This window comes from Dactylosporangium sucinum, assembly GCF_014647515.1.
Taxonomy (GTDB): domain Bacteria; phylum Actinomycetota; class Actinomycetes; order Mycobacteriales; family Micromonosporaceae; genus Dactylosporangium; species Dactylosporangium sucinum.
The window spans coordinates 112206-211545 of the sequence record NZ_BMPI01000012.1; the positions used below are offsets into that span (position 1 = coordinate 112206).

Annotated in this window: 89 protein-coding genes (1 of these 89 running past the window's edge); 41 read left to right on the forward strand and 48 right to left on the reverse strand. The window is 71.9% G+C overall.

The window, feature by feature from the left end; all coding sequences use genetic code 11:
- On the forward strand, positions 1-1187 hold the 3' portion of the coding sequence (locus IEZ31_RS14720) for an acyltransferase family protein (RefSeq protein ID WP_190250393.1). Its footprint begins 265 nt before the window's first position; only the last 1187 of its 1452 coding nucleotides appear in the window; its start codon lies beyond the left edge, outside the window; it ends in the stop codon at positions 1185-1187.
- Here IEZ31_RS14720 and IEZ31_RS14725 read toward each other — a convergent pair.
- Positions 1117-2310: a site-2 protease family protein gene (locus tag IEZ31_RS14725; protein WP_190250394.1), complete on the reverse strand. Its 1194-nt coding sequence runs from the start codon at positions 2308-2310 to the stop codon at positions 1117-1119. The two genes, IEZ31_RS14720 and IEZ31_RS14725, sit on opposite strands and share 71 nt — an antisense overlap.
- Positions 2311-2751: 441 nt before the next feature.
- Here IEZ31_RS14725 and IEZ31_RS14730 point away from each other — a divergent pair, with 441 nt between their 5' ends.
- Positions 2752-4395 carry an NRAMP family divalent metal transporter gene (locus IEZ31_RS14730; RefSeq protein ID WP_190250395.1) on the forward strand — a complete coding sequence of 548 codons (1644 nt, stop codon included), beginning with the start codon at positions 2752-2754 and terminating at the stop codon, positions 4393-4395.
- Positions 4396-4478: 83 nt separating this feature from the next.
- Positions 4479-5777: a magnesium transporter MgtE N-terminal domain-containing protein gene (locus IEZ31_RS14735; protein WP_190250396.1), complete on the forward strand. Its 1299-nt coding sequence runs from the start codon at positions 4479-4481 to the stop codon at positions 5775-5777.
- Between the two features lie 495 nt (positions 5778-6272).
- Here IEZ31_RS14735 and IEZ31_RS14740 read toward each other — a convergent pair whose 3' ends face one another.
- Positions 6273-6599, reverse strand: coding sequence for a CU044_2847 family protein (locus IEZ31_RS14740; RefSeq protein ID WP_190250397.1), 327 nt, complete (start codon positions 6597-6599; stop codon positions 6273-6275).
- Positions 6600-6644: 45 nt separating this feature from the next.
- The gene (locus IEZ31_RS14745; protein ID WP_190250398.1) at positions 6645-7376 is read right to left on the reverse strand and encodes a hypothetical protein; all 732 of its coding nucleotides are present in this window, start codon (positions 7374-7376) and stop codon (positions 6645-6647) included.
- Positions 7377-7458: 82 nt separating this feature from the next.
- Between IEZ31_RS14745 and IEZ31_RS14750 the strand changes: the two genes are divergently transcribed.
- A complete protein-coding gene (locus IEZ31_RS14750; protein ID WP_190250399.1) occupies positions 7459-10821 on the forward strand; it encodes a trypsin-like peptidase domain-containing protein in 3363 nt (1120 codons plus the stop codon).
- Positions 10822-10850: 29 nt separating this feature from the next.
- Here the strand turns inward: IEZ31_RS14750 and pqqE are convergent, their stop codons facing one another.
- From pqqE to IEZ31_RS14765, 3 genes are read right to left on the reverse strand one after another with little or no spacing between them, the layout of a single operon-like run.
- The gene (pqqE, locus tag IEZ31_RS14755) at positions 10851-12236 is read right to left on the reverse strand and encodes a pyrroloquinoline quinone biosynthesis protein PqqE (protein WP_190250400.1); all 1386 of its coding nucleotides are present in this window, start codon (positions 12234-12236) and stop codon (positions 10851-10853) included.
- Entirely contained in the window at positions 12233-12931 is a 699-nt protein-coding gene (gene pqqC, locus IEZ31_RS14760) for a pyrroloquinoline-quinone synthase PqqC (RefSeq protein ID WP_190250401.1), read from the reverse strand. Before pqqC ends, pqqE begins: the two co-directional genes overlap by 4 nt.
- Positions 12910-13053, reverse strand: coding sequence for a hypothetical protein (locus tag IEZ31_RS14765; protein WP_190250402.1), 144 nt, complete (start codon positions 13051-13053; stop codon positions 12910-12912). The genes pqqC and IEZ31_RS14765 overlap by 22 nt, the downstream gene beginning before the upstream one ends.
- Positions 13054-13256: 203 nt before the next feature.
- On the opposite strand from IEZ31_RS14765, the gene IEZ31_RS14770 reads away from it, so the two are divergent.
- The 6 genes from IEZ31_RS14770 to IEZ31_RS14795 all read left to right on the forward strand — a co-directional run bounded on the left by IEZ31_RS14770 (position 13257) and on the right by IEZ31_RS14795 (position 19946).
- Positions 13257-14576, forward strand: coding sequence for a hemolysin family protein (locus IEZ31_RS14770; protein WP_190250482.1), 1320 nt, complete (start codon positions 13257-13259; stop codon positions 14574-14576).
- Positions 14573-15664, forward strand: a complete 1092-nt coding sequence (locus IEZ31_RS14775; protein WP_190250403.1) for a hemolysin family protein — start codon at positions 14573-14575, stop codon at positions 15662-15664. The genes IEZ31_RS14770 and IEZ31_RS14775 overlap by 4 nt, the downstream gene beginning before the upstream one ends.
- A complete protein-coding gene (locus IEZ31_RS14780) occupies positions 15664-16758 on the forward strand; it encodes a sporulation protein (RefSeq protein ID WP_190250404.1) in 1095 nt (364 codons plus the stop codon). The genes IEZ31_RS14775 and IEZ31_RS14780 overlap by 1 nt, the downstream gene beginning before the upstream one ends.
- A gap of 213 nt (positions 16759-16971) precedes the next feature.
- Positions 16972-17880: an MBL fold metallo-hydrolase gene (locus IEZ31_RS14785; RefSeq protein WP_190250405.1), complete on the forward strand. Its 909-nt coding sequence runs from the start codon at positions 16972-16974 to the stop codon at positions 17878-17880.
- 16 nt (positions 17881-17896) lie between these two features.
- On the forward strand, positions 17897-18958 hold the full coding sequence (locus IEZ31_RS14790) for an NAD(+)/NADH kinase (protein ID WP_190250406.1): 1062 nt from the start codon (positions 17897-17899) through the stop codon (positions 18956-18958).
- A gap of 76 nt (positions 18959-19034) precedes the next feature.
- Entirely contained in the window at positions 19035-19946 is a 912-nt protein-coding gene (locus IEZ31_RS14795) for an NADP-dependent oxidoreductase (protein ID WP_190250407.1), read from the forward strand.
- 37 nt (positions 19947-19983) lie between these two features.
- Here IEZ31_RS14795 and fxlM read toward each other — a convergent pair whose 3' ends face one another.
- The 7 genes from fxlM to IEZ31_RS14830 form a co-directional block, all read right to left on the reverse strand.
- Entirely contained in the window at positions 19984-21087 is a 1104-nt protein-coding gene (gene fxlM / locus IEZ31_RS14800) for a methyltransferase, FxLD system (RefSeq protein WP_190250408.1), read from the reverse strand.
- A 62-nt stretch (positions 21088-21149) separates the two neighbouring features.
- Complete coding sequence (locus tag IEZ31_RS14805; RefSeq protein WP_190250409.1) at positions 21150-22100, reverse strand: class I mannose-6-phosphate isomerase; 951 nt, start codon at positions 22098-22100, stop codon at positions 21150-21152.
- Entirely contained in the window at positions 22097-23293 is a 1197-nt protein-coding gene (locus IEZ31_RS14810) for an ADP-dependent glucokinase/phosphofructokinase (RefSeq protein WP_190250410.1), read from the reverse strand. Before IEZ31_RS14810 ends, IEZ31_RS14805 begins: the two co-directional genes overlap by 4 nt.
- 1 nt (position 23294) lies before the next feature.
- A complete protein-coding gene (locus IEZ31_RS14815; protein ID WP_190250411.1) occupies positions 23295-24158 on the reverse strand; it encodes a ketose-bisphosphate aldolase in 864 nt (287 codons plus the stop codon).
- 29 nt (positions 24159-24187) lie between these two features.
- Positions 24188-25033 carry a carbohydrate ABC transporter permease gene (locus IEZ31_RS14820; RefSeq protein WP_190250412.1) on the reverse strand — a complete coding sequence of 282 codons (846 nt, stop codon included), beginning with the start codon at positions 25031-25033 and terminating at the stop codon, positions 24188-24190.
- A 5-nt stretch (positions 25034-25038) separates the two neighbouring features.
- The gene (locus IEZ31_RS14825; RefSeq protein ID WP_229835025.1) at positions 25039-25980 is read right to left on the reverse strand and encodes a carbohydrate ABC transporter permease; all 942 of its coding nucleotides are present in this window, start codon (positions 25978-25980) and stop codon (positions 25039-25041) included.
- Positions 25981-26035: 55 nt separating this feature from the next.
- Positions 26036-27325 carry an ABC transporter substrate-binding protein gene (locus IEZ31_RS14830; protein ID WP_190250413.1) on the reverse strand — a complete coding sequence of 430 codons (1290 nt, stop codon included), beginning with the start codon at positions 27323-27325 and terminating at the stop codon, positions 26036-26038.
- A 296-nt stretch (positions 27326-27621) separates the two neighbouring features.
- Between IEZ31_RS14830 and IEZ31_RS14835 the strand changes: the two genes are divergently transcribed.
- Positions 27622-28461 carry a DeoR/GlpR family DNA-binding transcription regulator gene (locus IEZ31_RS14835; RefSeq protein ID WP_229835027.1) on the forward strand — a complete coding sequence of 280 codons (840 nt, stop codon included), beginning with the start codon at positions 27622-27624 and terminating at the stop codon, positions 28459-28461.
- Between the two features lie 70 nt (positions 28462-28531).
- On the opposite strand, the gene IEZ31_RS14840 is transcribed toward IEZ31_RS14835, so the two are convergent.
- Positions 28532-29539, reverse strand: coding sequence for a glycoside hydrolase family protein (locus IEZ31_RS14840; RefSeq protein ID WP_190250414.1), 1008 nt, complete (start codon positions 29537-29539; stop codon positions 28532-28534).
- 159 nt (positions 29540-29698) lie between these two features.
- Positions 29699-30676 carry a helix-turn-helix transcriptional regulator gene (locus IEZ31_RS14845; protein WP_190250415.1) on the reverse strand — a complete coding sequence of 326 codons (978 nt, stop codon included), beginning with the start codon at positions 30674-30676 and terminating at the stop codon, positions 29699-29701.
- A gap of 112 nt (positions 30677-30788) precedes the next feature.
- On the opposite strand from IEZ31_RS14845, the gene IEZ31_RS14850 reads away from it, so the two are divergent.
- From IEZ31_RS14850 to IEZ31_RS14895, 10 genes are all read left to right on the forward strand, one after another.
- Positions 30789-31190, forward strand: a complete 402-nt coding sequence (locus IEZ31_RS14850; protein WP_229835029.1) for a RidA family protein — start codon at positions 30789-30791, stop codon at positions 31188-31190.
- A gap of 159 nt (positions 31191-31349) precedes the next feature.
- On the forward strand, positions 31350-31979 hold the full coding sequence (locus IEZ31_RS14855; RefSeq protein ID WP_190250416.1) for a GntR family transcriptional regulator: 630 nt from the start codon (positions 31350-31352) through the stop codon (positions 31977-31979).
- 108 nt (positions 31980-32087) lie between these two features.
- Entirely contained in the window at positions 32088-33722 is a 1635-nt protein-coding gene (locus IEZ31_RS14860; RefSeq protein WP_190250417.1) for an ABC transporter substrate-binding protein, read from the forward strand.
- Entirely contained in the window at positions 33719-34477 is a 759-nt protein-coding gene (locus IEZ31_RS14865) for a DUF1684 domain-containing protein (RefSeq protein WP_190250418.1), read from the forward strand. Before IEZ31_RS14860 ends, IEZ31_RS14865 begins: the two co-directional genes overlap by 4 nt.
- Positions 34461-35405: an ABC transporter permease gene (locus IEZ31_RS14870; protein WP_229835031.1), complete on the forward strand. Its 945-nt coding sequence runs from the start codon at positions 34461-34463 to the stop codon at positions 35403-35405. Before IEZ31_RS14865 ends, IEZ31_RS14870 begins: the two co-directional genes overlap by 17 nt.
- Positions 35395-36207, forward strand: coding sequence for an ABC transporter permease (locus IEZ31_RS14875; protein ID WP_190250419.1), 813 nt, complete (start codon positions 35395-35397; stop codon positions 36205-36207). Before IEZ31_RS14870 ends, IEZ31_RS14875 begins: the two co-directional genes overlap by 11 nt.
- A gap of 20 nt (positions 36208-36227) precedes the next feature.
- Positions 36228-37529, forward strand: coding sequence for a tetratricopeptide repeat protein (locus IEZ31_RS14880; protein ID WP_190250420.1), 1302 nt, complete (start codon positions 36228-36230; stop codon positions 37527-37529).
- Positions 37526-39112, forward strand: coding sequence for a dipeptide ABC transporter ATP-binding protein (locus IEZ31_RS14885; protein ID WP_190250421.1), 1587 nt, complete (start codon positions 37526-37528; stop codon positions 39110-39112). Before IEZ31_RS14880 ends, IEZ31_RS14885 begins: the two co-directional genes overlap by 4 nt.
- Before the next feature lie 110 nt (positions 39113-39222).
- Entirely contained in the window at positions 39223-39813 is a 591-nt protein-coding gene (locus IEZ31_RS14890; protein WP_190250422.1) for a biotin transporter BioY, read from the forward strand.
- Between the two features lie 73 nt (positions 39814-39886).
- A complete protein-coding gene (locus IEZ31_RS14895) occupies positions 39887-41152 on the forward strand; it encodes a sensor domain-containing diguanylate cyclase (protein WP_190250423.1) in 1266 nt (421 codons plus the stop codon).
- Here the strand turns inward: IEZ31_RS14895 and IEZ31_RS14900 are convergent.
- The 10 genes from IEZ31_RS14900 to IEZ31_RS14945 all read right to left on the reverse strand — a co-directional run bounded on the left by IEZ31_RS14900 (position 41126) and on the right by IEZ31_RS14945 (position 52813).
- Positions 41126-42694, reverse strand: a complete 1569-nt coding sequence (locus tag IEZ31_RS14900) for a glycerol-3-phosphate dehydrogenase/oxidase (protein ID WP_190250424.1) — start codon at positions 42692-42694, stop codon at positions 41126-41128. The genes IEZ31_RS14895 and IEZ31_RS14900 overlap by 27 nt on opposite strands.
- A gap of 55 nt (positions 42695-42749) precedes the next feature.
- Positions 42750-44225 carry a glycerol kinase GlpK gene (glpK, locus tag IEZ31_RS14905; RefSeq protein ID WP_229835033.1) on the reverse strand — a complete coding sequence of 492 codons (1476 nt, stop codon included), beginning with the start codon at positions 44223-44225 and terminating at the stop codon, positions 42750-42752.
- Between the two features lie 102 nt (positions 44226-44327).
- Positions 44328-45074, reverse strand: coding sequence for an IclR family transcriptional regulator (locus IEZ31_RS14910; protein ID WP_190250426.1), 747 nt, complete (start codon positions 45072-45074; stop codon positions 44328-44330).
- 59 nt (positions 45075-45133) lie between these two features.
- Positions 45134-46138, reverse strand: a complete 1005-nt coding sequence (locus IEZ31_RS14915) for a LacI family DNA-binding transcriptional regulator (RefSeq protein WP_229835036.1) — start codon at positions 46136-46138, stop codon at positions 45134-45136.
- 51 nt (positions 46139-46189) lie between these two features.
- Entirely contained in the window at positions 46190-46948 is a 759-nt protein-coding gene (locus tag IEZ31_RS14920; RefSeq protein ID WP_190250427.1) for an SDR family NAD(P)-dependent oxidoreductase, read from the reverse strand.
- Positions 46945-48120: a galactonate dehydratase gene (dgoD, locus tag IEZ31_RS14925; protein WP_190250428.1), complete on the reverse strand. Its 1176-nt coding sequence runs from the start codon at positions 48118-48120 to the stop codon at positions 46945-46947. The genes IEZ31_RS14920 and dgoD overlap by 4 nt, the downstream gene beginning before the upstream one ends.
- The gene (locus IEZ31_RS14930) at positions 48117-49631 is read right to left on the reverse strand and encodes a GH39 family glycosyl hydrolase (protein ID WP_190250429.1); all 1515 of its coding nucleotides are present in this window, start codon (positions 49629-49631) and stop codon (positions 48117-48119) included. Before IEZ31_RS14930 ends, dgoD begins: the two co-directional genes overlap by 4 nt.
- Before the next feature lie 36 nt (positions 49632-49667).
- Positions 49668-50558 carry a carbohydrate ABC transporter permease gene (locus tag IEZ31_RS14935; RefSeq protein WP_190250488.1) on the reverse strand — a complete coding sequence of 297 codons (891 nt, stop codon included), beginning with the start codon at positions 50556-50558 and terminating at the stop codon, positions 49668-49670.
- Positions 50559-50563: 5 nt separating this feature from the next.
- On the reverse strand, positions 50564-51493 hold the full coding sequence (locus tag IEZ31_RS14940; protein WP_190250430.1) for a carbohydrate ABC transporter permease: 930 nt from the start codon (positions 51491-51493) through the stop codon (positions 50564-50566).
- 69 nt (positions 51494-51562) lie between these two features.
- Entirely contained in the window at positions 51563-52813 is a 1251-nt protein-coding gene (locus tag IEZ31_RS14945; protein WP_190250431.1) for an extracellular solute-binding protein, read from the reverse strand.
- Positions 52814-53285: 472 nt separating this feature from the next.
- On the opposite strand from IEZ31_RS14945, the gene IEZ31_RS14950 reads away from it, so the two are divergent.
- Positions 53286-53747, forward strand: coding sequence for a hypothetical protein (locus IEZ31_RS14950; protein ID WP_190250432.1), 462 nt, complete (start codon positions 53286-53288; stop codon positions 53745-53747).
- Between the two features lie 70 nt (positions 53748-53817).
- On the opposite strand, the gene IEZ31_RS14955 is transcribed toward IEZ31_RS14950, so the two are convergent.
- A complete protein-coding gene (locus IEZ31_RS14955) occupies positions 53818-54261 on the reverse strand; it encodes a winged helix-turn-helix transcriptional regulator (RefSeq protein ID WP_190250433.1) in 444 nt (147 codons plus the stop codon).
- A gap of 108 nt (positions 54262-54369) precedes the next feature.
- On the opposite strand from IEZ31_RS14955, the gene IEZ31_RS14960 reads away from it, so the two are divergent.
- Positions 54370-55236 (forward strand): aldo/keto reductase family oxidoreductase, encoded by an 867-nt coding sequence (locus IEZ31_RS14960; RefSeq protein ID WP_229835037.1) that lies wholly within the window; start codon positions 54370-54372, stop codon positions 55234-55236.
- A gap of 57 nt (positions 55237-55293) precedes the next feature.
- Here the strand turns inward: IEZ31_RS14960 and IEZ31_RS14965 are convergent, their stop codons facing one another.
- From IEZ31_RS14965 to IEZ31_RS14980, 4 genes are all read right to left on the reverse strand, one after another.
- Positions 55294-56523: an alpha/beta fold hydrolase gene (locus IEZ31_RS14965; protein ID WP_190250435.1), complete on the reverse strand. Its 1230-nt coding sequence runs from the start codon at positions 56521-56523 to the stop codon at positions 55294-55296.
- Positions 56524-56631: 108 nt separating this feature from the next.
- Complete coding sequence (locus tag IEZ31_RS14970) at positions 56632-57306, reverse strand: response regulator (protein WP_229835039.1); 675 nt, start codon at positions 57304-57306, stop codon at positions 56632-56634.
- Positions 57282-59495 (reverse strand): ATP-binding protein, encoded by a 2214-nt coding sequence (locus IEZ31_RS14975; protein WP_190250436.1) that lies wholly within the window; start codon positions 59493-59495, stop codon positions 57282-57284. The genes IEZ31_RS14970 and IEZ31_RS14975 overlap by 25 nt, the downstream gene beginning before the upstream one ends.
- A gap of 39 nt (positions 59496-59534) precedes the next feature.
- Entirely contained in the window at positions 59535-60074 is a 540-nt protein-coding gene (locus IEZ31_RS14980) for an RICIN domain-containing protein (protein ID WP_190250437.1), read from the reverse strand.
- Between the two features lie 461 nt (positions 60075-60535).
- Here IEZ31_RS14980 and IEZ31_RS14985 point away from each other — a divergent pair, with 461 nt between their 5' ends.
- Together IEZ31_RS14985 and IEZ31_RS14990 are read left to right on the forward strand one after the other, a co-directional pair.
- On the forward strand, positions 60536-61021 hold the full coding sequence (locus tag IEZ31_RS14985) for an acyltransferase family protein (RefSeq protein WP_190250438.1): 486 nt from the start codon (positions 60536-60538) through the stop codon (positions 61019-61021).
- Positions 61022-61047: 26 nt separating this feature from the next.
- Entirely contained in the window at positions 61048-61662 is a 615-nt protein-coding gene (locus IEZ31_RS14990) for a hypothetical protein (RefSeq protein WP_190250439.1), read from the forward strand.
- Between the two features lie 36 nt (positions 61663-61698).
- Here IEZ31_RS14990 and IEZ31_RS14995 read toward each other — a convergent pair whose 3' ends face one another.
- Entirely contained in the window at positions 61699-62142 is a 444-nt protein-coding gene (locus tag IEZ31_RS14995; protein ID WP_190250440.1) for a hypothetical protein, read from the reverse strand.
- Between the two features lie 196 nt (positions 62143-62338).
- On the opposite strand from IEZ31_RS14995, the gene IEZ31_RS15000 reads away from it, so the two are divergent.
- A complete protein-coding gene (locus tag IEZ31_RS15000; protein WP_190250441.1) occupies positions 62339-63130 on the forward strand; it encodes an SMI1/KNR4 family protein in 792 nt (263 codons plus the stop codon).
- 194 nt (positions 63131-63324) lie between these two features.
- On the opposite strand, the gene IEZ31_RS15005 is transcribed toward IEZ31_RS15000, so the two are convergent.
- From IEZ31_RS15005 to IEZ31_RS15030, 6 genes are all read right to left on the reverse strand, one after another.
- A complete protein-coding gene (locus IEZ31_RS15005) occupies positions 63325-63789 on the reverse strand; it encodes a hypothetical protein (RefSeq protein WP_190250442.1) in 465 nt (154 codons plus the stop codon).
- Positions 63786-64304, reverse strand: coding sequence for an RNA polymerase sigma factor (locus tag IEZ31_RS15010; protein ID WP_190250443.1), 519 nt, complete (start codon positions 64302-64304; stop codon positions 63786-63788). Before IEZ31_RS15010 ends, IEZ31_RS15005 begins: the two co-directional genes overlap by 4 nt.
- A gap of 104 nt (positions 64305-64408) precedes the next feature.
- Entirely contained in the window at positions 64409-64813 is a 405-nt protein-coding gene (locus tag IEZ31_RS15015; protein ID WP_229835040.1) for a hypothetical protein, read from the reverse strand.
- The gene (locus IEZ31_RS15020) at positions 64810-65133 is read right to left on the reverse strand and encodes a hypothetical protein (protein WP_190250444.1); all 324 of its coding nucleotides are present in this window, start codon (positions 65131-65133) and stop codon (positions 64810-64812) included. Before IEZ31_RS15020 ends, IEZ31_RS15015 begins: the two co-directional genes overlap by 4 nt.
- A gap of 103 nt (positions 65134-65236) precedes the next feature.
- A complete protein-coding gene (locus tag IEZ31_RS15025; protein ID WP_190250445.1) occupies positions 65237-66103 on the reverse strand; it encodes a cytochrome c biogenesis CcdA family protein in 867 nt (288 codons plus the stop codon).
- A gap of 1 nt (position 66104) precedes the next feature.
- A complete protein-coding gene (locus tag IEZ31_RS15030) occupies positions 66105-66671 on the reverse strand; it encodes a peroxiredoxin family protein (protein ID WP_190250446.1) in 567 nt (188 codons plus the stop codon).
- A gap of 186 nt (positions 66672-66857) precedes the next feature.
- Between IEZ31_RS15030 and IEZ31_RS15035 the strand changes: the two genes are divergently transcribed.
- From IEZ31_RS15035 to IEZ31_RS15045, 3 genes are all read left to right on the forward strand, one after another.
- Positions 66858-69902: an MGH1-like glycoside hydrolase domain-containing protein gene (locus tag IEZ31_RS15035; RefSeq protein WP_190250447.1), complete on the forward strand. Its 3045-nt coding sequence runs from the start codon at positions 66858-66860 to the stop codon at positions 69900-69902.
- A 143-nt stretch (positions 69903-70045) separates the two neighbouring features.
- Positions 70046-71350: an MFS transporter gene (locus IEZ31_RS15040; protein ID WP_190250448.1), complete on the forward strand. Its 1305-nt coding sequence runs from the start codon at positions 70046-70048 to the stop codon at positions 71348-71350.
- 252 nt (positions 71351-71602) lie between these two features.
- Positions 71603-72142 carry a GNAT family N-acetyltransferase gene (locus tag IEZ31_RS15045; RefSeq protein ID WP_190250449.1) on the forward strand — a complete coding sequence of 180 codons (540 nt, stop codon included), beginning with the start codon at positions 71603-71605 and terminating at the stop codon, positions 72140-72142.
- Positions 72143-72394: 252 nt separating this feature from the next.
- Here the strand turns inward: IEZ31_RS15045 and IEZ31_RS15050 are convergent, their stop codons facing one another.
- The 4 genes from IEZ31_RS15050 to IEZ31_RS15065 form a co-directional block, all read right to left on the reverse strand.
- Positions 72395-73138, reverse strand: a complete 744-nt coding sequence (locus IEZ31_RS15050; protein WP_190250450.1) for a DUF8817 family protein — start codon at positions 73136-73138, stop codon at positions 72395-72397.
- A 226-nt stretch (positions 73139-73364) separates the two neighbouring features.
- Positions 73365-74993 carry a glycosyl hydrolase family 8 gene (locus tag IEZ31_RS15055; protein WP_229835041.1) on the reverse strand — a complete coding sequence of 543 codons (1629 nt, stop codon included), beginning with the start codon at positions 74991-74993 and terminating at the stop codon, positions 73365-73367.
- A 12-nt stretch (positions 74994-75005) separates the two neighbouring features.
- Positions 75006-76391: a carbohydrate-binding protein gene (locus tag IEZ31_RS15060; protein ID WP_190250452.1), complete on the reverse strand. Its 1386-nt coding sequence runs from the start codon at positions 76389-76391 to the stop codon at positions 75006-75008.
- 36 nt (positions 76392-76427) lie between these two features.
- A complete protein-coding gene (locus IEZ31_RS15065) occupies positions 76428-78473 on the reverse strand; it encodes a PQQ-dependent sugar dehydrogenase (protein WP_190250453.1) in 2046 nt (681 codons plus the stop codon).
- 290 nt (positions 78474-78763) lie between these two features.
- On the opposite strand from IEZ31_RS15065, the gene IEZ31_RS15070 reads away from it, so the two are divergent.
- The 6 genes from IEZ31_RS15070 to IEZ31_RS15095 are packed head-to-tail and all read left to right on the forward strand — an operon-like array spanning position 78764 to position 85223.
- Positions 78764-79900, forward strand: coding sequence for an ROK family transcriptional regulator (locus tag IEZ31_RS15070; RefSeq protein ID WP_229835043.1), 1137 nt, complete (start codon positions 78764-78766; stop codon positions 79898-79900).
- A gap of 9 nt (positions 79901-79909) precedes the next feature.
- Positions 79910-81211 (forward strand): ABC transporter substrate-binding protein, encoded by a 1302-nt coding sequence (locus IEZ31_RS15075; RefSeq protein ID WP_190250454.1) that lies wholly within the window; start codon positions 79910-79912, stop codon positions 81209-81211.
- Positions 81212-81233: 22 nt separating this feature from the next.
- The gene (locus tag IEZ31_RS15080) at positions 81234-82133 is read left to right on the forward strand and encodes a carbohydrate ABC transporter permease (RefSeq protein ID WP_190250455.1); all 900 of its coding nucleotides are present in this window, start codon (positions 81234-81236) and stop codon (positions 82131-82133) included.
- Positions 82130-82951, forward strand: coding sequence for a carbohydrate ABC transporter permease (locus IEZ31_RS15085; protein ID WP_229835044.1), 822 nt, complete (start codon positions 82130-82132; stop codon positions 82949-82951). Before IEZ31_RS15080 ends, IEZ31_RS15085 begins: the two co-directional genes overlap by 4 nt.
- Positions 82948-84189, forward strand: coding sequence for a 6-phospho-beta-glucosidase (locus tag IEZ31_RS15090; RefSeq protein WP_190250456.1), 1242 nt, complete (start codon positions 82948-82950; stop codon positions 84187-84189). The genes IEZ31_RS15085 and IEZ31_RS15090 overlap by 4 nt, the downstream gene beginning before the upstream one ends.
- A complete protein-coding gene (locus IEZ31_RS15095) occupies positions 84186-85223 on the forward strand; it encodes an N-acetylglucosamine kinase (RefSeq protein ID WP_190250457.1) in 1038 nt (345 codons plus the stop codon). Before IEZ31_RS15090 ends, IEZ31_RS15095 begins: the two co-directional genes overlap by 4 nt.
- A 552-nt stretch (positions 85224-85775) precedes the next feature.
- Here the strand turns inward: IEZ31_RS15095 and IEZ31_RS15100 are convergent.
- Positions 85776-87152 (reverse strand): heparan-alpha-glucosaminide N-acetyltransferase domain-containing protein, encoded by a 1377-nt coding sequence (locus tag IEZ31_RS15100; protein ID WP_190250458.1) that lies wholly within the window; start codon positions 87150-87152, stop codon positions 85776-85778.
- On the opposite strand from IEZ31_RS15100, the gene IEZ31_RS15105 reads away from it, so the two are divergent.
- A complete protein-coding gene (locus IEZ31_RS15105) occupies positions 87151-87333 on the forward strand; it encodes a hypothetical protein (RefSeq protein ID WP_190250459.1) in 183 nt (60 codons plus the stop codon). The two genes, IEZ31_RS15100 and IEZ31_RS15105, sit on opposite strands and share 2 nt — an antisense overlap.
- A gap of 248 nt (positions 87334-87581) precedes the next feature.
- Here IEZ31_RS15105 and IEZ31_RS15110 read toward each other — a convergent pair whose 3' ends face one another.
- Both IEZ31_RS15110 and IEZ31_RS15115 read right to left on the reverse strand, forming a co-directional pair.
- On the reverse strand, positions 87582-88970 hold the full coding sequence (locus tag IEZ31_RS15110) for a serine/threonine-protein kinase (protein ID WP_190250460.1): 1389 nt from the start codon (positions 88968-88970) through the stop codon (positions 87582-87584).
- Positions 88971-89108: 138 nt separating this feature from the next.
- Entirely contained in the window at positions 89109-89798 is a 690-nt protein-coding gene (locus tag IEZ31_RS15115) for a hypothetical protein (RefSeq protein ID WP_190250461.1), read from the reverse strand.
- Between the two features lie 227 nt (positions 89799-90025).
- On the opposite strand from IEZ31_RS15115, the gene IEZ31_RS15120 reads away from it, so the two are divergent.
- On the forward strand, positions 90026-91195 hold the full coding sequence (locus IEZ31_RS15120; protein ID WP_190250462.1) for a sensor histidine kinase: 1170 nt from the start codon (positions 90026-90028) through the stop codon (positions 91193-91195).
- The gene (locus tag IEZ31_RS15125; RefSeq protein WP_190250463.1) at positions 91192-91863 is read left to right on the forward strand and encodes a response regulator; all 672 of its coding nucleotides are present in this window, start codon (positions 91192-91194) and stop codon (positions 91861-91863) included. The genes IEZ31_RS15120 and IEZ31_RS15125 overlap by 4 nt, the downstream gene beginning before the upstream one ends.
- Positions 91864-91959: 96 nt before the next feature.
- Here IEZ31_RS15125 and IEZ31_RS15130 read toward each other — a convergent pair whose 3' ends face one another.
- Positions 91960-92199: a CPCC family cysteine-rich protein gene (locus IEZ31_RS15130; protein ID WP_190250464.1), complete on the reverse strand. Its 240-nt coding sequence runs from the start codon at positions 92197-92199 to the stop codon at positions 91960-91962.
- Between the two features lie 321 nt (positions 92200-92520).
- On the opposite strand from IEZ31_RS15130, the gene IEZ31_RS15135 reads away from it, so the two are divergent.
- Complete coding sequence (locus IEZ31_RS15135; RefSeq protein ID WP_190250465.1) at positions 92521-93345, forward strand: class I SAM-dependent DNA methyltransferase; 825 nt, start codon at positions 92521-92523, stop codon at positions 93343-93345.
- Between the two features lie 351 nt (positions 93346-93696).
- Here IEZ31_RS15135 and IEZ31_RS15140 read toward each other — a convergent pair whose 3' ends face one another.
- The gene (locus IEZ31_RS15140; RefSeq protein WP_229835053.1) at positions 93697-94815 is read right to left on the reverse strand and encodes a serine hydrolase family protein; all 1119 of its coding nucleotides are present in this window, start codon (positions 94813-94815) and stop codon (positions 93697-93699) included.
- A gap of 174 nt (positions 94816-94989) precedes the next feature.
- Here IEZ31_RS15140 and IEZ31_RS15145 point away from each other — a divergent pair, with 174 nt between their 5' ends.
- Positions 94990-95529 (forward strand): SigE family RNA polymerase sigma factor, encoded by a 540-nt coding sequence (locus tag IEZ31_RS15145; RefSeq protein WP_190250467.1) that lies wholly within the window; start codon positions 94990-94992, stop codon positions 95527-95529.
- Positions 95522-96712, forward strand: coding sequence for a hypothetical protein (locus IEZ31_RS15150; protein ID WP_190250468.1), 1191 nt, complete (start codon positions 95522-95524; stop codon positions 96710-96712). Before IEZ31_RS15145 ends, IEZ31_RS15150 begins: the two co-directional genes overlap by 8 nt.
- 108 nt (positions 96713-96820) lie before the next feature.
- On the opposite strand, the gene IEZ31_RS15155 is transcribed toward IEZ31_RS15150, so the two are convergent.
- Together IEZ31_RS15155 and IEZ31_RS15160 are read right to left on the reverse strand one after the other, a co-directional pair.
- Positions 96821-97510 carry a response regulator gene (locus IEZ31_RS15155; RefSeq protein ID WP_190250469.1) on the reverse strand — a complete coding sequence of 230 codons (690 nt, stop codon included), beginning with the start codon at positions 97508-97510 and terminating at the stop codon, positions 96821-96823.
- The coding region (locus IEZ31_RS15160; RefSeq protein ID WP_190250470.1) for a DUF4118 domain-containing protein at positions 97507-99340 on the reverse strand (1834 nt) is incomplete at its 5' end. The genes IEZ31_RS15160 and IEZ31_RS15155, both read right to left, overlap by 4 nt.

Below are 99340 nucleotides of genomic sequence, written 5' to 3' on the forward strand. Positions count from 1 at the left end.
GCCGCCGCGGCGGCGACACGGTCACGTGGCTGCAGGATCGCGGCGGGCGCCTGGTCCGCCCGACCACGACGCTGTTCCTCGTGCTCGCCGCCGGCGCGCTCGTCGCCCGACTGGCCGGGGCCGCCCCCGGCCTCACGCGCCTGGCGGTCTGGACGGCCTCGATCCCGCTGTGGTTCCTGTCCGCGTACCTCGTCGTGATCCTGCTGACCCCGTTCATGTACCGCGTGCATCAACGCTTCGGCTGGCGCGCGCTGCTCGTGCAGACCGTCCTGGTCGCACTCGGCGACCTCGCCCGGCTGTCCGGGATGGCCGCCCTGGGCGCCGGCAACTTCCTGTTCGGCTGGCTGGCGATCCATCAGGTCGGATTCGCGTGGCGGGACGGCCGGCTGCCGAGCCGGCCCCGCGTGTGGGTGCCGCTGCTGGCCGCCGGTCTGGCCGCGCTGGTGCTGCTGACCGTGGTCGGGCCCTACCCGGTCAGCATGATCGACGTGTCCGGGGAGCGGCTGCAGAACGCGTCGCCGCCGTCGCTGGGGCTGCTGGCCGCCACCGTCTTCCAGCTGGGCCTGGTGCTGATGCTGCGCGACCCCGCCGAGCGCTGGCTGCGCCGCTCGCGACCGTGGCAGGCGGTCGTCGCGGTGAACGCGGTCGTGCTCACCGTCTTCCTGTGGCACATGAGCGCGGTACTGCTGCTCGTCGGCGTGCTCAACGCCCTGCATGCGCTGCCGACACCGGCCGTGGCCACCCGCGACTGGTGGCTGTGGCGGGCGCCCTGGCTGATGGCGCTGATGCTGATCCTGGCCGGGCTGGTCGCGGTGTTCGGCCGCATCGAACTGCGCAGCGTGCACCGGCCGGCCCCGTCCGGTCGGCTGCCGTCGTGGCTGGTGCGCGCCATCACCACACCGGCGGTGCGCGCCGGGCTGACCGTCGCCGCCCTGACGGCGGTCGTCGCCGGACTGCTCAGCAACAGCCTGGCCCCCAGGACGGGCGACTACCTCGCCGGGATGCCCGCCGCCGGCCTGCTCGCCTACCTGATCGGCGCGGCCGTGCTCCGCCTGTTGCGGTCGGCGCCCGCGGCGGACGCCGTGCGATGCGAGCGCATCGGCGCCCGGAGGCCCGTCACCGGCCGGGGTCCGCCGGTATCTGGGTTCCCGACGTGGTTTCGGCACTGCCGCCGCGGTCCGGCGTGACGCCCAGCTCGGCCAGCTCGGTGGCGCGGGCCACGTCGCGGTGCGTCACGATCCCGGTCAACCGGCCGTCGATCACGACCGGGGCCAGCCGGTGACCGCCGGACAACAGGGCCGGAGCGGCGTCGACCAGCGCCGTGGCCGGGTCCAGCACGCGCGTGCGGTCGACCGGCACCGACACGACCTCGCCCACGCGTACCGTGCCGCGGTCGGCGGTGGGAACCTTGGCCAGCCGGGTGAGGCTGACCAGGCCGGCCAGTCGTCCGTCCAGGTCCAGGACCGGGAAGATGCGGTGCGGGTGGCGGCGGGCCACGGTGGCGACGAAGTCGGCGACCGACTGGCTCGTGTAGCCGTACACGGCCGGTGTCGTCATGACGTCGCCGACCCGGATCCCGGCCAGCGTTTTGCGCAGCATCACGTCGACGGTTTCCGCACGGGCGGCCATCACGAGGAACCAGCCCAGCACCACCAGCCACAACCCGCTGAAGTTGGCGGTCAGCAGCACCTCGACGAAACCAGCGGCGATCAGCACGCCACCGAGCACCATCCCCACGCGGCCCGCGGCGCGGCGGGCGGCCGCCCGGTCGCCCCGGACCCACCACAGGACGGCGGCAAGCACCCGGCCACCGTCCAGCGGTGCGCCAGGCAGCAGGTTGAACACCCCGAGAATGGCGTTGACGACGGCCAGCCACACCAGCCCGGTCACCGCCAGCGCGCCGCCACCCAGGACGGAGGCAACGGCTGCGCCGGCGGCGAACACCCCGGCCCCGGCCAGGCTCACCAACGGCCCGGCGAGCGCGATCAGCAGGTCGGCGCGCGCGTGCGGAGCCTCGCCGTCCAGCTCGGAGACGCCACCGAGCAGCCACAGCGTGATCGCGCGGACCCGCACCCCGTAGTGCCGGGCGACCAGCGAGTGGGCGAGTTCGTGGGCCAGCAGGGCGGCCAGGAACAGCACCGCCACGACCACCGCCACAACCCAGTACACGACCGGCGCATACCCCCGGGCGCCGCGGGGCAGGATCACGTCTGCCAGCCCCTGCACGAGCAGCAGCATGATCACGAGAACTGACCAGTGCACCCCGACCGGGATGCCAGCGAGCCGGCCCAGCCGTACAGTCTGCCGCATCGCCACCACCGCCTTCCGGCAACACTTCCACCCTGCCCGCATGACCCGCGTCTGGAACCATCAGGTCTCGTCCGGCGGTGCAACGGCACGCCGGGCATCCCGCCGCGGTTGCCGGGCGAGTTCGCAGGCGAGCACAATGATCGGACGGACGTCGTTCGGACCGTTCTTCGGTGAACGTCCGGGTGAGTCCGCTCGACCTGCCGGCGGAGCGTTGCGACGCCCCTCGAACCGGAGGGAGGCGAGAGCAGTGGACCCCGGTCCTAGCGGCTATCGTCCGCTGTCCCATGTTCTTGATCTTCCCTGGTTCGCTCGCGGCATCCGCTGACCGGGCTTTCCGCCCGAGCGCTCTGCGCTTGAGTTCGCCGAGCGAGGTGTGTGACAGCGCGGAAGCGGCCGGTGTGTGCCGCCTCGATCCCGTCTCGGGCGGGAAGGGGGTGCGCGATGGCGGGAACGCGCGCACGCACCGGCGGTGGGCAGACAGTGCTGGACTCGGCGCACGTCGGTGACATCCGGGGTGCGCTGGGCAGCATCGCGGCGCACGACACCGGCGCCCGGCCGGGACTGCCGGCCAAGCTGAAGACCCTGCTGGCGATCGTCGGGCCTGGCCTGATCGTGATGGTGGGCGACAACGACGCGGGGGCGTTCGGCACCTACACCCAGGCCGGACAGAACTACGGCACCCGCCTGCTCTGGACGCTCCTGCTGCTGGTGCCGGTCCTGTACGTCAACCAGGAGATGGTGCTGCGGCTGGGTGCGGTGACCGGCGTGGGGCACGCGCGGCTCATCCTGGAGCGCTACGGGCGGTTCTGGGGTGCCTTCAGCGTGATCGACCTGTTCCTGCTCAATGCGCTGACCATCGTCACCGAGTTCATCGGGATCAGCCTCGGGCTGGGCTATCTCGGCCTGCCCAAGGTCCCCGGGGTGCTGGTCGCCGCCGCGGCGGTGATCGCGGCGGCGAGCACCGGCTCGTTCCCGCGGTTCGAACGGGTCTGCCTGATCCTGGTGGCCGGCTCCCTGGCGCTGATCCCGGTGGTGGTCATGGCCCATCCGCCGCTGGGGCAGGTCGGGCGTGACTTCGTGCTGCCGGGGATGCCGGGCGGTGAACTGTCCACGGTGATGCTGCTGATCATCGCGATCGTCGGCACCACCGTCGCGCCGTGGCAGCTGTTCTTCCAGCAGTCCTACGTGATCGACAAGCGGATCACGCCCCGGTTCATCCGCTACGAGCGGGTCGACCTGTGGATCGGCATCGTCATCGTCGTGGTCGGCGCGGCGGCGATGATGTGCTGTGCCGCCGCGGCGTTCGCCGGCCGTCCCGGGTTCGGACACTTCACCGACGCCGCCGGCGTCGCGGCCGGTCTGGGCCGATACGTCCACGAGGCGGCGGGGATCCTGTTCGCGATCGCGCTCATCGACGCCTCGGTCATCGGCGCGGCGGCGGTCGCCCTGTCCACGTCGTACGCCATCGGCGACGTGCTCGGCCTCAGGCACTCGCTGCACCGCTCGCCGCGGCAGGCCAAGCCCTTCTACGCGCTGTTCGCCGCGCTGCTGCTGGTCTCGGCGATCATCGTGGTCGTTCCCGGCTCCCCGCTCGGGCTGCTCACCGAGGGGGTGCAGACGCTCGCCGGGGTGCTGCTGCCGTCGGCGACGGTGTTCCTGCTGCTGCTGTGCAACGACCGGGCGGTGCTCGGCCCGTGGGTCAACACCCGGGCCACCAACCTGTTCGCCTCGGCCGTCATCGGGGTCCTCGTGCTGCTGTCGATCGTCCTGACCGCGAGCGTCCTCTATCCGCGAATCACGTTCGCGCAGCTGCTGGGCATCCTCGCGGCGGGCGCCCTGCTCGGCCTGATCGGCCTGGTCGCCGCGGTGTGGCCGGTCCCCGGCCGGCGCCGCCGCCCTCGTCGGGACACCGCCCCGGTCGACCGGTCGCAGCGGGCGTCGTGGCGGATGCCGCCGCTGGCGCTGCTCGAACGGCCACGCCTGTCGCCCGGGCGGCGACTGGGCCTGGCGGTGCTGCGCGGCTACCTCGTCATCGCCGCCGCGCTCGTGGTGGTACGGGTGGCGCAGCTCGCCCTCGGACGCTGAGAGGACACTGGAAGCTGGAGCGCCGGGGACGTCCGGCCGACCAGGGCCTGGCCCCGGTGTCCGCCGAGAAAGGGGGCCACGCCGTGAGCCCCGCGGCCACCACGCCGTTCGCCACCGGTCCGGACCAGGCACCCAGGCTGGTGCTGTCCCGGCTGCTGAGGTCCGCCGCGATCGATGCGCGAGGCCAGCGGCTGGGGCGTCTCGTGGACGTCATCGTGCGGCTGCCCGCCGACGGCGGCTATCCGCCGGTCACCGGCCTGGTCGCCGAGCTCGGCCGGCGGCGGGTGTTCGTCCCCGCCGACGTGGTGCACGCCTGGCAGCCCGACCGCGTCGAGCTGGCCAGCGCCCGCGTCGACCTGCGCGCCTTCCAGCGCCGCGAGGGGGAGGTACTGCTGCGCGCCGACGTGCTGGGCCACCGCCTGCTGGACACCACCACCGCCCGGCTGGTCCACGCCCACGACATCGAACTGACCGCCGACCCGGCCCGCGGGTGGGTGCTCTCCGGGGTCGACGTACACCGCCTGCGCTGGCTGCACCGCCCCGGCCACCATCCCGGCCACCCGTTCCGTGACTGGCTCGCGTTCGAGCCGCTCATCGGCCATCAGGCATCACTGCGCGCCCGCCACCCCCTGACCCGGCTCCGCCGCCTCAAACCGGCCGAGCTGGCCGACCTCCTCGAAGACGCCTCCGCGCCGGAGCAACGCGAGATCCTCACCCAGGTCCACGCCGACCCGGAGCTGGAAGCCGACGTCTTCGAGGAGCTCGACGACGACCAGCAGAGCCACCTCCTCGCCGACCGCACCGACCCCGAGGTCGCCGACGTGATCACCCACATGCGCGCCGACGACGCGGCCGACGCGATCGCCGGGCTGCCGCACGATCGCCGCCGACGGGTCCTGGCGCTGCTGCCCGACGAGCACCGGATCACGGTCACGAACCTGCTGAGCTACCACACCGCCACCGCCGGGGGCCTCATGGGAGTGGACATCCTGGCCCTGCCCGAGGACACCACCGCGCAGCAGGCGATCCAGGCCGTCCGCGAGGCCACCACGACCCAGCCCGAAGCCCTCGCCACCGTCTACACCCTCAGTCCCGGCGGGCGCCTGGCCGGCGCGGTCGGGCTGGTCACCCTGCTGCAGGCCGACCCTGCCGCGACCCTGCACACGACCGCCGACCCGGACCCGGTCACCGTCACCGCACACGCCGACCAGATCGAGATCGCCACCCTGATGGCCGACTACAACCTGAGCACCCTGCCCGTCGTCGACGACGACCGCCACCTCATCGGCGTGATCACCATCGACGACGTCCTCGACGAGACCATCCCCGCCAACTGGCGCCACCGCGAACCCGCCCCGCACCACCACGGCAGCGCCCCCTGATCCCACCGTTCAGGTCGGCATCCATCGTTCAGGTCGGCTCGGCCGGAAAGTCCGCACCGCGGGCCAGGCGCTCGCTCGCCCGGATGTCGGCCGTCCTGGTCGAGGTCCGCACGGCCCGATCACCAGCCCGGCGATCCGCGCGTCGCGCAGCGCGAACCGGAAGCGCAGGTCGACCACGCCACCCGGGAAGTCACCTTCCAGATGTTGCACCACCTCGAAGTTCCGGTCGTCCACCCGGTACGCCCCGACGAGCTCGGTCGTGTAGGTGTACTCGCTCGCCGCGCGCGCTGGCCGTCGACGGCCCGATCCACGAGACGTACCTCGTCGGCCCGCGCGACACCGACGATCCGGCCCGCTGGCGCACCGAGATCGGCTGGCCGATCTTCCGCCTCGCCGCGGGCTGACCGCCGGTCCGGCTCCCCGCCGAGCTCGGTGAGGTAACCGGCGCCGCCGACCTCCCGCACGCGCGACCGGGCCACACCGGCGTCGCCGGTGTCAGGGGCCTGTGTCCCGGCCCCACTCGAGCCGCACCACGATGGTCGCCTCGGCGCCGGCCTTCGCCAGGGCGGCGACGAGCGGGCCGGTTTCGGCGGTGAGTTTCAGGCCGAACTCGACACCGACCTTGCTCGGGCTGTCCGGCAGCCCGGCCCGCACCGACTCGACCACCCACTTGCTGACCTTCGCGACCTGGCCCTGCAGGTCCTCCCAGGAGAGCCGGTGCTCCCGGCCCCACGCCACGTCACCTCCGGCCCTGGTCTCCAGTTCGATGTAGAGGGTCTCACCGTCGGGAAGGGCGATCTCGGCAAGATCGGCGTCGGTCATGAAGGACTGCTCCTGTCTCGTGCGGGCGGTCGGGAAGCGGATCGGTCAATCGGACCGCGGACCGGCGAGCAGCCGGACCGCGGCCTGGGTGAGGAGGGTCGCGACGAGCAGACCGAGGAGGCCGAGGCGTCCGGCGGCGGTCGCCAGGCCGTCGAACCGGTCAGCGAGCAGATGCTCGACGTACACCACCATGGTTGCGACGACCGCGACGAGGCCGACGGTGCGCAGCCGCGGGTTCCGGCGCATCACCATGATCGCCAGGAGGAAAGCGATGGGAACCGCGCCCACGAAGGTCTCGGCGCGGGCCTGCCGCAGATCGTCGAACCAGACGCCGAGCCAGTCGACGGGAACCAGATCGGTCAGTCGCGATGCGGCGAACCGCTGCCAGCCGGCCAGCACGCCGTCGACCCGAGGCCCAACCGTCAACCAGGACGGCACCGGCACGAACCGGGTGCACTCCACCGCCGCCGCGGTCAGGAGGATCGCCGGAGGGTTGACCACGCGCCGTACCCGCTGCATTGTCCGCGACAGCGACGGCGAGACCAGCCGAACGATCCGGGACGCGCGACCGAACAGCGCCTCGCGCCGGCGGCGCCGGGCGAACCGCTCGCGCAGCAGCCGCGAACGCTCGACGGCTGCCTCTACGAACGGCTCGCTCGCCTCGGCTGCCCCGGGTTCACCGGCCACCGTCACCGCCGCGATCGAGCAGCCGTCACGGTCGGCACACGCATCGTCGACCGGCGCCTGACATCCCGCGTCGCTCCATGGCAGGATCATAGGCCATCACTGTGACGGCCTGCGTCACTCGCGCTGACGGGGTGTGACCAGTGCGTTTGCTCGTGGGAGGAGCCGACATCCGGTGACCAGGCCGCCAGCCGGTGAGACGTTCACCGATCAGGTGCGGCGCACCGTCGTGGCCGTCTACTCGCGCGGGCGTCACCGCGGCTCCGGCTTCTTCTGCCAGCCCGGCCTGGTCGTGACCTGCGCACACGTCGTGTGGCAGTGCCCGGACGACGTGGAGCTGGCCTGGAACGGCGAGCGCCTTCCCGGCCGGGTCCTGGTCCGCGACCCGCCCGACCGGGGCAACGGCGAGGTGTACGCCTTCCCCGACCTGTCCTTCATCCGCATGCTCGACGACGTGGACCACCCGTACGCCGCCTTTCCCGAGACGCCGGAGACGGTCGAGCGGCTGACCATCGCCGCGCGTACCCGGTCACTGGTGTCGGCGGAGCCGGCCGCCGAGTCCGCCGCCGTCGAGGTCGTCGGCCTGATCGGTGACTACATGAAGGTCAAGGGCGACGAGATCACCCCCGGGATGAGCGGCGCGCCGGCCTTCGACCCGCGCCGAGGCCGGGTGCACGGCGTCGTCAAGGCGTCGCGGGACGAGCGCGCGCCGCGGGGCGGGGTACTGATCGCGGCCGCGCACGTGCAACGGGCGCTCGTGCAGCACCGTCAGGCGCTGCGGCTGCCTTCCGTGCCGGACCGGGCCGTGCTGCGCCCCGGCAGCGACGACCTGCGATCGCTGCTGCGCGCCGTGTCCCGCGCCGCCGACCGGATGCCGTACGGCATCGTGGACGGCGTCGCACCGGCCATGTCCGGCATCTACGTCCGGCTCTACGCCAGGGACAAGCGTGATGCGCGCCGGCACACGGTGCCGCCCGAGGAGATGGTGACGGCGCACCGGCATGTCGTCCTCAGCGGGGTCGCCGGTTCGGGCAAGACGACCCTGCTCAACCAGATCGCCGGGACGATCGCCGAGTCGTGGATCATGGGCGACCCGGCCCAGGACTCGCCGTTCGGCGGCGTGGTGGCGCTGCGGCTGCCGGCCCGCGCGCTGACCGGGGACCGGCCGCTGTCGGTAGCGCTCTCCGCCGCGCTGAACGCGGACCTCGGCGAGTTCCTCGACCGCGCGATCGAGCCGGCGCTCTTCGACCAGGAGCCCATGCCGGGCGTGGACTGGCTCCTCCTGGTCGACGGCCTCGACGAGGTGTTCAACATCGACCGCCGGCACCGGCTGCTGAGCATGCTCAGCCACCGCCTCGGCGAGTACGGTCAGCGCTTCCGCTTCCTCATCGCGAGCCGGCCGCTGCCGTCCGACGAGGTCGCCATGCTCCGCAGCCGCATCGCCGAACACGCCGACACCCGGCTCGGTGAGTACGAGATCGCGCCGTTCAACCGGGCTGCGCTGCGCGAGTTCGGCCGGCGATGGTTCGCCGTGCGCTCACCCGCCGACGCGGCCACGAAGACCGGACGGTTCCTCGACGAGGTGACCGGCGGGCCGCTCGCCCCGCTGATCCGGACGCCGCTGCTCGCCACGATCGCGGCGGTGGTGTTCGAGACCTACCCGGATTCGGCACTGCCGGTCGATCGCACCGGGCTCTACCGCCGGTTCCTGGACTACCTGCTGTACATCAAGGGACGGCAGCTCGACGTGCGCGCCGACTTCCTCGAACAGCTGAGCCGCCACGGCAGGACCGGGGTGCTGGTCGCCGAGTCGCTCGTCGAGGAGGTCGAGCGGTGTCTCGAAGTCCTCGGCGTGCAACGCGTCGTCGGCCAGGAGACACCCACCGTCCAGGCGGCGATCCGGTGGCTGCGGCGCCGGCTCGGGGACATCAGGGGCATCCCCGACCTGGAACGGTACGTGCGAATGCTGCTGTCGAGCACCGGTGTGCTGCACCTGGCCAACGACGACTTCGAGTTCCGCCACCAGAGCATCGCGGAGTACCTCGCGGCCGGCCATCTGGCCGCGAACGGGTTCTCCCCCGGCCGGTACGTGCAGGACCTGCGCGCCGGCGGTCTCACCAGCCTCGCCGCGTTCACGCTGGCCCGTTGGGTGCACGCCGGGCACGACGCCTTCCCGGTGCTGCGGCACCTGCACCGCCCGGGCCTGACTCGGCGGTACCCGGACCTGCATCTCCTGGTCGCGATCATGCGTGACGGCGTCCGTCTCGGCCCGCGCAGCGAGCCCGGGCTGGCCCGGATGGTGGTCAACGCCCTGCGTCACCGGCTCGTGCTCGACGACGACGACGCCGACGCGTTCGCCACGGTGCTGCATGCGCTCCGGGCGCGGACCGACTGTGACGACCTCGTCCTCGAACTGGCGACCGACCGGCGCATCTCCGCGCTCAAACGTATCGCGTCAGCGGTGGCCTTGATGCATGACGGCCGGCCCGACCACCGTGAGGCCGCGATCGACGCCGTCAGGGAGGTCGCCACGACGCGCAGCTATCCCCTGGAGGACCGTCTGCCGGCCATGTGGGCCCTCGTCGTCGGCGACCTCGGCGCGGACCGGCGGTGGGCGCTCGAAGCGCTGCTCGACGCCGCGATCCGGCTCAGCCCGGCGGCGGCCGGGGCCCGCGCGCTGGTGCTGCTCATCGAACTCGGCGAGGGCGAGGCGCTCAGCGTCGCTCTCCTGGCCCGCGCGGTCGACGGCATCACGACGGTCGCCGACCGGTCCACCGCGCTCGATACGCTCGCCGTCGTCCTCGACGAGCTCAAGTGGGCCGGCCGACCGGCCGGCGCACGGTACACGCGCCGCCACTCGCATCTGCCGCCGATACGGCTCCACCCGTGGGACAGCGGGGACGATCTGGCCTATCGCATGCTCGTCAACGTCGACATCGGGCTCGTCGAACGGCTTCCGGCCGCACTCGCCCTGACCTGGCCGATGGCGCCCGCCAGCGTCGAACGGCTGCTGGAGGTGCTCATGCTCGATCCCGGGTTCGGCTGGGCCGCCCGGGCGCACATGGCGGTCGACGTCATCGACCTCGGTCTCGCCCGCCCCGGTCGCGACGCCCTCCGGACGCTGGCGACCGACACCTACCTGTCCGCCCAGGCCCGCGTTGCCGTCGTCCTCCTGCTGGGCGCGCGTCACGGCGAACCGGACAGTCAGCTCCTGCTGTCGCAGTGGTCCGAGGACCTGGCCGGAGATCCACGGCTGCGGCTGAACGCCGTCATGGCGACGGCGCGGTGGGATCCGCCGGCTGCTCCCGCACGGGCCGAGGCATATGTGAACGACCCGGCCGCGCCGTTCACCTGGCGCCTCCAGATCGCCGCCGCCGCGGACCGTCACTCGGCCGGCGACGGGCGCCGGATGCTGTCCGAGCTGCGCCGCGGGGCGGGGGGCGCCTGGCACCGGCGGCTCGCCGTCGCCACGGTGGCGTGGATCGTCCGCCTGGAGCGCCGGTTCGGCGGAGGTGACCGCCGCGCAAGGGGTGCGTAGCGCATCCGGGTACAGCCTGCGCTGGTGCGTCACGCCATCCGTCGGGGCACCGGGGCCGCCGCCGCGGTGCCGGCCGCCGCCGTGATGCGTGTCAGCCACTCGTGGTGCGGGGACAGGCCGCAGGCAGGGTCGGTTGCCGCCGGGTCGCCGGTGATCTGGTACGCCTGGCAGCGGCAGCCGCCGAAGTCGACCTCGCGCAGCGCGCACGAGCGGCACGGGTCGGGCATCCAGCCGGTACCGCGGAACCGGTTGAAGGACGCCGAGGAGTACCAGATGTCGCCGAGCCGGCGGGAGCGGACGTTCTCGATGCCGAGGTCGGGCAGCTGCGCGGCGGCCAGGCAGGGCAGTGCGTCGCCGTTGGGCGCCACGACGAGCTGGCGGGCGCCCCAGCCGGACATGCACGGCTTCGGGCGGTCGGCGTGGTAGTCGGCCGCGACGTACACGAGCTCCAGCGCGTCGCCGTACCACGCGCGCGCCGTCTCCGCGTCCCGCTGCGCGATCGCGACCTGCTCCGGGGTCGGCATCAACGCGGCCCGGTTGCGCAGGCCCCAGCCGTAGAACTGGGTGTGCGCGAGCTCCAGCCGGTCGGCGCCCAGGCCGGCGGCCAGCTCGGCGATCGCGAGCAGCCGCCCGACGTTGCCGCGGTGCAGGACCACGTTGACGGTGAGCGGTAGCCCGTGTGCCCGCGCCTGGCGGGCCACGGCCAGCTTGCGGTCGTGCGCCCGCAGCCCGGCGACCTCGTCCGCCGCCGCCGGTTCGGCGTCCTGGATCGACAGCTGCAGGTGATCGAGCCCCGCGCCGGCCAGCGCCGCCAGCCTCGCCTCGGAGAGCGGGATGCCACTCGTGACGAGGTTGGTGTACAGGCCGAGCGCGCGGGCGTGGGCGACGAGGTCCACGAGATCGGGGCGCAGCATCGGCTCGCCGCCGGAGAGGTGCAGCTGCAGCACGCCGAGGTCGCCGGCCTCGTCGAGCACCCGGCGCCAATCGGCGGTCGTGAGCTCGTCGCGGTACGCCGACAGCTCGACCGGGTTCGAGCAGTACGTGCAGTGCAGCGGGCACCGGTACGTCAGCTCGGCGAGCAGCCCGAGCGGCGCCGGGTCGCGGGGCGGCGGGCCTGCTCCCGCGGCGTCGAAGCCGACGGACCCGGCCGGGCGGCCGGTGCCGTCGAGCGCGACCAGCCGCCGGTCCGCCAGGTCGCCGAGGAGGGCGCCGACCTCCTCGGCGGACACGCCGTCGTAGTCGCGGGCGAGGTCGGCGGCGATGTCACCGGCCGTGCGAACGCCGTCGCACCGGGCCACGATCTGCCCGGCCGTCTCGTTGAGCAGCAGGACGCCCTCGGGATACAGCAGGGCCGGCCGGGCGCGCACCCGGTCGTACGCGAGCCGCACCCCGACGCGCAGGCCGGCACCGCTCACCGCTGAGCGCCTGCGTAGTCGACGACGTCGAGGATCGTCCGCAGCACGTCGCACTTGAACGACAGCGCCGCGACGGCCGCGTCCTGCTGCTCCCGGGTGCGGCAGTGGTCGAGGACGAGCGCGAGGGTGTCCTGGCTGTCACGCCGCACGACCGGGATGCGGTGCTCGAAGTACGCGAAGCCGTAGGGCTTGATCCAGTCGTAGTGCCGCCGCCAGGCGCGAATCCGGTCCGCCATCAGGTCCGGCGAGAAGAGCTCGGTGAGCGCCGCCGCGGCGCCCTCGGTCCACGGTCTCGTGCGGCAGAAGTTCAGGTAGCCGTCGACGGCGAACCGGACTCCGGGGAGCACGCGGCGCTCGTCGCGCACCTCGGCCGGGTCGAGCCCGACCGCGTCGGCGAGGACGAGCCACTCCTCCAGCCCGCCCTCACCGTCGCCGGTGCCGTCCTGGAAGGTGATGCGCTCGACCCAGCGCCGGCGCACCTCCGGAAGCGGGCAGTTGGCGATGATGGCCGCGTTCTTCTGGGACAGGCAGCGCTGGTAGTGCCAGCGGTTGGCCACCCAGGCCCGGACCTCGTCCGGCGAGCAGCCCCCGGCGTGCAGCCGAAGGTGGAACGGGTGCTTGTCCCAGTAGCGCGCCGAGAGCCCCCGCAGCGACGTGGCGAGCTCCTCGCGACTCAGCGGGTGCTCGTCGGCCACGGATCGTTGGCTCCGGAGTACGCGGTGATCTCGGGCCGGGTCTCCAGGCACTCGACGCGCGGCGGTGTCCAGCTCCGCCGGGCCGGCGGAGCGGGCGGGGTCTGGTGCGTTGCGGCCGGCATGGCCTCACCTCCGATGTCTCGGTGTCGAAACGATCCCCTACCCGCGATCCGTCGCGGATACCCACAGCAAATGCCCAGCTTCGTCCGGCGAACCGTACAGTTAAACGTGCTAGTGTCCGGTTCGTGGGTGATCCGTACCGACATAGACCAACGCCGGCCACGCGAGACGTGGCCGGCGGCCTGGAGCCGGTGAAACGCCGGTGATGCTCATCCTGATCGGACTCGTGCTGATCATCGCGTTGACCGCCGCGACGGCGTACTTCGTCGCGCAGGAGTTCGCCTACGTGGCGGTGGATCGCGGCGCGCTGCGGCAGGCGGCCGACGGCGGTGACCGCGCGGCGGCGCGGGCGTTGCAGGTGACCGAACGACTGTCGTTCATGCTGTCGGGCGCGCAGCTTGGCATCACCGTGACCGCACTGCTGGCCGGTTACGTCGCCGAGCCGTACCTCGGCGAAGGACTGGCCGCGCTGCTCGGCTCGGCGGGCGTCCCGCGGGCGGCGAGCCTGTCGGTGTCCGTCGTGGTGGCCCTGCTGGTCGCCACCGTGGTGCAGATGGTCCTCGGTGAGCTCGCACCGAAGAACCTCGCCATCACCAAGCCGGTCGCGTTGGCCAGGTGGCTGTCGCGCTCGACGCTGGTGTACCTGACCGTCGCGGGGCCGCTGGTCAGAGTCTTCGACGCCGCGGCGACACGGCTGTTGCGCCGGGCCGGCATCGAACCGGTCGAGGAACTGCCCGAGGGCGCCACCCGTGAAGACCTCGAACGCATCGTCGCCGACGCCCGCGACCGCGGTGACCTCGACGTCGACACCGCACGGCTGCTCGACTCCGGCCTGGACTTCCGCAACCTCAGTGCGGGCTCGGTGATGGTGCCCCGCGTCGACGTGGTGACCGTGCACGCCGACGAACCCGCCAGCCGGCTCGTGCAACTGCTCCCCAGCGGCCATTCCCGCTTCCCCGTCATCGGCGCCGGTGTCGACGACGTCACCGGCATCGTCTCGGTCACCGACGTGCTGACCCTCGACCCCGACCGGCGCGACCACACCCCGGTGCGCGACCTGGCCGCTCCGCCGGTCGTGGTGCCGGCCTCCGCCATGGTGGCCCACGTGCTGGAGCTGCTGCGCACCGAGCGACGGCAACTGGCCATCGTCGCCGACGAGTACGGCGGGTTCGCCGGCGTCATCAGCCTCGAAGACATCGCCGAGGAACTCGTCGGCCAGATCCGCGACGAGGACGACCTGCCCGAGCCCGGCGCCGAACGCCAACCCGACGGATCCTGGCTCGTGCCGGGCCGCTGGCGGCTGGACCAGATCGCCGACGCCACCGGCGTCCGGTTTCCCGCCGACCCGCTCTACGACACGATCTCCGGCCTCATGATGTACCGCCTCGGCCGAATCCTGGCCCAGGGCGACCATGTCGACCTGCCGACCGAGGACCTGGCCGTAGAGTCGCTCCGGCTGACCGCCGTGTCCGTGCACCGGCACGTCGCCGCCACCGTCCACATCGCCGTACGGCAGCTGCCATGAGTCCCACCACCGCCCTGGCCAGCTCCCTGGCGCTGCTGGCCCTCAACGCGTTCTTCGTCGCCGCCGAGTTCGCACTGATCGCCGCCAAACGTCATCGGCTGGAGGCCCTCGCCGCCGGCGGTTCCCCCGCCGCACGCGCAGCCCTGGCCGGCAACCGGGAGCTGTCACTCATGCTCGCCGGCTCCCAGCTCGGCATCACGCTGTGCTCACTCGGGCTGGGCGCGCTGGCCAAACCCGCCCTGGCCGACCTGCTCGAACCGCTGCTGCACGCCACCGGGCTGCCTTCCCAGGCCAGTTACGTGGCCGCATTCGTCCTGGCCCTGGCGGTGGTGGTGTTCCTGCACATGGTCGTGGGTGAGATGGCACCCAAGTCGTGGGCCATCACGCACCCGGAGCGTTCGGCGTTGCTGCTCGCCCTGCCGTTCCGGGCGTTCGCCCGCCTCGCCCGCCCCGCCCTCGCCGCGCTCAACGCCATGGCCAACGCCACCCTGCGACTGTTCAGGATCACCCCGCAGGACGAGCTGGCTCAGGCGCACGGTCCCGACGAGCTGCGGATCCTGCTGCAGACCTCGCGGGAACACGGCACGCTGCCCGCCTCCGACGAGCAGCTGCTCACCGCGATCCTCAGCCTGCAGCGCACCACCGTCGCCACGGTCATGGTCCCCGCCGAGCGGGTGGTCACCGTCCGCGCCGGCGCCACCGCCCGCGATGTCGAACAGCTGTGTCTGCGGTACGGCCGTTCCCGGCTGCCGGTCACCGACGACGGCCGCATCGTCGGCATCGTGCACGCCCGCGACGCGCTCAAGGCCACCACCGACCAGGTCGACGCCACCGCCGGCTACCTGATGACCGCCGCGTTCACCCTGTCCGCGCAGCACAGCGCGCTGGCGGCCATCCGCGCCATGCGCGAGCACCGCGCCCAGGTCGCCATCGTCACCGATCGCGACGACCCGGTCGGCCTGGTCGCCCTCGAAGACCTCCTGGAACAGGTCATCGGCCAGTTCGACGACGAAACCGATCCGATCGTCGCCGCATACCGCAACGCACCAGCCCGCACCACCGAACGTACCCAGAAAGGCAACCGCTGATGGTCTTCAAGAAACTGCTCGCCAGCCTCGGACTCGGCGGAGTCGAGGTCGACACCGTCCTCGCCGCGCAGCCCGTGACGCCCGGCGGCGTGCTGACCGGCCAGGTCAACCTGCGCGCCAAGAGCGACAGCCAGGTCACGGCCGTCGACCTGCAGCTGCTGGTCAACGGCCCCCTCGGCGAGGTCGAGCTCGCACGTCACCGCGTCGCCGCCGACCTCCACCTCACCGGCGGCAGCAACCCGTCGGTGCCGTTCACCCTGCCGGTGCCGGCCCACGCCCCGTTCACCGCGCTCTACGGGCACGACCTGCCCGGCCTCACCGCCGGGGTGCGCACCCACGTCACCGTCGCGTCCGGCACCGCCAAAGGCGACTTCGACCCGGTCAAACTCGACGCCAACCCCGTGCAGCAGCGCATCATGGACGCGCTCGGCATCATCGGCGCCCGGTTCGTCCGCAGCGAACTGCGCCCCGGCACCGGTCTGACGGGCCTGACCGTCCCGGCGGCCCAGGCCGTCACCTTCTACGCACCCATCCCCGAAGGCCAGCAGCCCGGCCCGCACATCCCCCAGGTCGTGTTCGTCATCGCTGCGGGCGCCGACGACCTCACCGCCGTCGCCGAGCTCGCCGCACGACCCGGTGCCGGCGACCGCCACCACCTGACGGCCGCGGACATCGAACGCCTCAACACCGAGGAGGACGGCTGGATCGCTGAGGTCGACCGGTGGCTGACCACCGTCCTGCAGCAGCACGGCCAGCCGGCCGCCGCGCCGGGCGCGTTCCTGCAGCCCCATCAGCCGTCCGCGCACGGCCATCCGAACAACTACGGCCGCCCCGGCCAGCCCGGCCAGGCCTACGCGTACAAGGGCCACCAGCCCTACCAGTACGGCGGCTACCAGCGCCGGCCCGGCATGGGCGCCGCCATCGCCGCCGGCGTCGGCGGCGCCGCGCTCGGCTTCCTCGGCGGCATGGTCATCAGCGACATGATCGGTGACGCGTTCGAACCCGACGTCGCCGCCCAGGCCACCGAGTCGTTCGACGACACCGGTGTCGACAGCGGCTTCGGCGGCTTCGACGACGAAGGCTTCGACATCTGACCCGCACGTGGTGACCACCACCTGACCCCACGGCACCTCCTCCTGCTCGGGGGAGGGCGGCCGCGGGAATCAGGTCCGCGGCGGCGGCGACGCGTGGTGCGGCCGGAGCCCGGGGCGCGAGCCGTCGCGCTGGCCTCCGTTCGCGGGACAGGGACGAATGAAAAGCCGGAAACGCCGGCACGGGTGGGCCTGCACCGTTCTAGCCTCGTGGAGATGACGGTCTTCGCACCCGTGCCGGCGTTTGCCCGAGGCCCCGACATCCCCGACTCCGGCTACCTCGTCACGGAACTCGGCGGCGGCGCCTACTTCATCACCAGCGGCATGGTGAACACCATGTTCCTGGAGACCCGCAACGGCGTCGTCCTCGTGGACGCCCCGATGGACCTCGGCGAGCGTCTGCTCGCCGGCATCGGGGAGGTCACCCCCAAGCCGGTCACCCACCTCATCTACAGCCACTCGCACGCCGACCACATCGGCTCCGCGCACCTCCTCGCCCGCGACGATCTGAAGATCATCGCCCACGAGATCACCGGCCGGTTCATCCGGCAGGCGCGCGACGATCGCCGTCCGCTGCCCGACGAGACGTTCGCCGGGCCCAGGAGCGAGCTGACCATCGACGGCGAGCGGTTCGTCCTGGAGTACTCCGGTGACTGGCACCAGGCCGGCAACCTCTTCATCCACCTGCCGCAGCGCAGGATCCTGGCGGCGATCGACAGCCTCACGGTGAAGAACGCGCCGTTCTTCCGTCTGGTCTTCTCCCCGCGCGTGCCCGCGTACTTCGACGCCATGGACCGGATCCTGGAATACGACTTCGACACCATCGTTTCGGGGCACATGGCGCTGCCGGGCACCGCCGAGGACGTGGCGACGAACCGCGAGTACATCCACGACCTGCGCGCCTGCGCCGCCGAGGCGCTGCGCACGGTCGAACTGCCGCGGGCCGCCGCCGCGGCCGGCGTGCCGGACGACAACCGGCAGGCCCGGCTCAAGGTCTGGATGGACGCGGTCGTGACGCGGGCGGCCGAGCTGATGCCGGCCTCCTGGTCGCAACGCCTCGGCGGCCACGACATCTTCCTGACCGACAACCTCAACGCCGTCGCCTGGAGCGTCTCCATCGACTAGGGAGCGAGGAGCGTCGATGATTGATCGGATCGGGCTTGTCGTGCACGGCGGCCGGCCGGCGGCGGTCTCGGCCGCGGGGGACGTCCGTCGCTGGGCCGGCGAACGGGCCGTCCAGTGTGTCGACATCGACGTGTGGGACTCCTCGCCCGAGGGTGGCCGCCTGAGCCCGGCGGACGAGGCCGCGCGCGCCGGCCACCCGAGTCTCATCGTCACGGTCGGCGGCGACGGCACGTTCCTGCGTGGCATCCGGGTCGCGTCCGCCATCGACGCGACGGTGCTGGGCGTCGACGTCGGCCGGGTGGGGTTCCTCACGGAGGTGGAGGCGAGCGGCGTCGCCGCGGCGCTCGACGCCGTGAACACCGGGCAGTTCACCGTCGACGCCCGGCTCACCTTGACCATGCGGGCCTCACGCCCGCTGGAGATCCCCGCTGACATGCAGGTGCTGCTGCGCTACGGCCGTGGCCCGGCCCTTCCACCGCCGCAGGTCCGTCCGAGCGATCCGATGCAGGTGGGCTGGGGCGTGCCGCTCGACGTGATCGCCCTCAACGACGTGGTCTTCGAGAAACTCGCCCGAGATCGTCAGGCCAGCCTCGCCGTCTACGTCAACGGCCGGTTCTTCGCCTCCTACTCGGCCGACGCGCTGATCATCGCGACCTCGACCGGATCGACCGCGTACAGCTTCGCCGCCGGCGGCCCGATCGTGTCACCACACCTCGACGCGTTGGTCTTCACGCCGGTCGCCCCGCACATGGTCTTCAACCGCAGCCTCGTCCTCGCCGCGCGGGACCAGCGCGTCGCCGTCCGGGTCCTCGAGCGATCCGGGCAGGTGGCCGTCACCCTCGACGGCCAGCTCCGCGGCGTGCTGGACCCCGGCGACTGGGTCTCCGTCTACGCCGGGCCCCGACGTGCCAAGCTCCTCCGCCTGGCGGAGCACGAGTTCCTCGGGCGGGTCCGGGACCGGTTCCGGCTGTCGGACTCGCCGGCCGCCCTCGCCGACGGTTCCGCACCGCCGATGTACAACCCGACCGAGCCGCTGCCGCAGGATCTCAAGCACCCCGGCCCACCGGACATCCACTGACGTCCAATGAGCGACTGCCGCTCTCCCACCGACGATCTCGTTGCATCCACTACCAGCGACGAAGGGGTCCTGCGACATGAAGGCGATAACGTTCGACACATTCGGCGGCCCCGAGGTGCTGCACGTGGCCGACGTTCCGATGCCCGATCCGGGGCCCCGGCAGGTGCGAATCAGGGTCCATGCGAGCGGCGTCAACCCGGTGGACGCCACGATCCGATCCGGTGCGATGCAGGCCCTCATCCCGACCACGTTGCCGGCAATCCCCGGCATCGACGTTGCCGGCGTCGTCGACGCGGTCGGCGAAGCGGTGACGGATGTCGCGGTGGGCGAGCCGGTGGTCGGCTGGGCCGACGCCCCGGCCGGTTCGTACGCCGAGTATGCCCTGTCCAGCCACGTTGCCCCCATACCCACCGGACTGTCGTTCGCCGATGCGGCCACGTTGCCCACGGCTGGTGAGACCGCCAGACGCGGCTTGGACCTCCTGGGAGTACGAGCTGGAGAAACCGTGGTCATCCACGGGGCCAGCGGCTCGGTGGGGGCCATCGCCGTGCAACTGGCGGTTGCCCGCGGCGCCACGGTCATCGGCACCGCGAGCGAAGACAACCAGGACTACGTCCGGTCGTTGGGCGCCGTCCCGATGCCGTACGGCGAGGGCCTCGTCGACCGGATTCGTGCATCGTTCCCGCAGGTCGACGCCGTGTTCGACGCGGCCGGCAAGGGTGCGCTCCCCGACTCCATCGCACTGCGCGGCGGCACCGACCGGATCGTCACCATCGCCGACCCCGCCGCCCGGGAACTGGGCGTGACGTTCAGCGCCGGCACGCCGAAGGACTGGTCCACGGACGATCTGGCCGGGTTGGCGGAGCAGGCCGCGCGCGGCGAGTTGACCACCGCGGTAGCCGGCACGTATCCGCTCGAACGCGCCGCCGAGGCACAACGCCTGAGCCAGGGCCGGCATGCTCACGGCAAGCTCGTCCTCATCCCCTGAGTCACAGCACCCGCACCGCGCCGGCGCGGGTCCCTGGTCAGGTCCAGGTCACGACGACCGGGTTGTGTTTGCGCGGCAGGACGAACCGTCCGGCGGCCGGATCGGTCGCCGGCAGGACGGTGGGCATGGTGAACGTGACGGTCCTGTTGCGGCAGTGGGTGTTCCAGTGCTGGATCTGGTCGGCCGTTTCGTCGGCGAGGGCTTCGCCGGTGGGGCCGTGGCCGACGACGCCGGCCTCGTACAGCTTGATGCCGTCCGGCGCGAACGACGCCGGCCGGGTGGTGAGATAGGCGAGGTCGGCGCCGCGGACGGTGGCCATGGACCCCCAGTTGAACGACGGTGCGACGATGCCGCGGTGGGCGGCGGGCAGCGCTACGTCCATGCGCATGAGCGCGTTGTCGAGGGTGCAGGCGAGCCACAGGTCGATCCAGGCGAACAAGGCCTCGCCCGGAAACAGCACCCCGGTCCACCGCTCGTGCCGGCCGGTGTCGAACACGCCGGTGAGAGCGGCCGCGTCGACGGTCTGGTCCCGATGGACCTGCAACCCGATGGTGTGGTCGTCGGTGAGGTGGATGCGTTGGGGGCCGTCGGCGCCGATCCCGCGCCCGGGCATGACCGCGGCGGGTTCGCTGTTGACGCCGTGCCAGCCGTCGCTCTCGCGTTCGAACGCGATGCGGCGGGTGGTGGCGCCGCGCAGGCGCAGCGGGACGAGGAGCCGGCCGCCGGGGGCGAGCTGGTGCAGCCAGGCGGTGGGGATGTCATGGACGCCGACGGTCGCGATCACCCGGTCGTAGCGGGCGTCGGCGGGGTGGCCGCGGGCCGGGTCGGCGAGCACGACGTCGACGTTGGTGACACCGGCGGCGGCGAGGTGGGCGCGGGCGGCGTCGACGGTGTCCGGGTCGCCGTCCAGCGTGGTGACGTGGCCGTGTTCACCGACGACGGCGGCGATGAGGGCGGCGTTGTAGCCGGTGCCGGCGCCGGCTACGAACACGTTGTGCCCCGGGCCCGGGTCGAGTTGTTCGAGCACGGCGGCGACGACGTCGGGTTCGTCGGCGTCGTCGGCGGCGTCGCTGTGCACGGGCACGAACAGGTCACGCGGTACACCGTGCAGGTCGGCGGCGGGGCCGTTGTCGGGGGTCACGGTGGGCACCTTACTGTAAGCGTTCCCCCCGTGACCGGCCCGCACGAGTCGCGCTGGAGCAGTCAGGCGGACGCCGAAAGGCGGAGCACCTCGACCTCGCCGTCCAGAAGGACCGGACCGGCGGCGTAGGGAACCAGCAGCGTGTCCCCCCGCCGGAGCGACAGGTCGTCGTGCTCGCCGAGGAGCCTGCCCGCTCCGGCCACCACGACCAGCACGCTGAAGCCACGTTCCAGACGGTCGCCGCCGTACCGGCGGCGGGCGGCGAAGAACTCGTCCGCGGCCTCGGGCAGCAGCCGCGCCGCAGTGCCGCGCAGTTCGTCGAGGCGCGATGGCGTCCAGGCGCCGCGGTCGACGCACTGCAGGGCCAGGTCGTAGCCGAGGCCCAGGTGGCCGTCGGCGAGGCCGAAGCCTTCGTACTCCAGCAGCACGGAGAAGTCGGTCGGCTCCTGGATCTCGACCAGCAGGATGCCGTCGCCGATCGCGTGCGGCAGGCCGGCCGGGCAGAGGATCGCGTCGCCGGCCGCGACCGGGATCCGGTTGGTGGCGGCGAGCATCGCCTCGGTCTGCTGCCCGCCCACCCAGCCGGCCAGCTCGGCGGCCGCCACGTCACGGGCGAAACCCAGGTGGACGTACGCGCCGGGCCGCGCGGAGACGATCACCCAGGCCTCGGTCTTGCCGTACGGCGAGGCGAGGTGCGCGGTGGCGAAGCGGCGGTCCGGGTGCACGTGCAACGGCAGCCGCTGGCCGGCGTCGAGCAGCTTCACCAGCACGCCGGTGTCGGCGCGTTGCGGGCCGAGCCACCAGCCCGGGTCCGCGGCGATCGCCTCGGCCAGCACGCGGCCGTCGGCCAGGGTGGACAGCCCGGACGGGGCGAGCCCGAACCGGCTGGTCACCGAGCCCACCCAGTCCTCGGGGCGGTCGGGCAGCGCCGGCACGTTGCGGAACTCGGCGATCCGGCCGGCGCCGCGGTAGAACGTCTCGGGCTGGTTGGCGGGCAGTGCCTCGACGGTCATCGGTGTCCCTTCAGCGCAAGCTCGGCGAGGAAGCCACCGACGAACGTGTCGCCGAGCCCGACGGTGGTGGGGTTCTGGACGTCGAGCGCGAAGCCGGGGACACAATCGACAGTCTCGCCCAGGCGCGAGCGCAGTGCCGACGCGAAGGCGACGGACTCGGGCCGCCGTGGCAGCCGGCGCAGGCGCTCGACGTCCTCGTCGGTGAAGTCGTCGCCGTGGCAGTATCGGGTGGCGGCCATGACGGTGCCGGTGTCGAGGGCGTCGGCGTAATCGCCCGCGCCGAGCGCCAGGGCCCAGTATTTCGTGTGCAGCACCAGCGTCGGCACCGGGATGAACGCGTGCACCGCGGTGAGCGCCGCCGCGACGTCCTCGGCCGAGAGCAGGTCGACCGGGCGGCCGAGATACGACTGCAGCTCGTCCTCGTTCAGCCCGTACACGTCGATCTCGTCGAGCAGCGCCTCCCGGACCCGGCGGCTGAAGGCCGGTTCGTGGTACGCCGCGTCCTCGAAGTAGGTCACCGCCCCGGCCGGCAGCCGCCGCATGTGCTGCTGCAGTGCGGCGAGCCGCTCGTCGAGCTCCGCCTCGTCGCGCATGGCGTTGAATCCGGAGATCAGGAAGACGTCCGCCCTGCCCAGCCGGTCGCCGAGATCGTCGGTGAGCAGCATGGCGCTGTTCGCCGGGTCGTTGACGTAGATCAGGCGGTTCGGGAACGGCGCGATCATGTCGACGTTGCTCGCCCGGACCCGCAGGCCCTTGTCGTACTGCACGATCAGGTGCGGATAGAAGGTGTCCCCGGCACCGCTGTTGATGTACTCGGTGCCCGCCGGCAGCAGCCGGCGGAAGGTGTCGTTGACGCTGACCAGGTGCAGCGTCGACGGCACGCCGAGCCGGCTCATCAGGATCCCGGCCCGCACCGAGGTGCCGCCCAGGGTCTGCCGATGCGGGAACCGGTCCGCGAAGGCCGACAGCGCCGGGGCGGAGGCGACGAAGTGCTCGCCGCCTCCGCCCCGGGCCACGTACCCGAGGATCGACACCACGAGGTCCCGCTCACTGGTCACGGTGGCCGGCGACGTCAGTTCCGCGGCGACGATGCCGTACTCGGCGACGAGCTGTTCCAGGACTTCGGCGGTCAGCTTCAACTCGTAGTCGACGCAGCCGCCGAGGCCCAGGAGTACACGGGACGCGTCGGCCATGTCAGTAGAGCGAGCCCTTGCCGGCGGCGCCGAACAGCTCGATCTTCTGGGCGGCGACCACCTTCATGGCCTCGATGCAGGCGGGCTGGATGGCGTTCGGCTCGCGCACCTTCTGGTCGTTGCCCAGCACCTCGCGCATCTTGTTGTGGTAGGCGATCTTGATGTCGGTCGAGATGTTGATCTTGTTGATGCCGATCCGCGCGGCCTCGCGGATCTCGTCGTCCGGGTTGCCGGAGCCGCCGTGCAGCACCAGCGGGATCTGCACCCGGCTCTTGATCTCCTTGAGCAGGTCGAGCTTCAGCTCCGGCTTGAGGTGGGCCGGGTACAGGCCGTGGAACGTGCCGATCGCCACGGCGAGGCTGTCCACGCCGGTCTGCTCGACGAACGTGACCGCGTCGTCGGGGTCGGTGTAGATGATCTCGGCGGCGCCCGCCTCGGCGTAGCTGTCGTTCCCGCCGATCGTGCCGAGCTCACCCTCCACCGACACGCCGAGGACGTGCGCGGAGTCGGTGACCTTCTTGGTGATCGCGATGTTGTCCTCGAACGGCTTGAGCGAGCCGTCGATCATCACGGAGGTGAAGCCGTACTGGATCGCCTGCAGGATCTGCTCGTAGGTGGCGCCGTGGTCCCAGTGGATCGCGATCGGGACGCTCGAGTTGTGCGACCGTTCGATGATGCCGGTGATCATCTCGCGGCCGATGTGCCGGACCTCGTCCGGGTGGATCCCGACGATCAGCGGGGCGTTCGTCTCCTCGCTGATCTCCACGATGCCCTTGAACATCGCCCAGTCGCTGATGTTGAAGGCAGGCACGGCGAAGCTGTGCTCGTTGGCGACGTCCAGGATCGCCTTGCCGGTCGTCAGCATTTCTGTGTTTCTCCTTTTGCGTTGCTGTGTCAGGCCTTGACGGCGCCGGCGGTGAGCCCGCCGATGAACCGTCGCTGGAACACGAGGAAGAGGACGAGGACCGGAATGGACCCGAGGATGCTCATCGCCATCATCTGGTTCCACTCGTACGAGTGCTGGCCCATGAGCAGCTGGATGCCGATCGGCACGGTGCGCATGTCGTCGGTGCGGGTCAGCGTGAGCGCGAACAGGTACTCGTTCCACGAGATCATGAAGGTGTAGACCCCGACCGCGATCAGGCCGGGCACCGAGATCGGCACCAGGATCCGCCACAGTGCGGTCCAGCCGGTGCCGCCGTCGACCTTGACGGACTCGTCCAGCTCTCGCGGCAGCGTGTTCAGGTACGCGGTGATCATGATGATCGCGTACGGGAGGGTGAACACCATGTGCGTGAGGATCAGGCCGGGATAGGTGTTGTACAGGCCGAGCGCGACGACGAGCCCGAAGTACGGAATGACGAGCGTGATCGGCGGCACGGCCTGGACGCTGACGATCACGGCGTTGATGGTCCTGGAGAACGGGAACGTGAAACGGCTGAACGCGAAGCCGGCCAGGACGGCCACCAGCAGCGTCAGGATGGTCACCGCGAAGGCGACGATGTAACTGTTGAGGAAGAACCGCAACTGAGCACCGTTGCCCAGGATCTCCCGGTAGGCGTCGAGCGAGAAGCTCTCGGTGATCAGCTTCGGCGGGTTCTGGAAGACGTCCCCGTTGCCCTTGAACGAGGTGGACAGCATCCACAGGACCGGCAGGCCGGCGAACAGCCCGCCGACGACGAGCCCGGTGACGACGCCGGCCTTGGCGAGGGTGCGGCGGGTCTTGACGGTGATGGCCATGCGTCTCACCGCTCCCTTTGCTGGCGTACGTAGAAGAAGGCCAGGACCATCGTCAGCAGCAGCACGATCACGGCGGCGGCGGACGCGGTCGCGAACTCGTACTCGCTGAAGGCTTGCTTGTAGGTGTAGGTGCTGAGCATCTCGGTGGCGTTCAGCGGCCCGCCGCCGGTCGTCATCCAGATCAGCGCGAACTGCTGGGACGTCCAGATCAGGTCGAGCACCGCCATGCTGACGATCACCGGCCGCAGCTGGGGCAGCGTCACGTGCAGGAACCGCTGGAACCAGTTCGTCCCGTCCACGGCGGCCGCTTCGTACAGGTCGTTGGGGATGCCCTGCAGCCCGGCGAGCAGACTGATCATGAAGAACGGGTAGCCGGACCAGATGTTGACGAACGTGACCGCCCAGAGCGCCTTGTCCGGATCACCGAGCCAGTTCACGCCCTCCTGAACGACACCCAGCGTGCGCAGCACGTAGTTGACGACGCCGGACGGGTCGAGCAGCAGCCGCCAGATGACGGCGATCACCGCGATCGTGAACAGCCAGGGCAGGATGTAGACGATCCGGAAGATGGCCTTGGTGACCCCGCTCAGCAACTGGGTGTTGAGCATCATCGCGAAGGCCAGGCCGAGGACCAGGTGGGCCACGGTGCTGACCGAGATGAAGACGGCAGTGTTCTTCAGCGCGGCCAGGAAGTCCGGGTCGGTGAGCACCTTGGTGTAGTTGGCGAACCCGGCGAACACCGAGTTCTCCTGGACGATCACGTTGTCCCGGAACGAGTAGCTGATCACCATGACGATGGGGACCACCATCAGGACCACGACCAGGAGCACCGTGGGGGACAGATAGCCGTACGGGATCAGCCGCCGGGCCAGGGTGGAGCGGGTCCGGCCGGGGGTGACCTGCTCCTCGGGGGGCGCCGCGGTGTTCGGTGCCGTCAGGGATGTCATCGCTGTCTCCTTGATCGGGCGCCGCGCCGGCGGACCGGCACGGCGCCCGGGCGGGCTACTCGATCACCGAGGACCAGGACGCCTGCGACTTGGCGAGGGCCTCGTCGACGGTCGTCTTGCCGGTCAGCACGAGCTGGAGCTGCTCGTCGAAGCTGCGCATCAGGTCCTCGGACTTGGGCAGGCCGACGAACTCGTTGGCCGGGTAGCCCTGCTGGTAGATGTCGAAGGCGGTCTTGAACATCGGGTCGCTGTTGCTGAAGTCGGGCTTGGCGTTCTTGTTGCCCGGGAAGCCGTTCGCGATCGTGCTCAGCTTCGCGTTGGTCTCCTGGCTCATCAGGTAGGACACGAACTTGAACGCCTCGGCCTTGTGCTTGGTGGAGTTGGAGACGCCGATGCCCCACGACGCGTACGGGATGCCGCGCTTGCCGGTGTAGCCGTCCACGGACGGAAGGGCGGCCACCTCGAACTTCAGGTCCGGCTTGTTCTTCTTGATCAGGTTGATGTGCGCGAGCGAGTCGATCATCATGCCGACCTGGCCGTTGGTGAACTTCTCGACCTTGTCCTGTTCCTTCATGGTGAGCGAGCCGGGGGCGATGACGCCGGCGTCGTTCAGGCTCTTCACGTACTCGACCGTGCTCTTGACGGGCGCGCTGGTCAGGTCGGGCTTGCCGTCCTTCAGCATGCTGCCGCCGGAGGCCCAGAGCCAGGACATGACGTCGTTCTGGATGCCGTTGGGGACGGCGGTGTCGAGCGGGAGCGCCCAGCCCTTCACGTCGGTGCCGGTCGCGCTGATCTTCTTGGCCGCGTCAAGGAACTGGGTGCGCGTGGCGGGCACGTCGGCGACGCCGGCCTTGGCGAGCAGGTCCTTGTTGACGAAGAGCGGGTAGACGAAGTTGACCACCGGGATCATGTAGGTCTTGCCCTTGACCTGCACCTGGCTGGCGAGCTGGCTGGTGTCGTAGTTCGCGTCCGTCATCAGCTTGGACAGGTCGGTGATCGCACCCTGCTTGGCGAAGTCGTTGACCCAGGCGCCGTCGAGGCCCACCACGTCGGGCAGGGTCTTCGACGCGGCACCGGTGATGAGCTGCTGCTTGGTCGAGGCGTACGGCGCGCTCAGCAGCTTGATCTTGATGTTCGGGTTCTGTGCGGTGAAATCGTTGACGATCTTGTCGAACTCCCCGGCCGGAAGCTCGGCCCCCCACCACTGGGCGAACTCCAGCGTCACGTCGCCACCCGAGGCACTGTCGGCCGAGTCGCCCGAGCCGCACGCCGCCACGACCGCGATCAGCGCGGCCGCCGTCACTGCCCCTAACGCTCGCTTCAGCCGGGATGCACGTACCGCCATGGCATGCTCCTTCTATATCGAGATCTTTCTGTTCTCCGCGGTGTTGGCGCCACGTTAGCAGCGTGTTACAGATCAAGACAAGAGAAGAACAGCAAGAAACTGCGGAGTACGGCATACTATTGCGTCATGAGGCAAAACCTGGCATCCCACTGCCACCCTTCTAGCTGCAGTTTGCCCAGCCGACACCGGGCTTCGACCAGATTTGCCCATCCTTGCCGCTCTTCGCTGCTCTACGCAGCGATGCTCTCAGCGGACCGGCAAGTGTGGCATACTCCCGCACTGACAAGGGGGGAACAGTGAGCGTTGGCAGGGACGAGCGGCAGCGCCATCTACCTGCCGGGCGCAAGGCTCAGTTGGCCGCGTATGTTGCCGACTCCGGCCAGGTCACGGTGGGCGAGTTGGCCGAGCGCTTCGGCGTCTCCATCGACACCGTGCGACGCGATCTCGATCAGCTGGCCGCCGAGGGCATCCTCGTGCGCACATACGGCGGCGCCGTCAGCCTGTCCACGGTCTCGCGCACCACCGACCGCGCCGTCGACCAGCGACTCACGGTGCAGGAGCAGGAGAAAGAGAAGATCGCGGCGCTGGCCGCATCCCTGGTCCAGGACGGCTCGACCATCATGATCAACGGCGGGACGACCACCCTCGCGCTCGCCCGCAACCTCGGCCAGCACCGCAACCTCACGGTGGCGACGAACAACCTGCTGGTGCCGGGTGCGCTCCCGCCCACGGCCATCCGCGACATCTACGTCTTCGGCGGCGCGGTGCGCGCGCTCACGCTCGCCACGATCGGCCCGGTCAGCTTCCGCGCCACCGCCGGCGTCGAGCTGGACATCAGCTGCGATCTGGCGCTGATCGGCGTCGGCGCGGTCTCCGCCGTCGCCGGCTACACGACGAGCAATCTCGCCGAGGCCGCGATGATGCAGGAGATGATCTCCCGCGCGGCCCGCGTGGCGATCCTCGCCGACTCCTCCAAGTTCGGCCGCCGCCTCTTCGCCCAGGTGTCGGAGCTCGGCGCCGCCGACTACCTGATCACCGACACCGCGCCGCCGCCCGACCTGCGCAACGCCCTCAGGGCGAGCGGCGTGGAGCTGCTCACCCCGACGACCAAGTCTCTGGATCCACGGCAGGCGTGACCGTTCCCGCCGGTAGCGGGAGCGGCGCGATGCGGCTGGCGGTCAGTTACGGCAGTGGCTGCTCGCGCTCCTACACCGCGCGAGCCACGCAGATCCGGGCATCGAGGCGGGGCCCGGCCTCGTAGAGCATGTACTCCACGCCGCCGTCCGTGCCGAACGCGGGCGACGCCACCCGGCCGTTGTCCGACGCGATCGGCCGGTGGAACACGCCCAGGTGGACCTCGCGGTCGAAGTTGTTGCCGATCTCGGTCAGGTACATGTTGCCGCTGTTGCCGTGATACGCGAGGTACGCGGTGCCGTTGCGCTTCAGCAGGTGTGGTGCGGAGACGTCGGTGAGCCCGTCGCCGGACGGCGACACCAGCGGGTTCGGGGCGAACTGCCAACCGCTCCAGCCGTTCGGCGACCAGCCCCAGAAGATCTTGCGAGTGCCCGGCCGGATCGTGTGCAACCCCATGAACACCATCACGTAGCGGTTCCCCTTGCCGGCCACCGAGTGCTCGAAGACCCGCGCGTACGAGGTCTCGGTCGTGTTGGGCACCAGGTTCGTCGACAGGATCGGCGTCTCGTCGGTGAAGTGGATGCCGTCGGTCGAGCGGGCGACCCGGGTCGTGAAGTTCTCGCCGTGGAAGTACAGGTAGAACTGACGCGTCGGCGCGTCCCACACAACGTGCGGCGACGACACGTGGCTCACCGTCGTGGTCGGCAGCACCCGGTCGACGACGGGGTTGTTGGCGTACTCGGTGTAGGGGCCCTCGAGCCGGTCGGCGTAGGCGAGGCAGATCCCGCCGGGCGCGTCGTGGGGCGCGTAGTAGAGGTAGTAGCGGCCGAGATAGCCACTGATCTTGTCGTAGACGCCGCGCACGCACGGGAAGATGAACTCGCCCGTCGGGTTGTAGCGCAGCGGTCCGGCGAACGCGTCGCGCACGTATCGATAGCTGGGGAAGCCGGCCGGACCGGCGAGCGCGGGCGTGGACGTCGCGACGAGGCCGGCACCGGTGGTCGCGGTCGCGACGCCGGCGGCCGCCGCGCCACGCAGGAGCGCGCGTCGGGAGAAGGGACTTTCGGGGGTACGGGTCATTGCGTTCCCTCCGTTCGTGGGCGGGCGACGAGGGCAGGGGGCAGGGCCGGCCCCCTGAGCGAACGGCCGTCCGGCGTCGACGCTCATCGACGGATCGGCTCGTTGATCGATGAGTCTGCGCGCGCCGTTACAACGCCGTCAAGACACTAATACGAATTATCAAAGCCGCGTGGCGTCGTAGCGGGTGGCGATCGCGACGGCGCGGTCGCGCAGTGCGGTGCGCAGCCACTGCGGGGCCAGAGCCTCCGCGTTCGTGGCGAGCTGCCACAGCGCCCATTCGGCATGCCGCGAATCCTGGAACGTCACCTCCAGCCGCAGCCAGCCGTCCGCGTCGGCTGCTTCGGCGAGGACGGCCAGCGCGGTGCGCACCAGGTCCTCCCGCCGCGCCGGGTTCACCCGCGCCAGCACGGTGACCTGGTCGCCGCCGGTCCGAAACTGCGTGCTGCGTTCCTGCCAGGCCCGGTCCAGATCGACCCGGTCCGGTCGCTGCGCGGGTTCGGCGAGCTCCTCGGCGGCCAGGACCCGCGACAGCCGGTAGGTGCGGTCCGCGCCGGACCTCGTGGCCAGCAGGTAGCCCTGCTCGCGCACGGTGACCAGGCCGATCGGGTCCACCGTGCGCCACCTCGGGGTCTGGCCCACGGCCGCGTAGTGGATGCGCAGCTTGTGTCCGGCGAGCACCGCGCGCCGGACCTCGGCCACGGTGCTGTCGGAGACCTCCTCGACGACCAGCCGGCGCGACAGCAGGTCGGTCTCCGGGTCGATGAGCAATCGCTCGATCGCGCCGGCCGCGGTGTCCCGATAGCTGCCGGGCAGCGCGTCGACCACCTTGAGCATGGCCGACGCGAGCGCCGAGCCGAGACCGAATGCCTGCGCGCCGCGCCGCGATCCGGCGACCAGCAGCGCGAGCGCCTCGTCGTGGTTCAGGCCGGTGAGCTCGGTCTGGAAACCGGGCAGCAACGCGAAACCGCCGTGCCGGCCGCGTTCGGCGTAGACCGGGACGCCGGCCGCGGACAGCGCCTCGATGTCGCGCAGCACGGTGCGGGTGGACACCTCCAGCTCGCGGGCCAGTGTGGCCGCGGACAGCCGACCGCGCTGGCGCAGCAGCAGCACCAGCGTGACCAACCGGTCGGCCCGCACCCGAGAACTATGACAGAAATACACGACACAGGATGTCGTGATTGCCTGACAGGCTCACCACCACGCGGGTTCGAGTCCCAGCGTGCCCGCACCCTCGACGAATGGAGCTGAGATGGCATTGGAGCGCACGGCCGTCAACCCGTGGACGTGGTCGGCGGAGTTGGGATTCAACCAGGGCGAGGTCGTCACCGGGCACACCCGGACCCTGTACTGCTCCGGGCAGACCGCGGTGAGCGGCGACGGCAGACCCCAGCATGCCGATGACATGGCGGCGCAGCTGGCGCTGAGCCTCGACAACCTGGAGGCCGTGCTCGGCGAGGCCGGCATGTCCCTCGCGAACCTCGTCCGGCTCAACGTCTACACCACCGACGTCGACCTGCTGTTCCCGCACTACGGCGTCCTGGCGTCGCGGTTGGGCGCCGCCGGGGTGGCGCCGGCCACCACGATGCTCGGGGTGACGCGGCTGGCGATCCCCACCCTGATGGTCGAGCTCGAGGGGACCGCCGTCGCGTGATGCGACCTCGCCGGCTCCGGCAGGGCTGCCGGAGCCGGCGGGCGGAGACAATCGGCGAACTTCGTGGCGGCATCGTCGGGGTCGCAGCCACCCGAGGTCCATCAGGATGGCGGGTGCGACAGTATCGGTTCGCCACCACTGCCCCCCGAAGGAGACCCGGTGAACCGCGACTCGGCCTCGACCCAGTACGAGCGGCTGCGCGGCGAGATCGTCGCCGGTCGGATCGCGCCGGGCACGGTGCTGCTGGAGACGGTGCTCGCGGAGCGGCTCGGGGTGTCGCGGACGCCGGTGCGCGAGGCCCTCGCGATGCTGGAGCGCGACGGGTTGCTGGAGCGCGACCGGCGCGGGTACCGGGTGCGCACGCGCAGCCCGGAGGAGCTGCTGGAGATCTACGAGGCCCGCATCGCGCTCGAGTCGACGTGCGCGGCCGCGGCGGCCGGCCGGCGCTCGGCGTTCGACCTGGCCCGGCTGCGGCACCTGACCGGCGAGGCGGCGGCGGCCGGCGACCCGGTGCGGTTGCGCGAACTGCACGCGGCCTGGCACAAGGCCCTGCGCGCCGCGGCCGGCAACGCCACGATCATCGACCTGCTGGAGCGGCTCGACACGCTGCTGGCGGTGTACGACGCCGACGAGCCGACCCTCACCGACCGGGAGACGGCCGCGGCCGAGCACGGGCGGATCGTCGACGCGATCGAGGCCGGCGACGCCGAGGAGGCGCGGCGGGCACTCGTCGCCCACCTGGACCGCTCCCGCGAGGCCCGCCTGGCCAAGCTCGCCGCCGGCTCGTAGCACCTCGAGCAAGAAACGTCACAGGTCGAAGCCCCTTGCCCGAGCGTCGACGCGTGTATACGCTCGCGGCTGATTTCCTAGTAATCACGTCTGAATATTGGAGTAGCCATGGTCCGCAGGCTGGTCGTGGCGGCGGCGTCGGTGACGCTGCTCGCCGCATGCAGCAGTACCGGCTCGCCCGGCGACGGCGCGGCGTCCGGCGCCCCCGTGCGCGGCGGCGCGGTCGTGTTCGCCACCGACGTCGAGCCCACCTGCCTCGACCCCGCGGCCCCGAGTCAGATCGCCACGCAGATCCTGCAGCGCAACGTGTACGACTCGCTGATCTACCAGGACGCGAAGGGGGCCTTCCACCCCTGGCTGGCCAGCTCCTGGGACGTCTCGGCCGACGGCACGACGTACACCTTCCACCTGCGCGACGGCGTGACGTTCCACGACGGCACGAAGCTCGACGCGACCGCGGCCAAGGCGACCTTCGACCACTTCGCCGACCCCGCGACCAAGGCCCCGCTGGCCGGCTCGCTGCCGTTCGGCTCGGCGAGCGCGACCGACCCGAGCACGCTGGTGGTCAAGCTCAAGTCGCCGTTCGCCCCGTTCCTGCAGCTGGTGTCGTTCTCCGTGCTCGGCATCCAGTCGCCGGCGGCACTCGCGAAGGGCCAGGCCGTCCTGTGCGCCGGCGGACCGGGCGCGGCCGTGGGCACCGGGCCGTTCACTACGGCCGCGTACACCAAGGGGCAGAGCCTCACCTTCGCGCGGTACGACGCCTACAACTGGCCGCCGGAGGGCTCGCCGCACCAGGGCGCCGCGTACCTGGACAAGGTCGAGGTCCGGTTCCTGCCGGAGAACGCGATCCGGGTCGGCGCGGTCAGCAGCGGCCAGGCCCAGCTCGCCGCGAACGTGCCGCCGGTGACCGCGGCCGCGTTCGAGGCCGGCGGCGGGGTGCGGGTGCTCAGCGCGGCCGCGGCCGGCACGCCGTTCACCGCGTACCTCAACACCAAGCGGGCCCCGTTCGACGACGTCAAGGTGCGCCAGGCGTTCCAGCGCGGCATCGACATCGAGAACATCGTCAAGTCGATCTACGCGGGCCGCTTCCCGCGCGCCTGGAGCCCCCTCACGCCGAGCACGCCGTACTCGTACGACAGCACGCTCGAGAACAGCTGGCCGCAGGACCTGACCCTGGCCAACCGGCTGCTCGACGAGGCCGGTTGGCGCCAGCAGGACGCGCAGGGGTACCGCATCAAGGACGGCAAGCGCCTGAGCGTCGCCTGGGTCCAGAACAGCACCGTCATGCGCGAGCAGCGCGACGTCGTCGCCCAGGCCGTCGCCGACAACGCCAAGAAGCTCGGTTTCGAGGTGACCGTGCAGGGCCTCGACGCCGGCACGTTCTCGGCCCGGACCAAGGCCGGCGACTACGACATCGCCGACCAGAGCAACCAGCGGGCCGACCCGGACATGCTCTACAACGTGTGGTCGTCGAAGTTCGTGGCCACCAGGGGCGGCGCCAACTACGCCAACGTCGACGACCCGCGGGTCGACCAGTGGCTCGGCCAGGGCACCACGGCGCTGCGGCAGGAGGACCGGCCGGCGGCCTACAAGCCGCTGCAGCAGTGGGTCATCGACAACGCCGCGGCGGTGCCGATCTACGTCCCGCAGTACCTCCTCGGCGTCTCCAACGCCGTGCAGGGCGTGCAGTTCACCGTCTCCGGATACCCGGACTCCTTCTACACCGTGTGGCGGACCAAGTGAGCACCGACGACTTCGAGGCCTGGCTGGCCGCGCGCGCCGAGGAGGTGGCCGGCCCGGCCGGCCACACCGCCCTGACCGGCACGTACCCGGTCGCCGAGCCGCTCGTCATCGACGGCGTACCCGGCACCTGGAACGTCCGGGACGGCCGGCTCGCCGTCACCGTCGAGCCGGGCGCGCCGCTGACCAGCGACGGCGTGCCGGTGACCGGCACCGCGTTCGTCGAGGGCGACCTCGATGCGCCCGGCGTGACGATCCGGACGTTCGTGCGGCAGGACGGGCCGGTGGTGCGCACGTACGAGCACGCCGCGCCCGGCCGCACGGGCTTCGCCGGCATCGACCGGTACCCGTACGACGAGCGCTTCCGCGTCCCGGCGACGTTCGAGCCGTTCGCCGCGCCCGCGGCCACCCCGATCCCCTACCAGCGCGACGACGTCGTCCGCGCGCACGTCGTGCCGGGCGAGCTGGCGTTCACCCTCGGCGGCACCGGGCACCGGGTCCGGGCGTTCGAGGGCCACGGCGGGCTGTGGTTCGTCTTCGCCGACGCGACGACCGGGGTGAGCACGTACCGCCCGGGCCGCTTCGTCGAGGCCGGCACGGCGCCGGAGGGCTACGTGGTGGACTTCAACCGGGCGTACCTGCCGCCGTGCGCGTTCTCGGACTGGTACAACTGCCCGCTCCCACCCCGGGAGAACATCCTGACGGTCGCGGTCGAGGCGGGCGAGCGGTCGGTGCTGGGCCGTGCCCACCCGGCGTGACGCCGGCCGCCTCGGCCGCCGGGCGGCGATCGCGATCGTGCAGCTGTGGGGTGCCGCCACGCTGTGCTTCGTGACGCTGCACCTGATCCCCGGCGACCCGGTCGACATCATCATGGGCAACCAGGCGCTGGTCTCGCCGGAGCTCAAGGCCCAGGTGCGCGCCGAGTACGGGCTCGACGACCCGGTCGTGGCGCAGTACCTGCGGCTGCTGGGCGAGCTGGCCCGCGGCGACCTCGGCACCTCCTACCAGCTGCAGCGGCCGGTGTGGGGTGCCGTGGCCGAGCAGGTGCTGCCCACCGTCCAGCTCGCGGGGGCGGCGCTGCTGCTCGCGGTACTGCTGGCGGTGGGCGCGGCGGTGCTGGTCCCCGAGCGCAGCCGCGTCGCCCGGGCGCTGTTCTCCGGGCTGGAGATGGTCGCCGTGTCGCTGCCGCAGTACTGGCTGGGCATCCTGCTCATCACGTTCCTGTCGCTGCGGTGGCACGTGTTCCCGGTCATCGAGGCCGGCACCTGGCGCAGCCTCGTGCTGCCGGCCGTCGCGGTCGCCCTGCCGATCGCCGGCACGCTCGCCCAGGTGCTGCGCGAGGAACTGGACACCGCCCTCGCCCAGCCGTTCGTCACCGCGGCCCGGGCCCGCGGCGCCGGCGCGCTGGCCGTGCGGACCGGGCACGCGCTGCGGCACTGCCTGGTCCCGGCCACCACGCTCACCGGCTGGTTCGTCGGCAGCCTGCTCGGCGGCTCGGTCCTCATCGAGCAGGTCTTCGGCCGGCCCGGGCTCGGCCAGGTGGCGCTGACCGCCGTGACGAACAAGGACCTGCCGATGGTGACCGGCGTGGTCATGCTGGCCGCCGCCGTGTTCGTCGTGGTGAACCTGCTCGTCGAGGCCTCCTACCTCGTCATCGACCCGAGGGTGCGCCGCGATGGGACGTAGGCTCGCCGTCTCGGCCGCGGCGCTGGTCGTCCTCGCCGTCGTCGCCGCCGCGCTGTGGCCGCAGCTGTTCACCGGCCACGACCCGAACGCGACCGACCCGCTCGCCTCGTTCCGCCCGCCCGGCGCCGGCCACTGGTTCGGCACCGACCAGCTCGGCCGGGACCTGTTCGCGCGGGCCGTCCACGGCGCCCGGCACTCGCTGCGCATCGCCGCCGGCGCGACGCTCGTCGCGCTGCTCGTGGCCGTACCGGTGAGCGTCCTGGCCGCGCTCGGCGGCCGGTTCGCCGACAGCGTCATCAGCCGGGTGCTCGACGTGCTGCTGTCGTTCCCGGCGCTGCTGCTGGCCCTCGTCGTGGTCACCGTCGCCGGCCGGGGCGAGCTCAGCCTGCTGCTGGCGATCGGCCTGGCCGACATGCCCGGCTACGCCCGCCTGCTGCGCTCCCGGCTGCTCGTGGTCCGCACCGCCGGCTACGTCGAGGCGGCCACCGGGCTCGGCGTCGGCCCGTGGACCTCGCTGTGGCGGCACATCCTGCCCAACGCGGCCGGCCCGCTGCTGGTGACCGCCACGCTCGGGCTGGGCGCGGCCGTCATCTTCGCCTCCGGGCTGAGCTTCCTCGGCCTCGGCACCCAGCCGCCGACCCCGGAGTGGGGCGCGATGCTCGCCGAGGGCCGCTCGACGCTCGCCGTCGCCTGGTGGGCCGGGGTCTTCCCGGGCCTGCTCATCACCGTCACCGCGGTCGCCGTCACCATCCTCGGCCGCGACCTGCGTAACCGCTTCGGCGTCGGCTCGGTCCGGCCGTGAACGAACATGGAGGTACCCCCGTGCCGACCGACCGCTACGGACAGCGCGTGTCCACGGTGCACCAGGAGGCCGCCGCGGCGTACTTCGACGCCGTCGACGCGTACCTGGCCCTCGACGACACCGCCGTCGACGGCTTCGCCCAGGCGGTCGCGCTCGACCCCGGCCTCGCCGTCGCGCACCTCGGGCTCGGGCTCAGCCTGGCCTCGGCCGGCCGCGACGCCGAGGCCCGGGAGGCGTTCACCGCCGCCGTCCGGCTGCGCCGCGAGCGTCCCGACCGGCTCGGCCCGCGCGAGGCCCGCCAGATCGACCTCGTCACCGCGCCGCCCGCCAGCCTCGCCGCCTACGCCGAGCATCTGGAGGCACACCCCGGCGACCTCCTCGTGCTCGGGTTCGCCGCCGGGCTGCTCAGCGGCCGGCGCATCGCCGCCGGCACCGGCCGCGCCGGCGTGCTCGCGCTGGCCGCGCCGTCGGCGGCCGCGTTCCCGGACGACTGGGCCCTGGCCGGGATCTGCGCGCTGGAGCTGGAGGAGGCCTGGCAGTTCGCGGAGGCCGAGGCCGCGGCCGAGCGCTCGCTGCTGGACCGGCCCGACAACCGCGCCGCCTGCCACGGGTACGTCCACGTCCTGCACGAGACCGGGCGCATCGGCGCCGTGGAGTCGTTCCTCAACGGCTGGTTCGGCACCCGGCACCCGCGCTCGCCGCTGCAGACGCACCTGCGCTGGCATCACGCGCTCGTGGCGCTGGAGAACGACGACGCCGAGCTCGGGCTGCGGCGGTACCACACCGCCATCGACCCCCACGTCTCCACCCGCCGCACCACGCTCGTCGACGCCGCCGCCGTGCTGTGGCGGCTGCGGATCGACGGCCACACCGGCCTGCCGTGGGACCCGGTCGCCGAGCTTGCCCGCGCCCAGCTCGCGGCCGCGCGCGGCGCGCTGTTCGACGTGCACGCCGCCCTCGCCCTCGCCGCCGCCGACCGGGACGGCCTCGTCACCCTCCGCGCCGCGTGGGCGGCCGAGACCGCCCGGCCCAACCGCGACGTCGTCCTCGCCGTCCTCGACGGCATCGCCGCGCACGCCGACGGCCGCTACGACGTGGCCGCCCAGCACCTCGGCGGCGTGGTCGCGGCGGTGGACCTCGTCGGCGGCAGCCGCCTGCAGCAGGACATCGTCGTGGACACGCTGTGCGACGCGTTGGCCCGCAGCGGGGACGCCGCCCGGGCCGCCGACATCCTGGCGGACCGCGGACACCGGCGCCGGTCGCGACGGGACGCGCGCTGGATCGCCGACCTGCGCCGGGCTTCCGCGGTGGCACCGCGATGAGCCCCGACCCGGTCCTGGCCGCCGACGACCTGCACGTCACGTTCCGCACCGCCCGCGGTGCCGTCCAGGCGGTCCGGGGCATCGCCTTCACCCTCCACAAGGGACAGTGCCTGGCCATCGTCGGCGAGTCCGGGTCCGGCAAGAGCGCCACCGCCCGCGCCCTGCTCGGCCTGGCCGGCCCGGCCGCGACCGTCACCGCCGCGGCGCTGCGGCTCTCCGGCCGGGACCTGACCACGCTGACCGAGGCCCAGTGGCGGCGCCTGCGCGGCCGCGACATCGGGCTCGTCGCGCAGGACGCGCTCGGCTCGCTCAACCCGCTGCACCGGGTCGGCCGCGACGTCGGCGAGCCGCTGCGCCGGCACCGCCTGATCGCGCGGGCGCTGCGTCCCGGCCGGGCGGTCGCGGCGCTCGTCGACGCCGGGGTGCCGGAGGCGGGGGTGCGGGCGCAGCAGTACCCCCACCAGCTCTCCGGCGGCCTGCGCCAGCGGGCCCTCATCGCCTCCGCCACCATCGCGAACCCGCCGGTCCTCGTCGTCGACGAACCGACCACCGCCCTCGACGTCACCGTGCAGGCGCAGGTGCTGACGCTGCTGGAGGAGCTCAAGGCCGGCGGCACCGCGCTACTCATGATCAGCCACGACCTGGCCGTGGTGGCCCGGATGGCCGACCACATCCTGGTGCTGCGCGAGGGTGTCGTCGTCGAGTCGGGCCCCCCGGCGTCGGTGCTCGGAGCGGCTCGCCACCCGTACACCCGGCGGCTCCTCGACGCTGTCCCCACCGGCCGGTCCCGCCGGGACCCCGGGCCCGCCGGCCCGGCGCTGCTCGAGGTGCGGGGGGTCAGCAAGCGGTACCGCCGCCCGGACGGCACCGACCACTCCGCCGTGCGCGACGTCTCGTTCACCGTCACCGCCGGCCGCACCGTCGGCGTCGTCGGCGAGTCCGGGTCCGGCAAGAGCACCGTGGCCCGCATCGCCCTCGGCCTGCTGCGCCCCGACGAGGGCGACGTCCGCTTCGCCGGCGCCCCGTGGAGTTCGGTGCCGGAACGGCGCCGCCGCCCGCAGCGCGGCCGCGTCCAGCTCATCCAGCAGGACCCGCTCGGCGCGTTCGACCCGCGTTTCACCGCCGGCCAGGTGATCGCCGAGGCGCTGCGGGCGGAGCGCGACCGGGGAGCCCGGCGCCGGCGCGTCGCCGAGCTCCTGGAGACCGTCGGCCTGGCCGCCTCGCTGGCCGAACGCCGCCCGGCCGAGATGTCCGGCGGCCAGCGCCAGCGCGTCGCGATCGCCCGGGCCCTGGCCACCGGCCCCGAGCTGCTCGTGTGCGACGAGCCGGTGTCCGCCCTGGACGTCTCCATCCAGGCCCAGATCCTCGAGCTGCTCGCCGACCTGCGGGCGCAGCGCGGCCTGGCGATGCTGTTCATCTCGCACGACCTGGCCGTCATCCGCCAGCTCAGCGACGAGGTCCTGGTGATGCAGGACGGCGCCGTGGTGGAGCGCGGCCCGGCCGACGACGTCTTCGACCGCCCCGCCGACCCCTACACCCGCCAACTCCTCGCCGCGGTTCCCACCCTTCCGGTGTACCGCTGAAGCCGCCCGGCTCGACGAGGCGGACCCGCCGCACCGGTGTGACAACGACCGCAGCGGTCGCGGCGGAACGGGCGCACCCTTGAGCGGTTGAACCGAAAGGGAGGTCGTTGATGGTTACCGAGGGTCTCGCTGTACGCCCGGCCGGCGTCATCGCGGATCGGTTGCCCGGTGCGCTGGTCCGCGACGCCGCGCTCGTCGCCGGCGGCGCGGCGCTGACCGGGGCGGCCGCCCAGATCGCGGTGAGCATCGAGCCGCTGTCGCCGGTGCCGCTGTCGGGGCAGACCTTCGCCGTGCTGATCGTCGGCGCCGCCCTGGGTCCGGTCCGCGGCGTCGCCGCCATGGCGCTCTACCTGGCGGTGGGAGTGGCCGGGGTGCCGTGGTTCGCCCAGGGCTCGAGCGGCGCGGGCGCGGCGTCGTTCGGCTACGTCGTCGGGTTCGTGCTGGCGGCGGCCGTGGTCGGGGCGCTGGCCCGGCGCGGCGGCGACCGCACCCCGGTGCGGACCGTGGGCACCATGATCGCCGGCAACCTTGCGATCTACGCCGTCGGCGTGCCGTATCTGGCGCTGGCCCGCGACCTGTCCGCCGTCGCCGCCGTCGAGGCCGGTGTCGTGCCGTTCCTGGCCGGCGACGCGCTGAAGGTCCTGCTGGCCGCCGGCCTGCTCCCCGGGGCCTGGCTGCTCACCCGCCGCGCCGGTCGCTGACCGGCCGCCCCCCGGGCCGGTTTCGGCTCCGGGGATCGCTCAGGTCCGGGCCGTCGACGCCGATGACCGGACCATGGGTCGTTCGTCGGGGTCGGAACGCTGGGCGCGTGGCGGCGGGTCACGGCCGCGGACGTTCGCGCGTGGCGCCGACGAGCCGTACGAGATCCGCGCGGCCCGGCGGGCGACACTGCCCGACACCTGGCTCCTGGCGGTGGCCGCCCTGTTGTGGAGTCAGGCGGTCGGCTGGTTCGCGCTGTTGATCACCGGACGCGTCTGGGCGTTGGCGTGGATCGTGGCCGACGGCGCGATCCAGGCCGGCCGGATGTGGCTGACGCTGCGGCACCGGCGGGCGGCATCCGGACGCGGGCACCCGCCCCACCGCGGCCTCGTGCTGGCGAACGTCATCTGGTTCGTCGTCATGGCCGCCGGCGTCGTCGGCGCGTTGCGCGCCGGCGACCCGCGCCTGCTGGTGCTGGGGTGCATCCTGCCCATCGGGTTCATGGGCTACGTCGCCTCCCGCTACGCCGCGTTCCCCCGCCTGGCAGCGCCGCTGTTGTACCTGATGGGCGCGGCGCAGGTGGTGGGATTCCTCGCCGTGCCGCAGCTGCGCGCGGTGGCCGTCCTGGCCCCGGCCGCGCCGATCGCCTTCCACCTGCTCGTCCTGCAGAACCACACGATCCTGATCAGCGCATTCGTGGCGCAGCAGGAGAACTTCCGGCTCTCCATGCACGACCCGCTGACCGGTCTCGCCAACCGCCTGCTGCTGCGCGAGCGCACGGCCGCCCTGCTCGACGGCCTGGCCCGCGACCACCGACAGGACGCCTTCGCCGTGCTGTGCCTCGACCTGGACGGGTTCAAGCCGATCAACGACCGGCACGGGCACGCCGTCGGCGACCGGCTGCTCAAGAGCGTGGCCGTCCGGCTGCGCCAGGCCGTGCGCGGGCAGGACCTGGTCTGCCGGATCGGCGGGGACGAGTTCGTGGTCGTGCTGCCGGGCGTCACCGCCGCGGCCGCCGTCCACACCGCCGAACGGCTCATCGAGGCCTGCGGTCTGCCCTACCACCTCGACGACGCGGCGACAGTGCGGGTCGGCGTCAGCGTCGGCATCGCCCTGGCCCCCGAACACGGCACGTCCACCGATGAGCTCCTCCTGCACGCCGACGCCGCGCTGTACGCGTCGAAACGGCGCTCGAAGGGCTCCTGGACCGTCCACCCGGCGCCGATCGCCGGCCCCGACGCAACCGGTGCGCGACGCGCATCCGGACCGGTCACTGACCTCGGCCCGACGGCCGGCCCGGATGTGGCCGCAGGTTCAGCGGCCCGGGCTCGTTCCTGCTAGGACGCTGCCGATCTGCTCACGGATCAGCGCAGTGTCCAGGCCTCGAACGGTGAGTGTCGTCCGCCGCCGTACGACATCCTCGACGGTGACCGCCCACTCCCGGTCGCGGGCGAAGGCCACCTGGGCCCAGATGTCGGGACCGTCGGGATGGACGCGTTCGGCGAGTGCCGGGTCGTCACGCATCAGCTGTGCGAGATCGAACGCGACGGAACCATAGTGCGAGGCGAGGTGGCTGGCGATGTCGCCGGCGAGGCTGACGCCCCGCTCGCGCTCCAGTTGGAGGCGACGAGCGACCGCATCGGCGTTGGCGAGGCCGGGCAGGGGGACCATCCGCGGCCCACGGGCGATCGTCGCCCCGAGCGGACGGCCGGGCAGCTTGGTGAGCGCGTCGAAGACGACCTTGCCGATGTGGCGGTACGTGGTCCACTTGCCACCCGCGACCGACAGCATGCCCCCGCGCCCCCGGGTGAGTACGGTTTCCCGCTTGGCTTCGCTGACGTCACCCGGACCGCCGGGCAGCACCCGCAGGCCGGCGAACGTGTAGGTGATGTCCTCGCGCCGCAGCTGGTAGTCGGCGACCGCGTGGCCGGCCTCGTCGAGAATCTGGCTGATGTCGGCGTCGGTGACCGCGACAGCGGCCGGGTCGTTGTCGTACGGCTCGTCGGTGGTGCCCAGCAGCAGGTGGTCCTCCCACGGGATCGCGAACGAGACGCGGTACTTGTCGATCGGTATCGTCAGCGCGGCCTGCCACGCGTCGGCACGGCGAAGCACCAGGTGCGCGCCCTTGGACAGCCGGACGCTCGGGGCGGCGGCCGGGTCCTCCAGCCGTCGCAGGTGGTCGACCCATGGGCCGGTCGCGTTCAGCACGAGCCGGGCGTTGACACCGAACTCGACGCCGTCGATCTGGTCACGCACATCGGCTCCGGTGACCCGGCCCCGGGTGGTGCGCAGGCCGACGACGCGAGCGTGGTTGAGGACGTCGGCGCCGGCGGCGACCGCCGCCTGCACGGTCATGACGGCCACCCGGCTGTCGTTCATCTGGTGGTCGCCGTAGACGGCCGCCGCTTTGAGGCCGCTCGTCCGTAACGCCGGCACCCGGTCGGCTGCCTGCCGAGGGGTGATGACCCGGCCGAGGCCGTCACCGAACGCCGACAGCGCCGAGTAGAGGAACACGCCGGCGCCGAGCTTCGCCGCGCCGTGCGGGCTCCCGCGATAGATCGGCACCACGAACGTCAATGGTTTGACGAGGTGGGGTGCGATGTCCGAGGCGAGGGCGCGGCGTTCGCGATGGTTCTCGGCGACCAGTTTGAAGTTGCCGGTCTGCAGGTACCGCAGCCCGCCGTGGACGAGTTTGCTCGAGGCGCTCGACGTCGCTCCGGCGAAGTCGTTGGCGTCGACCATCGCTACCCGCAGCCCGGATTGTGCCGCCATCCAGGTGACGGCGGTACCGAGGATGCCCCCTCCGATGACGAGCAGGTCGTAGGTGTTCTGGGACAGTTCGGCGCGTGTCTGTACTCGTCCGGCGAGCGCGGCGACGGGCATCGTGATCTCCTGCGGCGATTGCCGGCCGACGGCGCGGCCGGGTGGGCGTTTCGGGCTAGGCCTCGATCCATTCGAGGGTTCGGCGCACCGCTTTGTGCCAGTTGTGCAGTTCCCGGCGGCGGGTCTCCTCGGTGATCGCCGGCAGCCACTGGCCGGCTCTGTGCCAGTTGGCGCGCAGGCTGTCGAGGTCCGGCCAGTAGCCGACGGCCAGGCCGGCGGCGTACGCCGCGCCGAGGCAGGTCGTTTCGGCGACCACCGGGCGCACGACCGGCACCGCGAGGATGTCGGCGAGGTTCTGCATGAGCAGGTTGTTGGTGGTCATCCCGCCGTCGGCCCGCAGGGTCGTGATCGCCGCGCCGGAGTCGGCGTTCATCGCTTCGACGACGTCGTACGTCTGGAACGCCGTCGCCTCCAGCACCGCCCGGGCGAGGTGTCCTTTCGTGACGAAGGCCGTCAGCCCGGCGATGACGCCGCGCGCGTCGCTGCGCCAGTGCGGGGCGAACAGTCCCGAGAATGCCGGAACGAAGTAGCAGCCACCGTTGTCCGCAACGGTGCGGGCCAGGGTTTCGACCTCCGAGGCGGTGGAGATGAGGCCGAAGTTGTCCCGAAGCCACTGCACCAGCGACCCGGTGACCGCGATCGCCCCTTCGAGCGCATACGTCGCGGGTTGGTCGCCGATCTGGTAGCCGACGGTCGTGAGGAGGCCGTGCTTCGACCACACCGGTTGCGCACCGGTGTTCATCAGCAGGAAGCTGCCGGAGCCGTACGTGCTCTTCGTCGCACCCGGTTCGAAGCAGGTCTGGCCGAACAGCGCGGCCTGCTGATCGCCGAGCGCGGAGGCCACCGGCACGCCGTCGGCGGTGTGCCCGTAGACCTCGGCCGACGGGCGGATCTCCGGAAGCATCGCGCGCGGAACCCCGATCACGCCGAGCATCTCGTCGTCCCACTGCAGCGTGTGCAGGTTCATCAGCATGGTGCGGCTGGCGTTGGTGACGTCGGTGACGTGCCGTCCCGTGAGGTTCCAGATCAGCCAACTGTCGATGGTGCCGAACAGCACGTCGCCCCGCTCGGCCCGCGCACGCAGGCCGGGTGTCTCGTCCAGCAGCCAGCGGATCTTCGGGCCGGAGAAGTACGTCGCCGGTGGAAGGCCGGCGCGTTCGCGGAACAGTTCGGCATGGTCGGCCAGTTCGTGCAGGAGCGTGTCGGTGCGGGTGTCCTGCCAGACGATCGCGGGCGCCACCGGGCGGCCCGTCCGGCGATCCCACAGCACGGTCGTCTCGCGTTGGTTGGTGATCCCGAGCGCGACGATCTCGCCGGGCCGCAGACCGGCCCCGCTGACCGCGTCGGCCAGCACGACGCGCACCGCCTGCCAGATCTCCTCCGCGTCGTGCTCGACCCAGCCCGGTCGCGGATAGATCTGCCGGTGTTCGCGCTGTGCGACGGAGATGATGTTCCCCCGGTGGTCGAACACGATGCACCGGCTCGACGTCGTTCCTTGATCGATCGCCGCGATGAACTTCTCAGCTGGCAAGAGCGGCCCCTCACAGTCAGCGTCGTTCGGCATTGTCGAACGACGAGTGGATCGTATGCGGTTGTCTCGTGGTGCCACAAGGACGCGATCAGTGCGATTTCGTCAGCGGGCGAAGTCACGCGAGATCGCCCGCGCGGCGTCGCGGACGTACGACAGCGCCGTCAGGTGGAGGCCGCCGTCGCTGGTCAGCCGCTCGACCGCGCCGCGGATGCCGATGGCACCGACGATCACGCCGCGCTGGTCCTTGATCGGGGCCGCGATGCCGACCTCGCCCTCCTCGAACTCCTCGATCTCCGCGGCCCAGCCACGGCTGCGGATCTGTTCGAGTTCGGCGCCGAGGACGTCGACGTCGACGATGGTGGCCCTGGTGTGGGCGGACAGCGCGGTGGTGAGCTCCCGGTACGGGTCGAAGGCGAGCAGCACCTTGCCGAGCGCCGTGGCGTGGACGGGCAGCAACGTGCCGATCTGCAGCGTCTGCAGGGAATCGTCCGGCCTGAAGACGTGATGGATGACCAGCACCTGCCCCTCGTGCAACGCGCCGATCCAGACGCTCTCACCGCTTCGGCCCGCCAGGGCGTCCGCCCAGTTCGTCGAGCGCGAACGAAGCTCGTTGACGTCCAGATAGCTGCTGCCCAGGTGCAGCAGCGTGCCGCCGAGCCGGTACTTGCCGGTGGTGGCGTCCTGTTCCACGAAGCCGACGTGCACGAGCGTCCGCAGGATGCCGTGCAGGGTGCCCTTGGGCAGATCCATCGCGCGGGCCAGCTCCACGACGCCCAGCTGGCGCCCGCCCGACGCGAGCAGCCGCAGGATCGCCGCGGCACGCTCCACCGACTGAATCGTCTCGCCCACACCGTGAGCGTACCCGTAGTTCGACATTGCCGAACTACGGGCACGGGTGCCCCACGCGGCTACCGTGCCGGGCCGGTCGACTCGCGAACGAGCAGGCGTGGCTCGTGCGGGATGGTCAGGTCACGCGGGGGCGCCCCGTCGAGCTGGGCGACGAGCGCGTCGACGGCCGCGGCGCCCAGCTCCAGCAGCGGCAGCGCGACCGTGGTGATCGTGGGCACGGTGAAGCCGGCCGACGGGAAGTCGCCGTACGCGATCACCGACAACTCGTCGGGGACGCGGATCCCCGCGCTGGTCAGGAACCGGATGACACCGATCGCCTGGCCCGGGGAGCTGGTGAAGATCGCGGTCGGTGCCGCGTCGAGCAGGGTCCTCGCGGAGGCGAAGCCGGTCGCCTCCGTGAAGTCGCCGAACTGCGACGGCAGCAGCGGGAGGTCCCGGGCCGCGATCGCGCGCTCGAACGCGGCGACCCGGCCGGCGCCGCCCTCCACCTCGGCCGGCCCGGCGAGGTGGGCGATGCGCCGGTGCCCGAGCTCGACCAGGTGTTCCACCGCCAGCTCGCCGGCCCGGCCGACGTTCATGGTGACGTTGCGGCCGGAGCCGGCCACCGCGCGGTTGACGAACACGTGCGGAAACGACGACTCGCGCAGGCCGTCGACGAGCGGATGGCCCGGGACGGCGGAGCCCATGAGCAGCCCGTCGACCCGGCCGCCGTCGAGGAGCGAACGCCCGGCGGGCTGCTCGTCGAAGTCCTCGGCGAGCAGTGCCAGGTAGCCGTGTTCGGCGGCGCGGCGGTAGGCGCCCCGGGCGATCGTGATGTACGGCGGGTTGTCGATGGAGGGCGCGATCAGCGCCAGCGCCATGGTCCGCGACCGCGCCAACGCCCGGGCACCGGCGTGCGGCTCGTAGCCGAGCTCCTGTGCCGCCTCGATGATGCGCTGGCGCGTCTCCGGGCGCACCGCCACCGTCGGGTCGCCGTTCAGCACCCTCGAGACGATGCTCTTGGTGACCTCCGCGGCCGTCGCCACGTCGATGAGGCGCACCCGCTCAGGCTGGTCCCCCTTCACCTGCCGTCTCCTCCACACGCCGCGTCCAGATCGGTTGAGAGGTTAGCGTAGCTACGGCGGCACCTGCAGAGCGTTCAGGCCGCCGTCAATGACGATCCGCGCGCCGGTGAGGGTCGGGGCGTGGCCCGATGCGAGGAAGCTGACCAGCTGCGCGATCTCCTCCTGCGCCGTCGGCTCGCCGGCCGGGATACGCGCCCGGCGCCCGGCCGCTTCCTCGTCGCTGATCAGATCCCAGCGGTTGCTCCAGATGTAGCCGGGCGCGATGGCGTTGACGCGGATGCCCCGCTGGGCGAGGTCGACCGCCAGACTGCGGGTGAGGCCGTCGACCGCGGCCTTGCTGGCGTTGTACGCCGTCCTGCCGAGGATGGCCCGCTCGCCGGCGAGCGAGGAGATGTTCACGATGACGCCGCCGCCGGCCCGGGCCATCTCCCGCGCGGCGAGCACCGAGCACAGGTGCGTGGCGAAAACGTTGACCTCGAACACGTCACGCAGGAAGCGCGGCCGCTCCCGGAGCACGTCGTCGTCGCCGACGCCCAGGTGGGCAGCGTTGTTGACCAGGATCCCCGGTGCGAGCCCGCGCGCGACCAGCCCGGCGAAGCCGGCCTCGATCGCCTCCGGATCGGCGAGGTCGAACCCGACCGAGTGCACCTCGGCACCCGGGACATCGGCGGCGATCCGGGCGGCGGCCTGCGCCGCGACCGCGTCGTCGATCCCGTGGACGATCACGGCCGCTCCGTCGGACGCGAGCTGTCGGGCGATCGTGTGCCCGAGGTTGCGGGTGGCACCCGTGACGAGGGCGAGCCGGGTCAACGTTCCTCCTTCGCGTGCAGCGTCACCTCGTCGTCCGGACGGATGTCGGTGAGGGCGCCGCTGTAGTGCCGCAGGTCGTGGCGGACGTACGGGTACCGGGCGATCGCCTCGGGGTCGATCCGCACGCCGAGCCCGGGCGAGTCGGGAATCCCGGCCACGCCACCCGCCACGACCGAGCCTTCGGTGGCGATCTCGGCCCGCCATGGCACGTCGGTCGCCATCGTCTCCAGGTAGGTGAAGTTGGGGGTGCAGGCGGCGAGCTGCAGCGTCGCCGCGTTCGCCACCGGGCCCGAGGGGTTGTGCGGTGCGAAACCCACCTGCCACAGCTCGGCCAGTGCCCCGATCGTGCGGGTCTCCCAGATGCCGCCGGCGTGCGACACGTCGGGTTGCACGACGTCGGCGCAGCCGCGTTCGAAGACCTCGCGGAAGTCCCATCGGGTGTAGAGCCGCTCGCCGAGCGAGATCGGCGTCGAGGTGCGCTCCCGCAGCCAGGCGTAGTTCGCCAGGTTTCCGGGGATGAGCGGCTCCTCGAGCCACAGCACGCCGAGCGGCTCCAGGGCCCCGGCGACCTGCCGGGCCGCCGGCAGGTCGAAGCGGCCGTGCGCTTCGATGATGATGTCGGCCCTGCCGTCGACGGCCTCGGCCACCGCCTCGATCACCGCCATCGCGGTGCGCAGCACGGCGGGCGTCAGGGTGCGGAAGGCCGACCCGAAGGGGTCCCACTTGAGCGCCCGGTAGCCCCACTCGACCGCCTCGACCGCCTTCGCGGCGAACTCCTCCGGGCGCCTGGCCCCGGCGAACCAGCCGTTGGCATAGCACTGGACCGAGTCGCGCAGCTTGCCGCCGAGCAGCTGGTGGACGGGCACCCCGAGCGCTTTGCCCTTGATGTCCCACAGCGCCATCTCGACGGCGGAGAGCGCGCTGGTCAGCACGGGGCCGCCGCGCCAGTACGCCTCGCGGTAGGCGTCCTGCCACCAGCCCTGGATGTTGCCGAGGTCGCGCCCGGCCAGCCCGTGACGCAGGGCCAGGACCGCCGCCTCGACGGTGTGCTCACGGTACTCGAGCGTCGCCTCGCCCCAGCCCTCGATCCCGTCGTCGGTGTCGAGCTTCACCAGGACCCAGTTCGTGCGGTACGCGTCGCAGATGTACGTCGTCAGGGACCGCAGCTTCATCGGTACCGCCACGACCCGTCGAGTCCGGCAACGACCGACGCGTCGGTGAGGACCACCGGGTAGTCCGTCAGCGGCAGCCGATACCTGATCCCGCGGGTGCGCCAGTCGGCGCGGTCCGGCACACCGGTGGGGTCGGTCGGCTGGTCGACCGCATAGACGTCGCCGGTGAGCAGGTCCAGCAGCACCGGCCGGTCCAGGGTGAGCCGGTCGTCCCACCACAGCTCCGCGTCGATCGTGGCCGGCCGCGCCCGCTGCTGCGGATCCTCGGCCAGCCAGTAGGCGAACAGCGGCGCACCGTCGCGCTCGAACGTGGCGACATACGGCGCCGCCATCAGCGTCGAGCGCTGCGGCACGGCGGGATCGCGCTCGGTGAACAGGCACATGAGCTCGGTTCGGCGGGTCCGCTCGTCGAAGAGGTGACACACGCGGCGGGCCACCTCGAACGAGTACTTCGGCTCGTAGCTCCCGCCGTGGATCAGGCCCATCATCACCGGCGCGTTGACCTTGTCACCGGCCTGGCGGTACGGGCGCTCCATGAGGTCGGCCGCGTGGAAGTAGAAGACCTTGTCGAAGCCCACCTTGAGGTCGGCCAGGAACCTCCGGGCGATCCACTTGGCCTGCACGACCTGGTCCATCGTGTACATCCCGAGCCAGTCGTCGTGATGGCCGGACAGCTGCGACGGGCAGCCGTTCTCTCCCTGGTACAGCGCGATGCGGCGGTCCGGCGAGTGCTCGTCGAGGAGGCGGCGCAGCACGTCGTGCATGTTCTGCAGGTTGTGCTCCGGGACCATCTGGTACGGGTGGAACGAGAACGCGTCGATGGAGTCGGCGAGCCCCGCACGCAGCGCGTCGACGAGGAAGGCGGGATCGGCGAGCGAGGTCGCGCCGCCGATGATCGTGGCGTCGGGGATCTCGTACCGCACGGCGCGGGCGGTGATGCGCGTGAGCTCGGCGTAGTCGCGTCCGCTGACCGGCGCGGGGTGCCAGAACTGGGGGATGTTGGGTTCGTTCCACACCTCCCAGTGGCCCACCCGGCCGCGGTAGTGCGCGGCCAGGGCTTGCACGAACGCCGTCCAGGCCGGGACCGCCCCGTCGTAGTAGACGGGAACGTAACCGACCGCGGACTCGTGCGGCACGTCCGGCATGTACAGCTCGTTGCCGAACGTGACGCTGAACATCGTCGCGACCCCGGCGGCTGCGAGGCTGTCGACGATCTCGTCGAGCCAGGCGAAGTCGTACCTGCCCCGCTCGGTCTCGCAGCGGCTCCATCCGGTCTGCACGCGTGCCCACTTCGCCCCGAGTCGCGACAGGTGCGGATACACCGACTCGGCGGTGAACATCCGCCGGTCGAGGGTCTCGAAGCCGATGCCCAGTCTGGAGGAGTCGATCGCCGTCGTGGGCCGCGAAAGCTCGACACGGCCCACGGGCCGGACCCCGTCGAGCGGCGGGAGCTGGTCGCGCACGAGCGCGGCGACGTCCTGGTCCTCGATCCGGGCGGCTGGTGTCGTCATGAGTCTTCGGTGTCCTTCGTTGTGCGGGTGCAGCGGCTACTTGCCGATGCCGGCGGTGAGGCCCTGGATGATCTGCCGGGTCGCGAGGATGAACAGGACCAGCAGGGGAATCGTCGTGATGACCAGCCCGGCGAACAGCGACGCCCAGTCGTTCTGGTACTCCCCGAAGAACGTCGTGAGGCCGACGCCGAGGGTGTAGTTGTCGCGGGAGCGGAGCATGACCAGCGGCATCAGGAAGTCGTTCCAGATCGGCACGAACCGGAAGACCACCACCGTCGCGATCGCGGGCCGGACGAGCGGCACCATGACCCTCAGGAAGACGGTGAAGTGCCCGCCGCCGTCGAGCAGCGCCGCCTCCTCCAGCTCGCCGGGCAACTGCCGGAAGAACGAGACGAGGACGAAGGTGGTGAACGGGATGCCGTTGGCCGAGTAGATCAGGATGAGGCTCAGCGGCGAGTCGATCAGCCGCAGCCCGTCCATCAGGTAGAACATCGGCAGGATCGCCAGCATGAACGGGATGAGCAGCCCGGACATGAACAGCCCCTCCAGCGCGTTGCGGCCGAGGAACCGCCATCTGGCGATCGCGTACGCCGCCGGCAGCGACACGGCCGTGGAGATCGCGACGGAGCAGATCGTGATCAGTACCGAGTTCAGGGCGTACCGCCCGAAGGAGGCCTCCGTCCACGCGCTCACATAGTTGGCCACGGTCGGATCACTCGGGATCGGCCACGGGTCGGTCGCGATCTCCAGGTGCGTGCGGAAGGAGTTGAGCACCATCGTGAGCAGCGGCAGGACGCAGACGGCAGCGTACAGCCAGAGCACGATGCCGACGGCGACCGTCTGCGCGGTCCACCCCTTCCGCCGCTTGCGCGCCGGCGATGGTGTGCCCGCCGGCGCGGGTTCGACGGCGTCGGGTGCGAGTGCCATGTCGGTCACGACAGCCGCTCCTCCTGTGCGCGGATCAGGCGCCGGCCGAGGACCGCGCCGCCCAGGATGAACAGGAACAGCAGCGTCGCGAGCGCCGAGGAGACGCCGAGCGCGTTGCTCGCGCCCGACTCGAACGAGACGCGGAAGAACAGCAGGCTCAGCACGTCGGTGGCCCCGGCCGGCGAGCCCGTCGCGCCGCCGAAGGCGTAGGCCAGCGTGAACGTCTCCATCGCGCCGATGAACGTCAGGATCGACACGGTGCCGATCACCGGGGTGAGCAGCGGCAGCGTGACGTGGCGGAAGCGGCGCCAGCCACCGGCTCCGTCGACGCTCGCGGCGTCGCCGAGCTCGGGCGGGATGGCCCCGAGCGCCGCGCCGTAGAGCAGGACGGGGAACCCGATCCACTGCCACACGCTGACGAGGATGAGCACCGGCAGGGCCGTGGACGGCTCCCCGAGCCACGACACCGCGAGCGAGTCGAGCCCGGCCGACTTGAGCGTGGCGTTGACGGGGCCGAAGTTCGGGGACAGCAGCAGGGTCCAGAGATAGCCGACGACGAGCGGGCTCACGAGGTACGGGGTGGTGTAGAGGACCTGGAACACCCGCCGGAAGGGTCCGAGCTTGTGCAGCTGCACCGCCAGGAACAGCCCGATCGAGTTCTGCAGGACGAGCGTGCCGGCGAAGATGGCGAGGTTGTGCAGGAAGGCGCGGGGCATCTGCTCGACGAACGGCTGCTCGGTGAAGAGCACCACGAAGTTGTGGAACCAGTTGAAGCGCACCAGGTTGGTGCCACCCCGCCATTCGAACAGCGAGTAGCCCAGCGCGCTCGCCATCGGGTAGAGCAGGACGACCCCGAACAGTGCCAGCGCGGGAAGGACGAAGAGCACCACGACGATCGTCGGTGGCCGCCGCACGCTTCTGCTTGTCTTTGCCATGGAGGGCTTCTCCTGTGGTGGGCGGAACCCGGTCCGGCGTGTGGTCGCGCCGAACCGGGGTGCGAGGTTCTACTCGCTCTTGAAGTCGCCCGGCTTGAACCAGGCGTCGATGCCGGTCTGGATGCTCTGGGCCGCGGCGGCCGGTGTGGCCTTGCCGAGCCAGATCTTCTGGACCTGCTCGCCCATGAGGTCGGTGCCCGACGGCGAGCCGTAGCGCAGGTAGGCCGCGCCGAGATAGGCGGACGGCGCGGCCTGGTACCGCTGGTACATCTCGGCCAGCACCGGATTCTTGAGCGAGACCCCGTCGCGGGCCGGGATGGTGCCCATGGCGTTGGCGTACAGGTTGGCGAACTCGGTGCCGGCGAGCCAGTTCAGCAGCTGCGCCGCCTCGGTCGGGTGCCCGCTGCGCTTGGCGAGAGCCCAGCCGCCGTCGGCGTAGCTGACGGTGACCGCCTTCGCCGGCCAGCCGGGGTTGGTCGGCACGTCGAACGTGCCGTAGTCGACCTTCGTCCCGAGGTTGGCGAACGTGGTGACCTGCCAGGTGCCCGAGGGAAACATGGCGGCCTTGCCGGTCGCGAAGAGCGTGACCGCCTCGTCGAGGGTGACCGAGGTGACGTTGTCCACGAGATACGGCTTGACCTGATCCATCAGGCCGATGGCGGCCACGTTGTCCGGGTCGGTGAGGTTCTTCCGGCCCGCGAGGAACGCCTGCTGGAAGTCGCCGGCGCCGCGGCGGGCGTTGCCGATGACCTCCGCCGCCAGCGAGATCTGCGCGGCGACGGCGCCCGGGATGACGATGGGCGCGACGCCGGAACCCTTGATCTTCTGGGCGGCCGCGATGAACTCGTCCCAGCTCGCCGGCACTCCGAGACCCAGATCGGCGAAGATCTTCTTGTTGTAGTACACCTGGGCGGTCTGGATGCCCTGCGGCACCGCGTAGAGCTTGCCGTCCGACTTCCGCTTGGCGCCGGTGAGCGCCGCCTTGCTGAACCCGCTCCAGTCCTTCACGACATCGTCGAGCGGCTCGATGTTGCCGCTGTCGGCGAAGTTGGACAGCACGCCGTATGAGCGCAATGCCACGACGTCCGGGCTTCCGGAGCCGGCGAGCCCGGTGGTGAGCAGCGTTTCGTAGTTCTTGTCGAGCTGGGCGACCACCTCGACGTCGACGCCCGGATGGGCCTTCTCGAACGCGTCGATGATGCCGCCCTTCTTGAACGCGGTCGCGGCCTCGTTGCTCCACGTCCACACCGTGAGGCGCACGGTGCCGCTCGATGCTCCGTTGCCGCCACCGCAGGCACTCATGAGCACCGTCAAACTCATCGCAAGCGCCAACCCTGCGATGACCCTGCTACGCCGGGTCGCCCGCGGCGCGGATCGCTGTGCCGTCACGTTAACCCCCTGTCGGGTGATGCCTTCCGAAGGTTCTTTAGAAAACCGGTTTTTCTAGAGGGATGCGCACACGCTAGTGGGTTCGCAAAACTTGGTCAACCCGTAACGCGCGAGAAACACCGCCACCGCGCACCGATCGGGCGCGCCCGCTTCCGGCCCTCCGGCACCTCGACGGGCATCCCCGATGACCGGCTACGCGTCGTCACCGCCGGTGCGATCGTGACCGGCTCGACACAGCGGCCGCGCTCGGTGCGGTCGCGCCGGCAGCCGTGACCGACCGCACGCGGCCCGGTCGCTCGAGCCCACCTTCCGCCGGCGGGACCCCGAGTCGCTCCGGCCCGTCGCACCGGGTGCGGTTGGATGATGTCACGGTGGCGCGTTGCGCTGGTCGAAGGAGCCGTTGATGATGACCGATCCGACGCTGGTTCGCATCGGCGAGGGGGTGCAGTTGCACCATGGTCAAGGACAGCGGGCGGCCGCTCGCCAGGTGTTTGCGGAGATCTGGGAGGAGATCGGCGGGGAGCACGGCGACCCGCTGCACGTTTGTGTGCTCGCGCACTCGATGGCTGACGTGCAGGACGACGTCCACCAGGAGCTGGTCTGGGACCAGCGGGCATTGACAGCGGCCGACCTGCTCACCGACGACCGGGTGGCGCAGGCTGGGGTGACGCTGTCCGTGGCCGGCCTGTATCCGTCGTTGCACCTCAACCTGGCCGAGTGCTACCGCCGGCTCGGTGATCTCGGCCGCGCCCGGGAGCACCTCCGGCAGGCGCGGGCCGGGATCGGCGCACTCGGCGACGACGGGTACGGACAGCTGATCAAGAACGGCCTGGAACGGCTGGCGCAACAACTGGCTCCCGAGTAACCGCGCCCTACCGATCGCGACCAATCGCGGCCATGCGTGAGCACCTGATCCTCGGTCGTGTCTGCCGGGTTCAGGCGACGTGGTTGTCGTACGTCGCGCGGTTGGCGAGCACGTCGTCCATGTGCGTCTCGGCCCAGGCCTTCAAGCCGCGCATCGTCTGATGCAGGGAGAGGCCGAGTTCGGTCAGCTCGTAGGTGACCGTGACGGGCACGGTCGGCACCACGGTGCGGGTGATCAGACCGTCGCGTTCCAGGGACCGCAGCGTCTGCGTCAGCATCTTCTGGCTGACGCCGGCCAGCAGGCGCGACAGCTCCGAATACCGCATCGGCCGGGGTTCGCCGGCGCAGTCGGCGCCGAACTGCTGCGAGCCGTCGCTGCGTAGCGCGGCCAGCACCAGCGTGACCCACTTGTCCGCGATCCGGTCGAGCAGCTTGCGACTGGGACATTGCGCCAGAAAAGCGTCATACTCTACCTTGGCCTGAGCCCTCTTCTGCGCCGCTGTCGTCGTCGCCATCGAACCGCTCCTCCACCGTTACGAACTTCCAGGTGCCTACTTCCCGTTGGGAAGTTACCCCCGGAAAGTGGAGGAGGCATCCGCGATACGAAAGCCAGAGGTATGAGCATGGCCTCCACTTCTCTTCCCGGCGGCACCTGGACGCTGGGCGACCTGACCGTCACCCGGTTCGGCTACGGCGCCATGCAGCTCGCCGGCCCCTGGGTCATGGGGCCGCCGGCCGACCACGACGGCGCACTCGCCGTCCTGCGCGAGGCCGTCGAGCTCGGGATCACCCACATCGACACCGCCGACGCCTACGGGCCGCACGTCACCAACCGGCTGATCCGGGAGGCGCTGCACCCGTACCCCGACTCGCTGCACATCGTGACCAAGGTCGGCGCGAACCGTGACCGGCAGGGCGGCTGGCCCCCGGCCCGCGACCCGCAGAGCCTGCGCCGGTCCGTGCGCGAGAACCTCGGGAACCTCGGTCTCGATGTGCTCGACCTGGTCAACCTCCGGCTCGGCAATGCCGAGGGACCGCAGCCCGGTCCGGTCGCCGAGGCGTTCGAGACGCTCGTCGAACTCCAGCGGCAGGGCCTGATCCGGCACCTCGGGCTGAGCAACGCGACGCCGGAACAGGTCGCCGAGGCGCAGGCGATCGCGCCGATCGTGTGCGTGCAGAACATGTACAACCTCGCGCACCGCCAGGACGACGAGCTGATCGACGCACTCGCCGACCAGGGCATCGCCTACGTGCCGTTCTTCCCGCTCGGCGGCTTCAGCCCGCTGCAGTCCTCGGCGCTCTCGGCCGTCGCCGCCCGGCTGGAGGCGACACCGACGTCGGTCGCCCTGGCCTGGCTGCTGCGGCGCTCGCCGAACATCCTGCTGATCCCCGGCACCTCGTCCACGACCCACCTGCGCGAGAACATCGCGGGTGCGGGGCTCTTCATCTCCGACGACGACCACGCCGAGCTGGACAAGATCGGCGGCTGACGCACCATCCGCCGCGCGTTCGGCTGACCGCGTTCCGGCGGGGGCGGCCGGGTCGTCTCAGTCGAGGGCGTCGAGGAAGGCGACGAGCGACTCGCGGTACCGTTCGGGCTGGTTGGCCGCGATAGCGTGGCCCGCGCCCGGCACCGCGACGAGCTTCGCCCCGGGCAGCGTTCGGCGGTACTCCTCGGCCGTCTCCGGCGGGACGAAGTCGCACTCGCCACGCAGGATCAGGGCGGGCACGCGGACCGTCCGCAGCGCCGGGCGCGGGTCGGGGGTGTGGTCGAAGTCGGCGACGGTGCGCTGGTTGCTGTAGAAGCCCTGGTGGTTGTCGTGGACGCGGGCCGGCTGGCTGCCCGGGCAGCCGGTGGTGTCCTTGCCCAGCACGGCCACGCGGTGCAGGAGCTCGTCGGCCTCGTCGTCGCCCATGAACGCGTGGGCGGCGTTGGGGTTCACCTGCTGCAGCAGCGCCTGCACGACGACGCGGGGGCTCGACAGCAGCTCGTCGCGCTGCTCACGTTGTGACGGGGTCATCCGCGCCCAGGGATCGCCGGTGTCGCCGCCCGGGTCGGCGCCCGGCCAGATGGGGCCCGGTCCGGTGAAAACGACCGCGCGCACGTTGGCCGGGTGCCGGGCCAGGTACTGCGCGGCGAGCGACGCGCCCCACGACTGGCCGACGAGGATCATCCGGTCGACGCCGAGCAGGGCGCGGATCGCCTCGAGGTCGGCGACGTGCCGCGCGACGGTGTACCCGGTCACGTCCCGCAGCCGGGTGGACCGGCCGGCGCCGAGCTGGTCGTAGGCGTACACATCGAACCCCGCCTCGGTCAGGGCCCTCGTCACCGCCGGGAGGCCTTCGCCCGGGGTACCGGGGCCGCCGTGCAGGAACACCACCGGTCCGCGATGCACGCGCGCGGTCGCGGGGGCGTGGACGTAGGCGATGCCCGAGCCGGTCGGCAGCGACCAGAACCGGACCCCCGCAGGCGTGGCGCCCGCCGCCGGGTGCGGGCCGGCCGGCAACACGGCGGCCGCCCCAAGGCCGAGCCAGGCGACGGCGACCAGCGCGGCCACCCAGGTCCGCGACCGCGCCGGCACCAGGAACACCGTGGCGGCGCGCGACAGCCCGTAGGCGGACCCCGCGAGCGTGAGCGCGCCCGCGCCGAGGAACAGCGGCGGCGAGTCGGTGACGGCCGCGGTGGCGAGCACGACGGCCAGCGCGGCGACCGGTGGCAGCGCAATGGCGAGCAGGACGAGCAGGACGCCGGCGATCCGGCGGGCGAAGAACGGCACGCCATCCAGGTTGGCCGCCGGCCGGCCGCCGGGCGTCGTCGGGCAGCACGGTCTTCACCGGCCGGGACCCCCGCCGCGCGGCGGGGGTCCGGCTCCCCCGGGCCGCGCTCAGGCCACCCCCGGGCGGACCAGGCCGGTCTCGTACGCGGCGATGGTCGCCTGGACCCGGTCGCGGACGGCGAGCTTGGCCAGGACCACCGCGACGTGGTCCTTCACGGTGGCCGGGCTGATGCCGAGGTCGGCGGCGATCTCCGCGTTGGACAGCCCCCGCGCCACGCGGGTGAGGACCTGCGTCTCGCGGGGCGTGAGCCGCTCCAGCCGCTGCGCGGCGCCGGGGCCCGGTCCCGTTGCGAAGTGCTGAATGAGCCGGCCGGTGATACCCGGGTCGAGCAGCGCCTCGCCGGCGGCGACGACCCGGACCGCGTCGACGACCCGCTCCGGCTCGGCGTCCTTGAGCATGAAACCGGCGGCGCCGGCGCGCAGGGCGGCGAAGACGTACTCGTCCAGGCCGAAGGTGGTGAGCACGACGACGCGGGTGCGCGGATGCCGGACACTGACCTCGGCGGCGACGGCCAGGCCGTCGACGCGTGGCATGCGGACGTCGAGCACGGCCACGTCGGGCACGGTGGCGGCGATGAGGGCAAGGGCTTCGGCGCCGTCGGCCGCCTGGCCGACGACCGTCATGTCGGCCTCGGCGTCCAGGATGGCGGCGATTCCGGCGCGCACGACACTCTGGTCGTCGGCAACCAGCACCCGGATCAGCGCAGCGTCAGCGGCAGCCACACCCGCACCGTACCGCCCCGCCCGTCCACCGACACGGCGCCTCCGCCCGCGTCGACCAGCCGCCTGGCCCGCGCGACACCCCCGTCGGCGGCCCGCGTCAGCACCGAACGGCGACCACCGTCACCGACCGGCAGCCGCCGCACCGTCGCCTCGAGCGCGTCGGGCAGGTAGCTCACGGTCACGGCCGACCCGTCGGTCAGCAGGGCGGCGACCGCCTCCTGCGCCGTGAGGGCCACCGCGTCCGGAAGATGATGTGGTACCCCGAGCACGCGGACCGTCGAGCGGCGTGCGGCGGCGACGGCGCGGATGCCGAGCAGGCCCGGCGGCGGCTCGGGCGGCTCCTCGACGGTGACCAGGTGCCGCAGCGCGTGCAGGCCGTCGCGGGCCTCGCGATGCACGGCCTCCAGGTCGCCGCGACGCCGCGCGTCGAGCAGCGCCAGCACATGCCGCCGGACGCGGGCCTGCAGGCCCGAGACGATCCGTCGTCGTTCGTCATGCGCCGCCGAGTCTGCGGCGACGGCCGTATCGCGCCGGCGCTCCTCGGCCCGGCGGTCCTGGTGGAGCCGCCGCACGCGGGCCAGCCGCCCGGCCGCCCACACCGGTCCGAGCAGCACCGCCAGGATCGCGGCGAGCACCGCGGCGGCGGCCGGGCGGGGCCCGGTGATGCCGTGGCCCGCGGCGAGCGCCGCGCCGCCGAGCGCCGCGACCGCCAGCGGCGCCGGCCAGCCGCGCCCGGCACGGTGCGCGCCGACCGCGTACACCAGCGCCACCTCGACCCACCAGGTCCACAGAAACGCCTCGGCCGGGTCGAGCGGGATCCACCCGGCACTGGTGCATCCGGTCAGTACCGCTGCAACGACACAGGCGGCGGCCAGCGCCGCCGCCGGCGCGAGCCGCCGCCCCGCCAGTGGCAAGGCGTGCAGCACCAGCAGCGCCAGCAGCGCGGCGGCCGGCCCGGGCCGGGCGAGCAGGTCCGCGTCGTCGGGGCCCGGCAGCAGCACGAGGCCGGCGGACATGCCGAACGCCAGCACCGCCATGGCGCGGTCCCGGGCGGCGGCACCGGCCCGGTGCGCCGGCCAGCCGCCCGCCGCGGCGTCGTCGGGCAGGGGCAGCTCGGCCCGGACCCGCCACCCGCCGCCGGCGCGCGGCCCGGCGTCGAAGCGGCCACCCGCTGCCTCGACGAGCGATCGCAGGCCGGCGAGGCCCTGGCCGGCGCCCACGTCACGACTCGCTGTGGCGCCGCCGTCGTCATCGACGACCACCCGCAGGTCGCCCGCGCCCGCGTCGATCTCGACCGTGAGCCGTGCCCCGGCGGCGTACCGCGCCGCGTTGGTCAGCGCCTCCCGGACCACCCGGTGGGCCAGCGCGGCCACCGGTGCCGGCGCGTCGGCGGCGGTGCAGCGCAGCACGGTGCCGGGCCGCTCGGCGCACAGGCGCCGGACGTCCGCCAGCGTCGGCTCGGTCACCTGCGCCGCCGCGATGTCGTCCAGCTCGGCGAGGGCCTGCCCGCCCGCCGCCTCGGCGTGCGCCAGCGCCTCGGCCCGCAGCCTCCGATCGGCCAGTCGCCGCGCCGCGGCCGCGGACACCACGACCCCGGTCAGCCGGTGTGCCACGACGTCGTGGAGGTCCGCCGCGAGCCGCCGGCGTTCGGCCGCCGCCGCGAACGCCGGCAGCGTCGCCGCGGCGGCGCTGGCCGCGACCGCGGCCCGGCGATCGGCCAGGCCGCGTCGGCGGCGGCGACCGACCGCCCACACCCCGGCCGCGACGGCCCCGACGACCAGGGCCACGCCGGCCGCGTCGCGGACCGACCCACCGCGGGCGGCGGCCACCACGCCGGCCGCCCCGGCCACGGCGAGCGCGCCGACCACCGCGACCCGCGCGGTGCGCCGCACGCTGAGCGAGTAGAGCGCGACCCCGACCGCCGCCGGGCCGGCGGGGGCATCGCCGGCGACGGACCAGCCCAGCGCCGTGACGACGACCGTCGCGGCGAGCACCGCCTCGGGCGCGCGCCGACGGTACGCCAGCGCACCGCCCACGACCGCGCAGACCACCGCGACCGGCAGGAGCCGCGCCTGCTGCGGCGCCTCCTGGCCGGACCACCACGGCACCAGGGGCCACCACAGCGCCTGCAGCACCAGCAGTCCGAGCGGCACCGCCACCGCCGCCCGGGCCGGCCTGTCGAGCTCCACGGCACAGAGGCTACGCGGTGCCCCGGCCCCGGAGGCCGATCATCCGGATGTGTGGTCGGTTCCGAGCGGCACGCGAAGGATCAGCCACTGCTGCCAGGGTCGCCAGTGCGTCGAATACAGGATCGGCGGCGTCGGGTCGGCGACCGAACCGTCGGGCTCGACCGCGGGCACCTTGGTGTCCGTTCTCGCGTCGAGGGCGTGCGCCGACCGTTTCGCCTCGATGATGCAGGCAACGCGGTCGTCGGTGGGTGCCAGGCGCCACCGCTGATGGTCATGTCCCTCATCGGTCGCCAGCCAGACCCAGCTCCGGTCTCCGGCGGGGTCGTCCGTGGTGAGCACCAGACCGCCGTGCTCACTGGCGATCCTGACGGTCCCGCCGCCGGCGCGCTGGATCCGCCACTGCTGCCACGGCGCGGCGTGCGGCGTCCAGAGCACGGGTCGGGTGCGCTCCCCCGGCTCGCGGGTCGCATCGAGCGCCAGGCCCCACCTACGGTCGATCAGTAGACACGGCCCACCGAAGATCGTCGCGTCCGCGAACGCGTTTCCTGATGGATTTGGCGGTACGTGACGGAAGATCAATCTTGACCGTTTCCTCCGATGACGCCCGGACCGGATACCAGGGCCACTCTAGGCCCGGCAATCCGAATCGACCTTCGGTCGCTCCGGCGGGGAGGGTGGCCCGATCGGACGACCGGTTCCGGCTCGGCGAGCCGCGCTCCGCCGCGCAAGCCTTCGCCTGCCGGCCGGCCCGGCAGGCGGCGACCGCTTCGGTGCAGCACCCGGACCTGCACCCGCTGCCGCTCCCCCGCAACGGCCCGAGCTGCGCCGGTGTGGGGCTACGTCAACCTCACCGACCTCGAGGTGAGCTGCGGCTCGCCGGCCGTCATCGAGGTTGGACGGACGGCTGACATCCCTTGACATACGCCCCCGGGTTGGCTCGGCGGTGGGGGTAACCCCGGTGAGGTCGGGGTGCCATCCGGTCGAGCATTCGGGGGTCGGCGCTACCGACATCGGCGGCCGTATTCCCGACGATGACTGGCATGGTTGTCGCTGCCGCTCGGTCCGTTCGCGACCCGTTCGTCGACCTGCTGCGGGTTGCTTCGATGGCCGTCGTGCTGCTCATGCACTGGCTCACGCCGCTGATCACCACCCGCGACGGCGACATCCGGGTCGAGATCCTGCCCAGCGGTCCGGTCGCCTGGGTGGTGAGCTGGTTCATCCAGGTCATGCCGGTGGTCTTTCTTGCCGGCGGCGTGGCCAACACCGCGGTCGCCACCGCGTACCGCGGCCGCTATGCGCAGTATCTCGCGGTTCGCGGCGGGCGGCTGGTCGTGCCGGCGGCCGTGCTGGTGGCTGTCGTCGCGCTGGTCGCGACGACAGCCGGCGCGCTGGGTTTCCCGCAGATCGGCCAGGCGGTGAGCCTGTCGGCGGTGAAGCCGCTGTGGTTCCTCGCCGTGTACCTGGTCGTGCTCGCGCTCGCCCCCGCGATGGTTGCGGCGCAGCGGCGGCCACCTGCGTGTTCATGATGACGGCCGGACCGTATCCGCCCTCGATGATCGGGCTGAGCGACGTACCGGTATCGAACCTCGCGCCACCGACGGGTGCGCTGGTAGCGCTGGCGGTCGCCCAGTTCGCCGCGATCAGCTGGCTCGGCCGGCGGTGCGAACCGGCACTGGCCACCGACCGTTGGCGGCGCTTCCTGGACGACGGCAACGCCCCGTTGATGACCGTCTACCTCTGGCACCTGCCGGCCATGGTGCTGCTCGTCGGAGCCGGGCTCCTGCTGCCCGACCTGATCCTGCCCGACGCCGGCCTCCACTGGTGGCTCATCCGGCCGCTGTGGCTGGCCAACTGCGCGCTCATCCTGGTCGTGCTGACCCGGCTGTGGCACCGGTTCGAGACGGTCCGGCTGCCCGCCCTCGGCACCCGGACCGGTCCGGCGACCGCCCTCGCCGGCACCGGACTGGCCGCTGCCTCGATCTGGTACCTCTGGCAGCACGGAGCGACGCTCAACGGAGCCGGCTCGGCCGGGCGGATCGCGGCCGTGCTCGCGCTGGGCTGCTCGCTGGTGCTGCTCGCATGCGGCCAGCCCCGCACCCGGCGGGACGCGCCGGTGCGGGGGCCTGAGCTGAACGTGCACCCGGTGCGCAGTGGGCCGGCCGCCTGACGGCGCTCGCACAGCACCCGCTACCTTCGAGTCCGCTCACCGGTCCCGGAGCCGGCTCCGTATCCGCAGTGCGAGCAGGACCGCCTCGACCGACAGGATCGTCGCCGGCCCGCCGAGGTCGAAGTACGGGTCCGGTGGCTCGGGAGGATCGGTGAGCGAGGCGTGGAGCCAGCGCGCGCCGAAGACGAGCCAGCCGAGGTCGAGGACGAAGTACGGCACCGACACGGTGCTCACCGCCAGGTCGACCGAGCCGAAGCCGCGCACCCCCATGACGTAGGCACCCCGCACGGCCCGGCTGATCAGCACCGCCAGGAGGCCCAGCCCGCCGGCCAGGAGCAGCAGCGACGGCAGGAGCCCGTCGGTCTTGCCGCGCAGGATCCCCACCGCCCCGGCCGCGGTCAGGAACGTCGCGAACATCTGGATCGGCAGGTCGACCAACGCGCCCGTCAGATTGGCGAAGAAGCCGTCCCAGCGCGGCACACCCGGCCTCCGGTCATCAATGGCGGAATCCGGTGATGCTACGGCCGGTCCGGCGTCACTCGACTGCGCCGTCAGGATGTCGACATCTACCGTTCTTCGGCTCGGCCGGCCTTGAACCGCCTCTGTACGATGCACCGCGCGATTCAAGATCGCATTGCGTCGACGTACACACACGGCAATCAGGAGTTCTACACATATGCTGTCCCAGCCGCAGTATCACGCGCGTTCGCTGGCCCTGGCCGGGCGGACCGCGGAAACTTCACCCGACGCCGTTGCGGCGATCGACCGGTTCGCCGCTGAGCGCGGCTTCCCGTTGCCCGCGTCGGTGCGGGAATGGTATTCACTCGCCGCCGGACATGAGACGCTGCGCAGGTTCAGCAACGAGGACCGCGTGTATGCGGCCCACGAGCTGGGCCGGCTGGAACGCTACTGGCCCGACGGCAAGCCCGACCAGGAGCGCGAGTGGGATCCGGTCGCCGAGCGTCAGCTGCTGCCGTTCATGATCGAGAATCAGGGAGTCTGCTACTGGGCGGTCATGCTCGACGGCAGCGACGACCCGCCCGTGATGATCTCGTTCGACGATCTGTACCCCACCGACGAGTGGACGATGCTGGCGGCTTCGTTCTCGGACCTGGTGTACACCCGAATCTGGGACCACCAGGCGATGAGCGGCGAGCGGACGCTCCGGGCGCCGGTCCCGAGCTTCGACCCGGCCACCTGGGCGGGCCTCGGCACACAGTTGGAGCAGCGGCCCGCGGACAGCGACGGCCAGCGGTACCGGTTCGCCGCAAGCGCCGACGACCAGCGGGTCCTGCTGGAGAAGGACGCGTGGGGACCCACCGGCCAGTGTTACCTGTGGGCAGCCGGCGACGACCTGCTCGTCGACCTCGTCACCACCGTGCGGGCGTCCAGCGGCCTGGCGACGGAGCTCAGCATGTACTGGGGCAAGGAGACCCTCGACCGCATCGGTCATCGCCTGGGAGCCTGAACCAGCTCGCCATGCGCACGGCGCGGCCGGGGGCTCCGGTGTCGAACCACCGCCCCGGCCGGCAGCCGCACCACCACGGCTACGCTCCCGCGCGAGGCACAGACCTGCGCTCGTACCTACGACCGCCGCAGGCTGCCGCGCGTGGCGAAGCGACCAACGCCGCTGCTCCTCAGCGACGTTGATCGCACTGCCCCTCACTGCCCGCTGTTGCGCCCGGTCAGCTCGGCCTTGCGGCGCACCAGCGCCGACCTTGCCCGGCGGGCCGCCCGCAGGTTCACGGCGGCCAGGACGCCCAGGGTGAGCACGATGCCCAGCAGCGACGGCTCGAGCTTGTGCCGCAGAGTGGTGATGACCAACGCACCGAGGGTGAAGACAACCCAGGCGGCGACGCCGAGCCAGCCGGCGACCACCCGGTCCCGGGCAAGCAGCGGCATCCGGCGGGTCACGGCCCAGCCGCCGAACGCCGCCCAGCACAAGCCGATCGTCATCAACACCGCGAAGGCCACCTTCGTGCGCGGCGGCAACCCGGGCTCCGTCGCCCAGAGCAGGCCGATCAGGGCGCTCCCGGTGAGTCCGGCCAAGGCCAGGATCAGGTAGCCGACCCGCTTGCGCAGGGACAACGGCGCCTCGATCCGCGCCAGCACCTCTTCCGGAGTCATGCCTCGTACCCCTTCCGCACCAGTTCCTGGCGTAGCAACCTGCGGGCCCGATTGAGCCGCGACTTGACCGTGCCGACGGGTACGGCGCAGATCTGCGCGCACGTCTCCAGCGGCAGGTCCTCGAGATAGAACAGCAGGAGCACCTCCCGTTCCCGGGCCGGAAGCTCCGCCAGGGCCCCCGCGAGCAGCTCCCGGTTGACGACACCTTCCGCCTCGTCCTCGCCCCGCACGTCGTCGATCGGTTCGGGTTCCGGGCGCACGTACGCCTCCCGCAACCGGTTCATCACCGCCCGGCGCGCGACGGTGAACAGCCACGGCGTGAAACGGTCCGGCCGCCGCAGCCGTGGTAGCCCTCTGACGACGGCCAGCCAGATCTCCTGCACCACGTCGTCGTCGGGCCCGCCGAGCATCCGCCGGACGTACCGTTCGACCGTCGGGTGCCAGCCCCGCACCAGCTCGGCGAAGGCCTCCCGTTCACCCAACTGGCAGCGGACCACCAGCAACTCATCGCTCATCGACCCTCCTTCGCCTATTCAGTCGGCGCGCGGGCCCGGCAGGTTCATTGTGCCGAAAACGGCCATCACGATGGGAAGACGCCGGGATGCCGTCGAGGCGCGTGCTACGTGACGCCGAACTCGTAGCTGACCGCGCGCTGCACCGGCCCGGCGTACTCCGTCATGACGAACCACACCGTGTCAGCAGAAGCGTGCACGGCCACAGGAATCGTGCTTTCGTCCTCGAACCTCAGGGTGAAGACCGGATCGAGCGCGCGGAGGAAGTCGAACGCCTCGCGCTCCTCAGGGCCGTCACTGAGTATCCGGCCGCGGGCGCGCCACCCGCCGTCCACGACGGCGATGACTACCGCGACCTCAACGCTGCCGAGCAGGGTGGACGAGTTCGCCCACCAGTCCAGCCAGCAACGGCCCTCGAAGCTCTCCACGCACCCATCTTCCCGCTCCGAGCCGCAGTCCAGACGACGTGGGTCGTGCCGGCATTCGAGATGCAGCGCGCGGAACCGCCTCATGGGTCGACCCTGTTCAGATCGTGCCAGCAGGTAGGGGACACGATCGTGTTGGTGATGATGGCTGCGGCCAGAGCAAAACCGACGCAGACGCCGACGGCTGCGGCGCGTTTGCTGGACAGCCCGGGGCGCCAGGCGAGCACGGCCGCGACCACGGCGGCCACCGGCAACGAGAACGCGAGGGAGAGCCACACGGTTTCCCGGAACGCCCAGACCAGCCAAGCCGGATCCCCGGTGATGTCCTCGCAGGGCACCAAGTATGACGGCATCGGCGCCGCCGCCAGCGGCGCCGTGGCAAGACCGGCGACCGCGTATCCCACCATTGTCCAGCTCAGCGCACTTCGGATCCTCGGCCGGTCATGCACAACCGCGTAGTGTGCCAGACAAGGGTCGACAGCGCTGGCCCGTGTTACCGCACGTGCAGAGTCACTCTGGAGCAGATGACCGAGATCGCCGTCGACCCGGCGTTGACGATGAGCCCTTGACGAGCCGGCGGGTCACAGCACCGGCCAGCAGCAGGATGAGCAGCACCGCGAACGGTGCGGCGCCGAGCCCGTCGACCGTGTCCGCCAGCCGGCGCTGCACGTCCTGCGCCGCCGCGATGACCGGGTCGTCGACGTCGCCGCGCAGCTCGTTCCAGCCGTAGTAGGCGACGTATCCACCGGCGGCGAGCAGCACCGCTCCGGCGACCCGCGACAGCGCGCCACTGAAGCGGCGCAGCCGGGTCGCGACGGCCGGCCGGGCCAGCGCGACCGCCAGCGCCGCCACGCCGACGAGCAGCCCCATGCCGATCGCGTACGCGACGAACAGCCCGACGCCGGAGCGCACCGACCCGGCGCGGAAGCTCGACGCGACGATCGCCAGGAACGGCGCAATGGTGCACGACAACGACGCCAGCGCGTACCCCGCGCCGAACAGCACCATCGAGCCGGCGGACCGCCTGACCGCCGGGCCACGCACCGGCCGCAGCTTGAACGACGGCAGGTGCCGCCCGGCGACCAGCCACCCGCCGAGCACCACCAGCAGCAGGCCGAACACCACCGTGAACCACGGCAGGAACCGGTGCAGCGCGCTGGCGACCGGCGCGACGAGCAGCCCGAAGGTACCGAACACCGCGACGAACCCGAGGGTCATCGCGGCGGTGGCGGCGACGGCGCGGCGGACCGCCACCGGGCGGGTCGGGCTGTCGTCGCCGAGGACGAGCAGCGTCAGGTACACCGGCAGCAGCGCGAACCCGCACGGGTTGACGGCGGCGACGAGCCCGGCGGCCAGGGCGAGCCCGAGATCGGACACCTCAGGTCAGCTTGCCCGCGCGGCCGAGCAACTCGTCACCGCCGAACGCGCCCTTGTGCGCCACCGTGCCGGAGCTGTCCAGCAGCACGAACGTGCTCTGCGCGGTGACGCCGAACCGCTTCCACACCGCACCGGCCTCGTCGGACAGGTGCGGCACACCGTCGAGCTTCCACTCGGTGACGAACCGCCGCATCGCGGCCTCATCGTCGAGCCCGCCGACACCGACCACGGTGACCTTGCCCGCCAGCTGTTCGGCCGTCGCCCGGACGCCCTTCGCCTGGCCGGCACAGGTAGGACACCACGGCGCCCAGAACCACAGCACGACCGGCCGGCCGGCCAGGGTCGCACCGTCGAACTCGCCGCCCGTCAGGGTTTTGGCCCTGAACGCCAGTGTGGACGGCACGGCGCCGCCGGTCACACCCGGTGCGGTGGCGTCGGCCGAGGCCGCGGGGCGGACCGGGGTCGCGGGGGCGCCCGCGCCGCCGGACGGCGGCGCGCTCCCGTTGGCGCACCCCGCCAGCACGGCGAGCGCGGCTACCAGATGCAGGGCGATGTGATGACGGCGCACGCCGTGACCTTACGACCACACCGGCCGGCGGGACCTTACGAAGTGATGACCGATCCTGGGCACCCACCGGGCATAGTCGAACACTATTCAACAGCAGATCGAGGGTTTTCTTGACTTCGACTGTGGGTTCTTGTTTGAATCTGACAACTTCAGTGGAGTGCGGGCTGAGCGCCTCAAGGAGTCACCATGGTTCTGGTCCGGCCGCGGCTCGCGGCAGCAGTGGCGGTTGTCGCGGCGTTCACCGGCGTCGTGGCGGCACCGCTGACCTCGACCGCCGCCGCGGCGGCGCCGCCGGTCTACCCGGCGGTCGGGCCGACCACGCACGTCCTCGACCACTCCGCCCTGCTCGGCTCGGTCCCGGAGCCGGCCTGGTACGAGGCGAACATCCCCTTCGTCGACCTGCCGGACAAGGATATCCAGGCCACCTACTACTACCGGTGGCGGACCTACAAAGAGGCGTTGAAGTACACCGGCCCCAAGGACGGCTGGATCGCCTCGGAGTTCCTCGGACCGGTCGGATACTCCGCGCCGTACGGCGGGATCAACGCGGCCGCGGCGCACCACATCTACGAGGGGCGCTGGCTGCGCGACCCGCGCTACGTCAACGACTACCTGGACTACTGGCTGCGCGGCTCCGGCGCGGCGGCCAAGCCCGCCACCGACCAGCTCAACGACAACACCACCGACTGGGCCCATCAGTACTCGTTCTGGGCCGTCGACGCGGCGGTCGCCCGGGCCGAGGTGACCGGGGACTGGCGGTTCCTCGCCGACCGGTTGCCGGAACTGCGGCAGCAGTACGAGCGGTGGAAGTCCACCAACTTCGACGCGCAACTCGGCCTGTACTGGCAGACGCCGGTGTGGGACGCGATGGAGTTCACCGCGAGCTCCTACCAGAGCGACGACCCCTACCACGGCGGCGACGGCTACCGGCCGACGATCAACGCCTACCAGTACGGCGACGCCCGGGCGCTGGCGCTGCTGCTGCGCAGGTCCGGTGACCCCGCCGGGGCGGCCCGCTACGAACGCGAGGCGGCGGCCCTGCGCGCCAACGCCGAGCAGTACCTGTGGGATCCGGCCACGTCGTTCTACAAGCACGTCATGCGGGACGGCAACCCGTCGCTGCGGCCCATCGCCGACCGGGAGCAGATCGGCTTCATCCCCTGGTACTTCCACATGGCACCGGCCGGCAACGCGGTCGCCTGGGCGCAGCTGACCGACCCGCAGGGCTTCGCCGCGCCGTACGGTCCCACGACCACCGAGCGGCGCAGCCCGTGGTTCATGCACCAGGCGCTCGACGGCTGCTGCCGCTGGGACGGCCCGAGCTGGCCGTACGCCACCAGCCAGACCCTGACCGCGCTGGCCAACCAGCTGCTCGACTATCCGGCCCAGTCGTACGTCGACCGCGCCGACTTCTACGCCGTCCTGCGCGGATACGCGCTGACGCAGCGCAAGAACGGCCAGCCCTACGTGGCCGAGGCGCACCACCCGGACGAGGATCGCTGGATCTACGACGGGCGCGGCCACAGCGAGGACTACAACCACTCGACGTTCAACGACATCGTGCTGTCCGGCCTGCTCGGCATCCGCCCGCAGGAGGGCGACTCGGTGCGCATCTCGCCGCTCGTGCCGTACAACTGGAGCCACTTCGCGGTGGAGAACCTCGCCTACCACGGCCACAATCTCACGATCGTCTGGGATCGTGACGGCACCGCATACGGTCAGGGCAAGGGGCTGCGCGTGTGGGTCGACGGCGCGCCGCGGCTGCAGCGGGCCACCCTGGCCGAGGTCACCGTCGCCGTGACCGGCCGTCCGACCGGCGCGACGGTGCTGCCCGAGCTGGTCGACGACGCGGCCAACGTGGCGAAGACCGGCTATCCGACCGCGCGGGCCTCCTACACGTGGCCGGGCGACGCCGCGGTCAACGCGATCGACGGGCAGGACTTCCACCTCGACGTGCCGACCACCCGCTGGACCACGTACCGGTCGCCGAACGCCAGCGACTGGCTGGAGGTCGACCTCGGCGCCGCGACCCACGTGTCGGACGTGCGCATCGACTTCTACGACGACGGCGGCGGCGTACGGACCCCCACGTCCTTCGCCCTGCAGGCGCAGGCGCTCGACGGGACGTGGCAGGACGTGCCGGGCCAGCGCCGGGAGCCCACCGTGCCCGTGGGCAGGGCGATCAACCGGGTTGTCGTCGACCCGCCGATCACCACCGACCGGCTGCGTGTGGTGGCGTCGCGCGCCGACGGCGGCGCGGTCGGCATCACCGCGCTGCAACTGTGGCGGCTCCCCGACCCCGCGCTGCGCGCCGGCTTCACCGGGCTCACCGACGGCGCGCTCAGCGTGGACGCGGGCCGGACCGTCACCGTCACGACCAGGGTCACCGCCGATCGGCCGAAGGCCGCGGTGACGGCGACGCTGGAGGTGCCCCGCGGCTGGACGGCCCGCGCCGTCTCGCCGGCCACTGCCGCGAAACTCACGCCCGGCAAGGCGCTGACGACAGCCTGGCAGGTCACGGTCCCGGCCGACGCCGACGTCGGCTCGGGCCTGCCGATCCGGGTCCTGGCCCGGTCCGGGACCGGCGCCGACGGCACGAGCAGCGCCGTCGCCGCCACCCGCTACCAGTTCTCACCGGCGGACTTCCCGACGACGGTGTGGGACGACGACTTCAGTACCGATCGCACGGCCGACTACCGGATCGACCGCCCGGCCGGCGGTGAACCGGCACCCGCCTTCTCGCTGGCCGGCGGTGCGCTCACGGCACAGTCGACCGGCCGCGCGTTCGGCGTCCTCGCCGCGCCCGTCAGCGGCTCGCCGGCCGGGACCGCGATCATCGTGGAGCCGAAGCGGTTCGCCGGTTCGGCACCGGAGGACAGCCTGTTCATCGGGCAGTCGGCGGGCAACGGCGACAACGCGCTCGCCTGGTACAACAACCACTTCGGCACGTCGGGGGTCGACGTGCAGGTCGGCGGCGCGGGCCGCGGCGACGCCACGGGCGGCTGCTGCGCCCAGGTGCGGTGGCAGCCCGGTGACAGGTTCGCCGTCGTGGTCCGCTGGGGACAGCTGACCACCTGGTATCAGCACGACGGCGGGTGGACCCAGCTCCACAACGCGCCCGTCAGCCGCGCGGTCGACCCCGCGACGCTGGCGTCCTGGGCGCCGGCCGTCGGGCTCCGCCTCGACAGCGGTTCGATCTCCCTCGACCGGATCACCGTCCTGACCCGCTGAGGCCTGGCGGTCAGCTGCTAAATCAATCGACGTTCCGGCCCCGTCGTGTGATCCTGCCCGGGTGATCGACGGACCGGGGCAACGGCTGACCGGTCCCTGATGTCGTGTCCGGCGTCCGGGCGACCTTCGAGAGGACGAGCCGCATGAGCGGGGACGCGGTGCCCGCGGCCGAGCGCGAACCCGCACCACGGCACAGGCCCGTGGGCGGGCTGCTGCGGACGCGGAACTTCGCCCTGCTGTGGGTCGGGCAGTCCACCAGCGCGGTCGGCTCCGCGATGACGACGGTGGCGCTCCCGCTGGTGGCCATCTCGACCCTGCATGCCGGTCCGGCCATGGTCGCCCTGCTCACAGCCGCCACCTGGTTGCCATGGCTGCTGATCGGGCTGCCGGTCGGTGTCTGGGTCGACCGATGGCCGCGCCGGCGCACCCTGCTCATCGCCGACATCGTCTCTGCGGCGGTGCTCGTCGTCATCCCGATCGCGGCCTGGACCAACGTGCTGACCATGACCATGCTGCTGGTGGCCGCGCTGCTCGCCGGGATCGCCGGTGTCTTCGCCAACGTGGCGTTCAACGCGTTCCTGCCCCATCTCGTCCGCGCGGAAGACCTCATGGAAGGCAACGCCAAGCTGCAGACCAGCGCATCGGTCGCCCTGGTCGTCGGGCCGGGTCTCGGCGGGCTGCTGGCCCAGGCGGCCGGCGCGGTCAGCGGAATCCTCATCGACGCCCTCACCTTCCTGGTGTCGGCGGCCTGCCTGCTCGGCCTACGCTCCGAGCCGGAGCCGCACCCTTCCGCGGGCGATCGCCCCGGCATGCTGCGCCAGATCGCCGAGGGCATCGGCTTCATCATGCGCGGACGCCTGCTGCAGGCCATGCTGGTGGTAGCTGCGGCGACCAACTTCGCGATGCTGGGCATCACCGCGCTGCGCGTCGTCTTCCTGGTGCGTACCGAAGGCACCGCGCCGGGAACCGCGGGCCTGGTGATCGGTGCGGGCAGCGTCGGCGCCATCCTCGGCGCCGCACTCGCCACGCGGGCATCCCGGCGCTTCGGCAGCGCCCGCACCTACCTGGTGGCGAACCTCGCGGCCGCGCCGTTCGTGCTGTTGCTGCCGCTCGGCGGCCACGGCTGGCGCCTCACGCTGTTCGCGGCGGGCTCCTTCATCGCTCTTGCCGGAGCCACGATGTCGAACGTGATGACCATGACGTACCGCGGCAACTTCGTTCCCGCGCACCTGCTCGGCCGGGTCACCGCCGCATCGCGGATCTTCGTGTTCGGCACCATCCCGTTCGGTGCGGCAACCGCCGGCCTCCTGGCCTCGGCGCTCGGAACCCGGTCGGCCATGTGGGCGCTCGCCGTCCTCTACGTCATCGCCCCCCTGCCCCTGCTCGCCACCGAGGCCCGCACGCTGCGCGAATTCCCGGCCCAAGGCACGCCAACCGCTGTTGCGTGACGCACTCGGTGAGCATGACGAGCACACCGGTCTCGTGTGGGAGATGGAACCGCCGGGCCGACCGCACGAACCAGGGAAACGCCGGTCGCCGACCTTGTCCTCCGAAGCGGTCGTCCTGTTCACGGGTGCGGAGGGGTGTGCCGCTCCCCCGGTAGGCACGGAACCGACAGCGCCGCACAGGCCGGCCAGGAGGGCGCCGAGGAAGCCGAATTTCGGATGCGAAGGTTCGGTCGGATGGGTACGAATGTCGCCATGCCCGAGTTGAGCCCGCCCACCGTACGCGTGCATGCGTCGTTCGTCGCCGCCATGAGCGAGTTTTCCGCCGAAGGACGCGGCGATCCCGCTGATGCCAGCATGATCGGCGGTGAGATCCGCGAGTTCGGGTGCCGCTGGTCGGCTGCGGACGGCTTCGCCGCCTACGTCGACTGGCTGCGGTCGCAGGCCCTGGAGGACTCGCCCCGGCCGGAGGGCTATGTGCCGTCGACGACACTGTGGTGGGTCGAGGACGGCGAGTATCTCGGTCGCCTCGCGATCCGGCATCGCTTGACCCCTCACCTTCGCCAGGTCGGCGGCCACATCGGCTACGACGTTCGACCATCGGCCCGGCGCCGCGGCCACGCCACCGCAATGCTGCGCGCCGCGTTGCCGGTGGCACGTGGCCTGGACATCGGGTCGGCGTTGGTGATGTGCGACGTCACCAACGTCGCCTCCCGCAGGGTGATCGAGGCCAACGGCGGCATCTTCGAGGACCGATGCGGCGACAAGTTGCGCTTCTGGGTGCCGACCGCGTAACCACGCGCCGCGGCGGCGGCGGGCCGGTCGGCCGGTGTGGAGATCCGGTGAGCGATGCGTGCATCGTCTGGTGCCGGGCCGGCTCGTACCGGACCATCGGGGATGTGCGGATCGTCGCGGAGGATCGCGGGGCGGCGGCGCTGGCGGGTGGTCGTGGGGCCGGTGCTGGCGGTTGGTGGGGCGTGGGCGGTGGTGGCGGGGGTTCAGTGCACCACCCGCCGGACCCGAGGCGTTCCCTTCCGGTGCGATGCGTCAAGCCGTGGGGGGCATCCACCGTTCGAGCAGCGTCGGGTCGGCGACGGCGGACTCGACCTGACGACGCTCCTCCGTGGTGAGGACCAGTTGGCTCAGCCTGGCTCCCCATCCCGGTGCTCGTTCCGGCTCCTCCAGCGTCGTCGACAAGTCGAGCAGCATGGCCAGCGCCACCGCCTGCTCCACGGCCGACGCGCTGTCGCCGTGGCGACGCAGCCCCGAGTTCAACGCTCGAAACGCAGCCAGGTCGTCCTGCTTGAACTCGCGCAGGATCCGCGCATTGTCCAAGACCCGGGCGAGCCCCTGCAGCTGCTTGGATCCTCCGTACTCCAGCTCCGCCGGCTCGTCGCGCTGGATGAAGATGATCGAGTTGCCGGACGGGTCCATGACGGTGAACCGTGAGGCGCCCGGACGGTAGCGCGTGATCCGGGGCAGTCCCTTGGCGAGCACCTTCCCGTACGTGCGGCGCATCGCTTCGGTGAACGCCGCGTGGTAAGGCGCGACCACATCGACCAGCACCAAGCATCCGCCGGTGTTCTCCTGGGACGGGTCCACGCCGCTGGACGCGGGCCCGTAGTGCAGTGCGAACCCGCTCCACTGGAACGCCAGGTACAGATAGGGCTTTGTCTGCTCGTAGGTCACGGCGAAGCCCAGCGCGCGCCAGAAGGCCAGGGTCTCCTCCGGCGCGACGCAGGGCAGCAACGGCACGGTGGTCTCGTTGGGCTGGACACTGCCGTCAAGCATGGATCGCACCTCATCGTTCGACGGACCGGCGACGCAGTAGTCTGCCAAATCCGCCGCCGCTGCGCACCTGCACAAAATCGACGGCCATTTGCAAGAACTCAACGGGGGCCGGGCGTCCTCGACAACGGGATGCACGCCCCCGAGGAGGCGACGCCCTGCACGCCGCCCGGCCGCGGGCCGAGCGGCGTGTCGTCCGACACCGTGAACGCTTGTGGTCAGGCCCGGATCAGGGAACCCAGTAGTTGCCGCTGGCGACGATCATCGTCTGGAGCTGGATGCTCGTCGAGTAGTAGTCGGTGCTGGTGAAGGAGGTGTTGACCATCTTGGTCCACAGCGCGTCGAGCCAGGCCTGGCTGGCCGGGTCGGTGAGCGCGGCCACCGCGAAGGGTGCGAAGAACGCCGGTTCGCTGCCCGAGGAGATTGCCGTGCCGCCCAGCGAGTAGCCGACGGCGATGTTGTTCGGGTTGCCGCCGGTCTTGGCCTTGATCCACGTGTTCATCTTGCGGGCCGACGCGAGCGAGGCGGCGTTGCCGCTGGTGATCGCGTCGGCGCCGACGCGCCATGGGGTGCGGCAGGCGTTCCAGAAGTACTTGCCGTCGTTCGGGTCCTCGAGCACCTGGCCGGGCGCGGGCTTCGGCGTGGTGTTGGTGTTGACCACGAAGTCCGGCAGGAGCCCGGTGCTCGACGCGTACTGGTTCTGCAGGTTGGTGATGAGGTTCTGGTGCGCGGTGCGGATCGTGTCCCAGGCGGTGTCGCCCGTCGCCGCCTTGAACGCGCGGAAGTGGTCGATCATGAAGTCGGACGGCCGGGTCGTCCAGTAGAGGTTGTCGCCCGGGGTGCTCCAGTCACCGAGCAGCAGCAGGTGCGTGGTCGGGTTGACCTCGCTGGCCTTGATCGCGTTGATGTGCTTGACGGCCAGCTGCTTGTAGTTGTACGTCCCGGCGCTGCCCCACTGCCGGTCCGCCAGGAGCAGCCCGAACGCCACGTCGAGGTCCCCGTCGGTGGCCGAGTCCGAGCCGTTGACGCTGCGGCAGGACGCGTCCTGTTCGGCGGCGAGCAGATCCGCGTTGTTCACCGACGGGTGGGCCAGCATGTACTTGACCATCCCGTCGAAGATGGTCTTCGCGTTCGGGTCGGCGCCGGCCATGGTCGCCACGACGACCATGCCGTAGCCCTGCGCCTCGGCCACGTAGGGGTGGTCGGCGTCCGGCGAGATGACCTGGTACCAGCCGTTGCCGCAGTTCTGCTTGACGAACGCGGCCTTCCACTTGTTGTAGTACGTGACGACCGCCTGGTCGACGGCGGCCTGCGTGCCGCTCGGGCGGAGCGTGCCGGCCGCGTAGGGGAAGCGGTGGCTGCCGAAGGGTACCGCCGGGCCGTCCGTCGCCTGGGCCACCTCGAGCCAGTCGACGTTCGGTCCGCCGTTGGCGGTCGTCGCCGTGGCCCGGATCGTGTTGGTCCCGGCGTTGAGCGCGGCCGTGATCGTCTTGCTCTGCCAGGTGTCCCAGTTGCCGGTGCCGTTGAACGCCGAGGCGGCGGCGACGGTCGTGCCGTTGACGGCGATGTCCATCGGCCGGTTGGTGGTCGTGCCGTTGGAGAACCTGATGGTGAGCGTCGCGCTGCCGGCGGCCGCGGCGGTCACCGACCACTGCACCGACGAGCCGGCGACGTTGTCGTAGTTGACGAATCCGGTACCGCTGTAGCCGGCGTGGTTGGACTCGGCCACGCCCTGCGTGATCGTGGCCGCCTCGGCTTCGTACCGCGTGGTGGCGGCAGCCGCCGCAGTGGCGAGCGGTGTCATGGCCACCGTGACGGCGAGCGCCACGAGCGGCACCAGCAGTTGCTTCGGTTGCATTGGCATTCCTTCTCAGCCGGTGTACTGGACGAGGATCTTGGTGTACGCGTACGGCGCCTGCGAGACGCCGCTGCACGAGTCGGCGTCGGAGCCGGCGCCGCAGGCCCGGTCGCGGTTGATCGACCAGAAGGTCAGCCGCGCGATGTGGTGCTGCTGCGCGTACGCCAGGATCGTTTGGAAGTCGGCGAGGGTGACGGTCTCGTCCGCCTCGTCGGTCTTGCCGTTCATCGACGAGATGCCGATCTTCGTGTAGGCGGCGGCATCGCTGTACCCGTAGGCGCTCTTGACCGCGTTCTTCAGCCCGTCGGCGGCGCTGACCGACGCCGCGCCCATCGTGCCGGTGTGGCCGCCGAAGTCGAACGGCATGATGGTCCAGCCGTCGTTGTCGAGGCCGGCCGCGGCGCCCTTCTTGATGAGGTCGACGCCGTCGGCGTCCGGCCCGGTCGGCGTCGTACCGAAGGTGATGAACGTCTTGATACCCGGGTTGTTCGTCTTGATGGTCTTCAGCGCGTTGATGACCCGCTGCCGCACGGTGGCGTTGGAGAACTCGGTCGCCTCGATGTCGACGTCGATCGCCTTGAGCTGGTACGCGTTGATGACCTTCTGGTAGGCGCCGGCGAGCGCCGACGCCGACGAGCACTTCTCGCCGAGCTTGTTGCCGCTCCAGCCGCCGAAGGAGACGATGACGTCGCCGCCGGCGGCGCGGATGGCGTTGATCTTCGACTGGTCGTCGCCGCCGGTGAGCGGCCGGGAGCCGTCCCACAACGGGTTGCACCCGCCGTCGGAGAGCATGAAGGCGAGCGTGAAGAACTTGATCCCGGTCGCCGACATGACCGACGCCGGGCTCTGCGGGTTGCCCCAGCCGAAGTACTCGTACGGCGCGACGGCCATGCTCGGCCCGCCGGCGGCGTTCTCGACGGCGGTGAGCCGGTCGACGTTGGGTCCGCCGTTCGCCGTGGTGGCGGTGGCCCGCACGGTGTTGGCGCCCGCGTTCAGCGTCGCGGTGACGGTGACGTCCTGCCAGGTGTCCCAGTTGCCGGTGCCGTTGAACGCGACGCCGGACGCGACGGTCGTACCGTTGACGGCGATGTTCATCGGCCGGTTGGTGGTCGTACCGTTGGAGAACCTGATGGTGAGCGTCGCACTGCCGGCGGCCGCGGCGGTCACCGACCACTGCACGTACGAGCCGCTGACGTTGTCGTAGTTGACGAATCCGGTGCCGCTGTAGCCGGCGTGGTTCGACTCGACCACGCCCTGCGAGACGGTGGCGTTCTCCGCCTGGTAGACCGTCGTCGTGGCGGCCTGGGCGGGCCCGATCGGCAGCGCGATCGGGGTCAGCGCTGCCGTGACGCCGACCGCGAGCGCGGTCAGGCCGGTGCGCCATCTGTTGCGTCGCATCGTTCCTCCAGTAACGGGCCGTGGGCTAGCCGGGGGCTAGGCAATGGTGATGCGGAAGATCTGGTCGGAGCCGGCGGCTGCGCCGCCGTTGTTGTCGCAGTTGGTGGTCGACAGCCAGAGCTGGTCGGCGCCGGGCACCTTGACGACCGTGCGCAGCCGCCCGTAGGTGCCGACGTAGTACGCCGCCGGCGAGCCGGTGTTCTCGCCGTCGAGCAGCGGGATCCGCCACAACCGCTCCCCGCGCAGCGCCGCCATGTACACGACGTCGCGGACGATCGCGATGGCGCTGGGCGAGGCGGTGCTCACCGACCACTGCCGTTTCGGGTTCTCCATGCCGGAGACGCTGCAGGTGCCCTCGCACGTGGGCCAGCCGTAGTTGCGGCCGGGTTTGATGAGGTTGAGCTCGTCGTACTGGCTGTTGCCGAACTCGGCCTCCCAGAGCCGGCCCTGCGAGTCCCAGGCGATGCCCTGGGGGTTGCGGTGGCCGTAGCTGTACACGAGCGTGCCGAACGGGTTGCCGGGCGCCGGCGTGCCGTCGGTCTTCATCCGCAGGATCTTGCCGTTGAGCGAGCTCTTGTCCTGCGCGAGACTCGGTGTCTGCGCCTCGCCGGTCGTCGCGTAGAGGTAGCCGTCGGGACCGAACGCCAGCCGGCCGCCGTTGTGGTAGCGGTTCTTCATGATGCCGGTGACGAGTGAGGTGTACGCCGTGAGCGTCGTGCCGTTGTAGGTCATCCGGGCGATGCGGTTGCCTTCGGCGGCGGTGTGCATGACGTACACGAAGTGGTTGGTGTTCCAGTTCGGGTCGACGGCGACGCCGAGCAGGCCGCCTTCGCCGTTGGTGGTGACCGTGTTCGGCACGGTGCCGACCTGGGTCCGCGCGCCGCTCAGGGTGACCTTGAAGACCTTGAACGAGTCGCGTTCGGTCGCGATCGCCGTCTGGCCGTCCGGCAGCCACGCGAGTCCCCAGGGGATCGTCCAGCCGGTCGAGACGGTGGTGATGCTCGACGGCACGCCCCCGCTGCACGCGGTGGTGGTGACGGTTCTCGCGTTGCTCGGTGCGGAGGTGTTGCCGGCGGCGTCCTTCGCGACCAGGGTCAGCGTGTACGTGGTGTTGCACGCCAGCCCGGTGACCGTCGTCGAGGTCACGTTGCCGACCGACCTGAGCACCGAGCCGCCGGCGCCCAGCACGTCGTACCCCGTCACGCCGACGTTGTCGGTCGACGCGGTCCACGACGTGTCGACGGAGTTGCCGGCGACGTTCGCGGTGGCGAAGTTGGCCGGCGCGGTCGGCGCCTGGGTGTCGGAGCTCGCGAGGGTCCGGCAGATCGCCTGCGGGCTGCTGGTCGACACGTTGCCCGCCGCGTCGCGGCCGAAGACCGACAGGCGGTACTCGGCGTTGGGCTGCAGGCCGGTCAGGGACTTCGACGTGGCCGTGCCGGCGGCCTCACCGAGCTTGTTGCCGTCGTGGTAGATGTCGTACGCGACGACGCCGACGTTGTCGGTCGAGGCGCCCCACGACAGCAGCAGGCTGTTCTCGGTGATGCTGGCGCAGGCCGGCTGCCCCGGGGCGGTCGGGGCGGTGGTGTCGCCGGGAACGCCGGCGCTGAGCTTGTCGACGTTGGGTCCGCCGTTGGCGGTGGTGGCGGTGGCCCGGATCAGGTTCGTCCCGGCGGTGAGACCGACGGTGAACGTCACCGCCTGCCAGGTGTCCCAGGTGCCGGTGCTCGGGAACGACAGCGCGCCGCGCACGAGGGTGCCGTTGACGGTGATGTCCATCGGCCGGTCGACGGTGGTGCCGTTCGCGTAGCGGATGGCGACGCTGACGTTGCCCGCGGCGGCGGACGGGACCGACCACTGGACGTAGCTGCCGGTGACGTTGTCGTAGTTGACGAAGCCGGTGCCGGAGTAGCCGGCGTGGTTGGACTCCACGACGCCGCCCGAGATCGTGGCGTTCTCCGCCTCGTACCCGGTGGCGGCCGCCTCGGCCGGCAGCGATGGCGGAAGGACGGCGGCCACCACCGCCCCGGCGGCGATCAGCGCGGTGATCCAGCGTCGTGCCGTTCGCGTTCCTCTCAGGTTCATCGGTCCTCCAAGGCGTGCGATTCCGGGCCGGCCGAGGCAGCCTGCACCCGCCGGCGGGCCGCCGCCGGCCGAGGAGCTCGGAATTGTTAGGCAGGTTGCCTGATAGTTAGAAAAAGGGAACACCGCATCGACGATCGTGTCAACCATCAATCTGTTGCCGACCCCGCCCGGACGACGCCGACGGGCGTTGCCGGTCTCCCGAACTCCGGTCATTGACAGACGCCGGTACCGACGCTTACCTTTGCCCGCAACTGTTAGTCAATCTGACTATTAGTCGACGGGAGGTTGCGGTGCTCGGCGGATCCTCCAAGCTGCTGAAGGCGCTCAACGAGGCCGCGGCGCTCGGCCACCTGCTCGACCGCGGGCAGCTGACCCGCGCCGAGCTGCGGACGCTGACCGGGCTGTCCAAGCCGACCGTCTCCGAGGCGATCCGCCGGCTCACCGAGGCCGACCTCGTCCACACGGTCGGACACGAGACCGGGCGGCCCGGGCCGAACGCCGAGGTGTACGCGGTGCGTCCGGACGCCGCGTACGCGGTCGCGATGTCGGTGCGTGACTGCGCGCCGTCGCTCACCGCGGCCCTGTACGACCTGCGCGGCGAGCAGCGGGCCCGGATCGCCGCGCAGGTCGACTTCGCCCGGACGGACCCGCTCGCGGCGGTCGACGACATGATCGACGCGCTGTGCGCCGCCGCGGGCGTCAGCCGGGAGCCGGTCGCGCACCTGCAGCTCGCGGTCGCGGGCGCGTTCGACCCCCGGGACCGGGTCATCCACCACGTCGACGTCCCCCGCTGGAGCCGCCCGGGGCTGGTCGACGAGCTGGCCGACCGGCTCGGCGTAGCGGTGGAGGTGGACAACGACGTCAACCTCGCCGCGCTCGCCGAGCGGGCACACGGCGCCGCCCAGGGCGCCGAGGGTTTCGTGCTGCTCTGGCTCGGTGACAGCGGCCTCGGCCTCGCCATCGACCTCGGCGGCGGCACCTTGCTCCGCGGTGCGCGCGGTGCCGCCGGCGAGATCGGCTACATGCCGGTGATCGCCGAACACTCGCGCGACTTCCACGACCTGGTGAGCGGCGATGCCGTACGGGCGCTGGCCGCCGCACGGGGACTGCCGGAGGCCGAGATGTTCGGCGACGCGGCCTTCGTCGGCGAGCTCGCCGCCCGGATCGCACTCGGGCTGTCGGCCGTGCTGGCGGTCCTCGACCCGCCGCTGGTGGTCCTCGGCGGCGAGCTCGGCCGGGCCGGCGGCGAAGCCCTCGCCGAGCCGGTCGCCAAGTCCGTGTACCACCCGGGTTCACCGGAACCTCTGGAGACGGTGATCGCGGTCTCCACCGTCGACGACGACGCGCCCCTGCTGGGCGCGGCCGGCGCGGCGGTCTCCGCGGTGCGCGAGACCCTCCTCGCCGCACTGCGCCAACCAACTCCTTAGGAGGATGCCTTGCGTCGTATCACCGTCCTTGCCGCCGCGACGCTCGTCCTGGCGGCCTGCACGCCGGGGACCAAGGAGAAACCGATCGCCGACCCCGGCGCGGACGTCTCCGGCACCGTCGAGTTCTGGCACTTCTTCACCGACCGCGAGGCCGAGGCGATCGACGCCGTCGTCGCGGACTTCCAGGCCGCCCACCCGAAGATCAAGGTCGTGGTGAAGTCCGGCCAGGACGACTCCAAGATGACCCAGGCGATCGGCGGTGGCCAGGGCCCCGACGTCGGGCTGTCCTACTCCACCGACATCGTCGGCCAGTTCTGCGCCAGCGGGGCGTGGCTCGACCTCAACCAGTACATCGCCCGGGACAAGGTGCCGATGGACGCCTTCCCGCAGACCGTCAAGCAGTACACGGAGTACAAGGGCAAGCGGTGCTCGATGCCGGTGCTCGCCGACGCGTACGGCCTCTACTACAACAAGAAGCTCTTCGCCGAGGCCGGCATCGCCGGCCCGCCGAAGACCCTGGAGGAGTTCGCCGAGGACGCGAAGAAGCTGACCAAGCGCGGCCCGGACGGCAGCATCCAGACGGCCGGGTTCCTGCCCCTGTTCGGCTTCTACGAGAACACCCCGTCGCACCTCGGCCCGATGGTCGGCGCGCAGTGGCTCAAGGGCGACGGCTCGTCGGCGATCGGCACCGACCAGGGCTGGCCGCAGCTGCTGCGGTGGCAGAAGGAGCTCGTCGACTGGTTCGGCTACGACAAGCTCGAGGCGTTCCGCGCGTCGCTCGGCGACGAGTACTCCGACGCCAACGCCTTCCAGAAGGGCCAGGTCGCGATGGCGATCGACGGCGAGTACCGCATCGCGTTCGCCAAGGACCAGGCGCCGGACCTGCAGTTCGGGGTCGCCCCGATGCCGACGTCCACCGCCGAGCGCTACGGCGCCGGATACGTCACAGGCAACGTCGTCGGCATCTCCCGTACCGCCAAGAATCCCGAGGCGGCGTGGGAGCTCATCAGGTATCTCACCACCGACACCAAGGCGATCGTCAAGCTGTCCAACAGCTTGAAGAACATCCCGTCCACGAAGGACGCGCTCGCCTCGCCCGACCTGAAGATGGACGCCGAGTTCAAGACGTTCGTCGACATCTTCAACCACCCGAAGACCACCACAACGCCGCCGTCCTCGGCCGGGCCGGCCTACCAGGAGACGTTCCAGACGTTCTGCGACGGCTGGCAGAGCGGTGGCGCGGCCGACCTGAACGCCGGACTCGCGGGCGTCGACAAGCAGGTCAACTCGCTGCTGCAACTGGGCGGGTAGCGTGCATCCGAAGCTCCGTCACATGCTGACCGTCGCCTCGTTCATGGCGCCGGCGACGGTCGGCATCGTGGTCTTCTTCCTGTATCCGCTGGGCTGCGCGGTCTACTTCTCCTTCACGAAGTTCGACCTGCTCTCCGTGCCGGAGTGGGTCGGGCTGCGCAACTACCGGCACCTGTTCGACGACGCGTTCCTCAACGTCGCGACGAAGAACACGCTCTGGTTCGTCGTCATCATGGTGCCGGCGCGGATGCTCAGCGGGCTGGGCAGCGCGCTGCTGCTGACGACTTTGAAGCGCGGCAGCGGCGTGTACCGCACGATCTTCTACCTGCCCGCGCTCGCCCCGCCGGTAGCGGCCACCCTGGCGTTCGTCTATCTGCTCAAGCCCGGCGTGGGGCCGGTCAACACGCTGCTGGGGCACCTCGGCATCGATGCTCCACTGTGGTTCAACTCGCCGGACTGGTCGAAGCCGTCGCTGGTCCTGCTGGGACTGTGGGGCGTCGGGGACGTCATGGTGCTGTACCTCGCCGCGCTCCTCGACGTGCCGGCCGCGCAGCACGAGGCGGCGGCGCTGGACGGCGCGAACGCGTGGCAGCGGTTCCGCCACGTGACGCTGCCGCACATCTCGCCCGTCGTCGTGTTCACCGCGGTCATCGGGGTCATCACGACGCTGCAGTACTTCACCCAGGCGGCCGTCGCGGCGTCGGCGGCGAGCGGCCAGGCGACGACCGGCGCCGGCATCTCCTCGACGTTCGGCTATCCGGAGGGGTCGACCTTCACGTACCCGCTGTGGCTGTACGTCGTCGGGTTCCGCTACGGCGCCCTCGGCTACGCCAACGCCCTCGCCGTGGTGCTGTTCGTCGTCGCGTTCGCGGTGTCGCTGCTGTTGCTGCGCCGCACCATCAACCCGGAGCGTGCCTCGTGAACCGGACGCTGCTGTTCGTCGCCCGGCACAGCCTCGCGATCGCGTTGTGCGTCATGTTCGTCGCGCCGGTCGGCTTCCTGCTGCTGACCTCGTTCATGAGCGACTCGCAAGCGCTGACGTCATCGTACTGGCCGTCCTCGTGGCACCCGTCGAACTACGCCGAGGTCTTCGCGCGCACGCCGATGCCGCGGTACCTGCTCAACACGGTGCTGTACTCGCTCGTCGCCACGCTGTTCATGCTGCTGTCGAGCGTGCCGGCCGCCTACGCCCTGGCCAAGCTGCGCTGGCGCGGGCAGGGTACGGTGCTCGTCGTCATCGTCTGCATGATGATGATCCCGCCGCAGGTCACGACGATCCCGCTGTACCTCGTGTGGGCGAACGCGGGCCTCACCGGCACCCTCTGGCCGCTGGTGCTGCCGATGCTGTTCGGCGACGCGTTCTCCATCTTCCTGCTGCGCCAGTTCCTGCTCACCATCCCCGGCGAGTACCTCGACGCGGCCCGGGTCGACGGCTGCGGCGAGTGGCGCACCCTGCTGCGGGTCGTGCTGCCGATGGCCCGCCCCGGGATCGCCGCCGCTGCGCTGTTCCAGTTCTTCTACGCCTGGAACGACTACTACGGTCCCCTGCTGTACACCAGCGAGAACGAACACAACTGGACGCTCTCGCTGGGCCTCGCGTCCTTCCGGACCGTGCATCACGTGCAGTGGAACCTCGTCAGCGCGGCGACCATCTTGACCATGGTCCCTGTGGTCGTGCTGTTCTTCTTCGCCCAACGCGCCTTCGTGCAGGGCGTCACGCTGACGGGAGTCAAAGGTTGAAAATCGCCGTCGTCGGGGGCGGGTCGACGTACACCCCGGAACTCATCGACGGGTTCGCGCGGCTCGCCCCGTTCGTGTCGGAAATCGTGCTGCTGGACCCGGCCGCGGACCGGCTCGCGGCCGTCGGCGGCTTCGCGCAGCGACTGCTGGCGCACCACGGCAGCGCGGCGCGGCTGCGCTGGACGTCCGATGTGGACGACGCGCTCGCCGGGGCGGCCATGGTCGTCGTCCAGTTGCGCGTCGGCGGGCAGGCGGCCCGGATCAGCGACGAGACGTTCCCGCTGATCTGCGACTGCGTCGGGCAGGAGACGACCGGCGCGGGCGGCCTGGCGAAGGCGCTGCGGACGGTGCCGGTCGTGCTCGACATCGCCCGCCGGGCCGACCCGGGCGCGTGGATCGTCAACTTCACCAACCCGGTCGGCATCGTCACCCGGGCGCTGCTCGACCACGGGCACCGCGCCGCGGGGCTGTGCAACGTCGCGATCGGCTTCCAGCGCCGCTGGGCCGCGGGACTCGGCGTCGAGCCGTCGGCGGTGACCCTCGACCACGTCGGCCTCAACCATCTCACCTGGGAGCGGGCGGCCTACGTCGACGGTGTCGACCGGCTGCCCGAGATCATGGACAAGCACCTCGACAACCTCGCCGCCGGGCTGCAGATCCCGGCCGAGGTCCTGGCGACGCTCGGCCACGTGCCGTCGTACTACCTGCGGTACTTCTACAGTCACGACGCGGTCGTGGCCGAGCAACGGGGGCAACCGACCCGGGGGGCGCTCGTGGCGGACATCGAGCGGGAGCTGCTGGCGCTGTACGCCGACCCGTCGGTGGTCACGAAGCCCGAGCTGCTGGAGGGGCGGGGCGGGGCGTACTACTCGGAGGCGGCGGTCGGCCTGATCGCGTCGCTGCGGCACGACGACGGCGGCGTGCACGCGGTCGACGTGCGCAACAACGGCACCATGCCGTTCCTGCCCGACGAGGCGGTCATCGAGGTCACCTGCCGGGTGGGTGCGGACGGCGCGACGCCGTTGCCGGTGGCGCCGCTGCGGCCGGAGCTGGCCGGGCTGGTCGGCGCCGTCGCCGCGTACGAGGAGCTGGCCGTCGAGGCGGCCGTGCGCGGCGGCCGGGAGCGGGTCTACGCCGCGCTCCTGGCGCACCCGCTGATCGGCCAGCACGACAGGGCCGCTCGGCTGACCGACGAGCTGCTCGCCGCGAACCGCGACCACCTCGCGTGGCTGTCGTGACGGCGACGAGGTCCCGTGCCGAAGCCGTCGGCCGGCCTGGGACGGGGCGCCTCTACGCCGCGGCCGACGGGGGCAACTCGAAGACCGACGTGGTGCTCGGCGACGCCGACGGCCGGATCCTGGCCCGGGTCACCGGGCCGACCACGTCCCCGCACGCCATCGGGCTGCCGGCCGCGCTGTCGCTGCTGGCCGAGCTGGTGGCGCGGGCCCGGGCCGAGGCCGCGGTCCCGCCGGGGCTGTCGCTGACCCAGCTGTCGGTGTACGTCGCCGGCGCCGACCTGCCGGTCGAGGTCGAACGCCTGAACCTGGAGGTGGGCCGGCTCGGCCTGGCCGAGCGGGTGAGCATCGACAATGACCTGTTCGCCCTGCTGCGCTCCGGTACCGCGGACCCGGACGCGGTCGGCGTGGTCTGCGGCGCCGGGATCAACGCGGTCGGGCGTCGCGCCGACGGCGCGACCGCCCGCTTCCCCGCGCTCGGGCAGATCTCCGGCGACTGGGGCGGCGGCCACCACCTCGCCGCGCTGGCGCTCTACCACGCCGTGCGCGGCGAGGACGGCCGCGGGCCGGCGACGGCGCTCACCGACGCCGTCCGGGTCCACTTCGGACGGTCCACCGTGGAGGACGTGAGCGTCGCGCTGCACCTGGGTGAGATACCGATGGAGCGGCTCGACGAGCTCTGCGAGGTGCTGTTCGCGGTGGCGGCGACCGGCGACGAGGTCGCCGCGCGAGTGGTGCGGCGGCTGGCGGCCGAGATCGAGGCGCTGGTCCGGGTGGCGGCGGGCCGGCTGGGGCTGCTCGACCGGCCGTACACGGTGGTGCTCGGCGGCGGGGTGCTCACCGCCCGGCACCCGCAGCTGCACGACGACCTGCGGGCACGGATTGCCGCCCTCTCGCCGGCGGCGGCGGTCACGGTGCTCACGGCCCCGCCGGTCGCCGGTGCCGCGCTCCTGGCACTCGACGCGCTGCACGGCGGGCACTGTCCGCCGGAGGTCGAGCAGGCCATCCGGTTCCACTACGGTGGAGTTGCGCTGTAGCGGACACAGGGGGCCGCCCCCGCCGTCACCGCACCCTCGGCGGGGATCAGGCCCATTGGCCACCGGCGCGACGGTGGCGGCGGTCACCCACGCAGGATGTTGGGTAGCGGCCGCCGGGTGATGCCGGTGCCGACATTGTGGCCTGCGTGTGAGCCTGGTTTGAGGCGGGCCCGTGGTGTTCGGTGGCGCGGGAGAATCCGGTCATGGATTACGATGAGGCTCTTGGAGCCGGATGTACCTGCCATTGGAGTCGCTGCACCGCGCGCATCGACCTGCTTGACGGCAGCCCCGTCGAAGATACCTGGCACGAGCTCGACCTGCCCGACCCGAGTTGCCCGGTGCACCGTCGAGCGGAGGGCTGATCTCTGCATCGCCAGCCCGAGCCGTCGCCTTCGTCCCGCCGTCGCGGCTGTACGGCGGGACGCAGGCGGGCATCTGCTGCTGCGGTCGGGCCGGCGCGGCGGCTGCTGCGCTGCCGTGGGCGGCTGCTGGCCTCGACGCGTTGAACGGCCTGCCGGCGACGGCGGCTGACGTGTGGCTGTGCCGAAGACGCTACCTGAGCGGCGTGGTCGACGCTGCGGGCGTCGCCGTCGCGGCCACGGACGGTACGCCCGCCCCGGCGGCTTCCGGCCGTGCTGTGGCGATCGCTGGTTGCGCGGGCGCCTGGGCCGCGGGCCGGGGCGATGCGGCGGCCGCCAGCCGGCGGGCACGGGTGGCCAGTGCGACGACGACGGCCTCCAGCGGGCCGCGGCCCGTGGTGTACCGCACGGCGATTGCGATGAGCACCACGGCGATGAGCTGGACGAGCCAGCCGACTGTCGCGCTGTAGGTGTCGTAGTCGGAGTTGATGAACATGACGTGCGCGGCGTAGAAGGTCAGGGTCATGCTCCCGGCCGCGGCCAGCAACCCCAGCACGGCCGTGGTCAGGCGGCGCAGGCCCCGGACGTTCACGTGGCCGAGCAGCAGCATGAGGCCGAGCACGGCGACGGCGATCCCGGTGGTGCCCAGGATGTCGAACTGGGTGCTGGTGTGCGGGGTGTCGATGGTCAGCCACCACCACGTCGACGACGGGGTGTAGCCGTTGCCGCCGAACGCGAGCAGTTCGTCGGTCTGCGCCACGCTGAGCCCGCTGGCCGGTTGCGCGGCCCAGATGTGCGCCAGCCCGTACCGGTGCAGCAGGAAGGACGAGGCCGCCGCCGCGGCGACGGCAAGGACCGTGCCGCCGGCCAGCAGCACGGCCGCGACCTGAACCTTGGCCAGGTTCAGCCGGCCGATGACGATCCCGGCGCACATGTAGGCCAGCCAGGCCGGCGACGGGTAGAAGCCGGTGAGCGACAGCTCGGTGAGCATGCCGACCGGATCGTCGGCCAGGCGGGCGAACGTCGGGTTCGCCAGGCTGGGATCCGGCAGGTGCGGCAGCAGGACGTGGTTGGCGGCCGGCCCGGCGGTGGCCAGGGCCACGCCGATCACGGCTACGGCCCAGGCCGGCAGGAACACCAGCGGGATGGCCAGCAGGAACACCACCGCGAGGTACGGCAGGATCACCGAGTTCAGCACCGTGTCGGAGCCGCTGAGGAACAGTCCGATCGTGCCGATCGCCAGTGCGCGGACGGCGAGCATCGCCACCGTGGGCCCGGCGTCGGCGCGGCGGACCGGCCGGCGGCCGGTCGCGAACGTGATGCCGACCCCGGCCAGCAGCGCGAACGCGGCCGCGGCCTTGCCGCTGAACGCGAGGTCCGACCAGGTTGGGCGGCCGGCCGCGTCGGCCTCGTACAGGGCGTGCAGGGTGATCATGCCGAGCAGGGACACACCCCGGGCGGCGTCGACCCCGACCAGCCGCGCCCGTTTCCGGGCCGGCTTTGCCGGTGGCGGCGGTGGAGTTCCGGCCGGACCGGCGGAGACCGGTTCCTGGGCCGCGAGCTGTGTCATGGCTGCATCACGCATTCACGAGTCGGGTCCGAGCCTGCGGCACGGTGACGCCCTGGTCGCGGACGCCGGGCAGGCCGACGAGGTCGTGCAGCTACCGATGCTGGCATTTCTCAGCCTGGGCCCGGGGCGGTTGGCGGAGATCTCTCACCACGAGATCACCCACCCGGCGAGGACGCCCTGACATCGCCTTCTGTGCCACGCTTCGACGGCACAGGGTCCTCACCCGCCGCCTCATCCGCCGGGACCGTTGCCGGCGCGGCGCGGCCCTCGACCGCGCCGCGGCGGCTCATCACTCGACATCGGCGACCTGGTTGTCGAACAGCCCGCACGCCCGGCCGGCGGCCGCGGCGACGAGTGCGAGCAGCGGCCGAGGCGGGCGCGGACGTCGACCGCTCCCGGGCCCGGCCGCAGCGTCTCGTCGAGACGTCACTACGGTTGTGGGGCGATTGTGCACGGCGTGCCGTTGAGCGTGAAGCTCGTGGGGATGTCGGCGGCGTGCTGACCGTCGATGCCGGCACCGACGTCGTTGATCGACGAGCCGGCCGGGAGATCGGCGTGGCCCGGCAGGCCGGCCACGGTCACCCGCTCGCCCTGCTGCTGCCAGGTGCCGTTCCAGCCGTCGCGAGTCTGCGAGCCCTCGCCGAGATCGAAGGACAGGACCCAGTGCCGCACGTCGGTCGCACCGGTGTTGACGATCGACAGCGAGACGTTCGCACCGTTGTCCCAGGTGTCCTTCACCCGGTAGGCGACACTGCACGACTGCGCCTGCGGTGCCTGCGTCCCGGCCGCCGGCGATGACGGGGCTGACGCTGACGCACCGGGCGCCGGGCCGGATCCGCCCGACGGTTCCGGACGGACCGACCACCGTGCCGCGGCGGGATCGCTGGGCAGCGCCGGGGCGAGGACCGCGGCGGCCACGACGACCCCGGCGACAGCAGCCACCGTCGCGGCCACCAACGCCGCGACGATGCGCCAGCCCGCACGACGCGGAGCCCGGGGCGTCACCTGAAGCTCGTCGGTGGCCTTCACGGTACGGGACTCGGCACCCGGCCACGGTGCGCTGCCGGCCGACGGGTCCCGCCGGTCGGCGACGCCCGCGCCCGCCCCGGCCAGCGCGGCAAGCCGCCGGGACACGGCCACCGCGGACGGGCGCGTGGCGGGCTCGGCGGCGACGCAGTCCTGGTAGATCGCGGCGAGCTCCAACGGCATCCCCGGGATCACCGGCAGTGCCGCCGGCCCTGGGTCGTCGCGGAACAGTCCCGCCTTCCCGCGCGCCGGCGGCTCGCCGGTCAGCGTGGTGAACAGCAGGACGCCGAGGTCGTACACGTCGGCGGCCGGACCGCCGGCCTCGCGGGAAGCGCTGAGCGCGGCAATGCCGAAGCCGACCACCTTGACGCCGGTCTCGGTGAGGATCACGGTCCGGGGTCCGATGCCGCGGTGCACCATGCGCCGCTCGTGCGCCGCCGACAGCGCCGCCGCGACGTACCCGCACACCTCGGCCGCCCTCCGCCACGGCAGGGGCCCGTGGACGAGCCGCGCGGCCAGGGAAACGCCGTCGAGGAGCTCCATGACGACGAACGGTTCGCCGTCGGCGACGCCGTAGTCGTAGACGGCGCTGACGTTGGGATGGTTCAGGAATGCGGCGGCCTGAACGCCGGCTCGCAGCCGTCCCTCGTCACGCAACCCGCCGGAGAGCACCTTGACGGCGACCCGCCGCCTGAGCACCTCGTCGTACGCGCGCCAGACCGGCGATGTACCGCCGTCGTCGACCATCTCAATCAGCCGGTACCGACCGGACAACACCCTCGGGACGTGCATCACCCGAAAAGTGTGCCACGTGGGTATCAGCACCTGTAACATGCGAAATGTCCATTTGCCAGCCCACCGTCCGCCCGGGCGCGCCTGCCGTGGCCACCGGACCGGACACGCGCCGGCGGCGCGTGCCCTGGCCGGTGCTCAGCGGGCGGAAGCCGGCACGCGCTCGGCGGCGACGACCGAGCCGCGAGCCCGCTCGAATGACCGGACGCCCAGCACGACGAGCGGCACAAACATGACGGCGAGGACCGTCGTCGGGATCCAGCCGACCGGTGGCGTGGCGAAGAAGCCGACCATGGCGACGCCGTACAGTGCGGGGGCCCACCAGCCGAGGACGCCGGCCCGCACGTACCCGATGAGCATCAGCAGCAGCGCCGGGAACATGAGGAACCCGGTCACCGTCCAGGCGGTGGTTCCGCCGAGGGCCTCGGCGCTCTCGTACACCCGGACCGCGTCGTCGACGGGCAAGCCGCGGTGCAGGGCGATCTTGTAGAAGTCCGAGTAGACCTGCCCCGACACGGAGATCATCCCGAAGGCGGCGGGGACCGCGCCGAGCATCGTCAGCACGGCACCCCTGGGCCCGCGGACCAGTGTCGTCGCGCCGACGAGCCCGAGTGCCAGCATCGCCCAGCCGAAGCTCAGCAGGACGGCCGACAGCTGCGCCAAGCCGGGCCTGCTCCCGAGCGCCGCAAGGTAGGTCGCGCTCTTCAGGTCTTCCTGCGGCGGCACCGTCGCCCAACCGGCCACCTCGATCACCACGCCGAGGATCAGTGCCGCACCGGTCAGGACACGGCGTCGGGTCCGGCTGGTGTCGATATGTTGTTCAGTCATCATGTCACTCCAGGTAGTGCCGCCGCGAAGGAGCGGCGATCGGTGACCACCGTAGGAACCGGTGCGCTCGCCGGGCCTCTGCCGTGGTGCCGAATGCGGCCTCCGCCGTGCGGCGGAGGCCGCCACGAACGGCACTCCACCCGGCGGCGGAGGCATCCACCCAGCCCACTGGCGTATCGTCGAGCGCCGGTGGCGTCGAGTCGAACGCCGGAACCGGAGGGCAACCGATGCGCGGGCACGGGTCGCGCAGCGCCGGCAGTTGGGCGCCGCTACTGCTCGGGCTGCTGCTGGCTGCGGTCGGCAGTTACGAAGCGTATGCGGACTCCCTCTGGCAGGGGCGGCGGGCCACGGCGGCCGGCGTCGCCGTCGCATATGGCCTCGCCGTGGTCCTGGCCGGCATCCGGCCGCTGACGTCGCTGGTCCTCGTCGCCGCCCTCTACCCGTCCTCGAAGCTGCTCGGGCTCACCGACCTCGGCGGGGCGGGACTGGTCGCGATGCTCGTCGTGGTGGGCTGGGCCGCCGCCAAGGCCGCATCGGTCACGCGGGCGGCGTGGGTCACGGCCGCCCTCGTCGCCGTGTTCGGGATGACGACGCTCAGCGAGGGCGCACCGGCGTGGGACCCGGTGTTCTTCGCCCTCGCCGCCGGCGCGGCCTGGGGTGCGGGCAGCCTCGTGCGGCGAGAGGGAACCCGCTCGGCCGAACTGGCCGAACTCGCCGCGCAGTTGGCCGAGGAGCGCGAGCTGCGGACCCAGCGTGCGGTGGCGGCGGAGCGGACCCGGATCGCCCGCGAGCTGCATGACGCGGTCGCGCACTCCGTCAGCGTGATGGTGCTGCAGGTCGGTGTCGCCCGCCGGCTGTACGGGCGGCCCGAGGCCGAGCAACTGCTCGCCGACGTCGAGCGGCTGGGCCGGGAGTCGGTCGCCGAGCTGCACCGGACGGTCGGCATCCTGCGCGACAACGACGAGCCCGACGAGGCCGACGAGCACGCCCCGCAGCCGTCGCTGCGCTCACTCGACGCCCTGGTCGCGCAGGTCCACGGGGCCGGCTGCCCCCTGACGCTGCAGGTCGAAGGCGACCCGGTGCCGCTCGCGCCCGGGCTGCAGCTGTCCGCCTACCGGATCGTGCAGGAGGCGCTCACCAACATCCTGCGCCATGCACCGGGCGCCCGGGCCGACGTCCGGCTGCGGTACCAACGCGACACCCTCACGGTCGAGGTCGTCAACGCGGCAGGAGGGCCGGTCGCCGCCCCCGCCACGCGGGTGCCCGGCGGCGGGAACGGACACGTCGGCATGCGGGAGCGCGTCACCCTCTACGGAGGCGTCCTCCACGTCGGTCCCGAACCCAACGGCGGGTACCGCGTCACCGCCACGTTCCCGATCCGGAAGGGGCAACCGTGAACATCCGCGTGCTCCTCGCTGACGACGAGGCGATGGTCCGGGCCGGCCTGCGGCTGCTCATCGACAACGAGCCCGACCTGACGGTGGTCGGCGAGGCCGTCGACGGTGCCGAGGCCGTCGCGGTCGCCAAGCGGACCGCGCCGGACGTGGTCCTCATGGACATCCGCATGCCGAACGTCGACGGGATCGAGGCGGCCCGGCAGATCATCGCCGCCCGCCCGGAGGCCCGGATCGTCATGCTGACCACGTTCCGCGAGGACCGGTACCTGCAGGACGCGCTGCGGGCGGGGGTCAGCGGGTTCCTGCTCAAGGTCTCCCCGCCGCAGCAGATGCTCGACGCCATCAGGATCGTCGCCGACGGCGGCGGGTTGCTCGACCCGTCGGTGACCCTGCGCGTGATCGAGACGTTCTCCGGTCAGGCCGGACGGACGAGCCGCGCCGATGACCTGGCCAAGCTCTCACCGCGGGAGCTCGACGTGCTCGCGTTCGTCGCCCGGGGCATGTCCAATGCCGAGGTGGCCGCACGGCTGTACATCGGTGAGGCCACCGTCAAGACGCACGTGGCGAACTTCCTCATGAAGCTGGGACTGCGCGACCGGGTCCAGGCCGTCGCGTTCGCCTACGAGAGCGGTCTGATCCGCCCGGGTGAGCCGGACGCCACCGGCTGAGCCGCGCACGCCGGTCACCAACAGCGGCCGGCCGCCGTGCGGGCGCCGCGACGTCGGATCGAGTCGTGCCGGAGTGGCCGCGGCGCCTGCCCGGTCCTAGGGTCGTTCGTCGTCGCGGGGCGGGCGCACCAGTTCCTGGTAGCGCGGCGCGCTGGCCCCGTAGATGCTGAAGTTGAGCCGGGCATCAGCGAGACTCAGCTCGCCGTTGCGGCTGCCGGTCACCACACGCACCGACGCATCGCTCCGGCCGTCATCGGTCCAATAACAGATCGGACAAGTAGTGCATCCTGTTCGGTAGCCACAGCAAGCGCACCGGGGGATGGTTGGCTCACCCACGCGGTAAGTCTTTCACACTCCTGGCAGCGTCGGCAGTGGCGCCGGGACCGCTCGAGCCGTTCCCGGCAGCCCCCCGCCTCCCCCGCCAGCTTCGCAGAACTCGGCGCCATGGTGGCGCGCACAAAAGGAGGCACGTCCGTCGATCCAGCAACGCAGCCGCGCCCGCAGAGCCCAGCGGTCGCATGCCCGCTCCAGCCTGTCTGCGGCGCCGAGGTGTCCGCACCGGGAGGCAGCCGGTTGGCGCGGGCGGAAGCGACTGGCATGATCATGCGGCCCGACCGGCGGCCGATCCGGACGCCGCGGTTACTGAAGGTGATGCCATTGGGATTCCTCGCACGGCGACGGTTGGCTCGCGACGCACGATCAGCCGACCGGCCTCAGGGGTTCCGGCTCGATCTGGCCGGCGCGACCGGAGCGGCGACCGCGCCCGACGGCCACGACCTCGCCGCCGCCTACGACCTCATCTACGCGATCGCGGCCGGCAAGGACTACCGAGGCGAGGCCCGGGACATCGCGGCGCTGATCCGGCGGCGCAACCCCACCGCGGACAGCATGCTCGACGTGGCCTGCGGTACCGGATTGCACCTGTCACACCTGCGGCACACGTTCGCTCATGTCGAAGGGCTCGAAATCTCCGACGCGATGCGGCAGGCGGCCGTCGAGCGGCTCCCCGGCATCGCGGTGCACGCCGGGGACATGCGCGACTTCCGGCTCGGCCGGACGTTCAGCGCGGTCACCTGCCTGTTCTCCGCCATCGGCTACGCGCAATCGGTCGGCGAGCTCAATCAGACGCTCAGCTGCCTGGCCGCGCACCTCGAGCCCGGCGGCGTGCTGCTCCTCGAACCCTGGTTCACGCCGGACCAATGGACATCGGGAACGGTGCACTCCGGCGTCGCACGCGACCGCCGCCGGCACATCACCAGGATGTGCTACTCAAGCCGGTCCGGCACGGTCTCCAGGATGACCATGCACTACGTCCTCAACGAATCCGGTGCCGGCGTCCGGCAGTGGGTCGAGGAGCACGTCATGACGCTGTTCACGGACAAGCAGTACCACGGTGCGATCCGGCAGGCAGGGTTCCGCGACATCGAATGGCTGCCCGGCTGGCACGATCAACGCCGGCGGGTCATCGCCGTCAGACGATGACGCCGGCCGCTGCGCACACCGGCACGATGACCGCATTGACCTGTTCTCTGCCTCGACAGGCTTTGCCGTACAGCAGGGAGCGGACGATGAGCGACGAACAGGCGGCCCCCGGCGGCCAGCGGTGTCACGGTGGAGGTCCTGGCAACGGTCGACCTTGCCGGCGAGATCGAGGGCATGGCGGGGCGCCAGCTTCGCAGTGAGCTGGGGTGTCGCGACCGAGGTCGTCGGCGGCCGCGGCCGGCGTGACGGCATCGCCGCCACGCCGCAGCGCCTCGGTCACCTACGGACGGCGCGACCGACGCCGGTGGTCGGTCGCGGCCGTCGATGTGTGCAGCGACGCGCTACCGTCGCTCAGGTGCAGACGGGCACGTCCGCCAGCCTGTTGTCCGGGTACTCGAAGAAGATGTTCGACATGTACCCGCCAAGGTCGGGCAGGTAGGTCCACCAATCGTTGCGGGTGTTGCCCCGGACGACCTCCTCGCCCTGGATCTGGCAGGACACGCGAACCTCCTGCCGGCTCGGCACGGTGCCGACCTGGGTCGACGAGTTCGTGGCCGCCGCGCGGACCGGCACCTCGCTGCTCCACGTTCCGAACCACAGCCCCGGCTCGGGTCGGGGAAGTCTCGGCGCCGGCACCGCGCCCGGAACGGGAAGCGAGCGGGTCAGGTTCGTCAGCGCGAAGCCGGCCTGCGCGTAGCTGGTGCCCGGCCGGTGGGTGCTCAACACCACCACGATGGTGCGGTCGTGGCGGCCCACGGTGCCCGTGGTGTGCAGTGCCACGCTGCCGTAGTCGATCGGCTCGGGCTCGTTCGTGGCAGCCCGCCGCGCTCCCACGGCCGCCTCCGACGTGCACGGGTGGCGTGGGGAGTCACCGAAGTTGACCCAGCCCTGCTTCACCGCTGACCGAGTCGTGAACGCCGACCGGATACCGAACGACTGGTCGAACCCGTCCGTGCCGCACCTGGTCGACTCGTGCAGGTTGCGCATCATGAGGTTGCGGACCGGAGCCGGCGCCGCGTCCAGGATGTAGCGGTAGATCCGGACGACGTCCTCGGCGCTCAGTCCGGTCGAGCCCCAGCCGGAGTGGTCCGGCGGCGGAGGCGTGGTGTGGCGCAGGCCCAGCCGGGCGACCATCCGCTCCACGATCAGGCCTCGCCCGTTGCGCGCCCAGAACTCCGACGCCGCCGCGTCGTCGCTGCTGCGCAGCATCAGTTCCAGCTTCGCGCGGTCGTCGGCGGGGATCACGTAGTCGGGACCGAGCTCCCACGCGTGGTCCAACGCGATCAGCAACTTCACCAGGGACGCCGAGCGGAACTGCTTTGCCGCGTCCGACCGGTACAGGAACCGTTCGGTGATCCGGTCGTACACGGCGATCCCGGCGACCATGCCGGTGGGCGGCTGCCGGTCGGCCGCCCACGCGGGCGGGACGATCGACGCGGAAGACAGCGCGACCACCGTCGCCGCAACCACGGCTATCCGTCGGCACAGGCGCGATCCAGCTCTCATCGAGCTCCTCCAATGATAGGGGTAGGTGTCGGTAACACGTCTGACCGGTTGGCCCGGTTGCGGCGCAACCGACGCTGCGCGCCGCACGTGTTACGGGCGCATCGCGGCCAGTGACCGGGATCAACATGGGGAGGGATTGTGCAATTGGCAACGCCATCGCGGCTCGACGAGCCATCGCCGCCGGGCTCCGGGCACATCGATTTCGACGAGTTCTACCAGGCGCACTTCCGGGCGATGACCGTGCAGCTGTGCGCGTACACGGGCGACCTCGGGCACGCCCAGGACCTGGTCCAGGAGGCGTTCTGCCGTGCCTTCTCCCGGTGGCAGAGGATCGTCAGGTACGACGATCCGGTCGCGTGGGTCCGCAAGGTCGCGTGGAATCTCGCCACCAGCCGGTGGCGGCGGGTCCGGGCCGCCGAACGCTTCCTACGCGGCCAGCGTGAGGAGCACGTGCCCGGACCCAGCCCCGATCGGGTCGCGCTGGAGGCGGCGTTGGCGCTGCTGCCGGCCAACCACCGCCGGGCGGTGATCCTGCACCATCTCGCCGACCTGCCCATTGCCGAGATCGCCCGCCAGGAGAGCGTGGCGGAGGGAACCGTCAAGTCCTGGTTGCACCGCGGCCGCACGGCGCTGGCCGCTCACCTGACCGAAGGCAAGGAGGGGAAGGACCGTGCATGACGAGGACACCTTCCTGGACACCCAGTTCGCCGCGTACCGCAACGAGTTGCTGCCGAACGTCATGGCGGTGGGCCCGGAAGCCGTACGCACCACGGTGCGCCGCCGGCGCAGGGTCGCTGTCACGGCCGGCGCGGCGGTCGCTCTCGCGCTCATCGTCGGCCCGGCGGTCGGGTACGGTGCGCTCAACGGGACACCCGCACCGCCCCAGCCGGGCACCTCGACCGAGCCGACCCACACCTCCCCTGCGTCACCCTCGCCGTCCGTCGTCCCGCCGGAGTCCGCCGGGGCCACCGCGCCGGATGGCCGCATCTCCCGCGCGGACCTGCTCGCCGCGCGCCTCACGCTGCCGCCCTGGTGGGGCGACGCACCGTGCCGCAGCGAGGGCCAGCTCGCCGGCGCCGAGCCGGCGCAGGAGGGCAACTGGCTGGAGAGCGTCGACTACGCGGACGTCGACCGGGACGGCGCCGAAGACGCCGTGGCCATGATCGGCTGCAAGTTCAACAACGCCGTGGTACAGACGCAGGTTGCGGTCTTCGCGCGGAACAAGGCCGGCCAGATCGTCGTCATGGGCCAGGTGTTGACGAGCCGGCCGATCGGCTGGATCTTCGGGATCGACGCGCAGCCCGACGGCTCGATCCGGATCGAGGTCGGCGACCGGGCGCCGACCGCCGAACAGCCGGCCTCGGCGATCGCCCGGCAATGGCGGACATACGGATGGGCCGGCGCAAAGTTCCGGCAGACGGCCGGCCCGACCAGTTTCCCGCCCGACCCGGCCCTCGCCGACCTGCGGGTCACCGCCACCGACATCGTCTACGCCGCGCTGGCGGACGACGGGTCGCGCCACGGCACCACCACCGTCACCATCCGCAACGCGGGACCGGCCACCGCGGAGTACGTCTTGTTGTCACTGGAGCTCGGCGAGAACGTGCGCTACGAGGGCAGCGGTTGGTCGAGCTGTACGGAGGCGAGCAGCAGTCCCGGCGCGTCGCCACCCAGCCTCAGCTGCCTGCTCGGACCGATGCGGGCCGGCGAGACCAGGACGATGGTGCTCGGCGTGGCCAGTCGCGGAGCGGTGCTGACCCAGGTTTCGGCCAGGGCCGCCGTCGTGCGTCTCGACAGTCAGCGCGACCCGGTGTCCGACGCCAAGCCGTCCGACAACGAGGCCCACTTCGACCAGCGCTGAGCAGCGGGCCGGGTGGCTCAACTCCGAGCCACCCGGCTCGCCGAGCGAAGCTGCCTCGCCGTGAGCGACAGTGCGCGCGAAGCGCGGCCGTCGAGGATCGGCGGGGCGTCACGGCTGGAACCGGTAGCCCATCGCCGGCTCCGTGAGCAGGTGCCGGGGGCGGGCGGGGTCGGATTCGAGCTTGCGGCGCAGCTGCCCGATGTACTGCCGCAGGTAGTGCGTCTGGTCGAGGTACGTCGGCCCCCACACGTGCTGCAGCAGCTCCCGGTGGCCGATGAGCTTGCCCGGGTTGCGGGCAAGCAGGTCCAGGATCAGCCACTCGGTGCGGGTGAGGTGCTGGCGCCCGCCCGTGCCGTCGGCGCGGCGGGCGTCCCGCGCGACGAGGTCGATCTCGTAGTCACCGATGCGGACCGCCGACACGGCCTCGGGCTCCGGCCGGCGGCGGATGATCGACCGGATCCGGGCCAGCAGTTCGTCGATGTTGAACGGCTTGGTGACGTAGTCGTCGGCGCCGGCGTCGAGCGCGGCGACCTTCTCGCTGCTGCCGAGCCGGCCGGACAGGACGAGCACCGGCACCGGGGTCCAGGACCGCAGGGTCCGGAGGACCTCGATGCCGTCGAGGTCGGGCAGGCCGAGGTCGAGCACGACGACGTCGGGGTGCTCGGCGGCGGCCGCCTGCAGCGCGGCGGTGCCGTCGGCCGCGGTCACCACCTCGTACTGGCGGGCCTGCAGGTTGATCCGCAACGCGCGCAGCAGCTGCGGTTCGTCGTCGACGATGAGCACGCGGACCGGGCTCACGCCTGGACCTCCTTTCCGGTGCGCCCGGTGTCCAGGTGGGCCAGCAGCGCCGGGTCGACGCCGTCGAGGCCGGCGCGGTCGGCGCGGTCGGCGCTGGGCAGGGCGAGGGTCATGGTGAGGCCGCCGCCCGGGGTGTCGTCGGGTGTCAGGGTGCCGCCCATCGCCTCGGCCAGGCCGCGGGACAGCGCCAGGCCCAGCCCGACGCCGGTCGCGTTGTCGCGGTCACCGAGCCGCTGGAACGGCTGGAACACCCGGTCGCGGTCCTCGGCCGGGATGCCGGGGCCGTGGTCGACGACCCGGATCTCGACCTGACCGGCGTGCTCGCTGGCGCTGATCAGCGGCGCGTGGCCGGGCGGGCTGTACCGCACCGCGTTGGCCAGCAGGTTGACCAGGACGCGTTCGAGCAGGGCCGGGTCGGCGGCGACCTCGGGCACGTCGTCGGGGACGGCGACGCGCACGGCGTCGGCGCGGTCGGCGGAGGCCATGGCCACGGCGTCGGCGACGTCGACCGGCTGCAGCGTCAGGGCGAGCGCGCCGGCCTGGAGGCGGGACATGTCGAGCAGGTTCTCGACGAGCCGGGTGAGCTTGTCGAGGGACTCCTCGGCGGTGGCGAGCAGCTCGTCGGTATCGTCGGGCGAGAACTCGACGTCGTGGCTGCGCAGGCTGCCGATGGCGGCCTTGGCCGAGGCGAGCGGGGTGCGCAGGTCGTGGCTCACCGCCGACAACAGGGCCGTCCGCAGCTTGTCGACCTCCTCCAGCGACTGGGCGGTGGCGGCCTGCTCGCCGAGGCGCTGCTGGCGCAGGGCGATCGCGGCGTGGGCGGCGAAGGCCTCGATGAGGCGGCGGTCGGCGGCCGGCAGCGGATGGCCGCGCAGCACCAGCGACACCTCGTCGTCGATGGGCACCTCCGTCTGTCCCTCGGCGGGCGTGGTGCACGGCTGGCCGCCGACGGACGCGGCGATCCGCCAGCCGTCGCGCTCCGAGCGCCGCTCCAGCAGGGTGACGCTGATCAGGCCGAACGACTCGCGCACCCGCTCGAGCAGCGCGTCGAGCAGGTTGTCGCCGTGCAGGACGCTGCCGGCCAGGGTGGCGAGGGTCTGCGCCTCGGCGGAGGCGCGGGCGGCGTCGCGGGCCCGGCGGGCGGCGCGGTCGACGACCGTGGCTACGGCGATGGCGACGAAGACGAACGCCACCAGAGCGAAGATGTTCTCCTGTTCGGCGACGGTGAACTGGTACAGCGGTGGCGTGAAGTACCAGTTCAGCAGCAGGAACCCGCCGACCGCGCAGACCAGGGCCGGCAGCAGCCCGCCGACCAGCGCGACCGCGACCGCGAGGACCAGGTAGGCGAGGATGTCGCTGGGCAACGCCAGGTCGTCGCGCAGCTGTTCCAGGCCGAGGGTCAGCAGGGGCAGGCCGGCCAGCGCGAGCGCGAACCCGAGCAGCCGCCGGCGCAGGGTCAGGCCGCCGCCCGCGGCGTGCCCGAGCCGCAACCGCCCGCGGCGGGCCTGCTCGTGGGTCACCAGATGGACGTCGATGGTGCCGGACTCGGCGGTGGCGGTGGCGCCGACGCCGGGCGCGAGGATCTGGGCCAGGCGCCCGCGGCGGCTGGCGCCGAGCACGAGCTGGGTCGCGTTGACGCCGCGGGCGAAGTCGAGCAGCGCCGCCGGGACGTCGGCGCCGACGACCTGATGGTACGAACCGCCGAGGCTCTCGAGGAGCAGCCGCTGCCGGCTCAGGTGGGCCGGGTCGCCGGCGGACAGGCCGTCGCCGCGCACGACGTGGACGGCGAGCAGGTCGGCGCCCTTGCTGCGGGCGGCGATGCGGGCCGCG

What these genes read in the sequence shown, in the direction of transcription:
- IEZ31_RS14875 (WP_190250419.1), top strand. Translation starts at nt 35,395, where the DNA reads ATGGGACGTAGGCTCGCCGTCTCGGCCGCGGCGCTGGTCGTCCTCGCC.
- IEZ31_RS14990 (WP_190250439.1), top strand. Translation starts at nt 61,048, where the DNA reads ATGATCGGGCTGAGCGACGTACCGGTATCGAACCTCGCGCCACCGACG.
- IEZ31_RS14770 (WP_190250482.1), top strand. Translation starts at nt 13,257, where the DNA reads ATGCTCATCCTGATCGGACTCGTGCTGATCATCGCGTTGACCGCCGCG.
- IEZ31_RS14775 (WP_190250403.1), top strand. Translation starts at nt 14,573, where the DNA reads ATGAGTCCCACCACCGCCCTGGCCAGCTCCCTGGCGCTGCTGGCCCTC.
- IEZ31_RS14945 (WP_190250431.1), bottom strand. Translation starts at nt 52,813, where the DNA reads ATGAGTTTGACGGTGCTCATGAGTGCCTGCGGTGGCGGCAACGGAGCA.
- IEZ31_RS14795 (WP_190250407.1), top strand. Translation starts at nt 19,035, where the DNA reads ATGAAGGCGATAACGTTCGACACATTCGGCGGCCCCGAGGTGCTGCAC.
- IEZ31_RS15100 (WP_190250458.1), bottom strand. Translation starts at nt 87,152, where the DNA reads ATGACACAGCTCGCGGCCCAGGAACCGGTCTCCGCCGGTCCGGCCGGA.
- IEZ31_RS15005 (WP_190250442.1), bottom strand. Translation starts at nt 63,789, where the DNA reads ATGACTCCGGAAGAGGTGCTGGCGCGGATCGAGGCGCCGTTGTCCCTG.
- IEZ31_RS15115 (WP_190250461.1), bottom strand. Translation starts at nt 89,798, where the DNA reads ATGACTGAACAACATATCGACACCAGCCGGACCCGACGCCGTGTCCTG.
- IEZ31_RS14885 (WP_190250421.1), top strand. Translation starts at nt 37,526, where the DNA reads ATGAGCCCCGACCCGGTCCTGGCCGCCGACGACCTGCACGTCACGTTC.
- dgoD (WP_190250428.1), bottom strand. Translation starts at nt 48,120, where the DNA reads ATGAAGCTGCGGTCCCTGACGACGTACATCTGCGACGCGTACCGCACG.
- IEZ31_RS14730 (WP_190250395.1), top strand. Translation starts at nt 2,752, where the DNA reads ATGGCGGGAACGCGCGCACGCACCGGCGGTGGGCAGACAGTGCTGGAC.
- IEZ31_RS14830 (WP_190250413.1), bottom strand. Translation starts at nt 27,325, where the DNA reads ATGGCGGTACGTGCATCCCGGCTGAAGCGAGCGTTAGGGGCAGTGACG.
- IEZ31_RS15110 (WP_190250460.1), bottom strand. Translation starts at nt 88,970, where the DNA reads ATGCACGTCCCGAGGGTGTTGTCCGGTCGGTACCGGCTGATTGAGATG.
- IEZ31_RS14765 (WP_190250402.1), bottom strand. Translation starts at nt 13,053, where the DNA reads ATGCCGGCCGCAACGCACCAGACCCCGCCCGCTCCGCCGGCCCGGCGG.
- IEZ31_RS15065 (WP_190250453.1), bottom strand. Translation starts at nt 78,473, where the DNA reads ATGAACCTGAGAGGAACGCGAACGGCACGACGCTGGATCACCGCGCTG.
- IEZ31_RS15040 (WP_190250448.1), top strand. Translation starts at nt 70,046, where the DNA reads ATGAGCGGGGACGCGGTGCCCGCGGCCGAGCGCGAACCCGCACCACGG.
- IEZ31_RS14745 (WP_190250398.1), bottom strand. Translation starts at nt 7,376, where the DNA reads ATGATCCTGCCATGGAGCGACGCGGGATGTCAGGCGCCGGTCGACGAT.
- IEZ31_RS14895 (WP_190250423.1), top strand. Translation starts at nt 39,887, where the DNA reads ATGGGTCGTTCGTCGGGGTCGGAACGCTGGGCGCGTGGCGGCGGGTCA.
- IEZ31_RS15060 (WP_190250452.1), bottom strand. Translation starts at nt 76,391, where the DNA reads ATGCGACGCAACAGATGGCGCACCGGCCTGACCGCGCTCGCGGTCGGC.
- IEZ31_RS14930 (WP_190250429.1), bottom strand. Translation starts at nt 49,631, where the DNA reads ATGACGACACCAGCCGCCCGGATCGAGGACCAGGACGTCGCCGCGCTC.
- IEZ31_RS14955 (WP_190250433.1), bottom strand. Translation starts at nt 54,261, where the DNA reads ATGGCGACGACGACAGCGGCGCAGAAGAGGGCTCAGGCCAAGGTAGAG.
- IEZ31_RS14985 (WP_190250438.1), top strand. Translation starts at nt 60,536, where the DNA reads ATGGTTGTCGCTGCCGCTCGGTCCGTTCGCGACCCGTTCGTCGACCTG.
- IEZ31_RS14725 (WP_190250394.1), bottom strand. Translation starts at nt 2,310, where the DNA reads ATGCGGCAGACTGTACGGCTGGGCCGGCTCGCTGGCATCCCGGTCGGG.
- IEZ31_RS14950 (WP_190250432.1), top strand. Translation starts at nt 53,286, where the DNA reads ATGATGACCGATCCGACGCTGGTTCGCATCGGCGAGGGGGTGCAGTTG.
- IEZ31_RS14940 (WP_190250430.1), bottom strand. Translation starts at nt 51,493, where the DNA reads ATGGCAAAGACAAGCAGAAGCGTGCGGCGGCCACCGACGATCGTCGTG.
- IEZ31_RS15050 (WP_190250450.1), bottom strand. Translation starts at nt 73,138, where the DNA reads ATGCTTGACGGCAGTGTCCAGCCCAACGAGACCACCGTGCCGTTGCTG.
- IEZ31_RS15000 (WP_190250441.1), top strand. Translation starts at nt 62,339, where the DNA reads ATGCTGTCCCAGCCGCAGTATCACGCGCGTTCGCTGGCCCTGGCCGGG.
- IEZ31_RS14960 (WP_229835037.1), top strand. Translation starts at nt 54,370, where the DNA reads ATGGCCTCCACTTCTCTTCCCGGCGGCACCTGGACGCTGGGCGACCTG.
- IEZ31_RS15045 (WP_190250449.1), top strand. Translation starts at nt 71,603, where the DNA reads ATGCCCGAGTTGAGCCCGCCCACCGTACGCGTGCATGCGTCGTTCGTC.
- IEZ31_RS14810 (WP_190250410.1), bottom strand. Translation starts at nt 23,293, where the DNA reads ATGGCCGACGCGTCCCGTGTACTCCTGGGCCTCGGCGGCTGCGTCGAC.
- IEZ31_RS14825 (WP_229835025.1), bottom strand. Translation starts at nt 25,980, where the DNA reads ATGACATCCCTGACGGCACCGAACACCGCGGCGCCCCCCGAGGAGCAG.
- IEZ31_RS15015 (WP_229835040.1), bottom strand. Translation starts at nt 64,813, where the DNA reads ATGAGGCGGTTCCGCGCGCTGCATCTCGAATGCCGGCACGACCCACGT.
- IEZ31_RS15035 (WP_190250447.1), top strand. Translation starts at nt 66,858, where the DNA reads ATGGTTCTGGTCCGGCCGCGGCTCGCGGCAGCAGTGGCGGTTGTCGCG.
- IEZ31_RS15120 (WP_190250462.1), top strand. Translation starts at nt 90,026, where the DNA reads ATGCGCGGGCACGGGTCGCGCAGCGCCGGCAGTTGGGCGCCGCTACTG.
- IEZ31_RS14740 (WP_190250397.1), bottom strand. Translation starts at nt 6,599, where the DNA reads ATGACCGACGCCGATCTTGCCGAGATCGCCCTTCCCGACGGTGAGACC.
- IEZ31_RS14935 (WP_190250488.1), bottom strand. Translation starts at nt 50,558, where the DNA reads ATGGCACTCGCACCCGACGCCGTCGAACCCGCGCCGGCGGGCACACCA.
- IEZ31_RS15105 (WP_190250459.1), top strand. Translation starts at nt 87,151, where the DNA reads ATGGCTGCATCACGCATTCACGAGTCGGGTCCGAGCCTGCGGCACGGT.
- IEZ31_RS15080 (WP_190250455.1), top strand. Translation starts at nt 81,234, where the DNA reads ATGCTGACCGTCGCCTCGTTCATGGCGCCGGCGACGGTCGGCATCGTG.
- IEZ31_RS15020 (WP_190250444.1), bottom strand. Translation starts at nt 65,133, where the DNA reads ATGGTGGGATACGCGGTCGCCGGTCTTGCCACGGCGCCGCTGGCGGCG.
- IEZ31_RS14790 (WP_190250406.1), top strand. Translation starts at nt 17,897, where the DNA reads ATGATTGATCGGATCGGGCTTGTCGTGCACGGCGGCCGGCCGGCGGCG.
- IEZ31_RS14785 (WP_190250405.1), top strand. Translation starts at nt 16,972, where the DNA reads ATGACGGTCTTCGCACCCGTGCCGGCGTTTGCCCGAGGCCCCGACATC.
- IEZ31_RS14780 (WP_190250404.1), top strand. Translation starts at nt 15,664, where the DNA reads ATGGTCTTCAAGAAACTGCTCGCCAGCCTCGGACTCGGCGGAGTCGAG.
- IEZ31_RS14850 (WP_229835029.1), top strand. Translation starts at nt 30,789, where the DNA reads ATGGCATTGGAGCGCACGGCCGTCAACCCGTGGACGTGGTCGGCGGAG.
- IEZ31_RS14820 (WP_190250412.1), bottom strand. Translation starts at nt 25,033, where the DNA reads ATGGCCATCACCGTCAAGACCCGCCGCACCCTCGCCAAGGCCGGCGTC.
- IEZ31_RS15010 (WP_190250443.1), bottom strand. Translation starts at nt 64,304, where the DNA reads ATGAGCGATGAGTTGCTGGTGGTCCGCTGCCAGTTGGGTGAACGGGAG.
- IEZ31_RS14860 (WP_190250417.1), top strand. Translation starts at nt 32,088, where the DNA reads ATGGTCCGCAGGCTGGTCGTGGCGGCGGCGTCGGTGACGCTGCTCGCC.
- IEZ31_RS14805 (WP_190250409.1), bottom strand. Translation starts at nt 22,100, where the DNA reads ATGACCGTCGAGGCACTGCCCGCCAACCAGCCCGAGACGTTCTACCGC.
- IEZ31_RS14840 (WP_190250414.1), bottom strand. Translation starts at nt 29,539, where the DNA reads ATGACCCGTACCCCCGAAAGTCCCTTCTCCCGACGCGCGCTCCTGCGT.
- IEZ31_RS14815 (WP_190250411.1), bottom strand. Translation starts at nt 24,158, where the DNA reads ATGCTGACGACCGGCAAGGCGATCCTGGACGTCGCCAACGAGCACAGC.
- IEZ31_RS14890 (WP_190250422.1), top strand. Translation starts at nt 39,223, where the DNA reads ATGGTTACCGAGGGTCTCGCTGTACGCCCGGCCGGCGTCATCGCGGAT.
- IEZ31_RS14900 (WP_190250424.1), bottom strand. Translation starts at nt 42,694, where the DNA reads ATGCCCGTCGCCGCGCTCGCCGGACGAGTACAGACACGCGCCGAACTG.
- IEZ31_RS15055 (WP_229835041.1), bottom strand. Translation starts at nt 74,993, where the DNA reads ATGCAACCGAAGCAACTGCTGGTGCCGCTCGTGGCGCTCGCCGTCACG.